Here is a 113246-nt window from a genome sequence, read left to right on the forward strand (position 1 = left end):
CTCGCTCTGGCAGGGGAGATGCCTGCTCGTCATTGGGCACGTTTCGGAGTACATCCCCAATGTTGACATTTGTCAATGTCAACATTGGGCACTGCTCGTGTCTGCCGGCCCATTCATACTGCGCTGGCGGCGCGAGTCACTCGCACTTCTAGGCCGTGGACGCAGTCTCAACGTGAGGGAACCTCGGTTGACGCTGTCGGGGGTGGGGTGTTTACTGGGGCTGTCGAACATACATTCGAACACAGTGTCTGGGTCAGGTGTTGCGAGAGGGGCTGCTGTGGCATTGGCGGTGAACGTCGACAGACCTCGGTCGCACCGCGCTGAGCAGGTAGAACAGCTGCGCAGGCAGATGGCCTCGGTGTCGGAGAAGATGGCCGCGAAAGGCGGGGGAAACCACCGGGTGCAACCCCCGCCCGCCGAGCTCTCACCCGCCCCGGATTCTTTGCTGCCGGCACCTGATTTCGCGGCTGAGCTGCCCGTCGACCCGCTGCCCCGCGGAACTGTGGCGGTGCTGTCGGGGGCCCGGTCGCTGGAGCTGAGCATGGTGGCGGCGGTGACGGCCGGGGGCGGTCACGCCGCGATCATCGGCCAGCCCGACCTCGGTCTGCTCGCCGCGGTGGAGATGGGAGCGGACCTGAGCAGGATCGCCGTCATCCCGGAACCGGGAGCTGACCCGGTCGAGGTGGCCGCGGTCCTGATGGACGGGATGGATCTGGTGGTCCTCGGTCTGGGCGGCCGGTCGGTGCCGCCGACCCGGGCCAGGGCGGTGGTCGCCCGGGCACGGCAGCGGGGATGCACGCTGCTTGTCACCGATGGGGACTGGCAGGGAGCCTCCGCCCGGCTTGACGCCCACGTCAGTGGCTATGAGATCGCAGGCGGGGGGAGCCCTGGCTTCGGGCGGATCTGCCGGGTGCGGCTGGCGATGCGCGCCAGGGGACGTCCGGTTCGCCCCGCGCGTGCGCTGGGAGGCTAGGCGTGGCCGGTTCCAGGGTGCTGGCGCTCTGGTGCATGGACTGGCCCGCCGTCGCCGCGGCGGCAGCCGTCGGTCTGCCCTCGACGGTGCCGGTCGCGGTCACGCTGGCCAACCGGGTCATCGCGTGCTCGGCCGCGGCGCGCGCAGCGGGGGTGCGTCGCGGGCTGCGTCGTCGTGAGGCACAGTCCCGTTGCCCGGAATTGCACGTCGTCACCGCTGACCCCGCCCGTGACGCCCGGCACTTCGAGCACGTCACGGCCGCGGTCGACGAGCTGGTGCCGCGGGCCGAGGTGTTGCGTCCCGGGCTGCTGGCCTTGTCGGTGCGCGGCGCCGCCCGGTACTTCGGGTCCGAGCAGGCCGCCGCCGAACGGCTGGTCGACGCAGTGGCTGCGGCCGGCGTGGAGTGCCAGGTCGGTATCGCCGACCAGCTGCCCACCGCCGTGTTCGCCGCTCGGGTGGGCAGGATCATCGGACCCGGCGAGGATGCCCTGTTCCTCTCGGAGATGTCGGTCCGGCAGCTGGCCGCCGAACCGAGCCTGGCGCCCGTCACCCGGGAGAGCCTGGTCGATCTGTTGTGGCGCTTGGGTATCCGTAAGATCGGACAGTTCGCCGAGCTGTCCCGAAGCGATGTGTCCTCCCGGTTCGGGGCCGACGCGGTAGCCGCGCACCGCCTCTCCCGCGGCGAGCCCACCCGGCCGCCGTCGGGGCGGGAGCCCGAACAGGAACTCGACGCGGTGATGGATTGTGACCCACCCATCGACCGGGTGGATGCCGCGGCTTTCGCCGGGCGTTCGCTGGCCGGGATGCTGCACCGCAGCCTGGAGGCCGCGGGAGTGGGCTGTACCAGGCTGGCCATTCACGCCGTGACCGCCAACGGACAAGAGTTGGAACGTGTCTGGCGGTGCGCAGAGCCGCTGACCGAGGACGCCACCGCAGACCGGGTGCGCTGGCAGTTGGACGGTTGGCTGAATCGGCGACACGAAAGCGATCGGCCCTGCGCACCGGTCACCGTGCTGCGGTTGCGTCCGGTGGAGGTGGTGTCGGCAGAGGCCCTGCAGCTGCCGCTGTGGGGAGGCGTCGGCGAGGAGGACAGATTGCGCGCGCGGCGGGCACTGGTGCGGGTGCAGGGGCTGCTGGGTCCCGACGCCGTCAAGGTTCCGGTGCTCAGCGGGGGGCGAGGCCCGGCTGAACGCATCACCCTCGCTGCGCTCGGGGACGAGCTTGTGCCCCAAGCAGATCCAGATCGGCCGTGGCCGGGTCGGCTCCCGGAGCCGTCGCCGAGTGTGCTGCTCGACGATCCGGTCGAACTGTTCGACGCCGAAGGTGACCCTGTGCGGGTCACCGCGCGGGGGATGTTCTCGGCGGCTCCGTTCCGGCTGGACGCACCCGGGCGTGCCGGGCGGTTGTCGTGGTGGGCCGGCCCGTGGCTCGTCGACGAACGCTGGTGGGCTTCGGACACGAGGAGCAGAACTGCAAGAGCGCAAGTGCTGCTCGACAGTGACCAGGCCCTGTTGCTGTGTTACCGGCAGCGGCGGTGGTACCTCGAGGGTGTCTACGAGTGATCCAGCTGGCCGGCGAACGCGCCGACCCGGGAGATGAACCGGTCGAAGAACGCCGCAGGGTCGACGTCGACACCGATGAGCGCGTTCGGTTCCCGGCCCCATCGCCCGCTCCAGTCGGCGATCGTCATGCCGCGCGTCAGTGTGCCGGTCAGCTCGACGTCGACCGGTGCCGCGCGGTACTGCACCAGCCCGGTGTCCAGCGCGACCGCGGCGGCCAGCGGGTCGTGCAGGTGGGCCAGGTAGCCCTCGCCCTGGTCGTGGTGGAATTCGAAGTAGAACCTCATCGCGTCTTCGAGCACCCGGATCAGCGGGTTGGAGGCGGTCGACCGGGTGCCGGGATCGTCGTCGGCGGACATCGGGGTCCAGGAGGAACCGGCTGCTGCCGCCAGCCGGCCCAACAGCTCCGGGGTCATCGCGACGTTCTCGGTGAGGTTCAGCCCCAGCACGATCGGCAGATGGCCGACATCGGAGTCCCACGCCGCGAACACCTCTGCCGCCGACTCCGGGTCGACGCTGACATTCCATTCCGCCACCGGAGTGGTGTTGCCGCGGTAGTCGAACGCGCCGCCCATGATGACCAGCCGCCTGAGCAGGCTCGGCAGTGCAGGGTCGGCGCGCAACGCCAGCGCCAGATTGGTCAGCGGTCCGGTGGCGACCCCGATCAGCTCGCCGGGGTGGGCGTGCGCGGCCCGTTGCCACGCCTCGGCGGCATCGTAGGAGGTCAGTCCCGTGGCGGGTGCAGGCAGTCGCGCGTAGCCCAGGCCGTACGGCCCGTGGGTGTCCTCCGCGGTGCGCAGCGGGGTCTGCAGCGGGTTCTCCGAACCCATCGACACCGGCACATCGGTGACCCCGCACAGATCCAGCAGGGCCAGGTTGTTCTGGCAGACCTGGTGCACCGGAACGTTTCCCGCGGTCGAGGCGATGCCGACGAGTTCGGCCTCGGCGCTGCCGAACAGGTAGGCCAGCGCCATCGCATCGTCGACCCCGGTGTCGACGTCGAGAAAGACCGGTTGTCGCACCCCGGTCACCAGTGCACGCCGGGGACCAGCCGCACCGCCCTCTTGACCGTGCGGGGGACCCGGAGCGCGGGGGCCGGCCGTGCCGGCCTTCGGGGACGGCGCGGCGTCGAAGGCGGCACCGGCACGTCTTTCGAAACACCCTGCGCTGCAGCGGAATCTGGGTAGCCCAGGTACAGCTGGTGCAGCACGCGACGAGACACCTTCGGGGTGAAATAGGTTCCCAGATCCGACAGCGTGCCGATCGGCGTGTCGATGCGTGCGGGCTTCTCCACCAGGCCTCGAACCACCATGGCGGCAGCGTGTTCGGCGGAGATGGGTGGCATCGGGTTGAGCCTACGCGACGGGGCGATCATCGGCGTCTTGACCAACGGCATGTGGATGGTGGTGAACGTGATGTGATCCGACAGCGTCTCGGTCCCGACGACCTCGGCGAACGCATCCAATGCGGCCTTGCTGGGGATGTAGGCGCTGTACTTCGGGTTTCCGGCCTGAACCCCGGCGCTGGAGACATTCACCACATGGCCGAATCGCCTTTCGCGCCAATGCGGAAGCAGCGCGAGCACCATCCGGACCGGGCCGAAGTAGTTGACCGCCATCACGCGCTCGTAGTCGTGCAACCTGTCCGTGGAGGCCACCACCGACCGCCGGATCGACCGTCCGGCGTTGTTGACCAGATAGTCGACGTGGCCGAAGCGGCCGAGGATGTCCTTGACGGTGTGTTCCACCGCCGCGGAATCGGTGACATCACAGGTGAATGCGTGTGCCTCGGCACCGGAAGCGCGGATTTCGGCGATCAGCCCGTCGAGAGCCTCGGCGTTGCGTGCCAGCGCGAACACGGTGGCGCCGCGCGAGGCCACCGCGATCGCCGACGCCCGTCCGATGCCGCTGGAAGCGCCGGTGATGATCACATGCTTGCCCACCAGTGGCCCGCGGGGGTCGTCACGGCGGGCGCGGGTGGGGTCGAGGTGCTCGACCCAGTGGCGCCACAGCTGCGGGGCGTAGGACGCGAACTCGGGAACCGCGATTCCGGTTCCCTGCAACGCTTCGGTGGTGCGTTCGCAGGTGAACGTCGGCGCGAGGTCGACGACGTCGAGGATCTCACCGGGGATGCCGAGTTGGGTGGCGGCCATGTTGCGCACCACCTTCGCCCTCCCGGTCACTTTCAGGAACGGCGTCGCCGCCGCGCGGGGCAACGAGCCGACCAGCGGCGGCAGCCCCGCGGCACGGGCGAGTCCGCGGTAGATGCCCCGCAGTCCGATCGTCTTCGGTGCGGTCAGGTGGAACGTCTGGCCGTCCCGCCCGTCGAGGTGCATGAGCGTGGCGATCGCGTCGACCGCGAAGTCCACGGGAACGATGTTCGTGCGTCCGGTGTCCGGCAGCACCATCGGCGTGAAACTGGGCAGCGAGGCGAGCCGGGCCAGCACGGGGAAGAAGTAGTACGGACCGTCGACCTTGTCGATCTCGCCGGTCCTGGAGTCGCCGACGACCACCGCGGGCCGGTAGATCCGGTACCGGAGTCCGTCGGCCGACCGCACCAGCAGTTCGGCTTCGAACTTGGTCTGGTGATACGGCGTCGGAAGATCCTGCGCCACGTCGAAGTCGTCTTCGGTGAACACCCCGCGGTGCGTTCCGGCGACCGCGATCGAGGACACATGGTGCAACGTCGCATCCAGTCGCCGCGCCAGTGTGACCACGGCGCGGGTGCCCTCGACATTGGCGGCGCGCTGCCGGTCTGCCGGGGCGGTGATGTCGTAGATCGCCGCGCAGTGCACGACGTGGTCGACCCGGCCGATGTCGGCGACGGTGGCGTCGGTGAGCCCCAGATCGGGTGCGGTCAGGTCGCCGACCAGAGGCGTCACCCGCTCGTCCCAACGCTGCGCCAGCCGCTCGAACCGGCCCAGCGACTCCCGCCGCACCAGCACGTGCACCGCCTCGCTGCCCGGCAGGGCCAGGATCCGGTCCACCAGATGCCTACCGATAAACCCGGTACCGCCGGTAACGACATAGCGCATGGGACACATGGTCACCTGCCACCGGGCAAAGGTCAATGCTGGCCTCGGAACCGGTGTCATTTCTCATTGCGGTCTCATGGGCGATGTCACGCCGGGCAAGCGAACCAGCTGTGAACGGTTATTTTCGCCGGGGAGGAGAGTCAATCTGACATGGCCAATGGATCACTCCCACCGCCCGGCTGGTACCCAGACCGATCGGCAATTGCCGGACAGCGATATTGGGATGGCACAGCCTGGGGAGCCGCAGTACCGCCGCCTCAGCCGACGGGCCCAACACTGCCGACACGGGCCTACACGCCGTGGATCACCCGGTTCGGCGCATTCGTAGTTGACATCGTCCCCGCTGCCGTCCTCTTCGTTACCGGTGGGCTGATCGGCCAGATCGCGACGGACTGCGCGCTTGTCAGCGCCGACGCGACCGACCTCGGGCGCTGCGGCTGGGCGGTCTCGTCGAACGGGGACACCCCTCTGATACTCGCCATGCTGGTCGCGCTGGCATCGTATGCCCTGGCGCTGGCATTCTGCCTCTGGAACTGGGGCTACCGACAGAGCAGGACGGGGTCGAGCGTCGGCAAGTCGTTGCTGAAGTTCAAGGTCGTCAGCGAAAAGACCTGGCACCCAATCGGAACCACACAGTCCATAGCGCGCCTGCTCGTCCACTTCTTCGTCGACCTGTTTTTCTTCATCGGTTTCTTGTGGCCGCTGTGGGATTCGCGGCGGCAGACGTTTGCCGACAAGATCATTGGCACGATATGTGTGCCGAAGGACCACCCGGCGCCGCGAACTGAATGACCCTGGATGCAAGCGGTCGGCGAGTCCGGCTTGTAGCAGCGACCGGGTGTCACGGCCTCCGGGGGTGGCCGATGCCGGCCTCCCGCCAGAGGCCCCCGCGCGCTAACCTCGCGACCATGCCCATCGACCCGAACGCCATCGGCGCCACGACTCCGCCACAGGTCTTCGAGTGGACCGACCGCGACACGCTCCTGTATGCGCTGGGAGTGGGAGCGGGCACCGGTGACCTCGCCTTCACCACCGAGAACAGCCACGAGATCGAACAGCAGGTGCTGCCCACCTATGCGGTGATCGCCTGCTCGCCGTTCGCCGCCGCCACCAAAATCGGGACGTTCAACTTCAGCATGCTGCTGCACGGCTCGCAATCCATCCGGGTGTTCGCGCCGCTGCCCCCGGCCGGCAAGCTCAGCGTCGTCTGCGAAGTGGCCGACATCCAGGACAAGGGTGAGGGCAAGAACGCGGTCGTGATGCTCAAGGCCACCGGCAGCGACCCCGACAGCGGTCAGGCGGTCGCCGAGACGCTCACGACCCTGGTGATCCGGGGGGAAGGCGGCTTCGGTGGGCAACCGGGTCAGCGCCCGAGTGCACCCGAGATCCCGCAGCGCGAACCGGACGCCCGGGTGGCGCTGCCCACCCGCGAGGACCAGGCGCTCATCTACCGGCTGTCGGGGGACCGCAACCCGCTGCACAGCGACCCCTGGTTCGCCCGGGAGCTCGCAGGCTTCCCCAAGCCGATCCTGCACGGCCTGTGCACCTACGGGGTCGCCGGGCGAGCGCTGGTCGCCGAGCTGGGTGGTGGTGATGCCTCGAAGATCACGGCGATCTCGGCCCGTTTCACCGCGCCGGTCTTCCCCGGCGATTTGCTGACGACCTCGATCTGGCGCGTGGAATCCGGCCGGGCCGTGTTCCGCACCGAGGCCGCGAACCCTGACGGTTCCGATGCGCGCCCGGTGCTTGAGGACGGCACGGCCGAGTTCAGCGAGTGAGTCGCCGATCTTGACCCTGTGAATCGGTTTGCTGGACTGGTAGCCTTCGCCTGTTGGGGGGGATTTGATCCTCTCTGAGGACGTACGCAACCGGGGTGGGGCGAATGTTTGATGCTTTGCGGAGCGCTCCCGCTGCATCGTTGAGTCCTGCACTGTGGCGAGCTGATCAGTACTACTGGTTCACTGCGGTCCTCGCGGCGCGCGGGCTGCAGACGCGGACGTGTCGGTTGGTGGCGGTCTGCCTGGTGAGCCTGGGGCTGATCCCAGTCGTGTTGATGGCTAGCCCGCTCGGTCCGCAGGGCATACAGTCGCAGATCGCGGCGGTGGCCATCGTCGTGTCCTGCCTGGCGTTGGCAGCGATGTGGCTGCGGCACCACTGGCCCACCCGCGCGCTGTCGCTGGCCTGCGTGATCGTCGGATCGTTCGCCATCGGGGTGTCCGCCCTCATCGTCTCCAGCCCGGTCCTCGGTTTCCTGGGTGCCACCACCTATGTGGTGCTGACGGGGTATGTGGTGTGTTTCCACACGCCGCGGTTGCTGGTGGTGACCTGGACGGTTGCGCTGGCGGTGCTCGGGGTGCTGTTCCTGCGGCTGGTCTCGACGGACCCGGCGCTGGCAGGGTGCGCCGTGGGGGTGGTGGTGCTGCTCAACGTCTTCATCGCGTTCGCCTGCCGGTCGGGCATCAAGCTGATCCAGCCCGACGCCTTCCACGGGGACATCGAACAACTCACCGGCCTGCTGCACCGCGAGGCCTTCTACCGCGGCGTCGCAACGTTGCTGGCGTCGCGGAGTCGCAGCGACGACAGGTACCTGGTCGTGGTGGCGGTCAACATCGACAGCTTCTCGCTGCTGCTCGGGCTGTCGGGTTCGCGTGGCGGCAACCGGGCACGGGTGACGGTGAGCCAGGCGCTGCGCGAGACCGTCCGGCACAACGCGATCGTCGCCCACATCTCCGACGACGATTTCCTCGTCGCCGATACGTTCACCACTGCCGACGCCTCGCCGCTGGTGGAGCGGATTCGCGGCGCGATCGCCACCACGCCGCAGCGGCTGACGGCCAGCATCGGTGTGGTGGTGACACCGCTGGCGCCGTTGGCGGCCGAGCCTCCCGACGAAGTCGTCGACAAGTTGATCGCGATCGCCACCACGGCGATCGAACAGGCGCGGATGGCCGGAGGCAACCAGGTTCGGTACGTGCTGCGGCCGACGCTCGGTGAGGACGGGGACGAGGACCACGGCGAAGGCTACCCGCCGGGCACCGACGACAAGACCGCCTGAGACGCCGGATCGACTGTCGAACGTCTGTTCGATACATTGGCGGTGTGGGTTGGCACAACGGACCGCCGAGTTGGTCGGAGATGGAGCGCGTCCTCAATGGCCGACTGCCCCGGCCCGCCGGGGAAGGCAAGCCGCGCCGCAGCGGGCTTCCGCTGAACGAACCGCATGGCGACGGTGGGGACAGTCCGGCGTGGTCGCGCAAGCGGGGTGAATACCGGTCCGTCGACCTGCACCGGACGGACTCGCTGACGCCCTACGCCGAGTTGCACACCCACTCGGCTTACAGCTTTCTCGACGGTGCGAGCACGCCCGAAGAACTCGTGGAGGAGGCCGCGCGTCTGGATCTACGGGCGATCGCGCTGACCGATCACGACGGGCTCTACGGGGTGGTGCGGTTCGCCGAGGCGGCCAGGGAGCTGGATGTGGCCACCGTGTTCGGGGCCGAACTGTCCCTGGGCGGTGGCAGCCGTACCGATGAGCCCGACCCGCCCGGGCCCCACCTGCTGGTGCTCGCGCGGGGGGCGGAAGGCTATCGGCGGCTGTCGAGGCAGCTGGCCGCGGCACATCTGGCGGGTGGGCAGAAGGGCAGGCTGCACTACGACTTCGACGCGCTGACCGAGGCGGCGGGCGGGCACTGGCAGATCCTGACCGGCTGTCGCAAAGGCCATGTCCGGCAGGCTTTTTGTGCTGGCGGTCCTGCGGCCGCCGCAGCGGCGCTCGCTGATCTGGTCGACCGGTTCGGCAGTGACCGGGTGAGCGTCGAACTCACCCATCACGGCCACCCGCTCGACGACGAGCGCAACGCCGCGCTGGCCGGGCTCGCCCCCCGGTTCGGGGTGGGCGTCGTCGCGACGACCGGTGCGCATTTCGCCGAACCGTCACGGGGGCGCTTGGCGATGGCGATGGGGGCGATCCGGTCCCGGCGGTCCATGGACGAAGCGGCGGGTTTCCTTGCCCCGCTGGGCGGTTCGCATCTGCGTTCAGGGGAGGAGATGGCGCAGTTGTTCGCACACTGCCCCGAGGTGGTGACGGCCGCCGCCGAGCTCGGCGAGCAGTGCGCTTTCGGTCTGGCACTGATCGCGCCGCAGTTGCCGCCGTTCGAGGTTCCCGAGGGCCATGACGAGATCAGCTGGCTGCGGCACCTGGTCGCCGAAGGCGCGCGGGACCGCTACGGCCCGCCCGAGCGCGCCCCGCGCGCGTACGCCCAGATAGAACACGAACTGAAGATCATCGAACAGTTGAACTTCCCCGGCTACTTCCTGGTGGTGCACGACATCATCCGGTTCTGCCGGCTCAACGACATCCTGGCCCAGGGCAGGGGCTCGGCGGCCAACTCGGCGGTCTGCTACGCGCTCAAGGTCACCAACGTCGACCCGGTGGCCAACGAGTTGTTGTTCGAACGCTTCCTGTCGCCGGCCCGCGACGGACCGCCCGACATCGACATCGACATCGAATCAGACTTGCGGGAGAACGTGATCCAGTACGTCTACCAACGCTACGGCCGGGAGTACGCCGCGCAGGTGGCCAACGTGATCACCTATCGTGGTCGCAGCGCGGTGCGGGACATGGCTCGGGCGCTCGGGTTCTCCCAAGGCCAGCAGGATGCCTGGAGCAAGCAGATCAGCCGGTGGAACGGTCTGGCCGACTCGCCCGACGTGGAGGGCATTCCCGACCAGGTGGTCGACCTGGCCACGCAGATCTCCAACCTGCCCAGGCACATGGGAATCCACTCCGGCGGCATGGTGATCTGTGACCGTCCGATCGCCGATGTGTGCCCGGTGGAGTGGGCGAGGATGGAGAACCGCAGTGTGCTGCAGTGGGACAAGGACGACTGTGCGGCAATCGGTTTGGTGAAGTTCGACCTGCTCGGTCTCGGCATGCTCTCGGCGCTGCACTACGCCATCGACCTGGTGGCCGAGCACAAGGGCATCGAGGTGGACCTGGCCAAGCTGGATCTGGGCGAGCAGGCGGTGTACGAGATGCTGCAGCGGGCGGACTCCGTCGGGGTGTTCCAGGTGGAGTCGCGGGCGCAGATGGCCACGTTGCCCAGGCTGAAGCCACGGGTGTTCTACGATCTGGTGGTCGAGGTGGCGCTGATCCGTCCTGGGCCGATCCAGGGCGGCTCGGTGCATCCGTACATCAAGCGGCGCAACGGTCTGGAGCAGGTCACCTACGAGCATCCGTCGATGGAGTCGGCGTTGCGAAAAACGTTGGGTGTCCCGCTGTTCCAAGAGCAGCTCATGCAGTTGGCGGTCGACTGCGCCGGATTCTCCGCGGCCGAAGCCGACCAGCTGCGCCGGGCGATGGGGTCGAAACGTTCCACGCAGAAGATGCGTCGGCTACGGGGCCGGTTCTTCGACGGGATGGCCGAGAAGCACGGCATCACCGGTGAGGTGGCCGAGCGGATCTACGAGAAGCTGGAAGCCTTCGCCAATTTCGGTTTCCCGGAAAGCCATTCGCTGAGTTTCGCGTCGTTGGTCTTCTACTCCTCGTGGTTCAAGCTGCACCATCCCGCGGCGTTCTGTGCCGCGTTGCTGCGGGCGCAGCCGATGGGCTTCTACTCTCCGCAATCTCTGGTCGCCGATGCTCGCAGGCACGGCGTCGTCGTCCACGGCCCAGATGTCAATGCCAGCCTCGCGCACGCCACGCTGGAGAACCGCGGCCTGGAGGTGCGGCTCGGCCTCGGCAGTGTCCGGCATCTGGGCGTCGAGCTGGCCGAGCGCCTGGTCGAGGAGCGGAAGACCAACGGCCCCTTTGCTTCTCTGCTCGATTTGACCGGCCGGCTGCAACTGTCCGTGCCGCAGACCGAGGCGTTGGCCACCGCAGGGGCACTGGGCTGTTTCGGGGTCTCCCGGCGGGAAGGGCTGTGGGCTGCAGGCGCTGCCGCCACCCAACGCCCTGATCGACTGCCCGGTGTCGGGTCGGCGTCACATGTCCCGTCGCTGCCGGGGATGACCGAGTTGGAGCTGGCCGCCGCCGACGTGTGGGCGACCGGCGTCTCGTCGGACAGCTACCCGACCCAGTTCCTGCGGGAAGACCTCGACGCCCTGGGTGTGGTCCCTGCCGATCAGTTGTTGTCGGTGCCCGACGGCACCCGGGTGCTGGTGGCGGGGGCGGTCACCCACCGGCAGCGACCGGCCACCGCGCAGGGGGTGACGTTCATGAACCTCGAGGACGAGACCGGGATGGTCAATGTGCTGTGCTCGCCGGGGGTGTGGTCGCGTCATCGCAGGCTGGCGCAGACGGCGTCGGCGCTGGTAGTGCGCGGCATCGTGCAGAACGCCACCGGCGCGGTCACCGTGATCGCCGACCGGATGGGACAGCTCAGCATGCGGGTGGCGTCCAAGTCCCGCGACTTCCGCTGATCCTCGTTTCCGCGAGCGCGCGCGTTTGCACGCAGACACGCCGAGAACCGTGGCATTCAGCGCACGTTCGTCGGGCACGAGAGCGCGCGATCGCGCCGAAGGTAGTCTCGCAAGGTGACCCTCAACTTGTCTGCCGATGAAGTCCTGACCACCACGCGCTCGGTGCGCAAGCGGCTGGATTTCGACAAGCCGGTCCCGCGTGAGGTCCTGATGGAGTGCCTCGAGATCGCGCTGCAGGCGCCGACGGGGTCGAACAACCAAGGGTGGCAATGGGTGTTCGTCGAGGACCCGGACAAGAAGAAGGCGCTCGCCGACATCTACCGGACCAACGCGACGCCGTACCTGAACCAGCCCAAACCGCAGACCGGCGACATGCGTGATGAGCAGCGGCCCCGGGTGGAAGACTCCGCGAGGTATCTCAACGATCACCTTCACGAAGTGCCGGTGATGCTGATCCCATGCCTGGAAGGGAAGCCGCAGGACACCGTGTCCGGGGCCAGCGCCGGATTCTGGGGATCCTTGTTACCCGCGGCGTGGAGCTTCATGCTGGCGTTGCGGTCCCGCGGGCTGGGGTCGGCGTGGACGACGCTGCACCTGCTCGGCGACGGCGAGAAGCAGGCTGCGGAGATTCTCGGTATCCCGTTCGAGAACTACAGCCAGGCCGGGCTGTTCCCGATCGGGTACACCAAGGGCACCGACTTCCGTCGGGCCACCCGGCTGCCTGCCGAGCAGCTCACGCACTGGGACACCTGGTAGGTCACACCGCGCCGGGAAAGCCGTGCTGGCGCCACGCTTCGTAGACGGCGACGGCCGCCGCGTTGGACAGGTTCAACGACCGGCGCCCGCTGAGCATCGGAATCCGCGCCTGTCCGGTGATGTGTGGGTCGCGCAGCGTCTCCTGATCCAGGCCGGTGGGTTCCGGTCCGAACATCAGCACATCACCGGGCTCATAGGCGATCTCGGCGAACGACGTGGTGGCGTGCGCGGTGAACGCGAACACACGCGCCGGCATCAGTGCGGCCCAGGCGGTGTCGAGGTCGGGGTGCACGGTGACCGACGCCAGGTCGTGATAGTCCAGACCGGCGCGGCGCAGCTTGGGTTCGGACAGGTCGAAGCCGAGCGGTTCGACCAGATGCAGTTCGCAGCCGGTTCCGGCGACCATCCGGATCGCATTGCCGGTATTCGGCGCGATCCGCGGCGAATAGAACATCACCTTGAACACGGCGCGGTAGTCCCTTCCTGAACGGGTGCCTGGAAGGCTACGGCTGCGCGGGCGGGTGACGGCGATAATGCGGGCATGGTCGAGCAGAGCAATTGGATGCGACAGGTCGAGGCGGATCCCGGGCACTCCCACTGGTATGTCGAGCGATTCCGGGCGATGGCGCGCGCCGGTGATGATCTGGCCGGGGAGGCACGTCTGGTGGACGCGATGGCCCCCCGCGGGGCCCATATCCTCGACGCCGGCTGCGGACCCGGTCGATTGGGCGGGTACCTGGCCACGGCCGGCCACCAGGTCGTCGGCGTCGACGTCGATCCGACACTCATCGACGCCGCCGAACAGGACCATCCCGGGCCGCGCTGGCTCGTCGGCGACCTCGCCGAACTCGACCTGCCCGCGCGCGGTATCACCGAACCGTTCGACGTCATCGTGTCGGCAGGCAACGTGATGACATTCCTCGCCCCGAGCACCCGGGTGCCGGTGCTGACTCGGCTGCATGCCCATCTCAAGGGTGACGGTCGCGCGGTGATCGGCTTCGGCGCGGGCCGTGACTACGAGTTCACGCAGTTCCTCGACGACGCAGCACACGCGGGGTTCGTGACCGACCTGCTGCTGTCGGCATGGGACGTGCGGCCGTTCACCGAGGACTCCGAGTTCCTCGTTGCGCTGCTTCGCCCGTCGTGACCGGGGAAACGAAGAGCTAGGCGGAGAGGCCGAGTTCGTCCTCGTACGCGGCGATGGCGACCAGGCCGGTGTGCGTGTCGACGTCCACCACTTCGCCGCTCATCACCCTCATCATGGGCGAGTCGACGATCATCGAGAGATCGGCCAGCGTGGACAGGTCATCGTCACCGTGGTACATCGCACCTCCAAATTGTGAAACCCAGCTTACCCGGCATCTGGTGATCTCAATCACACCGACTCGCCAATTATTCAGTGTCCGTTGTCATCTCCCGACCTCGAAGTCGTAACGATCGGCTATCGGTTCATCGGTGCGAAGCGTTTGCTGGCATCGTCGGCAACGGTTGAGTCACGAGTTTGCGGGCTCGTTCTGTTCAGTGTGAACGGTGGAAACCAGCCGACTTGGCTGGCATACTCTTTCAATTGCCAGGCACGCGCAGGTTCGAATGCCCGTCCGCGCGAGGGCGCCATCAGCAGGAAGCCTTATGAACGACGCTCGATCAGTGAACTGCGGGCGCCCCGCCGACAGCGTGGGCGGCCGATGAAAACCGCCAAGCGGCCGTCGCGGTTCGCGCTGTCCAACTGGCCGGTTCGGTGGAAAGTGCTCGCGATCCTGGTGGTTCCGCTCGTGCTGGCCTGTGTGTTCGGCGGGTTCCGCATCTACGCGAGCACGGCCGAGGCTGCCGAGTTGCGTGGCTCCGCCGAGCGTGCCGACATGGTGCCGGCCGTCGTCGACTACATGGCCGCCCTGGAGGGCGTGCTGGTCACGACCACCGAGGGTGGTGACGCGCAGGCCGCAGTGTCCGACTTCGACGCGCGCCGCGCCGCGCTGGACCAGCAGCTCGCCGCCACCGAGGTCTCCGACGACGTCCGGCTGGCCACCAACACGTTGCTCGACTACGGGCAGGACCTGGTCGGCAAGGTCAGCGCCGGCACCGTGGACCTGCGCGCCCGGGTGATGACGTACGCGCCGCTGCTGATCACCGCCGAGACCGCCATCACCGGGCTGGTCGCCAACGACGACCAGGACGTGCAGTCACAGGGTGCCGCGCTGTCGCGGGCCGTCGGGGCGCGCGGGCAGATGGCGATGCAGCAGATGCTGGTCAACCGTGGCGGCGACATCCCCGAACCGGAGCTGCGCTCGGCCATGATCACCCTGGCGGGCACCGAGCCGTCGACGGTGTCGGCGATGGGTGCGTTCCTCGGTGGCGCCACCGACCAGGCGGCGGCGCTGCGGTCGCAGATGGTCAACCGGATGTCCGTGCTTTCCGACCCTGCGTCGGTGCTCGTCGGCAATCCCGAACTGCTGGCCTCCCAGCAGGTCACCCGCGAGATCGCCGCCGACCTGATCGCCGAGACCGCCGAATCGATCCCGGCGACGGTCGACAGCCAGGCCACCGCCGCGCGCACCGCCGCGATCCGCGACGCCGCGCTGATCGTCGCCGCGATCGTGGTCGCGCTTGCGCTGGTCACACTAGTCGCCCGCTCGTTGGTGCGTCCGCTGCGCACGCTTCGCGACAGCGCGCTCAAGGTCGCCCACGACGACCTGGCCCGCGAGGTCGCGCACGTCCGCAGCGACGGCAAACCGTTCCCCGTGCAGCCCATCCCGGTGCACACCACCGAGGAGATCGGGCAGGTCGCGCATGCCGTCGACGAACTGCACGAGCAGGCTGTGCAGCTCGCCGGGGAGCAGGCCCGGCTCCAGCTGCAGGTCACCGACATGTTCGAGACGCTGTCCCGGCGCAACCGGTCTCTGGTCGATCAGCAGCTCTCCCTCATCGACCGACTCGAACGCAACGAGGAGGATCCGGACCGGCTGGAGAGCCTGTTCCGGCTCGATCACCTGGCGGCACGGATGCGTCGCAACGGCGCCAACCTGATGGTGCTGGCGGGCGCCCGGATTCCCCGCGAGCAGGCCGACCCGGTGCCGGTGACCGCGCTCGTCAACGCGGCGGCCTCCGAGGTGGAGGACTACACCCGCATCACCACCGCCGGCCTGCCCGACACCGAGATCGCCGGAGCAGTCGCGGGCGACCTCGTGCACCTGCTCGCCGAGCTGCTGGACAACGCGCTGCGATACTCGCCGCCCACCTCGCAGGTGAAGGTCTCGGCGGTGCCCACCGGCACCGGTGGCCTGGTGGTCGAGGTCGCCGACACCGGCCTGGGAATGACAGAACCCGACCTACGGGTGGCCAACACCCGCCTGCAGTCCGGTGGCGAGGTCAACCCCTACACCGCCCGGCACATGGGCCTTTTCGTGGTGGGACGGCTTGCCGCTCAGCACGGGCTGGTGGTGCGGCTGCGCAGCACCGTCGCCGAGGAACCCGGCTCGGGCACCACCGCGGGGGTGTACGTGCCGGCCGGGCAGCTCGTCGGCGCCGCACCGCGGCTGACCTATAGCGTGGCCGACGAACAGCAGGCCGACGCGCACGCCGGTATCGCCACCGCCCTCGCCCTCGACGAGCCGCGGCACACCGAGCCCGTCGCTGTCCCAGCGGCGGATCAGCTGCCGCAGCGCCGGCCCGGCGCCAGCGGGATCACCGCCCCCGAACCGGTCGCGGCCCAGCAGCCACCCGGCCGCTCCGACGTCGCCGCGTTCTTCGCGCCCCGCAACGGACATTCCCGTCACGCCGCCCCCGAGGAACCCGACAGCGCGGACGCCATCTATCAGAAGATGCTCTCCGAGTGGCTCGTCGACCCGCATGAGCTGTCCCAGAGCACCGACCTGAACTGGAAGTCGGTCTGGGACCACGGCTGGTCGGCCGCCGCCGCCGCGGACGACGCCCCGGTGCGCGACCACACAGCCGAGGGCCTGCCGATGCGTCAACCGGGAGCGCGTCTGGTGCCCGGAGCCGCCGAGCATGCCGCAGGCGAGCAACACCGTCGGCGGGTAAACTCGCCCGTCGAGGGGGGTAACGGCAGCGGCGCTCACACGACGCCTGTCCGTGATCCCGACGCCGTCCGGGCGAGCATCGGTAACCACTTCGGCGGCGTGCACGCCGCCCGCTCCCGCGTTCGGCAGACCGGAGGAGCCGACACCGAATGACCGACTCGCAGCAGCGCGATTCGCTCGACTGGCTGGTGTCCCGGTTCGCCCGAGAGGTGGCGGGGGTTTCCCACGCGATCCTGGTGTCGGCGGACGGACTGCTGATGGCGGCCAGCGAGCACATGCCGGGGGAGCGGGCCGACCAGCTCGCGGCGGTCGCTTCCGGCCTGGCGAGTCTGTCGACCGGTGCAGCTCAACTCTTCGACGGCGGACACGTGCTGCAGTCGGTGGTCGAGATGGAGAACGGTTACCTGCTGCTGATGAGGGTCGGCGACGGGTCGAACCTCGCGACGCTGGCCGTGCACCACTGCGACATCGGACAGATCGGCTACGAGATGGCAATCCTGGTGGAACAGGTGGGATCGGTCGTCCAGTCCGCGCGACGCACCCCGCAACACTCGTGAGCGCCCGATGGATCAGGGGCGCAGCGACGACGAGCCGAGTCTGGTCCGCCCGTACACGCTGACCGCCGGGCGCACCGACGCACGTGTCGAGCTCCCGCTGGAGGCGCCGGTGGGCGCGGTGTCCCCCGCGCAGCCGCCGGGGTGGCCGGGCAACGACGTCCGCGGGCAGATTCTGGCGATGTGTGCCGAGCGTCCCTCGGTCGCCGAGATTGCCGCGCATCTCTCACTGCCGCTCGGCGTGGCGCGGGTGCTGGTGGGGGATCTGGTGGTGCAGGGTTATCTGCGGGTGCACACCACCCTGGGCGGGGCCGCGACGGCCGACGAACGACGTGAACTGATCGGGAGGACTCTGCGTGGTCTCAGGGCACTCTAGGGGGGCGGCGTCGACGAAGATCGTCATCTCCGGTGGCTTCGGGGCCGGAAAGACGACGTTCGTGGGCGCGGTGTCGGAGATCGTTCCGCTGCGCACCGAGGCCCTGGTGACCAACGCCTCGGCGGGGGTCGACGGTCTGGATGCCACCCCGATGAAGACGACCACCACGGTCGCCATGGATTTCGGCCGGATCAGCCTGGGCGAGGACCTGGTGCTGTACCTGTTCGGCACCCCGGGGCAGCGACGGTTCTGGTTCATGTGGGACGACCTGGTACGCGGCGCGATCGGTGCGATCGTCCTTGTCGACGTTCGCCGACTGGCCGACAGCTTTGCCGCGGTGGATTTCTTCGAGGCGCGGAACCTACCGTTTCTGGTTGCCGTCAACGAGTTCGACGGTGCGCCGCGACATCCGCTCGGAGCGGTGCGCACGGCGCTCGCCCTGTCCGACCACGTGCCGGTGATGGCCGTCGACGCCCGCAGTCGGGACTCGGCGAAGGCGGCGCTGATCGCGGTGGCCGAGTACGCGCTGAGCCGGCTCACGCCGGCCGGCTGACGGGGTGGACTCCTTCGAGGCCGATCGTGAGTTCGACGGTTGCGATTTCCGCGACGACGACCTCAGCCGGCTCAAGACCGAGCGGGTGATATTCACCGGGTGCAACTTCTCCGGTGTCGACCTGTCCGACTCCGAGCATGTCGGCTCCGCGTTCCGCAACTGCACGTTTCGCCGAACTTCGCTGTGGCACAGCACGTTCCGCCACTGCAGCTTCCTGGGGTCGACGTTCACCGAGTGCCGGATGCGGCCGGTGACGATGGTCGAGGTGGATTTCACGCTGGCCGTTCTCGGCGGCGCCGACCTGCGCAAGGTCGACCTGTCCGATTGCAGGCTGCGTGAGGCCAGCCTGGTGGGCACCGACCTGCGCGAGGCGGTGTTGCGGCGCGCCGACCTCAGCGGCGTGCGGGCACAGGACGCGCGCCTCGAGGGTGCCGATCTGCGGGGCGCCCGTACCGATCCGACGTTCTGGACCACCGCGAAACTGCGGGGCGCCAAGGTCGACATCGAGCAGGGGCTGGCCTACGCGGCGGCGCACGGACTCGACATCGGCGGGTGAGTCGGGCGAGTCCGGGACCGTTTCGGCTCGTGCTGGGCGGGAAACACTTCGCGCATGAGCCGCGTTCGCAGCGTTGTCGCAGCCGTCGGATCGGCCGCGGCAGCAGTCGTGGCCCGCGACCTCTTCCAGCGCAAGCACGCGTTGCTGCGCAACTATCCTCTCCTCGGGCGCGCCCGGTACCTGCTGGAATCCGTCGGCCCGGAGCTGCGGCAGTACATCGTCGCCGCCAACGACGAGGAGCGGCCGTTCACCCGTGACCAGCGCCGGTGGGTCTACGCCTCGGCGAAGAGCGAGAACAACTACTTCGGGTTCGGCACCGACAACGATCTGGAGTACACGGCCGGCTATCCGGTGATCAAGCACCGCACCTTCAGCCGCGCAGCACCCGCCACCGGGCCGCAGGCCACCCGCGCGGTCGAGCTGCCGTGCGCAAAGGTGGTCGGTGCCGCGCGCGGCCGCCGGCAGGCGTTTCGGCCGAGATCGGTGGTCAACATCTCGGCGATGAGTTTCGGCTCGCTGTCGGCCAACGCCGTCGAGGCTCTCAACCGCGGCGCCGCGATCGCCGGCTGCCTGCACAACACCGGGGAAGGTGGGCTGTCCCGCTACCACCGCCACGGCGGGGAACTCATTTTCCAGATCGGAACCGCCTATTTCGGCTGCCGCGACGCCGAGGGCCGCTTCAGCATCGACAAGCTCAAGGACGTGGTGGCCGGTGCGCCCGTGCGGGCCCTGGAGATCAAACTCAGCCAGGGGGCCAAGCCGAGTCTGGGCGGGTTGTTGCCCGCGACCAAGGTGTCCGCCGAGATCGCTGCCGCCCGCGGCATCCCGGAGGGGCGCGACTGCGCCAGCCCGTCGCGGCACGCCGAGTTCGACGACACCGACAGCCTGCTCGACTGGGTCGAACTGCTCGCCGCCGAGACCGGGCTACCGGTGGGGATCAAGTCGGCAGTCGGGGATCTCGAGTTCTGGCACGAGCTCACCGACCTGATGTGCAGAACGGACCGCGGGGTCGACTTCGTGACCATCGACGGCGGCGAAGGCGGCACCGGCGCGGCGCCGCTGATCTTCACCGATACCGTGTCGCTGCCGTTTCAGCTCGGCTTCGCCAGGGTGTATCAGATCTTCGCCGAACGCGGTCTGCAGGAGCGGGTCGCCTTCATCGGCGGCGGCAAGCTCGGCCTGCCCGACAACGCCGTGGTCGCCTTCGCGCTGGGCTGCGACATGGTCAGCGTGGCGCGCGAACCGATGCTGGCGATCGGATGTATCCAGGCTCAGAAGTGCCACACCGACACCTGTCCCACCGGGGTCGCCACCCAGAACGCCTGGCTGGCCCGCGGCCTGGTGCCCGAAGAGAAGGCGGTCCGGACCGCGAACTACATCAAGACGATGCGCCGCGACCTGGTCAAGGTGGCCGAGGCGTGCGGAGTGGAACATCCCGGCCTGATCAGTACCGACGCCGTGGACATCCTCGACGGCCGCACCGGCTCCACACCACTGCATGAGGTCTACGGGTACAAGCCGGGAATGGGGCTGCCGTCCGCGGCGGACTGCGACGAGATCGTCCGCCTGATGGCTGTGCGGGAACCGCACGGCGGTACGGCACCGCCATCCCCGTCCGCCGTCAGCTGAGAGCCTGGTCAAAAAACCGCACGTCACAGGGTGTTTGACGGCACACCGCTAAAAGTCGCATCTGTGATGCGCAATTACTAGCGTCAATGTCATGCAACTGACCCGGTTCACCGATCTCGGGCTGCGGGCGATGATGCTGCTCGCCGCCGGGGAGGCTGACGGTCAGCGGGTCACCACCGGTTCGATCGCCGCCGGCGCCAACGCCTCGGAGAACCACATCGCCAAGGCGGTCTCCCGGCTGGCCGACCTCGGCATGGTGCACGCCCGTCGCGGCCGCACCGGGGGTCTCGCCCTCACCGAGGAGGGACGGCGGGCGTCTGTCGGGTGGCTGGTCCGTCGCCTCGAAGGCGACCGGGAGGTCATCGAGTGCGGTGGCGAGAACCCGTGCCCGCTGATCCCGGCATGCCGGCTGCGGCGCGCGCTCGCCGACGCCAAGGAAGCGTTCTACCGCGAGCTGGACCGCTACACCGTCAGCGATCTGGCCCGGGGAGCGAACCTGTCGCTGCTGCCCATGGGCCACGGCCCACCCACCCCCTGAGTTACGGCACGCCCACCACCACCGAAAGGCCCACCATGAACGTCACCGCCGCCCCCGCCGAACTCGAGCCCGCGCACGCGCAGATCGTGTCCGCGACGCTTCCGCTGATCGGCGCGCACATCGACGAGATCACCACCGACTTCTATCGGCGGATGTTCGACGCGCACCCGGAACTGCTGCGCAACCTGTTCAACCGCGGCAACCAGGCCCAAGGCGGCCAGCAGCGTGCGCTGGCGGCGTCCATCGCGACCTTCGCCACCCATCTGGTCGACCCGGCGCTGCCGCACCCGGCCGAGCTGCTGTCGCGGATCGGCCACAAGCACGCCTCGCTCGGGGTGACCGCAGACCAGTACCCGATCGTGCACGAGAACCTGTTCGCCGCGATCGTGGCGGTGCTGGGCGCCGACACCGTCACCGAAGAGGTGGCCGCGGCCTGGGACCGGGTGTTCTGGATCATGGCCGACACCCTGATCGCTCTCGAGCGTGACCTCTACCGCGCCGCGGGGGTCGACGACGGTGATGTCTACCGCCGGGCCCGGGTGGTCTCGAGGGTCGACGACCCGTCGGGCACGGTGCTGCTCACCGTCCGGTCAGACGATGAGCCGTTCTCCGGTTTCTTTCCGGGACAGTATGTTTCGGTCGGGGTGACGCTGCCCGACGGCGCCCGCCAGCTGCGCCAGTACAGCCTGGTCAACGCCCCCGGCGACGAGCTGACCTTCGCGGTCAAGCCGGTGCCGGCCGTCGCCGATCAGCCCGCCGGTGAGGTGTCCGGTTGGATCGCGGCGAACGTGTGTGTCGGCGACCTGCTCGATGTCACCGTGCCGTTCGGCGATCTTCCCGCCCCGACCGGTGATGTGCCGCTGGTGTTGATCTCGGCGGGCATCGGGATCACCCCGATGGTCGGCATCCTGGAACACCTCGCTGCCGAGGCGCCGGCCACCGCGGTGCGGGTGCTGCACGCCGACCGCAGTGACCAGAGCCATCCGCTGCGGGAACGCCAGCACGAACTGGTCACCCAGTTGCCCAACGCCGACCTGGACGTCTGGTACGAGGACGGAATGACGGCGGGCACCGCCGGCGCGCATCCCGGCCTCTTGTCACTCGACGGTGTCGAACTTCCCGACGACGCCCACTTCTACTTGTGCGGCAACAGCGGTTTCGTGCAGGCGGTCCGTTCCCAGCTGGTCGATCGCGGGGTGCTGACCGAGCGGGTGCACTGCGAGCTGTTCGCGCCCAACGACTGGCTGCTCGGCTAGACCGCGCAGACTGCGAGCGCCACCATGTCGGCGATCGCGCGGCAGTACTTCGGCGTGACCGGCAGATCGGTGAACAGGGCGACGCTGTGCAGTGGCGAGGTCAGCAGCTGCAGCGTGATCAACGGGTCCGCGTCGCCGCGCAGCTCGCCGCGGGAGGCGGCTCGCGCGAAGATGTCCTCGATCGTTTTGCGGCGCAACATCCAGAACTGCACCCTGGTCTCGGAGTCGACGGCCATGGACCTGCAGTCGACGACGAACATCCGGGTGATCCTGCGTCCGACAGGGTCATTGAGCATTGTGCCGAGGGACAGCGCGAGCGCGGTGAGGTCACCGTGCAGCGAGCCGGTGTCGCGCAGTGCGATCAGCGTTTCGCTGTAGCCGGTCATCGTGTCGATGATGAGTTGGCGTTCGCTGACCCAGGTCTGGCGGAGGTACTCGGTGGGCAGGTGCGAGCGGTGAGCGACCGCTTCGAAGCTGAAGCGGTCCACGCCCCACTGCTGCATCTCTGCAAGCGCACCGTCCAGTGCGGCACTACGCATCGTCGCGTCGTTTTCGGACACGTCGTTTTCGGACACTGACTGTTCCACCGGCACCCCCCGCGCATGACCCTACGGAAGATGACGCGGCTTGCCTACCGCTTCTGTCAGGCGGGTTTGAGCCGCAGCCGCCAGCGCACGAACCCCAGATAGAAGACGCTGATCGCCGCCAGCATCGCCATGTCGAACAGCCATGCGCCGGAGGTGTGCTCCCAGTGCCGGTCCTTCGGTGTCAACGGTCCGGGCACCAGCCGGATCAGGTCGATCGTGGACGCCGAGGCTGCGAAACCCCACCGCGCCGGTGTGGCCCAAGACATCTGGTCGAGCACCAGCCGGTCGGTCACCGGGATCATGCCGCCGGAGAACACCAGCTGGCTCATGATCGCGACCACCAGCAGCGGCATGATCTGCTCGGACGACTTGGCCAGAGCGGACAGCGCCAGGCCGACCATCGCCGCGGCCACGCACGTCGCCGCGATGTCGACGAACAACTCCAGGCTGCGGTCGCCGATCACCGCGCCACTCTCGACCGACCCCGGGCCCCAGCCCTTGCCCGCGATCGCGATCGACGTGACGATCGCCGACTGCACGATCGCGAAGGCGGTGAACACCACCACCTTCGCCATCAGGTAAGCGGTCGTGGACAGGCCGACGGCCTGCTCGCGTTTGAAGATGGCCCGCTCGCCGATCAGTGCGCGGATGGTCAGGGCGGTGCCCATGAAGATCGCGCCCACGTTGAGCATCACCAGGATCTGTCCCGGTTCGTTGGGCGCTTCACCGCCTTCCATCGCGGTCCTCGGCACGCCGAAGCCGACGTCGCCGGGCACCGACAGCGACAGCACACCCATGATGAACGGCAGCATCATCAGGAACGCGAAGTAGCCGCGGTCGGAGATCACCAGCCGGATCTGGCGCCGGGCGATCGTGGACAACTGCCTCGGCACGCTGGTGCGGGTCGGGTTGCCCAGCTCCGACGGGGTCAGGGCAGCCGGTGGCGGTGGCGGTGGTCCGTGCTGGGCCAGGTAGCGCTGCGCTGCGGCGTCCGGGTCTCCGGCGACGCCGGAGAAGATGTCGGCCCAGTTGGTGGTCCCCATCGACGCGCCGATCTGGTCGGGCGGGCCGTAGAACGCGGTCTTGCCGCCCGGGGCGAGTAGCAGCACCTGGTCGCACACGTCGAGGTAGGTCAGGGAGTGGGTGACGACGAGCACCACGCGGCCTGCGTCGGCCAGCTGCCGCAGCATCGTCATCACCTGGCGGTCCAGCGCCGGGTCCAGACCCGAGGTCGGCTCGTCGAGGATGAGCAGCGACGGGCCGGTCAGCAGTTCCAGCGCCACCGAGGCCCGCTTGCGCTGCCCGCCGGAGAGCTTGTCGACGCGGGTGTCGAGGTGCTTGGTCATCTCGAGTTCCTCGAGCACCTCGTTGACGACCTGCTCGCGGTCGGTCTTGGTGGTGTCGGGGGGCAGCCGAAGCTCGGCGGCGTACATCAGCGCCTGCCGGACCGTCAGCTGGCCGTGCACCACGTCGTCCTGGGGCACCATGCCGATCCGGGAGCGCAGCGAGGCGTACTCGGCGTGCACGTCGTGGCCTTCGAACGACACCTGGCCGGTGGTCGGGTGGGTGTAGCCGGCGACCAGCCGGGCGAACGTGGACTTTCCGGCGCCCGAGGGCCCGATCACGGCGGTCAGCGTCCCCGGCCGTGCGGAGATCGAGATGTTCTCCAGCAGTGTCTTGTTGCCCTCGATGGTCCACGTGACGCCGTGCACGTCCAGGCCGCCGGTGGTGGTGTCGGCGGCGGTCGCGGTGCGACGGACCAGGGTGCCGTCGCGGAACAGCAGGTCGACGTTGCCGATGGTGACCGTGTCGCCTTCGGTCAGCGTCGCGCTCTCCACCCGGGCGCCGTTGACGAAGGTGCCGTTGATGCTGCGGTTGTCGCGGATCTCGGCGGTCCCGGACGGTCCCGGGATCAGGGTGGCGTGGTGTCGCGAGGCCAACACGTCGGGGATGACGATGGTGTTGTCGGGCGCGCGGCCGATCTTGATCGAGCCGGGCGGTGCCTCCTGCGGGCGTCCGGGCCGCAGGATCCGCAGCATGCTGGTCGCGAGGTTGCCGTCGGCGGAGCGCGGGGCTGCCGCCGGGCCCATCACGGTGGCGGACTCCAGCGCCGGCGAAGACAGTGGCTGCGGCACCGGAGCGGGCCGCGACGGCGGCGCCGGATGCGATGGTCCGGTGGGATATCCGGGCTGCGGGCGCGGGGCGGGGGGCCGGATCGTCGGGGCCGGCGGCTGGCCGGGCCAGGCTGTGCCGGAGCGGCCCGCGACGGGGACCGCCGCCGTCGGTGGCGGTGCGCCGACCGAACCCTGATGACGGCCGACCTCGAAGGTCAGCAGTGGCCCGTCCGGGTTGCCGACATGGATCTGCTGGCCGTCGGCGATGTCGACGGCGGGCAACCGGCGCCCGTTGACGTACATCCCGTTGAGGCTGCCGTTGTCGATGGCGATCCACCGGCCCTGGTCGAACCGCACCACCAGGTGCGCCCTGGAGATCAACGGGTGGGCGATCCGAACGTCGGCGCGCAGATCCCGGCCCACGACGACGTCACTGCCGGGGGCGAAGGTGCGTGGGGATCCGTCGTACCGAACGGTCAGCGCGGGGGGTGCCGGTCGGCTCACGGAGCCGCTCCGGCGGCGACATTAGACATCGGGAGCAACTCTATCGGTATCGGCTCACCCGGTGAGGTGCCACCTGACGGTGTCTGTGATCTGATGCAGCGCCGTTATCTGCCCGTTCCGCACGGCGATGACGTGTGCGAAGGCGGCGTCGACGCCTGTGTCGGCCTCGCGCGCCGAGCCCCGGTAGCGGCCGAGCACGACGACACGGTCGCCGCCTTCGACGGCCAGGAACTCCACCGGTTCGACGTCGAGGTCGTAGAGGGCGTCGATGCGTCCCCACACGTCGGAGATCATCGCGACACGCCCATGGTGCGCACCGCCGACGCCGTCGGGCATACCGTCGCTCACCCGGCCCTCGAAATCCTCTGTCAGCAAGTCGAATAGCGCCTGGCCGTCGTGCTCGGACAGAGCTCTGTAGAAGCGTCGCGCGGTGTGTGTGGCGGTATTCATCAAATCTCCCGAGTGTCGATCACCTATTAGAGACTATCCTCTATTTTAGGGTGGAGCAATGCCGCGACCCGCCCGATACACCGTCGACGTACTGCTCGACGCGGCGGCCGAACTCCTTGCCGCCGACGGTCCCGCCGCGGTCACGATGTCGGCGGTCGCCCGCGCCACCGGGGCGCCGAGCGGCTCGGTCTACCACCGGTTCCCGACACGGGCGGCGTTGTGCGGCGAGCTGTGGGTGCGCACCGAGGAACGGTTCCAGGAGGCGTTCGTCGAGGCTTTGGCGAGCGGCGACGATCCGCAACAGCGGTGTGTGGCCGCCGCGCTCAGCGTTGTCGCGTGGTGCCGCGAACACCCCGTCGAGGCGCAGGTGCTGCTGGCCGGCCCCGACGAACTGGGGTTGCACGAGTGGCCCGAGCCGCTGACCGGTCGACGGAAACGGTTGCAGCGCAAGCTCCGCAAGGTGCTCAACGAGATCCCCGAGGACCCCGGCCGGGTCAGCGCCGCATTGATCGATGTGCCGTACGCGGTGGTGCGGCGCCACCTGCGGGCGCGCCAGCCCGTTCCGGCGGGCGCCGACACGATCGTGGCGGACTGCGCCAGGGCACTCATCTCCCCGAACTGACCGGTGACGGCGAACCGGTGCGCACGCAGTAGGTGTGGCTGTAGATCGTCGGCATGCACAGATTGCAGTGGTCGCAGATCGACTTCACGCTGTTGTCGTCCTGGATCCGGTTGAGCAGATCGGGCTCGGCCAGCAGCGCACGTCCCATCGCGACGAAGTCGAAACCCTCGGCCATCGCGCGGTCCATCGTCTCGCGGTTGGTGATTCCGCCGAGCAGGATCAGCGGCATCGTCAACTCCGCGCGGAACTGCTTGGCCTCCCGCATCAGGTATGCCTCCTGGTACGGGTATTCGCGGATGAACTTCTTGCCCGACATCCGGATGCCCCACCGCAGCGGTGGCTTGAACGCCCGGGAGAACTCCTTGATCGGGGCGCCGCCGCGGAACAGGAACATCGGGTTGAGCAGCGAACTGCCCGCGGTCAGTTCCAGCGCGTCCAGCCCGCCGTCCTCCTCGAGCCATTTGGCGGTCTGGATCGACTCCTCCAGCGGGATGCCGCCGCGCACGCCGTCGGACATGTTCAGCTTCGCGGTGACCGCGATCTGGTCGCCGACCGCTTGTTTGACCGCCAGCACGACCCCGCGGGCCACCTTCGCGCGGTTCTCCAGCGACCCGCCGAACTCGTCGGTGCGGCGGTTGATCAGCGGGCTGAGGAACGCGCTGGCGAGGTAGTTGTGGCCGAGATGGATCTCCACGGCATCGAAGCCCGATTCGATCGCCAGCCGAGCGGCGCGTGCGTGCGCCTCGGTCACGGCGTCGATGTCCTCGCGGCTGGCCTTCTTCGCGAACCGCATCGACAACGGGTTGAAGAACCGCACCGGGGCCAGTGCCTGCGCCTTGTTGGTGCGCGCGTTGGCGACCGGTCCCGCATGACCGATCTGTGCGCTGATCGCCGCGCCCTCGGCATGGATGGCATCGGTCAGCCGGCGCAGCCCGGGCACCGCCTCGGGACGCATCCACAGCTGCCACCCGTCGGTGCGCCCGCCGGGAGCGACGGCACAGTACGCGACCGTCGTCATCCCGACCCCGCCGGCGGCGGGCAGCCGGTGGTAGGTGATCAGGTCCTCGGTGACCAGCGCGTCGGGCGTCGACGCCTCGAACGTCGCGGCTTTGATGATCCGGTTGCGGAGCGTGATCGGCCCGAGCCGGGCGGGGGTGAACACATCATGCGGGGCTGTCATGTCGCCGAGCATGCCACGCCTCCGTGGAGAAAGAACTGAGCCTGACACAATGGCTGCCGTGGGTGCGATCACTTTGGACGGCAAGGCCACGCGCGACGAGATCTTCGTCGACCTCACCGAACGCGTCGCGGCTCTGACCGCGGCGGGCCGGACCCCCGGGCTGGCAACGGTGCTGGTCGGCGACGACCCGGGTTCGCAGGCCTACGTCCGCGGCAAGCACAGCGACTGCGCCAAGGTCGGCATCAACTCGATCCGGCGCGACCTGCCCGCCGACATCAGCCAGGGCGCCCTGCTAGAGGTGCTCGACGAGCTCAACGCCAACCCCGACTGCACCGGCTACATCGTCCAACTGCCGCTGCCCAAGCATCTCAACGAGAACGCCGCCCTGGAGCGGGTCGATCCGGACAAGGACGCCGACGGGCTGCACCCCATGAATTTGGGCAAGCTGGTGCTCAACGAGCCGGCCCCGTTGCCGTGCACCCCGCGCGGCATCGTGCACCTGCTTCGGCGCTACCAGGTCGAGATCGCCGGCGCGCACGTCGTCGTCATCGGACGGGGGGTCACCGTCGGCCGCCCGCTGGGGCTGTTGCTGACCCGTCGCTCGGAGAACGCCACGGTGACGCTGTGCCACACCGCCACAAGGCACCTGCCCCAGATCACCCGCGAGGCCGACATCATCGTGGCCGCGGCCGGGGTGCCGCACATGGTGACCGCCGAGATGGTGCGGTCGGGCGCAGCCGTCGTCGACGTCGGGGTCAGCCGCGACGACGCGGGCAAGCTGGTCGGCGACGTACATCCCGACGTGTGGGACGTGGCAGGCCATGTCTCCCCGAATCCCGGTGGCGTCGGACCGCTGACCCGGGCGTTTCTGCTCACCAACGTCGTCGAGCGTGCCGAGCGGGCATGAATAGCCGATGAGCGCTTGCGCGAAGAGCAGACGGCGCCGGTGACACTGCGGGAGTTCGGCCGCAGGGTGTTCGGCGGGCAGTGGCCCATCCTGGTGGTCGGTCTGTTCCTGCTGGCGGCTTTCGTGCTGGTGGCGATGGGCTACTGGCGTCGCGGCGCGGCGGTGATGGCCGTCGGCGTCGCGGTCGCTGCCGGGCTGCGGTTGACGCTGTCCGACGACCGGATCGGACTGCTGGCGGTGCGCTCCCGCACGGTGGACTTCCTCACCACGGCGTCGGTCAGCGCGGCCATGCTCTACATCGCGTGGACCATCGATCCGCTCGGCACCAGCTAGCGACTCCGAGACCGAATGCGTTTTAGCTACTCGCAAGTAGGGTAGACCGCTCGCATCGGGTTTGTGACAGCGGTCACAGCCCGTCATCCGCGAGTGAAAGGCGATTGATGGTGTCGGCGTTGAAGACCTTGGCGCGGTGGAGCAAAGCGCCCGCCCGTGATGTGTCCGCCCCCTCGGGATCCTGGGTCAACATGGTTCGCGGCCTGGCCGCGCGGGCCACCACACCGCTGCTGCCCGACGACTATCTGTCATTGCTGAACCCGCTGTGGTCGGCGCGGGAGCTGCGTGGCGAGATCGTCGAGGTGCGGCCGGAGACCGACGACACGGCCACGGTGATCATCCGTCCGGGGTGGGGGTTCTCGGGCGACTACCGGGCGGGACAGTACGTGGGCATCGGGCTGCGGGTGGACGGTCGCTGGCACTGGCGGTCGTACTCGCTGACCTCGGTCTCCGATCTGGAAGAAGAGGACATCTCGATCACGGTCAAGGCCACCCCCGAAGGGTTCCTGTCCACGCACCTGGTCAACGGCGTCGAACCCGGGACCATCATCCGACTCGCGTCCGCCAAAGGCGATTTCGCGCTTCCGGACCCACCACCGGCGTCGCTGCTGTTCATCAGCGCCGGCAGCGGCATCACCCCGATCATGGCGATGCTGCGGTCCCTGCGGGCCCGAGGTGAGCGGCCGGACATCGTGCACGTGCACTCGGCGCCGTCGGCCGACGCGGTGATCTTCCACGACGAGCTCCGCCGGCTGGAAAGCGAGCAGGACGGATACCGACTGCACCTGCAGATCACCGAACAGGACGGCAAGCTCGACTTCGACAGGCTCGACGACATCGTGGCCGACTGGCGTGAGCGTTCGGCGTGGGCGTGCGGGCCCACCGCGATGCTCGACACCGTCGAGAAGATGTGGGAGGACAACGGCCTCGAAGATTCGCTGCACATGGAGCGGTTCAGCATTGCCGCCACCGACAAGGGGGGCGAGGGCGGCACCGTGACGTTCGCGATCTCCGACAAGACCATCAAGATCGACGGCGCGACGTCGATCATGCAGGCCGGGGAAGAGGTCGGCATCCAGATGCCTTTCGGCTGTCGGATGGGCATCTGCCAGACCTGCGTGTTGCCGCTGGAGGCGGGCCACGTGCGCGACTTCCGGTCCGGGCAGGAGCATGGCGCCGGCGATCGGATCCAGACCTGCATCTCCACCGCATCCGGCAACTGCACCATCAACGTCTGAAGGGAACATCATGGCGATCACCGACATCAAGGCCTACGCGCATCTGACCACCGAGGACGTCGAGAACATCACCGCCGAACTCGACGCGATCCGGGCGGACGTCGAGGAATCCCGCGGCGAGCGCGACGCGCAGTACATCCGGCGCACCATCCAGTTGCAGCGCGCGTTGGCGGCCGGAGGCCGGGCCGCGCTGTTCGCAAGCAGCAGCCGGATCGCGCGGGTCGCCGGCACCGCGATGCTGGCCACGGCGAAGATCATCGAGAACATGGAGCTGGGCCACAACATCATCCACGGGCAGTGGGACTGGATGAACGACCCGGAGATCCACTCCACCGAATGGGAGTGGGACACCATGTCGCCGTCGGTGCACTGGAAGAAGTCTCACAACTTCATCCACCACAAGTACACCAACGTGGTCGGGCTGGATGACGACATCGGCTACGGCATCATGCGGCTCACCCGGGACCAGCGGTGGGAAGGGTGGATGATCGGCAACCCGATCTACAACCTGACGCTCGGCACCCTGTTCGAGTGGGGGGTGGCGCTGCACGGGGTGGAGACGACGAAGTACCGCAAGGGTGAGAAGTCGATGGCCGAGGTGCGAAAGGACCTCAAGATCATCGGCCGCAAGGTCGGCAAGCAGGTGGGTAAGGACTACATCGTGTTCCCGGCGCTGGCCGGCACCAACTGGAAGCACACCATGAAGGCCAATTTCGTCGCCAACCTGATCCGCAACTACTGGTCCTACATGGTGATCTTCTGCGGCCACTTCCCCGACGGGGCGGACAAGTTCACCGTCGAGGAGTTCGAGAACGAAACGCAGGGCGAGTGGTACCTGCGACAGATGCTGGGGTCGGCGAACTTTCACGCCGGGCCGGTCATGGCGTTCATGAGCGGCAACCTGTGCTACCAGATCGAACACCATCTGTTTCCGGATCTGCCGAGCAACCGCTACGCGGAGATCAGCGTGCGGGTGCGGGCATTGTGCGAGAAGTACGACCTGCCCTACACCACGGGTCCTCTTGCGCGCCAGTACTTCCAGTCGTTCTGGACGATCCTCAAGCTCGCGCTGCCGAACCGGATGCTGCGGGCCGACGCAGACAACGCCCGCGAGACCCGATCGGAGCGCGCGTTCGGCCGGGCTGTCCAGGCCCTCCGCAACGGGGAGGCGGCACCGTCGTCGGGTCCGCGGCGCGGACTGCTCACCGCCTTGCGGCAGGCCGGAAACCCGGCTGCCGCGTGAGCCCGCTGCCGCGTGAGCCGCTCGCCATCCGTGAGCGTTAAGCCACGGCTGTAAAACCGACGTGGATCGCGACCCGGAATGATATTTCGCGGCTCAGGTCAGGGTCGCGCGGATGCACACGGTGACGTAGGGAAGGGCCAGGCCGCCGACGTTGGCCAGCGCGGGATGGGTGGCCAGCAGCTCGCGCACCCGGTCCAGGGTCTGGGCACGGACCCGCTCCGGCGAGGTGATGCAGTAGCTGCGCGATGCCACCAGGTCGATCAGCGCCTGCGGTGTCAGGTAGCTGGTCCACTCCACCTGGTGTCGCTCGACATCACCGAACGGGCCGGGCAGGTCCGCGGTGTGGCTGTGCGCGTCGTCGTGGCCGATGATCTGACCGAGGTCCTTCACCCAGCCCATCCGCTCGTCGCGGGTGTTCCACACCAGGCCCAGCCGGCCGCCGGGGCGCAGCACCCGGGACACTTCCTTGATCGCCCGCTCCGGGTCGAACCAGTGCCATGCCTGCGCCACCAGCACCGCGTCGACGCTGTCGTCGGCCAGCGGGATCTCCTCGGCGGTCCCCAGCAGCGCCGGGGTTTCGGGCAGCGACGAACTCAGCAACTCGAGCATCTCGGGAATCGGGTCGACGGCGAAGACGTCGAGTCCGCGCTCCACCAGCCGGGTGGTCAGTTTGCCGGTCCCGGCACCCAGGTCCAGGACGGTCCGGGCTCCCGGCGGCAGCAGCCAGTCGATCGACTCCGGCGGGTAGGACGGGCGGCCGCGTTCGTAGGCCGCGGCTTCTGCACCGAACGACAGCGAACGCTGTTCGGAGGAACCGGTCACCGCGACGCCAGCTCCAGAGCCCGGCGGATCAGCTTGCCGACGGCGTCGGTCTCGAGCAGGAAGCCGTCGTGACCGTAGATCGAATCGACCACGTCGAGCCCGTCGCAGCCGGGGAGCAGGTCGGCCAGTTCGGCCTGAAGGCGCAGCGGATAGAGCCGGTCGGAGGTGATACCGCCGACCACCGCGGGTACCGGGCAGCCGCGCAGCACCGCCTCCACGCCACCCCTACCGCGGCCGACGTCGTGGCTCGACAGGGCGTCGGTGAGCGCGACGTAGGTTCCGGCGTCGAAGCGCGACACGATCTTGGCGCCCTGGTACTCCAGATAGCTCTGCACCGAGTAGCGACCACCGGTGGTCGGATCCTCGTCGCCCTGAGGGTCGTTGGCGAAGCGGTCGTCGAGTTCGGCCTCACCGCGATAGGTCAGGTGCGCGAAGCGCCGCGCGATCTGCATGCCCATGTCCGGGCTGCGGCCGGTGCCGTAGTAGTCGCCGTTGCACCAGTTCGGATCGGCCTTGATGGCCGCGACCTGCGTGCTCTGCGTGCCGATCTGGTCGGCGGTGGCGCGTGCCCCGACCGCGAGAACCAGTCCGGCGCGGACGTTGTCGGGGTGGGCGACCATCCACTCCAGTGCTCGCGCCCCACCCATCGATCCGCCGATGACCGCGGCGACCTCGGTGATGCCCAGCCGCTCCAGCACGGCCACGTCGGCCGTCACCTGGTCCCGCACTGTTGTGGTGGGGAACCTTGAGCCCCATGCTTTTCCGTCCGGCGCCAGGGTGCTGGGGCCGGTGGAGCCCCGGCATCCGCCGATGACATTGGTCGAGATCGCGCACCACCGATCGGTATCGATCGGCGCGCCCGGACCGGCCACTCCGTCCCACCAGCCCGGGGTCGGGTGATCGGGTCCGGCCGGGCCGGTGATGTGCGAATCGCCGGTCAATGCGTGCAGCACCATGACGACGTTGTCGCGCTCCGGGGACAGTTCCCCCCACCGCTGCACGGCGATCGACACGTCGTCGAGAACCGCACCGTTCTCCAGTGTGAGCGGGCCGATCTCGACGATGCCCACCTCGCCATCGGGGGGAAGCGTCGCCCGCTCGTCGGTTGCCACGTCGATGATTGTCACAACACGACCCTCAGAACGACGCAACGGCGTGCGGATCGGTGTGGGTGGCGCTGCACCGCTTGGCCGCGGCGAAGCCTTGTTCCAGATCGGCGATGATGTCGTTGATGCCCTCGATGCCGACCGCGAGCCGGACCAGGCCGGGTGTCACGCCGGTGGACAGTTGCTCCTCGGGGGACAGCTGGGCGTGTGTCGTCGAGGCCGGATGGATCACCAGGGAACGCACGTCGCCGATGTTGGCGACGTGGCTGTGCAAGGTCAGGGCGTCGACGAACGCCTTGCCCGCGTCGACGCCGCCGGCCAGCTCGAATGCCAGCACCGCACCGGTTCCCCTGGGCGCCAGCTTCTTTCCCAGCTCGTACCACGGTGACGTGGGAAGTCCCGCGTAGTTGACCGACAGCACGTCGTCGTGCCCGGCGAGGTATTCGGCGACCTTCTGGGCGTTCTCGACGTGCCGCTCGACACGCAGGCTCAGCGTCTCGAGTCCCTGCGCCACCAGGAACGCGTTGAACGGCGACGCCGCCGACCCCAGATCGCGCAGCAACTGCACCCGGGCCTTGAGTGCGAAGGCGGGCGCGCCGAGGTCGGCGTAGACCACGCCGTGGTAGCTCGGGTCGGGGGTGGTGAAGCCGGGGAACTTGCCGTTCGTCCAGTCGAACGTGCCGCCGTCGACGAGGACACCGGCGATCGTCGTCCCGTGACCACCGAGGTACTTGGTGGCCGAGTGCACGACGATGTCGGCCCCGTGGGCGAGCGGCTGGATCAGGTACGGCGTGGCGATGGTGTTGTCGACGATCAGCGGGACCCCGGCGTCATGCGCGACGGCGGCGACCGACGGGATGTCGAGCACGTCGATCTGCGGGTTGGAGATGGTCTCGCCGAAGAACGCCTTGGTGTTGGGCTGCACTGCGGCCCGCCAGGACTCGGGGTCGTCGGGGTTGTCGACGAAGCTGACCTCGATGCCGAGCTTGGGCAGCGAGTAGTGGAACAGGTTGTAGGTGCCGCCGTAGAGCCGCGGACTCGACACGATGTGATCGCCGGCATTGGCCAGGTTCAGGATCGCGAACGTCTCGGCGGCCTGCCCGGAGGCCAGGAACAGTGCTGCGACACCGCCTTCGAGCGCCGCGATGCGTTGCTCGACGGCGTCGTGTGTCGGGTTCATGATGCGGGTGTAGATGTTGCCGGGTTCGGCAAGGCCGAACAGCGCCGCCGCATGGTCGGTGCTGTTGAACGTGTAGCTGGTGGTCTGGTAGATCGGCAGGGCCCGCGCGTTGGTGGCGCTGTCCGGGGACTGCCCGGCGTGGACCTGCTTGGTCTCGAATGCCCAGTTGGCGGTGGGATCGGTGGTGTCGGTCATCATGTTCTCCAGTCGTGAGGGGCGCCTGGGGGTGGGGTCGACGAAGTGCAGTGTCGGTCAGCGACAACTGCGCGGCGTGGACCTCGCCATCAGGTTTCCCCGTCTACTCAGGGGGCCCGTTCACGGCGGACCCGCGCTTGCCTTACAGCCGGTGGCTGCTCAACCTGGTCATCACCCGGGGCACCCCACCGCGGTTGGAGGGTTGCCGGCCAGCGAGCCGGGGCTTGACGCTGGCGCTCATGACCGAAACGAAGACTATCGCACGTTGCTACAGGGGTGCCAGTGGGTTCTCCCGAACGCGGCTCCACCTGCGAAAACTGCGCGGGCTGCGGGGTGTCAACCGATGGCCTGCTGTGGTTGGCTGTACCGGTCGACGAAGTCGGCGATCACCGCGGTGACGCGCTCCGGTGCCTCCAGCATCGGGATGTGGCCGACGCCGTCGAGCTCGATCACCTCCGCGGTGTCGGGCATGTGTTTGAGGAAGTAGAGATGGCCACGCGGCGCGGGGAACACCCGGTCGTTCTCGCAGATGACGAGCTGGGTGGGTGCGCCCAGGTTGGCGAGCTCGAGCAGGCCGGGCATGCGCAGCGTCTTGACCAGCAGCTGCAGGTAAGCGTGGCAGTGGGTGGCGTCCTCGATCAGGTCGTGCAACTCGGAGTCCGGCGGCCCGTCGGCCGGGCCGCTAACCGGCAGGGTGGCGATCCGGCGCGCGAACGGCAGCTTGAGGATGCGCGTGCCGAGCAGGCGCGCGGCGATCAGCGCCGGGCCGCCCGCGATGAACTTCAAAACGGTCTCGTACTTCGTCAGCGAGTGCTGCGACCACCCCCCGGCAGGGGCGATCGCGGTCAGGGTCTTGGCCCGGCCGCGGCGTTCCAGTTCGAAGCCCACCCAGCCGCCCAGCGAGTTGCCGACGATGTGGGCGTTCTGCCAGCCCAGCCGGTCCATCCGGTCTTCGATGTCGTCGACGAGCAGCTCGGTGTGCAGCAGCCACGTCGGCGACTTCCGACCCCCGTGGTGGCCGACCATCGTCGGCGCGTACACCTCGAATCGGCCGGTCCCGGCAAGGTTGTCGGCGACGGTGCGCCAGACGTTCTGGGAGCACAGGAACGGGTGCAGCATCAGGATCGGTTCGCCCGATCCGGCATGGATCGGCTCTCGGGGTGCCATGAGCCCGACATTAAGGTGATACCGCCGGTACCGCAAGAAGCGTCTGATCGGTTCCGTTAGGGTCGGCGGTCGTGACGCGCCCCATCACCGTGAGCACCATCAACGTCAACGGCATCCGCGCGGCCGTCAAGCAGCGGTCGGTCGACAACCTCGGGCTGCTGCCGTGGTTCAAGGAGACCCGCGCCGACGTGGTGTGCCTGCAGGAGACGCGCGCCGACGACGAGCAACTGGCCGACGCATTGGCCCCGGTGCTGGCCGACGGGTGGCATCTGGCGTCGGCGGCGCCGCATGTCAAGGGACGCAACGGGGTCGCGGTGTTGTCGCGCACGCCGTTCGGTGACATCAGGATCGGTTGCGGCGCCGCCGAGTTCGCCGAGCACGGCCGCTACATCGAGGTGGACACCGGCGGGCTGACGGTGGCGAGCGTGTACTTCCCGACCGGTGAGGCCGACACCGACCGGCAGCTGGAGAAGGAACGGTTCATGGCGGCAGTCGCCGCGCGGATGGCGGTGCTGCTGGCCGGCGGCGGCGAGGCGGTGCTGTGCGGTGACTGGAACATCGCCCACACCGAGAACGACATCAAGAACTGGCGGGGCAATCTCAAGAAGGCGGGGTTCCTGCCGCAGGAGCGGCAGTGGCTCTCCGATCTGCTGGACACCGGCTGGGTCGACGTGGTGCGCCGGGCGCACCCCGGGGTCGCGGGCCCGTACGCGTGGTGGTCGTGGCGGGGCAAGGCGTTCGACAACGACGCCGGATGGCGGATCGACTACCAGCTGGCCACGCCCGGGTTGGCGGCGCGGGTGGCGTCCACGCACACCGAACGACCGGCGGCCTATGCGCTGCGCTGGTCCGACCACTGCCCGGTCACCGTCGACTACCGGTGAATCGGGCGCGCAGACGAACCGCCACGGGCTGTTTGCGCGCCGGATTCGCCTAGCAGCCTTGCCGATTGGGCTTCTGGAGGGCTCCGTCGGCGCCGTCTATCGCGCTCCGCACCGTCTCGAGTACCCGCGGATCCCAGGTCATCGCGGTCTCCCACGGCAGCCCCGTCGCATCGGAGATGAAGATGCTGTGGGTGTCGTCGAACGCTGCGCACCGGCGGTGCGGCAGCACCCGGTCGCTGACATCGGTGGCCAGCGCGCTGTGCCGCGACACCAGGCCGTCGTTCGGCCATGTCATCGGGTTCACCGGTTCGGGCCGGGTGAAGCGGGCCCCGGCGATCAGTACGACGGGGATCTGGTCGAGCACCCCGGCCTGGTATTCGTTCCAGCCCTGCGGCCCCATCAGGTATCCCTGGTTGACCTCGCGGGCCGAGCCGGTCTGCAGCCGCAGCATCTCGGCTTCGAAGTCCGCCGCGGCCTGCTCGCAGAACGCGTCACCCGCGCAGTCCGACACCGGGCTCAAGCCGTTGGCGTAGTCGGACAGATAGGTGCCCTGCCAGGGGGTGCCCAGCGTCGTCAACGACCGGATCCGCACCGGCGAGCCCAGGCCCTGCAACACCCGGAACGCCGCACGGGAGTACAGCCCGCCCATCGAGTGCCCGACGACGTCGACGACGTCCACGCCGCGGGTGTCGTGCAGGTGGGTCAGAAACCGGGCCAGGTGCTCACCGGCGAGGTCGATGGAGGCGGTGGAGTCCACGGTCATGTTCTCCGGCAGCGTGATCGGGCAGTCGCCGAAGGCGCCGAACCCGCCCTGATCGGTCACCGGGCCGCGCCCGGCCATCGCCGGTGAGGTGTACACGGTGTACCCGGCGTCGAGCAGGTAGCCGCGCAGCGCGGTGTCGGTGTTGCCTGCGGCCAGGCCTGACGCACAGCCGTCCTGCGGCGTCGTGAACGGGCTGACGGCCGCTCCGCCCGAGACGATCACCACCGCGTGCCCAGGGAGTTGCGGTGCGCCGTGGGCGATTCCCGCGCCGAACACCGCCGTGGTCAGTAGCACGACGATCACCGACAAGTGACGCACGAACACCCCCGAAGTCGTCGCACCGAACCGCGAGAATGCTACCGACTGAATTGGTTTCGGGACGTGTTATGCCGATGTCTGAGCCCAGTCGGGCCGCCGCCCGAGATGACGCAGGATGGCGGCGAAGTCCCCGTCTGCACCGTCGCCGAGTGCAGGGGCGAACGGGGAGCCGGCCGCCTCGCGGAACTTTCCGTCCGGCACCGCCATCACCAGCGGCAGCACGGCGGCGACCACGTCGTCGGGCAACGTCAACGGTGTCCCGATCGTCGCCGCGACATCCCAGGCGTGCACCACGTAGTCCACGAAGTGAAAACCCATTGCGGTCTTACCGGGGACGGTGACGTCCTCACCGAACTCGGGCAGCGCAAACGGCGCGTCGTCCACGCCCTCGGTCGCGAATGCCGCGAGCACATCGCGGGCTTCGGCGGCATACGTGCCGGCCGGGTCGGCGGCGATCGCGGCCGAGAACGGTTCGGTGCGCCAGACCTCGGGGTCGGCGCCGTGACCACGCGCCGCCGCGGCGAAACCGTGGTGCTGCGCGGTCATGTGGGTCAGCAGGTTCGCGAGAGTCCATCCCGCGCACGGGGTGGCGAGTCCGAGGTCGGCGGGAGAGACCGCGGCAACAATGTCGACGGAGGCGTGTACGGCGGCGCGGTGCGGCTTGGCAAAGGTAGGCATACGTAGATGATAAGCACAAGCATATAATATGGCAACGCCTACGCTCGACTGATGTCCACCGCACCCCGGCGCAAGGATCTGGCCGCGATGCTGGCTCCGTTGGTGCGCGAGTTGATCGCCGCGGAGGGACCGATCCTCGCTGCGCACGGCCTGACGATGTGGGGTTATGCGGTGCTGTCGGCGCTGGACCGAGGTGCGATCCGCACGCAGGCAGCACTCGCCGAGTCGATCAACGCCGACAAGACCCGCATCATCCCGACACTCGACGAACTGCAGCAACTCGGCTACATCGAACGATTCCCCGACCCGGACGATCGTCGGGTGCGGCTGCTGGCGATCACAAAAAGCGGCCGCGCGGTCAAGGACGCGGCACAGGCCGAGATACAGCGCGGCGAAGAACAGTGGTTGGCCGAGCTGACTGCCGAGGAACGGCGGGTGTTCCTCCGTGCACTGCGTCGGATGGCCCCCGACTGAACTCGGCGGTGCGCATGAAAAACTGGAGGGCATCATGAGCCCAAACACCAGGCCGGTCGTCTTCTCCGGCGCGCAACCCACCTCGGATTCCCTGCACCTGGGCAACGCCCTGGGAGCGGTGAGCCAGTGGGTCGGCCTGCAAGACGGCCACGACGCGTACTTCTGCGTCGTGGACCTGCACGCCATCACCGTCCCGCAGGACCCCGAGACGCTTCGCAGGCGCACCCTGGTCACGGCCGCGCAGTACCTCGCGCTCGGCGTCGACCCCGCCCGGGCGACGGTGTTCGTGCAGAGCCATGTGCCCGCCCACGCCGAATTGGCATGGGTGCTGGGCTGTTTCACCGGTTTCGGGCTGGCCTCGCGGATGACGCAGTTCAAGGACAAATCCCAGAAGCAGGGCGCCGAGGCCACCACGGTCGGCTTGTTCACCTATCCGGTGCTGATGGCCGCGGATGTGTTGCTCTACGACACCGAACTGGTGCCGGTCGGTGAGGATCAGCGCCAGCACCTCGAGTTGGCGCGCGATGTCGCCCAGCGGGTCAACGCCCGCTTTCCCGACACGTTCGTCGTCCCCGAGGCGATGATCCCGAAGGCCACCGCCAAGATCTACGACCTCGCCGAACCGACGGCCAAGATGAGCAAGTCGGCGGCGACCGAGGCCGGATTGATCAGCCTTCTCGACGATCCGGGCAAGACGGCCAAGAAGATTCGTTCCGCGGTCACCGACAGCGACCGCGAGATCCGGTTCGACCGCGAGGCGAAGCCGGGGGTGTCCAACCTGCTGACGATCCAGTCGGCGGTGACCGGAACCGACGTCGCCAAGCTGGTCGAGGGCTACTCCGGGCGCGGCTACGGGGATCTGAAGAAGGAGACCGCCGAGGCGGTGGTGGAATTCGTGACGCCGATCAAGACGCGCGTCGACGAGTTGCTCGCCGACCCGGCCGAATTGGAGAGCGTGCTGGCCACGGGTGCCGAGCGGGCCCGGGAGGTGTCGGGGGAAACGTTGCGACGGGTATATGACCGGATAGGGTTCCTGGCACCGACGAGATAGGGGATCGGATGACCGCGCCGTCCACGCAGGTAGCTGCCGGCGACTCGACGGACTCGACCGACCCCGAAGAAAAGCCCGGATTCCTTGCCCGGATGCGCGCGCGAATGCCGTGGTTCGACCACGTGATGCGCGCCCAGGAGCGGTACAAGGACTGCAAGGGTGACTTTTACGCCGCCGGCATCACCTACTTCACGATCTTCGCGTTGTTCCCGCTGCTGATGGTCGGCTTCGCCGTCGGCGGCTTCGTGTTGGCCAGCCGGCCCGAGCTGCTCGCCGAGGTCGAGAACCAGATCAGGGGCGCCGTCAGCGGCCAACTCGGTCAGCAGCTCATCGAGCTGATGGAGTCGGCGATCGAGTCGCGGGCGTCGGTGGGCGTCATCGGTCTGGCGGTGGCCGCATGGGCAGGTCTGGGCTGGATGGCGAACCTGCGCGAGGCCCTCAGCCAGATGTGGGGCGGCTTCCGAGGGGAGCTCCCCGGCTTCGTCCGGACCAAGCTGTCGGACCTGGTGACGTTGCTCTCGGCGTTCGTGGCCATCGTCGCCACCATCGCGCTCACGGCGCTGGGCAGCGCCTCGGTGATGGCGGAGGTGTTGGAGTGGTTCGGCGTCGGCGATACGACCGGGCTGAGCCCGGTGCTGCGCGGCGCCTCGGTCCTGGTGTCCGTTCTGGTGTCCTGGCTACTGTTCACGCTGGTGATCGCGCGGCTGCCCCGGGAGTCGGTCAGCTTTCGCAGCAGTGTGTGGGCCGGGTTGATCGCCGCCGTGGCGTTCGAGATCTTCAAGCTCGTCGCCGCGGTCTACCTGCGGTCGGTGGTCACCGGTCCGGCGGGTGCGACGTTCGGTCCGGTGCTCGGGTTGATGGTGTTCGCCTACATCACCGCCCGGCTGATCCTGTTCGCCACCGCATGGGCGGCGACGACGCCGGAGAACATGGGCGAGGAGGAGTTGCCTGCTCCCGGGCCCGCCGTGATCAAGAACCGGATCATCACCCGGCCGGGGCTGGGGCCGTTGCAGGCGACCGCGGCGGTCGCTGCGGGAGCGCTCGGCGCACTGAGCCTCACCCGGTGGCGCAGGCGTCGCTGACGCTCCGCCGGAGGCTCAGCGCACCGGGCGGCGGTTGAGCGATCGGGCGCACATGATCAGGCTGAACACGATGATCGACCCGATCACGGCCACCCCGACCCGCACCGGTAGCGCGTTGACGTCGGGCAAGGTGGCGTTGGCATTGGTCGTGGTCGTCGCGGCCGCGGCGGCCGGATCGGCGTCGGTGGCGCCGAGGGACGGGTCCGGCTCGATCAGGGTGCCCACCTTGGTCCCGGGGGCGGTCGCGAACCCGTAGTCGAGCAGTCGGGCAGCCTGCTCCCACGGGGCGATCGGCTGCCGGGTACCGCGCAGCAGCACGGCGACCAGGCGGCGGCCGTCACGCTCGGCTGCGCCGACGAAGGTCTGCTGGGCGTCGTCGGTGAAACCGGTCTTGCCGCCGAGTGCGCCCGGGTAGTGCTCCAGCAGCTTGTTGTCGTTCTCGATCGGATAGCCGGTGCCGTCGCGCCCGGGGAACGTCGTCGAGCGGGTGGCGACGATGTCGGCGAAGACGGGGTTCTGCCACGCGTACCGGTAGATCAGCCCGATGTCGTAGGCCGAGGTGCTCATGCCGGGGCCGTCGAGTCCGGACGGGGTGGCCGCCCGGGTGTCACGTGCCCCCAGCTTGCCCGCCAGGACATTCATCTTGTTGAGAGCATTTTCCATGCCGCCCAGCTGCATGGCCAACGCGTGGGCGGCGTCGTTGCCCGAGTACATCAGCAGACCGTGCAGCAAATCGTTGACGGAGTAGAGGCCGCCTTCGCCGACGCCGACGTTCGTCCCTTCCACGGCCGCGTCCTCGGCGGTTCCCGGAACCACCTTGTGCAGGGGCAGGTCGCGGATCGCCTGTATCGCGGTCAGTGCCTTGATGATGCTCGCGGGGCGATGCCTGCCGTGGGGATCCCGGGCGGCGATGACGTCGCCGGTGTCGAGATCGGCCACCAGCCAGGCCTCTGCGGAGATGTCGGTGGGCACCGGCGGGGTACCGGGGGCGGTGATGACGCCGCACCCAGCCAACGCTTCCCCGCCCAGTGGCGTGGCCGGTACCGGTAACGGTTCCGGAGGGGGGCCGACCTTCGGGATCTCCGAGGTGTCGACCGCGGGCGGCGTCGTCACCCGGTAGGGGCAGGCATCCATAGCCGCGTCCGGCTGCGCGGCAGCGACCGGCGCGCCGATCAGCAGAGCCGCGATGACCAGCGCAGACACCCGCGCGGAGATCGTTCTGAAGGTCGCCATCGTCTGCGCAGATTAGGCGATCCGACCCCGGTGAGCCGGGAGCCACGCGGTGACTGGTGTGGTCAGAGTTTCAAATGTGACTCATCGGGGTCGTGACGAGACGGGCTCCCGACGGCGCGGTAACTAGGCTGGCGGAAACCCGGGCCCGCACAAAAGGACGTACATGTTCATAGTTGTTCTCGGCTCGATTCTCGGGCTGATGCATCTCTACGTCTGGAAGCGGATGGTGAAGGACACCACCGGGCCGGGCCGCACCCGATGGCTGTTGTCGATCGTCCTGCTCGCAGCCTTTGCCCTGTTGTTGCTGACTCTGGTCGGTCCGCGGATCTTCGGTATCCCCGAGGCCGGCTGGTACGCATGGCCGGGATACTTCTGGTTCGGCCTGATCGTGTACCTGTTCCTGGCCCTTCTGGTGCTGGAACCGATCCGGCTGGCGTTTCGGGGCTGGGTCAAGCGCACACAATCCGCGCCGGAACAGGCGCCGTCGGTGCAGCGGCGGGTGTTCCTCGCCCGGGCCGGAGCCGTGGCCGCCGGAGCCGCCGCCGTCGGTCTGGTCGGCACCGGAGCGGCGACCGCGCTGGGACCTCCCAAGGTGCTGCGTGTCCCCGTACGCCTGAGCCGGCTCGACCCGGCCTTCGACGGATTCCGTATCGCGGTGGTGTCCGACATCCACCTCGGCCCACTGCTGGGCCGTGCCCACACCGAGCGGATCGTCCGGATGATCAACGAAGCCGAGCCCGACCTGGTGGCAGTGGTGGGCGATCTGGTGGATGGGACGGTCGAGGAGCTGGGTCCCGCGGCGGCACCGTTGCGCGACCTGGTGTCGCGGGAGGGTTCGTTCTTCGTCACCGGCAACCACGAGTACTTCGTCGACGACACCGTCCCCTGGCTGGCCGAGTTGGAGCGCCTCGGACTGCAGGTGTTGACGAATGAGAACACCCGGATCAGGCGTGGGTCGGCCGCGTTCGACCTCGCCGGCATCAATGATCCCGCCGGCGAGTCCCGTTCCGATCCACCGGATCTCGACCGGGCACTGGCGGGGGTGAACCCCTCGGGGCCGACGATTCTGCTGGCCCATCAACCGGTGCAGGTGGAGCAGGCCGCTGAGCGCGGGGTGGACCTGCAGCTGTCGGGACACACCCATGGCGGCCAGATGTGGCCGTTCCACTACATCGTGTCGCAGGTGCAGCCGGCGCTCGCCGGGTTGTCGACGGTGCAGGACACCCAGCTCTACGTCACCCGGGGTGCGGGGTTCTGGGGCCCGCCGGTCCGGATCGGCGCCCCTCCCGACATCAGCGTGCTGTCGCTGCAGAGCGGTTTATGAAACCGTGACCGCGGGAATCTCTTAGCAAGCTCACGGCCAAATCTGAGGGTGATGCTCAGGTCCACCGAGCAGGCTGAAGGCGACAGCTGGGAGCGACCCTGAAGTTCTCAGCGGAAGGCGCTGATATGACGACCACAACCGCCGACGCGACCGTGGTACATCTCGAGTCGCACCCTGCCTGGCTCCGGGCCCAACGTCGCGAACGCGAGCTCGCCGAAGCGATGCGTCGCCACCCATCTTTTCAATCCCGCAATGAACCCCGCAATGAACCCGTTGCCCGCTGAACCATCTGCATGAGAAAGGGGCGCTCCTGGTGGTGGGGGCGCCCCTTTCTGCACCACTGTGTACTCGCGGATCGGAGGCCCGGGCCGCACGAAAGGGGCACCCCATAGGGAGGGTGCCCCTTTCTGGCTCAGGTGTCAGCGGACGTCGACGAACAGGACCTTGCCGACTTCTTGCAGGACACGGTCGTCGCGCTGGCGGTCCCAGGTCCATTCGCGGATGGGAGATCCCGGGCGGACCGAGACGACGTCGGCGTCGGCCAGCGGGGTGCTGTTCTGGCGGTTGACGATGACGCGGTTGCCGTCGGCTTCGAGCTGGCTGATGGTGTCGGCGGCGTTGCCGGGGCCGCTGGGGGCAGCCAGCGCGGGGGCGGCAAATCCGAGGACGGCGGCCGACAGTGCGGTGGCGGCGGCGGTGGCGAGGGTGAACTTCTTCATGGTGTTGCTCTTCCCTGGTGTCGGGTCGGAGCCGTGGAGCGGGTCACGCGGTTTCGACGTTCTGGGTGGTTCGTGGTCGTACATGGGCTTGAACGGGCTGGTCAGGGGATTAATTCCGCTGGCAGGAATTGATCGACCGGTGGCAGGAACCCGCCGGCTCAGAGGGCCGTCGCGGCCAACTCGACGTAACCGAGATACGGAGCGGCGATGCTGCCCATCCACAGTCGGCCGTGCGCTTCCACCGCGCAGGTCACCATGCTGAACGACGGGTGGGTGGTGTGCAGGCCCGCGACGGCGTCCCCGGTGTCCGGATCGAAGGCGACCACCCACACCACCGGCGCCGGCTTGGGCTGCAGCGGCTTGGGCAGCCGCCAGATCACCTTCCGAACCACCGGAGGTCCGGCGGCCAGCCGGTCGGCGAGCGGGTTGGCGGGGGTGACCATCGCACACCAGATCCGCCCGTCGGAGCCGGTGGACAGATTGTCGGGCATCGCAGGCAGATTCACCGCCAGTGGAGTCACCGAACCTCGGTGCGGGCCGGTCAGCCAGTACTTGGACAGCCGGCGCCCCTGGGTCTCGGCCAACACCAGGGCCGAACCGTCGGCGGTCGGTGTCACCCCGTTGGCGAAGTACAGACCGTCGACGACGCACGTGACGGTGCCGTCGGGATCGAGCCGGTGGAGTCGGCCGTCGCCGCGTGCCTCCAGGATCGCGCCCACGTAGTCGGCCACCGTGAACCCGCTGGTCGATTCAGTGAAATAGACGGTGCCATCGGCGGTTTCGGTGACATTGGAGCAGAACTGCAGTCTGCGGCCACCCACGCTGTCGACCAGGGTGTCGATCTCGCCCGTCGTGGTGTCCAGCGCGAGCAGCCCCTTCGGGCTGTCGCAGATCAGCAGCCGGCCGTTGCGTGCCACCGCCAACCCCAGCGGCCGACCGCCGGTGTTGGCGACGACCTCCGGGCCGCCGCCGGCAGGCAGCCGGACGATGCTTCCGTCGAGTGCGCCCATCCACAGGCATCCCTCGGCGTCGACCACCACGTCTTCGGGTTCGCCGCCGGGCACGCGGATCAGTGCGAGCTGGGCAGAAGGGAAGGCTGGAAGCGGATCGACGGGCGGCGCCTGCCAGCGGACCGGATGGACGGGAGGTCTCTTGCTCGTCGACACCACGCCACCGATTGTCGCCGGAACGGTATTCCAGCAGGCCGATTCTCGCGATTCTGCTGCTGGAATGCCGTTCCGGCGGAAGGTTTACATCCTCCGGCTGGCCTCGGTGAGCACGCTGCGCAGGATGTCGTAGATGGCGTCGAACTCCTTCTGCCCGCTGATCAACGGGGGAGCCAACTGCACCACTGGGTCGCCGCGGTCGTCGGCGCGGCAGTACAGCCCGGCCTCCCACAGCGCCGGGGTCAGGTAGCCGCGCAGCAGCCGTTCGCTCTCGTCGTCGTCGAACGTCTCCTTGGTGGCCTTGTCCTTGACCAACTCGATGCCGTAGAAGAACCCTTCACCGCGCACGTCGCCGACGATCGGCAGATCCGAGAGCTGCTCGAGCGTGGAGCGGAACGCCGGCGCCATCTGCTTGACGTGGTCGTTGATGCCCTCGCGTTCGAAGATGTCGAGGTTGGCCAGCGCCACCGCCGAGGACACCGGGTGCCCACCGAACGTGTAGCCGTGCCCGAACACGGTCTGCCCGTCGTTGAACGGCTCGAACAGCCGGTCGCTGGCGATCATCGCGCCGATCGGCGAGTACCCCGACGTCAGCCCCTTGGCGCAGGTGATGATGTCCGGGACGTAGTCGAAGTCGTTGCAGGCGAACATCGATCCGATACGCCCGTACGCGCAGATGACCTCGTCGGAGACCAGCAGCACGTCGTACTCGTCGCAGATCTCGCGGACCCGCTCGAAGTACCCGGGCGGCGGCGGGAAACAGCCGCCGGCGTTCTGCACCGGCTCCAAGAACACCGCGGCGACGCTGTCGGGACCCTCGAACTCGATGGCCTCGGCGATCCGGTCGGCGCAGTAGCGGCCGAACGCCTTGATGTCGGTGTCGTACGGCGCCGGAGCCCGGTAGAAGTTGGTGTTCGGCACCCGGAAGCCACCCGGTACCAGGGGCTCGAACGGAACCTTGAACGCCGGGATGCCGGTGATCGACAGCGCGCCCTGCGGGGTGCCGTGGTAGGCGATCGACCGCGAGACCACCTTGTGCTTGCCGGGCTTACCGGTGAGCTTGAAGTACTGCTTGGCCAGCTTCCAGGCGCTCTCCACGGCCTCGCCGCCGCCGGTCGTGAAGAACACCCGGTTCAGATCGCCCGGCGCGTAGCCCGCGAGCCGTTCGGACAACTCGATCGCGGTGGGTGTGGCGTAGGACCACAGCGGGAAGAACGCCAGCGTTTCGGCCTGCTTGGCGGCCGCCTCGGCGAGTTCCTTTCGGCCGTGGCCGACCTGGACCACGAACAGGCCCGAGAGCCCGTCGATGTAGCTTTTGCCCTTGTCGTCGAAGATGTGCACGCCTTCGCCGCGGGTGATGATCGGCGGGTTGATGCCGGCGCCATGCCGGGCGAAGTGGCCCCACAGGTGGCGGTTGGCCTTGGCGGCAAGATCGGAGGTGGCGCTCTGCTCGGTTTCGGAAATGATCGTCATCGTGTACCCCAATTATATTGCTGTTTAACAAGTTTCAGATAGACAAGGGTCTCGGTGGATATCACTCCCGGCAATGCGCGGATCTTGGTGTTGAGCAGTTCGAGCAGGCTGTCGTCGTCTTCGCAGACCACTTCGATGATCGCGTCGAACGACCCCGCGGTGAGCACCACGTAGTCGACCGATTCGAGCGTGGCGAGCTTCTCGGCGATCTTGGTGGTGTCGCCGGTGCATTTGATGCCGATCATGGCCTGACGGGCGAAACCCAGCTGCATCGGATCGGTGACCGCGACGATCTGCATCACCCCGGCGTCGACCATGCGCTGCACCCGTTGCCGGACGGCGGCCTCGGACAGGCCGACCGCCTTGCCGATGCCCGCATAGGAGCGGCGGCCGTCCTGTTGCAGCTTCTCGATGATCGCTTTGGACAGGTCGTCGAGCTGGAATGCGGCACCGGGGCGCGACTGGTTGACGCGGAACGAGACGGGCCCGACGGCGTGCGGAACCCCCGGATTGGCCATGCAGTGATTGTGCACGGAATCCGTCGTGCCAAGCAACCATGACCATGAAATCACTTGTTTCGTGTGGCTGGCACTGCCGTAATACGTAGCACTCGGGCGCGGGGTCGCGATAGCGTTGTGCAATGACTGTGGCAAGCAGCTGGATCGATGGTGCGCAGGTGCTGACTGGTGGCGCGGAGCATGTGGTGGTCAATCCTGCGACGGGTGAGACGGTCGCCGAGATGGCGTTGGCCCAGCCCGCCGACGTCGACGCCGCCGTCGCCTCGGCGCGCGCCGCCTTGCGGGACTGGTCCGGCGCCACCCCCGCCGAGCGGTCGGCGGTGTTGGCCAAGCTCGCGAAGCTGGCCGACGAGGCCACCGACCTGTTCATCGCCGAGGAGGTCGCGCAGTGCGGTAAGCCGGTGCGGCTGGCCCGCGAGTTCGACGTCCCGGGCAGCGTCGACAACATCGACTTCTTCGCCGGGGCCGCACGCCACCTCGAGGGCAAGGCGTCCGCGGAGTACTCCGGTGATCACACGTCCTCGATCCGGCGTGAGGCCGTCGGTGTGGTCGCCACGATCACCCCGTGGAACTACCCACTGCAGATGGCGGTGTGGAAGGTGATCCCGGCGCTTGCCGCCGGTTGCAGCGTCGTCATCAAGCCCGCCGAGATCACGCCGCTGACGACGCTGACCTTGGCCCGGCTGGCCACCGAGGCCGGACTGCCCGACGGGGTGTTCAACGTGCTCACCGGCGCCGGCGGGGACGTCGGCACCGCCCTGGCCGGTCACGCGGACGTCGACATGGTGACGTTCACCGGCTCGACGGCCGTAGGGCGTCGCGTCATGCTGGCGGCGGCCGCGCACGGGCACCGGACGCAGCTCGAGCTCGGCGGTAAGGCGCCGTTTGTGGTGTTCGACGACGCGGATCTGGATGCAGCGATCCAGGGCGCGGTGGCGGGCTCGCTGATCAACACCGGCCAGGACTGCACCGCGGCGACCCGGGCGATCGTCGCGCAGGATCTGTACGACGACTTCGTCGCCGGTGTGGCCGAGCTGATGGGCAAGATCGTGGTCGGCGATCCGCACGATCCCGACACCGACCTCGGCCCGCTGATCACGTCGGCGCATCGGAACAAGGTGGCCGGCATGGTGTCGCGGGCGCCGGGGGAGGGCGGGCGCGTGGTCACCGGTGGCGTGGCGCCCGAAGGGCCCGGGTCGTTCTATCGGCCGACGCTGATCGCGGATGTGTCGGAGTCGTCGGAGGTGTGGCGCGAGGAGATCTTCGGCCCGGTCCTCGTCGCGCGCGCGTTCACCGACGACGACGACGCCATTCGGCAGGCCAACGACACCGTGTACGGCTTGGCGGCCTCAGCGTGGACGCGTGATGTGTACCGGGCGCAACGGGCTTCGCGCGAGATCCACGCCGGCTGTGTGTGGATCAACGACCACATCCCGATCATCTCCGAGATGCCACATGGCGGGTTCGGCGCGTCGGGGTTCGGCAAGGACATGAGCCAGTACTCACTCGAGGAGTACCTGTCGATCAAGCACGTGATGAGCGACATCACCGGCGTGGCCGACAAGGCTTGGCACCGAACGGTATTCACCCAGCGCTAGCCGCCCGCCTACTCCTCGCGCGGGACCACGATCACCGGCACGTCGACCCCGGCCAGGATGCGCGCGGCCGTCGACCCCAGGAAGATGCGCCGGGGCGCGGCGAACCGACTCGAGCCCACGACAAGAAGATCGCCGTCGTCCCAATTGAGTTTCTTCAGCGCCGATTCCAGCGTCATGCCGTCGGCCACCAGCGACGCGATCTCGGGTGCGTCCGGCAGTGCGCGGGCTGCCAGCACCAGGTTCTCCTCGGCCGCCGCCACCTGCAGTTGCCGCACCTCCCTGGCGCTGCCGGCCTCGGCGAGATTCTCCGCCGACACCAGCGACAGCATCCGGATCGGCAACCCGGCGGCGCTGGCCAGCGTGATCGCGAACGGCAGCGGGTTGTCGTCACCCGGCCGTGTCGGAACCGCGGCGGTGACGGCCTCGATCACCTCGTCGGGATCCTCGGCGTAGCCGCGCGGCGCCAGCGCCACCGGGATCGGCGAGGAGTGCAGCAGCGCGCCGGTGACCGGCCCGATGGTGTGCCTGCCGAAGAACCCGTCACGCGCGCCGCCCACCACGATCAGGTCCGATGACTTCTGCACCGCGAAGTCGATCAGCGACTGGGCGAACGACTCGCCGACGGTCACCGTCGACTCGGCCGCCACCCCGTCCTCGGCGAGCAGCGCGATCGCCCTGGAGACCCACTGCTCGCCACGCTCGACGAGCATCCGCTGGTACTCCGCACGCCCGGGGTGGCCGTCGGGCAGCTCCTCGCGGACGACGAGCACCACGTCGACGCTGGCGCTGAACGTCTTGGCCAGCGCGCTGGCCAGTGCGACACCGTCGTCTCCGGTGGGGGTGGCGAGATAACCGACGGTCAAGTGCATGGCGGGTCCTGCTCTCTTAGTAGACGTCCGGGACCTTGACTTCAGTCTGTGCGTTCAGCGTCTCACCACGGAAGAACCTCTTGGTGCCGAATGCGAAGCACGCAAGCATCAACGGGATACCCAGCACCAGCATCCCGATCCCGAGCACGAACACCCCACCCACCGGTCCGAAGGCCGTGTAGCCGTAGTCGGGCTGGATCATGTCCTTGGCGCTCTGGAAGAACGCCCACGTCATCGCCAGGGCGCCGATCAGCGGAAAGATCCCGCGGAACATCAGGTTTCGCGCGGAAGCGAACAAGGTCCGCCGGAAGTACCACACGCAGGCGTAGGCGGTGACGCCGTAGTAGAACGCGACGGCCAGGCCGAGCGAGGCCACCGAGTCGGCGAGTGCGTTCTCCGACAGAGCCGTCAGCAGCAGGTAGAAGGACAGCGCCGAAACGCCCATCACGATGGTGCCGAACGCCGGGGTCATGTAGCGCGGGTGCACGTTGGCGAATCGCTTGGGGATCGCCTCGTAGACGGCCATCGAGAGCGATCCGCGCGCGGTGGGCAGGATGGTGGTCTGCGTCGACGACAGCGCCGACACCGACACGGTCAGCAGCAGGGCCGACGCCGCGACGGTGCCTGCCACCGGTCCGCCGAGAATGGTCAGCACGTCGTCGGTGTTGTCCGGATTGTTCAGGCCGATGCCGTCTTCGCCGAAGCCGGCGAACGACTGGATGGCGTAGGCCACCAGCACGTAGGTGCACACCAGGATGACGGTGGTGATCAGCGCCGCGATGCCCGGCGTCTTGCCGGGGTCCTTGGTTTCCTCGCCGACGGCCAGGCACGCGTCCCAGCCCCAGTAGATGAAGATGCACAGGATGATCGCCGCGGCGATCGACGACGTGTCCAGCCCGCCGGGCCACAGCCACGACCACTGCGGGCTGATGGCCTGGGCGCCGGCGTTCCCCGCGAACACCCGGATCAGCGCGATCACGCTGATGGTGACCAGCACGCCGAACTGGATGGCGATCAGCACGTTCTGCATTCGCTCGCTGACGACGATGCCGCGCGCCGACACGAAGGTCATGCTGAGGATGAAGAAGCAGCCGAGGCCGACCTTGGCGAAGACGTTCTCGGCGAGCCCGTCGAGGCCGAGGAAGTTGAACAGGTAGATGGCGGCGATCTCGGCAACGTTGGCCAGCACGATGATCGCCGACACGGCCAGCCCCCAGCCGCCGATCCAGCCGATCCAGGGACCGAATGCCTTTGTGCCCCAGGTGAATGTGGTGCCGCAGTCGGGGGTGTCCTGCGCCAGCTCCTTGTAGGCGAACGCGACGAGCAGCATCGGGATGAACGCCAGGACGAACATCGCCGGCGCCTTCTCGCCGACGGCCAGTACGACGTAGCCCAGCGTGGCGGCCAGGCTGTAGGCGGGCGCCACGGCGGCCAGGCCGATGACGACGTTGCCGACGAGACCGAGCGCGCCCGCCTGCAGGCCCTTGCCGCCGACTGCAGGAGTCGTCGGTCCCTCCGTGATTGCCATGCGCGCAATATACGGTTCCGGTGGTGGCTGCGCGCGCTGTACGCGGAAATCGTCGCAGCCGCGGGTAGTGGCGACGAAATCCGCCCCCGCGCAGCGGGACCGCGGGGTTCTAGACTCGCTTTGTGACCACCGGCGCCAGGGTCGAAGAGTTCGAGCAGTTGCGGCCGCACCTGCTCGCGGTGGCCTACCGGCTCACCGGGACGGTCGTCGACGCCGAGGACGTCGTTCAAGAGGCGTGGCTGCGGTGGGAGGCGAACCGCGACACCTCGATCGACGACCTCAGGGCGTGGCTGACGACGGTGGTCAGCCGCCTCGGGCTGGACCGGTTGCGCTCGGCGACACGACGCCGGGAGACCTATGTGGGTGACTGGCTGCCCGAGCCGGTGGTGACGCCGCTGGACAGCGCAGACCCGTTGGCGGCGGTGGTGGCCGGCGAGGACGCCCGGTTCGCCGCGATGGTGGTGCTGGAGCGCCTGAACCCGGATCAGCGGGTGGCTTTCGTGCTGCACGACGGCTTCGGGGTCCCGTTCGACGAGATCGCCGACGTGCTGGGGTCGACGCCGGCCTCGGCTCGTCAGCTGGCTTCCCGGGCGCGCCGGGCGGTCGCTGCGGCGCCCCCGCCCGCCGCCGAGCATGACGAGGTCGTCGGGAAGTTGCTGGCGGCCATGGCGTCTGGGGACCTCGCCGCCGTCGTCGCGGTGCTGCATCCGGAGGTGACGTTCACCGGCGACTCGGACCGTCGCGCGCCGACCGCCGCCCGCACCATCCACGGTGCTGACAAGGTCGCACGCTTCCTGCTCGGACTGGCGCGGCGCTACGGCCCACGGTTGTTCGAGGCGGGCAGGCCGGGACTGGTCAACGGCGAGCTCGGCCTCTACACGTTCAGCGCCGACGCCACCGACGACTGGCCCGCGATCTGGCCGCGCATCCATGCGATGACCGTGCAGGGCGGGCAGGTGGTGGCGGTCTACGACATCGCCAACCCAACCAAGTTCAGCGCCTCCCCCTTGTCCCGCGAGCGCGCGCGTTTGCACACCGACACGCCGTAAACGCCGGCATTTCGTGCGCGCTCGCGGCCGACGAGCGCGCAGTGCCGGTCACTCCGGAGGCGGTGGCGGCGCAGGCGCGCCCTTCGGGGCCGGGATCTTCGGGTAGCTGGCGCCGCCGGTGACCGCTGTGCTTCCGGCAGGATCCGCGGACCCGGCGGACTCGACGGGGGCGCGGCCCGGCGACGGATCCCAGCCGGTGTCGACGAGCTTGCGCTGCACGGCGATGGCCAGCCCCAGCAGCGCCGCGGCGATCATCAACATCACCACCACACCCCAGACCGTGCCGAGCTTGGCGGCGTTGCCCAGCAGGATCCCGTACCAGCCGAAGTCCGCGTCGCCGAAGGTGGTGTTCTCTTCGCCGAACGCGCCGAGGACACGAACCAGCAACGCCGGCAGAAAGGTGATCAGCAGACCGTTGACGAAACCGCCCGCGATCGCGCCCCGGCGCCCTCCGGTGGCGTTGCCGTAAACGCCGGCGGCGCCACCGGTGAAGAAGTGCGGTACCAACCCGGGCAGCACCAGCACCCAGCCGAACGCCGGACCCAGCCACAACGACAGCACGGCCAGCCCGGCCAGTCCGGCCACGAAGCTGGAGATGAACCCGATGAGCACGGCATTCTGCGCGAAAGGGAAGACGATCGGCGCATCGAGGGCGGGTACCGCGCCCGGGACGATTCGTTTGGCGATCCCCTGGAACGCCGGCACCAGTTCGCCGAGGATGGTGCGGACTCCGAACAGGATCACGGCGACCGCCACACCGAAGCTCAGGCCCTGCGTCACACCCATCATCACGTAGTTGCCGACTCCGCTGGCCGCGCCGGCGCCGGTGTCGTCGGCGAACGCCTCGAACGCCGTGCCCTGGCCCGCTCTGGCGAGATAGATCAGCGAGACGATCACATACATCAGCACCATCGACAACGCTGTCGCCACCATCGAATCCCGCAGGAAGCGTAGAGATTCCGGCAGCTTGAGATCCTCCGTCGACCGGCTCTTGGCGCCGCCGACGAACCTCCCGGTGATGCCGGAAGCGATATAGCCCAGCGTGCCGAAATGCCCGATCGCAATGCTGTCGTCACCGGTGATGCGTTTGGTCCACGGCTGGGAGATTGCCGGCAGGGCCACCATCACGACACCCAGCAGCAGACCACCCACCAGCACAACCGTGACCGCGGGTAGCCCCGACGTGGCCAGCACGATCGTCAACAGGGTGGCCATGAACAGCGTGTGATGGCCCGTCAGGAACACGTAGTGCAGCGGGGTGAACCGGGCCAATATGATGCTGATGGCAAAGCCGAGGATCATCAGCCAGGCGACCTGGCCACCGAACTGGTCCTGCGCGATGCCGACGATGGCCTCGTTGGTGGGCACCACCCCCTGGCTGCCGGTGGCGCCTTCGATCATCACGCCCAGCGGTTCCAGCGAAGACGTCACAAGGGTTGCCCCCGCGCCGATCAGTAGGAAGCCGAGCGTGGCCTTCAGCGCTCCGCCGATCACCTGTCCTGTGGACTTACGAAGCGCGATCAGGCCGACCGCGGTGATAATGCCAATGAGATAGGCTGGTACAGAAAGGATTTCGTTGACAAAAAACTCGGCGATGCCGACCAGCCAATCCACAATGAACTCCTTCGTGTTCTCAGATGTCGTAGGAGTCGCGCAGGGTTCTGTCCACCTCGCCCGTGGAGGTGAAGTTCTCGATCACCTTCACCGGCACCCCGATGTCGCCGAGGGTTCTGGCGATCTCACCGGAGGTCAGGATCAGGTCGGCCTCCTTGGCCCTGCCCTTGGCCGAAATGGTGTCGGTGGCCTCGACTTTGATGAACGGCGCCCAGCCCCAGGTCGACAGCACCTGCTCCAGCGTGTTCTTCAGAAACAGGCTGGTGCCCAAGCCATTTCCGCAGACGGTCAGGATCAGGTTCTTCGGCTGGGGGGCACTGGCTGGGCTGGCGCCGGCAGGCGGCGCCGTGGCACCCAGGGCGCCGAGCAACTCCTCCGGGGTGGCCGCGGTGTCCAGCGCAGCGCGCCTGTCGGCATCTCCCAGCAGCTTGGCCAGTTCGGCCATCGCGGTGTTGTGCGCACCGGTGTCGGTGGCGGCCAGCGCGACGACCAGCGACACCGGATCATTCGTCTTGTGCCCGAAGGCAACTGGTTGGGACAGCCGCACCCAGGACATGCCGGTGTGATGCACGGCGGCTGACGGTCGAGCGTGGGCGAACGCGAATCCCGGGGCCACCACGATATAGGGTCCGTTGGATTCGACGTTGTCGATCATCGACTGCGTGTAAGCCGCGTCGGCGATGCCGGCGCGTTCCAGCAGGCCGCCGGCCACCGTGATCGACTCCTGCCAGGTGTCGGCTGCCACGTCGAGTTCGATGCGCTGCGGGGACAGTAGCTCGAGCAAGTCGGCCATGGCCGCACGATACCCAAATACGCCACGATTGTTTGGTGTTTGCGCCCCCCTTGTCCGGCGAGCGCGCAAACTGTCACGTCGCCCAGGGCACCCGGCACGCGTCTCCGGAGTTGAACCCCTGCTCGGTGATCCCCAGCGCCGAGTACATCCGGGCGCGCAGGTTTTCCACGCCGACCTGATAGCTCAACTCGAGGACCCCCGCATCGCCGAACCGCGTCCGCAAGTCGGCGACCTGCTCGTCGGTGATCGAGTGCGGGTCGGTGGTCATCGCATCGGCGTAGGCGATGGCGGCGCGCTCGTCGTCGCTGAAGGCCGGGGAAGTGGCGTAATCGTCGATGTTCCTTAGCCTTTCGACGTCGAGACCGTCGAGTCGCTGCAACATCGAACCGAAGTCGACACACCACGAGCACCCGATGGCCCGCGCGGTCCAGAACACCGCCAGCTCTCGCACATTGACGGGCAGCGCTTTCGACGCGGAGCCCAGCATGGCCTCGTGTACGGCGTTGGCGAACAGCAGGCGCGGATGGTGTGCCGCCACCGCGAGCGGTTCGGGCACTTCACCCAGCTGCCGCTTGGTGATGCGGTAGATGAGTCGGGTCACCCACGACGCGCGGTTGGGTGGCAGGGGAGCGATGCGTGTTGTCGTCATACAGGTCAGACGAGGCAGCCCGGGAAAGTGTGACAGACATTCAGGAGGAATCCTGTTCAGAGTTGAATTGCTGCGTGGCGCCCAGCATTCCGAAGAACTGTCCTGCGAGCCAGTCGACCAGGGTGTCGCGGCTCACAGTGGGCTGGTGCAGCCATTGCACCGTCGCCTCTTCGATCACCGGCATCCAGCACCACAGCGTGAGTTCGGTGAGCGCGTCGACGTCGGTCAGTCCGGCGCGCGCCTTGATGTGGCTGACGACCGCGGTGCGCACTTCGCCGAGCAGGTCACCGGCCTCCGGGGAGATGGCCGAGCCGTTTCGCAGCAGCGCCGTCACGGCAGACTTGTGCTGCACCGCGAAATCGATGAACTCGCCGACGTTCTGCCGCGCCTGCTCTTCGGCGGTGCCGTCCGGCAGCGCGGTCAACCGCGCGACCAGGCCGTCGATGGCTACCCGGGAGGCGGCCGCGAACAGCTGCGCGGGGTTGTCGAAGTATCGGTAGAACAGTGCGCGGGAGACGTCGGCGGCCTCGGTGATGTCGTCGACCGAGACCCGTTCGTATGGACGGGTGCTGTAGAGCTCGACCGCCGCATCGATGAGCTGCTGGCGACGTTGCTCCGGTTGCAGGCGCCGTGGGCTCCGCGGACGTCGTGTCACGTCGTTCACCGTAATCCCGATGTTGTCGTGTCCCTTCCGGGCGCCCAGCTTGTGTGATACAGATTGTCATCGTAGACAAACTGTCAACAACGAAGAGGCTGCAGTGCTCAGACCGGTCGGTCGTCTCGTCACGCGCCACCCCCTCCTACTGATCGCGGCGTGGCTGCTGGCGGCAGCCCTCGGCAACATCGCGGTACCGCAGCTCGAGGCCGTGGTACACGATCAGTCCCGCAGTTTCTTCCCGGTCGACGCCCCGGCGAGCGAGGCCGCTACGCGGATGGGTGAGACGTTCGGCGACTCCGACACCAACAACATCGCCTACCTGGTACTCGACGGCGACCGGCGACTCGGAGCCGCCGACTCCGACTACTACGGCGCGCTGCTGAACGCGTTGCGCTCCGACACCGCCCATGTCCGCTCGGTGCTGGATCTGTGGTCCGAACCGTTGGCCGCACCGGTGGTCCAGAGCGAGGACGGCCGTGCGGTGTCGGTGATGGTGCGGCTGGCCGGTCAGCTCGGCAGCGCCGAGGCGACCGATTCGGTGGCCGCAGTGCGTGATGCCGTCGCCCGGACGCCGGCGCCGCCGGGGCTGCGCACGTACGTCACCGGCCCCGGCGCCACCCTGGTCGACGAGTTCCGGTCCATCGACCGGCAGATGGTCCTGATCACCGGCATCACCGTCGCCCTGATCGCGGTGTTGCTGTTGCTGGTGTACCGCTCGGTGTGGGCTGCGGCGATCCCGTTGGCCGCCGTCGGCCTGTCCCTTGCCGTCGCCCGCCCGGTGGTCGCGGCGCTCGGCGGCGCCGGGGTCGTGGAGATCTCGCTGTTCTCGGTGGCACTGATGTCGGCGATGGTGCTCGGAGCGGGGACCGACTACGGCATCTTCCTGCTGGCTCGCTTCCATGAGCACCGGCGCGCCGGCCGCGCGCACGATGACGCTCTGGTCCGCGCCTACCGCAGCGTCGCACCGGTGATCCTGGCGTCGGCGCTGACCATCGCCGCGGCACTGGCGTGTCTGGTGTTCACCGATGTGGGGCTGCTCCGCAGCGCGGGAATCCCTTGCGCAATCGGGATTCTCGTCACCATGGGCGCGTCGCTGACGTTGATGCCGGCGCTGGTCGCCGTCGGTGGACGCCGGGGGTTGCTGGAACCGCGGCGGTCGGTGACGCGGCGACGGTGGCGTCGGGTCGGCACCGCGGTCGCGCGGTGGCCCGGCCCGGTGTTGGCGGTTGCCGCCACTGCGCTGCTGGTGTGTCTGCTACCCCTGCTGGGAATGCGGTTGAGCTTCAGCGAGATCGACGTGCAGCCTGCCGGCACCGAGTCCAACCTCGGCTACCAGGCGATGGACCGGCACTTCCCCCCGAACACCCTGCTACCGGAGATCGTCGTCGTCGAAGCCGATCACGACCTGCGCAACCCGTCCGGCCTGATCGCGATCGAGAAGGTGTCGCGGCAACTCATGGAGATCCGCGGAGTGCGGTCGGTGCAGTCGGCCAGCCGCCCGGCGGGGCGGTTGCCCGTCGAGGCCAGCATCACCTACCAGGCCGGACTGATCGGCGAGCGATTCGACAAGACAGTGGATTCTCTTTCCCTGCAGCTGGATTCGGTCGATACCAGTCAGCAGACGCTGACCAGGTTGACCACCGCGATCGATCAGCTGGAACAGGGGATGTCCGGCGGTGTGGCCGGGATGGACAGGGTCGGCGACGGCGCGGCCGACCTGCGCTCCGGTATGCAGACGCTGCAGGGCAACGCCGTCACGGTGGCGGCATACCTGGATCCGCTGCGTGAATTCGTCGGCCGCACACCGGATTGCCCGATGAATCCGATCTGCGCCCCCGTGCAGAACATCCTCGATCCCGTCGACGGGATGTTGCGCGGCGCCGGCCAGGCGGACGGCGCCACCGCCAAGTTCACCGAAGGAACCGGCCAGGCCTCGGCCGGGCTGGCCGATGCGGCCGACGGCTTGGCTGCCATGCGGTCCACGGTGGCCGAACTACGCCAACTCGTCGGCACCCTGACCGCCACGGTGGACACCATGGCGCCGCAGATGCGCGAGCTGACCACCTATCTGACCGCGCTGAGCACCGACTTCGCGGGCACCGGCCAAGGCGGGTTCTACCTGCCGCAGCGCACTCTCGAGGATCCGCGTTTTCAGACGATCCTGCCGTTGCTGTTCTCCGCCGACGGTCATGCCACCCGCATGCTGGTCTACGCCACGGGTGACGTGTGGGGCGCCGAGGGCGCCGACCGGGCCGCCGAGATCGAACAGGCGGTACACGACGCCGACAAGGACGGCGCGCTCGCCGGCGCCACCGTCCTCGTCAGCGGTGTCGGATCGGCGACGGACGACTTGCGAGGTTTCATCGCAAGCGATTTCACCTTCCTGGTCGTGGTGGCGCTGGCGCTGGTGCTGCTGATCGTTGCAGTGATGCTACGCAGCCCGGTGGCCGGCCTCGTGGTGGTGGCCACCGTGGTGGTGTCGTTCGGGTCCGCTCTGGGTGTGAGCGTGCTGATCTGGCAGCACCTGCTGGGCCAGCACCTGCACTGGGCGGTACCTGCGATGGCGTTCATCGCGCTGGTCGCGGTCGGAGCGGACTACAACCTGCTGCTGGCGGCCCGGCTGAGAGAAGAGGCCGTCGCCGGGATGCGTACCGGGCTGATCCGCGCCTTCGGCGGGACCGGGGGAGTGGTGACGACAGCCGGGGTGGTGTTCGGGCTCACCATGTTCGCCATGGTGAGCAGCGATGTGCGCACCATCGCCCAGGTGGGGTCGACGATCGGTGTCGGGCTGGTCATCGACACGCTGATCGTGCGGACGTTTGTGGTGCCGACGATCGCCGCGCTGCTCGGCCGCTGGTTCTGGTGGCCGGCCCGGCCGATGTGGCGCTGAGAACCGCTCGGTCAGTCGCGGGTGCGGCGATAGTGCCGCCGGGCCTTCATCCGATTGCCGCAGATCGCCATCGAGCACCACCGTGCGGTGTTCGGCTTGCTGCGGTCGATGAGGAACAGCTGACACTCGGTGTTGGCGCACGGTCGCAGCCGGCCCGGGCTGCTGATGCGCAGCCCGTCCCACGCGACGACGGCACGGAGTGCGCCGCGGGCGCCGTCACCGGCGTCCAGCCGCCAGTCCACTCCGGCCTCACCCGCGGTCGGGACCAGGCGGGCGTCGTCGAGAAACGGCTGCAGGGTCGCCGCCGACCGGTCGCCCCGGATGACTGCCTGCAGTGTTGTACGGGCCTCGGTGAGCGCCGCCCACTCCGACGGGGTGGGTGCGACGTCGTGTGCGCTCATCCACGGGGATGCGGCGGCGAGGTCACCGAGGGCGTCCGTCGGGACACCGTCGATCACCGGCGTGGTGTTGAGCAGGTCGAGTAGGAACGCCTCGTCATCGCCGGTCGTCGCGTACAGATCCATAACTAACCTCCAAAAAGCTATTGACAGGTTACACCGACGGGCGTTCAATGGTATCTAACCGTGAAAAGACGATTTAGGAGTTAGTCATGTCAATTGTGCACCACCGCTACCAGACCGTCGCCGGGCGCCAGATCTTCTACCGCGAGGCCGGCGAGCCGGACGCGCCGGTGCTCGTCCTGTTGCACGGATATCCGACCAGCTCGTTCATGTTCCGCAACCTGATCCCGCAGCTGTCCGACCGCTACCGGGTGATCGCGCCCGACTTCCTCGGCTTCGGGCTGTCGGACGCCCCGTCCGTCGAGGACTTCGACTACACCTTCGACGCGCTGGCCGACATCACCGCCGTGCTGCTGTCGCAGCTGGGAGTGTCGCGGTACGCGATCTACGTTCAGGACTACGGGGCCCCGGTGGGGTGGCGGCTGGCGCTGCGTGATCCCGAAGCCATCACCGCGGTGATCACCCAGAACGGCAACGGGTACGACGCCGGCTTCGTGGACGGCTTCTGGGCGCCGGTGTGGGCCTACCACCGCGAGCAGACCCCACAGACCGAGGAGGCGATGCGCGGGGCGCTCAGCCTGGAGGCCATCCGGTGGCAGTACCTGACGGGAGTGCCGGATGAGAGCCTGGTCAGCCCGGACACCTGGCACCACGACTTCGCGCTGGTCTCGCGGCCGGGCAACGACGCGGTCCAGCTCAAGCTGTTCCTCGACTACGCCACCAACCCGAAGCTCTATCCCGCGCTGCACGACTACCTGCGCACCAGCGGGGTCCCGGTGTTGGCGGTCTGGGGCGAGAACGACGAGATCTTCGGGCCCGACGGTGCCCGCGCGTTCGCCGAGGACGCCGTCGACCCGGAGATCCACCTGCTCGACGGTGGCCACTTCCTGTTGGAGAGTGCGGGCACCGAGGTGGCCGCGTTGATCCGCGATTTTCTGAGCCGGCGGCTGTGACTTCGGCGTGAAGATCATCGCTGGGCGACGACGAACACGCCGAACTCGCGGGGGATCGGCTTCTCGGCGGGTACAAGTGACGGGTGGACGACAACACATCGGTGGTTCAAGCCCGCGGGCCGGTCTACAGTGCCCATCTCCGACGGAGCGCGACGGTGGCGGTGCAGTTCGTCGCCGTGGCGGCTGCTCTGTGGGTGCTCTCCTGGGTGATCGGCCAGACGTGGGTGATCGTGCTGCCGGTGCTGCTGGCGGTGATCGCCTGCACGGTGCTGTGGCCGCCGGTCCGGTGGCTGCGGACAAAGGGCCTGCCTCCGGCGGTGGCAGTGCTGACGACGCTGTCGCTGGCCGTGGTGTTGATCGCCGGTGTGGTGGCGGCGGTGACGCCGGCAATCGTCGATCAGTCCGGCGAGTTGGCCGAGCAGGCCACCGCCGGCGTCGTGCAGGTGCGGGATTGGCTTGACGGTCCGCCGCTGAACATCAGTGAAGCGCAACTGAATTCGGCGGTTGACGCCATCAACGACACCGTGAACTCGAGCAGCGCGCAGATCGCGACGGGCCTTTTCACCGGGGTGGGCGCCGCGACGTCGGCGCTGGTCACCCTGTTCACGGCCATTGTGGTGACGTTCTTCCTGCTCAAGGACGGCCCGCGGTTCCTTCCCTGGCTGCGCCGCACCGTGGGCAGGCCCGCCGCGCCTCACGTCGCGGCGATTCTCGAGCGCGTCTGGACAACCATCGGGGGTTTCATCCGGACACAGGCCCTGGTCAGCCTGGTGGATGCGGTGCTGATCGGCATCGGCCTGGTGATTCTCGGGGTGCCGTTGGCCTACGCCCTGGCGATCATCACGTTCATCGGCGGCTTCGTGCCGATCGTCGGCGCGTTCGTCGCCGGTGGTCTCGCCGTGCTGGTCGCGTTGGTGTCCAACGGCCCGGTCGACGCACTGATCGTGCTGGGCATCATCGTGGCCGTGCAGCAGTTCGAGGGCAACGTCCTGCAGCCGTGGTTGCAGTCGAAGTCGATGAACATGCACGCGGTGATCGTCTTGCTGTCGGTGACCTTGGGCGCCACGGTGTTCGGCATCATCGGCGCGTTCCTGGCCGTGCCGGTGGCCGCTGCGTTGGCGGTGGTGTTGCGGTACTACGACGAGCAGGTGAGCCTGCAGGCCGCCGACCCAGACCCCGCCGACCCAGACCCCGCCGACCCAGACCCCGCCGACCCAGACCCCGCCGGAACTGTATTCCAGGAGGAAAAAGTCGAGTGACGCCCTGCTGGAATACCGTTCCGGCGAGAAGTGGGCGGGAAGCTAGCGTGCGAACATCAGCGCGCGCTTGACCTCCTGGATCGCTTTGGTCACCTGGATGCCACGCGGGCACGACTCCGTGCAGTTGAACGTGGTCCGGCAGCGCCACACGCCGTCTACGTCGTTGAGGATGTCCAGCCGCTCGGCGGCCCCCTCGTCGCGCGAATCGAAGATGAAGCGGTGGGCGTTGACGATCGCCGCCGGCCCGAAGTAGGACCCCTCGCTCCAGTAGACCGGGCAGCTGGTGGTGCAGCACGCGCACAGGATGCACTTGGTGGTGTCGTCGTAGCGGGCCCGGTCGGTCTGGCTCTGGATCCGCTCCCGCGTCGGCTGGTTGCCGCTGGTGATCAGGTACGGCTTGATCGCGCGGAAGGCGTCGAAGAACGGCTCCATGTCGACGATCAAATCCTTTTCCACGGGCAGCCCGCGAATCGGCTCGATCGTGATCGTCAGCTGCTTGGAAGCCTTCTTGGGCAGCATGTCGCGCATCAGCACCTTGCACGCCAGGCGGTTGACGCCGTTGATGCGCATCGCATCCGATCCGCACACCCCGTGTGCACAGGACCGCCGGAATGTCAGGGTGCCGTCGAGGTACCACTTCACGTAGTGCAGCAGGTTGAGCAGCCGGTCCGACGGCAGGCACGGCACCCGGAAGCTCTGCCAACCGGCGGCGTCGGGGTCCTCCGGGTTGAACCGCGCGATCTTCAGCGTCACCATCACCGCGCCGTCCGGAACCGGCGGGGTCTCCTGCTTGTCGATCGTGGGTGCACTCATCTCAGTACTTCCGTTCCATCGGCTCGTACCGTGTCTGGACCACCGGCTTGTAATCCAGCCGCACATCGGAGAGCAGGTCGCTGCCCTCCTTGTAGGCCATCGTGTGGCGCATGTAGTTGGTGTCGTCGCGGTTGGGGTAGTCCTCGCGGGCATGCCCGCCGCGGGACTCCTTGCGGTTCAGCGCCCCGGCCACGGTGACCTCCGCCAGCTCGAGCAGGAAACCCAGTTCGATCGCCTCCAGCAGGTCGCTGTTGTAACGCTTGCCCTTGTCCTGCACGGTGATTCGCGAGTACCGCTCCTTGAGGGCGTGGATGTCGGTCATGGCCTGCTTGAGGGTTTCCTCGGTGCGGAACACCGCGGCGTTGTTGTCCATCGACTGCTGCAACGCGCCCCGGATGTCGGCGACGCGTTCGTTGCCGTGTTCGGAGAGGATGTCGCCGACCCAGCCTGTCACCATCGAGGCGGGCTCGGCGGGCAGGTCGACGAAGTCGTGGCCGCGGGCGTAGTTGGCCGCGGCGATCCCCGCGCGCCGGCCGAACACGTTGATGTCGAGAAGCGAGTTGGTGCCCAACCGGTTGGCGCCGTGCACCGACACACACGCGCACTCGCCGGCGGCGTACAGGCCGGGGACCACCGTGGTGTTGTCGGACAGCACCTGGCCGTTGACGGTCGTCGGGATGCCGCCCATCACGTAGTGACAGGTCGGGTACACCGGGACGAGTTCCTTGACGGGGTCCACGCCCAGATAGGTGCGGGCGAACTCGGTGATGTCGGGCAGCTTCGCCTCGAGCACGTCGGCACCGAGGTGACGCACGTCGATGTAGACGTAGTCCTTGTTGGGGCCGGCGCCGCGGCCCTCGAGCACCTCGAGCACCATCGAGCGGGCCACGATGTCGCGGGGCGCCAGGTCGACGATCGTCGGCGCGTAGCGCTCCATGAAGCGCTCACCCTCGCCGTTGAGCAGCCGGCCGCCCTCGCCGCGCACCGCCTCGGAGATCAGGATGCCCAGGCCGGCCAGACCTGTCGGATGGAACTGGTGGAACTCCATGTCCTCCAACGGAAGTCCCTTGCGGAAGACGATGCCCAGGCCGTCGCCGGTGAGGGTGTGGGCGTTGGAGGTGGTCTTGTACATCCGGCCGGAACCGCCGGTGGCGAACACGATCGATTTGGCGTGGAAGACGTGGATGTCACCGGTGGCCAGTTCGTAGGCGATGACGCCGGTGGCCACCGGGCCGGACTGGGTCTCGGTCAGCGTGATGTCGAGCGCATAGAACTCGTTGAAGAACTCGACGTTGTGCTTGACGCAGTTCTGGTACAGCGTCTGCAGGATCATGTGGCCGGTGCGGTCGGCGGCGTAGCAGGCGCGACGCACCGGGGCCTTGCCGTGATCGCGGGTGTGCCCACCGAACCGGCGCTGGTCGATGCGGCCCTCGGGGGTGCGGTTGAACGGCATCCCCATCTTCTCCAGGTCGAGCACCGCGTCGATGGCCTCCTTGGCCATGATCTCCACGGCGTCCTGGTCGGCCAGGTAGTCACCACCCTTGACGGTGTCGAAGGTGTGCCATTCCCAGTTGTCTTCCTCGACGTTGGCCAGCGCCGCGCACATGCCTCCCTGGGCCGCGCCGGTGTGGCTGCGGGTCGGGTAGAGCTTGGTCAGCACCGCGGTGCGGACCCGGGGACCGGCCTCGACGGCGGCACGCATCCCGGCGCCGCCCGCGCCGACGATGACGACGTCGTAGCGATGTTCAACAATCATGTCCAGCTCCCGGTCAGGCGATCGTGGCGTCGAAGGTCAGCAGCACATAGGTGCCCAGCACCAGCGTGAACACCATCGACAGCGCCAGTAGGGCGTTGAGCCAGAACTTCGTGGAGTCCTTGCGGCTGTAGTCGGCGATGATGGTGCGCATTCCGTTGCCGCCGTGCAGTTGTGCCAGCCACAGCAGCAACAGGTCGTAGGTCTGCCAGAACGGCGAGGACCAGCGCTGCGCGACGTAGTTGAAGTCGATGCGGTACACACCGCCGTCCCACATCAGCATGATGAACAGGTGGCCGAGGGCCAGGAAGACCAGCACGACACCCGAGAACCGCATGAACAGCCAGGTGTACTTCTCGAAGTTGGGCATCCCGCTGCCGCGCCGCGCCGACCGCGGATTGTCCAGCCCGGGGGGCCGGTCGTAGCTGCGCTGCATCACCGGCGCGGGGCCGCCGCGGTCGCTGATGTGGTCATACGGGTTCTCGCCCCGGCCCCGGGAATGCTCGGTGGTGCTCACAGGAACCGCTCCGCCATGTGCATGCCGATGACCCCGAGTGAGGCGATGAAGACGGCGATCCAGACGCCTGCGACCACCCACAGCATCTGCCGCTGGTACTTGGGTCCTTGTTGCCAGAAGTCGACAAGGATGATGCGCACCCCGTTCAGCGCGTGGTAGAGGACCGCGGCGACCAGGCCGATCTCCATCAGCCCGATCAGAGGGGTCTTGTAGGTCTCGATGATCTGGTTGTAGGCCTCCGGGCTGACCCGCACCAGCGCGGTGTCGAGCACGTGGACGAACAGGAAGAAGAAGATCGTTGCGCCGGTGATGCGGTGGAGCACCCATGACCACATCCCCGGATCGCCGCGGTAGAGGGTCCATCTCCGCGATTGGGTACGCGGAGCGGGTACTTCCTCGCTACCGGGTGTCAGACTCGGTGTCTGAGTGCTCATCTGGCCTCCAACGCCATCGGTGGACGCTCGGGGCGGTGGTCCAGTGGCTCCGACAGGCGTGGCCCGGACCGCTGCCCCTAACCTCGGGGCGACTCTAAACCCAGTTCTACTGCTAATCGAACTACCGTGGAGCCGATCAGGGCGCTCAATTGGCAAAGTTAGGTGTACCTATCCAGAAAGCGCGGTCGACGGGCGAGGTTTCGGAATGCATTCAGAAATTGATTCAGGGGGAGTGCGGTGACCGTGTCTGTTGACTGGAAGACGTTGCGGGACAAGGCGATCAATGCAGCCTCGGGCGCGTACGCGCCGTATTCGGGCTTTCCGGTTGGGGCCGCGGCACTGGTGGACGATGACCGAATGGTGACCGGCTGCAATGTGGAGAATGTCTCATATGGCCTAGGTCTCTGTGCCGAGTGTTCTGTGGTCTGCGCCCTGTATTCCAGCGGGGGTGGCCGGCTGGTCGCGCTGTCGTGTGTCGACGGTGCGGGCAACACGTTGATGCCCTGCGGGCGATGCCGGCAGGTGCTCCTCGAGCACGGCGGACCCGACATGCTCATCGACCATCCTCATGGGCCGCGAAAACTGTCCGAACTGCTGCCCGACGCCTTCGGCCCGGACGACCTGGCCCGGGTGGTGCGGTGACGTCCTTCGATGCGCCCACTGTGATCCGGACCAAGCGTGACGGCGGGGTGCTGTCCGACGACGCCATCGACTGGGTGATCGACGCCTACACCTACGACAGGGTCGCCGACGCTCAGATGTCGGCGCTGTTGATGGCGATCTTCCTACGGGGTATGACGACCGCGGAGATCGCCCGGTGGACGGCCGCGATGGTCGCTTCGGGGGACAAGCTGGACTTCTCGGATCTTCGTCGCGGCGGCAGACCGCTGGCGTTGGTGGACAAGCACTCCACCGGCGGCGTCGGCGACAAGATCACGATCCCGTTGGTGCCCGTCATCATGGCCTGCGGCGGGGCGGTGCCTCAGGCGGCAGGGCGCGGACTGGGCCACACCGGCGGCACCCTGGACAAGCTCGAGGCCATCCCCGGCTTCACCGCCGAGATCACCAAAGCCCAGATCCGCCAACAACTCTGCGACCTGGGCGCGGCGATCTTCGCCGCCGGCGAGCTGGCCCCCGCCGACCGCAAGATCTACGCGCTGCGGGACGTCACCGGCACCACCGAATCGTTGCCGCTGATCGCCAGCTCGGTGATGAGCAAGAAGATCGCCGAGGGCACCCGCGCGCTGGTTCTGGACTGCAAAGTGGGCTCCGGGGCGTTCCTGGCCACCGAGGCCGAGTCGCGTGAGCTGGCCCGCACGATGGTCGATCTGGGTACCGAACACGGGCTGCTCACCCGGGCGTTGCTCACCGACATGAACACCCCGCTCGGCCGAACCGTCGGCAACGCCGTCGAGGTCGTCGAATCGCTGGAGGTGCTCTCCGGCGGCGGGCCCGACGACGTCGTCGAGCTGACGCTCGCGCTGGCCCGCGAGATGCTCGACGCCGCGGGGGTCGACGGGGTCGACCCGGCGCAGACGTTGCAGGACGGGTCCGCGATGGACCGGTTCCGGGCGCTCGTCGCCGCCCAGGGCGGTGACGCCGGCACGTTGTCGGCCGAGGCGTTACCCACCGGTGCGCACAGCGAGACCGTCACGGCGACCCGGGGTGGCACGATGGGTGATATCGACGCGATGGCTGTGGGGCTGGCGGTGTGGCGGCTCGGAGCGGGCCGCTCCGAGCCGGGAGCCCGGGTGCAGTCCGGCGCCGGGATGCGCGTGCACCGCAGGCCCGGTGAACCCGTCGCCGCGGGCGAACCGCTGTTCACCCTCTACACCGACACCCCGCAGCGGTTCCCGGCGGCGCTGGCCGAACTCGACGGCGCATGGAGCGTCGATGACGAACCGCCGGCCACTCGGCCGCTGATCATCGACCGCATCACGTGAGGAGCAGCTCATGACGACACCGCTGATGCTGGACACCATCCGGAAGGCACCGAAGGCGCTGCTGCACGACCACCTCGACGGAGGGCTGCGGCCGGCGACCGTGCTGGAGCTGGCCGAGGAACACGGGTACGACGCGCTGCCGGCCACCGACGCGGATGCGCTCGCGACGTTCTTCCGCACCGCCGCGCACAGCGGATCGCTGGTGCGCTACCTGGAGCCGTTCGCGCACACCGTCGGCGTCATGCAGACCCCCGACGCGCTGCACCGGGTCGCCTACGAATGCGTGGAGGACCTGGTCGCCGACAACGTCGTCTACGCCGAGATCCGGTTCGCACCGGAGCTGCACATCGACGGCGGACTGTCCCTGGACGCCGTCGTCGACGCCGTGCTCTCCGGCTTCGCCGACGGGGAGAAGGCCGCCGCGGCCGACGGCCACCCGATCGTGGTGCGCTGCCTGGTCACCGCGATGCGGCACGCCGCCCGGTCGCGTGAGATCGCTGAGCTGGCGGTCCGGTTCCGGGACAAGGGCGTGGTCGGCTTCGACATCGCCGGGGCCGAGGCGGGCTACCCGCCGACCCGGCACCTGGACGCCTTCGAGTACATGCGCGGCAACAATGCCCGCTTCACCATCCACGCCGGCGAGGCGTTCGGCCTGCCCTCCATCCACGAGGCGATCGCGTTCTGCGGGGCCGACCGGCTCGGTCACGGGGTGCGCATCGTCGACGACATCGAGCTCGGCGCCGACGGCTCGGCACGGCTGGGCCGGCTGGCGTCGCTGCTGCGGGACAAACGGATCCCGTTCGAGATGTGTCCGAGTTCCAACGTGCAGACCGGCGCGGTGGGCAGCATCGCCGAGCACCCGTTCGACCTGCTGGCCCGGCTGCGTTTCCGGGTCACCGTCAACACCGACAACCGGTTGATGAGCGACACCTCGATGAGCCTGGAGATGCTGCGCCTGGTGGAGGCGTTCGGCTACGGGTGGAGCGACCTGGAGCGGTTCACGATCAACGCGATGAAATCGGCGTTCATCGCCTTCGACGAGCGGCTGGCGATCATCGACGAGGTGATCAAGCCGCGCTACGCCGTCCTGATCGGCTGACGCGTCTCTTCGCTGCGCGAGCGCGCATGTCTGCACGCCGCCGCGCCGCAAACCCTGGCATTTCGCGCACGCTCGTCACCGGCGAGCGCGACGTTCTGCACGCAACACGCCGCCCAATAGCGCACAGACACGCGCGCTCGCGGGGCAAAAGGGGGGCCTACTCCTCCCGCAGCCGGGACTCGACGAACGTCTCCAGCGACTCCCACTGGGCGACCGCGTCGGCGTATGGCGGGCTCGGCCGGGCGACCGACTGAGGGTCCAGCGCGTAGGCGATCACCCGACCCAGCGGCGCGTCGGGCGCGAGCTTGGCGTCGACGCCGGTGTCCTCGGCGTAGTCGCCGATGTCGCGCAGCAGTTCCACCGCCAGCGCGAGCTGGTCGCGGTCCAGGCTGTCGGGGCCCTCGGCCAGCTCCTCGACGATGTCGGTCAGCACGTAGACGTTGTCGTCGGTGACCTCGACGCTCAGCGAGCCATCGGTGGCCGCCGTGCGGATGTCGTCGTAGGTGGCCAGATCGGACAGGTCGTGGTCGTGTTCGTCGGCCAGGTAGCGCGCCAGCGCGCGCTCCGATCCGAACACGCTGATGCGCCCGTTGCGGCCCAGGAAGATCGGCCGGTCGTCGAGGTAGCAGCGCAACGTGAACGACGTGCCGCTGCGGGTCATGATCCGCACCGGGTCGATGCCGACGCGCTGCCAGAAGTCCTCGTCACCGCCGAGAACCTTGGTCTCGGCCGCGGCGGTCAGCTCGTCGGACTCCTCCTCGGTGTCGACGACGTCGTCGATGACGACGTCGTCCTCGTCGGGTTCCGGTGCCGGCTCGTCGAGCTCGGCCTGGGCCTTCTCCGCGGCTGTCTTGTCGACGTCGGGGGTGGTGATGATCTCGTCGATCGCGTCGACCACCTTGTCCCAGCCGCGCGCGATGATCTTCGCGATCTCGGACCAGCGCTTGCGTCCGGCCCGCCCGGCGAACGCCTCCGCCCCGCCGCCGACGGTGCCGAGCACCGGGTTGCCGTTGAAGAACTTGGTGACCGACGGCAGCTCGCAGACCGTCCCGATGGACGACACCACGGCCAGTGCCTGGTGCACTTCGGCGACGATGTCGTCGGTGGGCTTGTCGGCGAGCAGTTCCTCGAGGCCGGCGAGGTCGTGTGTGTGGCTCTCGGTCGGGTCCAGCTTGTGGGCGTTGGCCTCGGTCAGCTTCTGCCACGCCGGGTGATCGACGATGTCGTTGTCGGTGTTGGTCCGCACGAAGGCGACCAGGTCGGCGACCGAGTCGAACACGTACAGGTCCTCGTCCTTGCCGAGAAAGGCTTCCCAATCGTCACCATCGGCGCGCCACCGCGGCGCCCACAACGTGTACACGTCGCCCTTGGTCAGCCTGAGCCTGATCGGCACGATGTCAGCAGCCATGCGGCACAGCCTAACCATCGGACCCGCGGGCCAGTCCGGCTGCTCTACCAGTGGAACGATCCCCGCCGCTCCGGCTATACGTGATTCCCCTGAATCCGGCCGTAGGCGTGCCTAGGCTGGGTGCGTGGAGAGGCTGCGCGCGGCCGACAAGGCCGCCGACCTCGGCAAGATCGACAATCCGGCGCCGTCGGTGGCCCGATTGTTCCTCGACCGCGTCGCCGCCACCCCGCGTAGTGAGGCGTTCCGTTTTCCCACCGACGGCAGCTGGACGAGGGTCACCTGGCAGCAGGTGGGGGACCGCGTTGATCTCATCGCCGCGGGGTTGATCGCGCTCGGCATCGCCCCCGAGGACCGGGTCGCACTGGCCTCGTCGACGCGCTACGAGTGGGTGCTGGTCGACTTCTCGGTGTTGTGTGCGGGCGCCGCGACCACCACCTTGTATCCGACGACCCACGCCCGTGACGTCGCGTTCATCGTCGCCAACTCCGGAAGCCGCGTCGTCGTCGCCGAGGACCAGACGCAGGTCGACAAGCTGCTCGAGCACCGCGAGGAATTGCCCGACGTGGAGAAGGTGGTGATCGTCGACGGCGAAGGCGACGGCGAGTTCGTGATCACGCTGGCCGACCTCGAGGCTCTCGGCGCGCAACTGCTGGCCGACTCTCCCGACGTCATCGACCAGCGCGTCGCGGCCATCGGGACCGACCAACTGGCCAGCATCATCTACACCTCGGGAACCACCGGGCGCCCCAAAGGGGTGCGGCTTCCGCACAGTGCATGGACCTATACCGCCGCCGCCATCGACGCACTGGGCATCCTGCGCGCCGACGACCTGAACTTTCTGTGGCTCCCGCTGGCCCACGCGTTCGGCAAGGTGATGCTCGCATTGCCGTTGACGATCGGCTTCCCGACCGCGATCGACGGTCGGGTGGACAGGATCGTCGACAATCTCGCGGCCGTGCATCCGACGTTCATGGCGGCCGCCCCGAGAATCTTCGAGAAGGCGCACGCCCGGATTCAGGGCATGATTGCCGACGAAGGCGGGATCAAGAAGCGCATCTTCGACTGGGCGATCGGCGTCGGGATCCAGGCCTCCGAGGCCAGGGAGGCCGGGAAACGACTGTCGCCGCTGCTGTCGGTGCAGCACGCGCTCGCCGACCGGTTGGTGTTCGCGACGATCCGGGGACGCTTCGGTGGCCGGCTCCGGTTCTTCGTCTCCGCGGCCGCGCCGCTCAACCACAATCTCGCGCGATGGTTCGACGCCGTCGGCATCATCGTGCTCGAGGGCTACGGTCTCACCGAGACGGCAGCAGCCTCATTCATCAACCGTCCCAACGCCTACCGCTTCGGAACTGTCGGGCTGCCCTTCCCCGGCACCGAGGTCGAGATCGCCGCCGACGGCGAGATCCTGCTACGGAGCCCGGGTGTGATGACCGGCTACCACGACCTGCCCGAGGCCACCGCCGAAGCGCTCGATGCGGCCGGATGGTTCCACACCGGCGACATCGGCACCATCGACGACGAGGGGTTCCTGCGCATCACGGACCGAAAGAAGGATCTGTTCAAGACCTCGCAGGGCAAGTACGTCGCACCGTCGGCGATCGCGGCGGCATTCAAGGCCATCTGCCCGTACCTGAGCGAGATGATCGTCTACGGCGAGGAGCGCCCCTACTGCGTGGCGCTGGTGAGCCTGGACAGCGAGGCCATCACCGACTGGGCCGCCAAGAACGGCCTGGAGAACCTGTCCTTCACCGAGATCGCACAGCACAACTCGACGCGCGAGTTGATCGGCGGTTACATCGACACGCTCAACAGCCAACTCAACCGCTGGGAGCAGGTCAAGAGGTTCGCGATCCTCGACCGTGAATTATCCATCGAGGCAGGCGATCTCACTCCGAGCCTGAAGGCCAAGCGCAACGTCATCGTGAAGAACTTCGCCGACACCCTCGCGGGTCTCTACGACTGAGCGTCAGTCCCGCGAGATCGGAGGCTGCGGCGGCTTGCCGGGCTCGGCGGCCACCAGCAGCGCGTACGCCTGTGCCAGGTGAAGAATCCCGTCTGTCGACCCGCTCTTCGGCGCGGCACTGGTGATCGCCTTCAACAGAGCCTCGGCGGCCTCGTCGGCCAGCGCAGCCAGTTCGTTGCGGTCAGCCATGTCAAGGTGTCCTTTCGGTGCAACGACAACGTGGTGCGCTCACTTGTCCGCGTCGTCGGCCTTGCGCAGTGTTCGGTCGGCGCTGTGTACGACGCTGCGCAGGAACTCGTACTGCGTGGTGACGAGGCGGTCGGCCATGTCAAGGGCCGCGTCGATCACAGTCTCCCGGCGTGACGGGTGGTCATCCTTCGGTGGCAATGCCTCGTCGACGGTGTCGACGAACTGGCGCACCGCCTCGATTGCGGCCCTTTGGCCGGCTTCGACCGATTTGAGCACGTCATCGGACAACCCGGCCGCGCGCTCCACCACCGTGTGGACGGTGCTCGCGGTCGTATCCGGTGCTTCGGCGGCTGCGCTCTTGCCGGTGGCTTCTGTCATGACAAGCTCCTGTAATCGGATTCGGTGTGGTCCCTCGAGAATCCGCTCGTCGGGTCGGTCGCAACAAGGGTCTTTCGCCTCCTGTTTTCGCATCGGGCCTCGCGCCGGCCCAGGCTTGGGGAGAATCCAGATATGGCGAATGGCAGGGGCGTGGCGGTGGCAGGCATCATCGGTGCAGCGGTGCTGGCCGCGGTGCTGCTTGTCCCGGCGATGCGGGCCGGTTCTCATCAGCCCTGGCTGGGTGCGGTGATCATGATCGTGCCGGTCGCGGCGCTGCTGACCGGCACGGGTTTGCGGCACTACGGACCGTGGCGCTCGCTCGGGGTTGCGGTGGTGGTGACGCTGGTGGCCGGGGGCATCAGCTGGCTTGTCGCGATCTTCACGTTGGTGAAGGCGTTGAGCGGTGCTGGGGTGGGACTTGTCTGGGCGCTTCTACTCTTCGCTACGCCTGTGATTTCGGTGCTCGCGCTGGGGGCGTTGGCGTTGCGTCTGTTTGCGACGCGGTCCGACCAGCCCGAACGGGCCGCCCGGGCAACGCCTCCGGCGTAGCATCAGCCCGTCGCGCATGGCTGAGGACCCGGAGTCGGTGATCGCGAAGTGGGACGCGTGTCTTACTCGGCGGCTCGTCGACCTGACCCGCCTCATCGTGAAGACCTATTTCCGTTCCCAGGTAACGGGTTTGGAGAACATCCCCGCCGGGGCATCGCTGATGGTGTCGAACCACTCCGGCGGATTGGTCACCTTCGACCACTCGGTGATCGCGGTCGACTACTACCGGGCGTTCGGGTACGACCGGCCGCTCTACGTGCTTGCCCACGACAACTTCTTCCGCGGACCGGTGGCCGACTTCTTCGAGCGCACCGGTGTCATCCGCGCCACCCCCGAAAATGCCGAGGCGGCGCTCGCGACCGGCTCTCCCGTGCTGGTCTTTCCCGGCGGCGACTACGACGTCTACCGGCCGACCCGGCAGGAGAACGTCATCGCCTTCGGTGGCCGTACCGGCTACGTTACGACGGCGATCGAGGCGGGTGTTCCGATCGTTCCTGTGGTGTCCGTCGGTGGGCAGGAGAACCAGCTCTACCTGACCAGAGGTACCTGGCTCGCGCGGACGCTTCGGCTGACGGCGTTGGAGCGCAGGCTCTTTCGGACAAATATCCTGCCTGTCACCATCGGTTTCCCGTTCGGTCTCAGCGTGGTGTTACCGGTCAACATGCCGCTGCCCACGAAGATCGTCACGCGGGTACTGCCGCCGATCGACATCACGACCGAGTTCGGCGACGATCCGGATGTGCGGAAGGTCGACGCGCATGTGCGTGCGGTGATGCAGCACGGCCTCGTCGAGCTGGCACGTAAGCGGCGACTGCCCGTGCTGGGGTGACGTCGTTGTGGTGGCGCGCACCGAACCGATTCTCGGTCGGTGTTCACCCCTACTCCCGCAGCAAACCGGCGAGGTGTTTGAGCGAGTTGTCCAGGTGCTGCCGGTCGAATGGCGGGAACCCGATGTGTTCACGAATGGTCGGCGGCACCGCCGACCAGTCATACGTCAGGGTGACCTCGGTCCGGTCGTCACCGAGCGGCTCGAGATCGTGCGGTCGGCCGGTCGCCGTCGAGCGACTCCCGCACCCAGCCGGTGCCGTCGATCGCTTGATGAGTGGTCGGGTCGGCCAGCACCGCGAACACGGTTTCGGCGGGCACATTGACGATGCGCACGCTGCACATGGATTCGTCTGTCATGCCCATACCGACTGGCGGCGGCTCGGGCAATCATCGAGACGGAGGGAGATCCGCGACCCGCCGAAGCCGCTATCGCTACGCCGTCGCCCGCCAGAACCCCTGAAAACCCTGACCGGCGTTGGCGGTTCTGATCGGCGACAGCTGCACCGGGTCACCGGCCTCGGCGAGTGATCAAAAGCGGTACAGATCCGATCTACCCGCTGAGCAGCAGAGGAACCAAACCAACCATCACCACCACCAGCTCCGGGCCCAAGAAGAGGGGACCTCGTCGACCTCGACTGCTGGCAGTGAGGATGAGGATCCCGCCGTCTACGGCATCAGCGATCTGTTGGTGGAGCAAGTAGGCCCCACAACGCAAAAGCGACCCCGCTCCTGGACAGCCAGGGCGGGGCTTCTTCTTGCTCAGGAGACGGTGGCGCAGAGCCGAAACATGGTTGCGTCGAGGTCGGACTCGTCGAATCGTGGATCATCTCGACTGACAGTGATGTTGGGGGTCTCCTGACCGTCTATGGTCTTCCTGCCCTGCGGGTCACACCAGACCACCACCTGGTTGCTCGCCTGCTGCTGCGGCAGCGGAAAGATCAACGCTAAGCCGATGACGGGCAGCGCGACCGCGCAGAGGCACAGCACGAACTGCTTGCCCTTCCCCTGGGCGTAGTACCAGCGCGCAAAAGAATCTCCCCGTTGCCCCACGAGCCGAGAGTAGAAGGTTCGGTCGAGCTTCACCACGTGATCTCGCCAGGACGGTGCAGGGGCGTACAGCCGGGTCGCAACGGCTGACCGCAGCCAGAGCGCCAGCACCGTCGGCACCAGCCTGAGACACCCGGCGTCAATCATCACCGTGAACTTCGGATTTCCCTGTCTGCTAGCTAGGCCTGGATGCAGTCGGCGACGCTACGCCTCCCGGGTTCGACCATCATGTTGTGGCCCATGCCGGCGGTCGCATTGACCTCTCTGATGGAAATCGTGCTTTGGTGTTCTGCGCCGAGGATGCCCGAGCCTGTCGGAACGAAGGGCGGTCAGGCCGTCGGCCGCCAGAAGCCCTGAAAACCCTGACCGGCGTTGGCGGTTCTGATCGGCGACAGCTGCACAGGATCACCGGCCTCGACCATCATGCCGTTGCCGACGATCATCGCGACGTGGCCGTCCCACACCGCAAGATCGCCGGGACGCAACGAGCCGGCGTCGACCGTCGCGCCGATGTCCTGCTCCTGGGCCAGCCGCGGAAGGTTCAACCCCGCTTCTCCGTACGCCCACTGGGTCAGGCCACTGCAGTCCAACCCGACGCCCGGTGTGGTGCCGCCCCACTGGTAGGGCACCCCGAGCTGGGTCAGCGCATGTCGGACCGCGCCGGCGGCAACCGCGTTCGGTGCCATCACCACGGTTCCGTCGGGCAGTCGCACCGCCACCCCCTCCCCGAAGGCCCCCGCGTCGGCGGTCTCCGCCAGGTCCGCACGGGTGAACCCCGACATCTCCGCCGTGCCACCGCCGGCCCCGCTCCAGCCCGGCGCACCCAGCGGGGCGCCGCCACCGCCGCCGAAGCCGGAGCCCATCCCGGAGCCCATCGCCGGGCCGCCGCTGAACCCCGCCGGCGCGGTCGCGGCTGGGGCGCCGGGCGCCTGGGCAGCCACGGCGGCCGCGTGCCCGTCCAGTTCAGCGATCAGCCCCTCGACCACCGCGACCGCGTCGGCCAACGCGTCGCGCGCCGCGGTCAACAGCTTCTCGGCGACGCCCGGGGAGTCCAGGTGCGGTTCCAGCGCGCCGGCTCGCGCTTCGAAGTCGTCGACGATCGCCTGCAGGCGTTGGTGCGCCGCCGCCACCGACTCCGTGGCCCGGCCGGCCGTGACGCCCAGGCCGGACGCTCGTTCGGCCGCCTCGTCGATCGCCGCGGCCGTCGTCGCCGCGAACTGTGCTGCGGCGTCGGATCCCGCGCCCGCCCACTCGGCCGACGTGCGCTGCCAGGCTTGTGTGGCCGAGTGCGCAACGTCGGCCAGCATGTCGCGCGTCGCGGCGAGCGCCGCGGCGGGGTCGGCCGCCGGGTCTCCGGACCATCCGGGACCGACCAGCGCCTGCACCCGGCGGATCGGCGTGGACAACGCCGTGATCAGCGCGCTGGGCATCACCAGTCCCCGGTGAGCCGGGCTCCGGCGGCGGCGTCGGCTCCCTCGTAGACCTGTGCCGTACTACGGGCCGCCGGGTCTGCCGCCGCGATGGCGCTGCCGAGATCGGTGATGGTGCCTGCCTCCCGGTCGATCGCTCGGGCCAGGGCGGCCTGGAACCGGGCGCCGACCGGCCCGAGCAGCGCAGCGGCGCCGGCGTCGAGCGCGGTCAGCCGGGCGGCGGCGGCCATCAGGTCCGCCGCGTGGCCCGACGAGGCCGACCCGTAGGCGCGGATGAACTCGGTGTCTGCAGACAAACGCGCGACCATGGAAGTTAGGACGCCGGGGAAGCCGGATCGGTTCCCATTAGGGTCGTCATCCATGGACGTTCGCGTTGTGGACCATCCGCTGGCCGCGGCGCGGCTGACCACCCTGCGTGACGAGCGCACTGACAACGCGGCGTTCCGGGCGGCGTTGCGCGACCTGACGTTGATGCTCGTTTACGAGGCGACCCGCGAGCTGGCGGTCGACACGGTCGCCGTCCGCACGCCGATGGCCGACACCGCCGGGACGAAGCTGGCCAACCCGCCCCTGCTGGTGCCGGTGCTGCGGGCCGGTCTGGGCATGGTGGATCAGGCGCACGCGCTGATCCCCGAGGCCCGGGTGGGTTTCGTCGGTGTGGCCCGCAATGAGGAGACCCATCAACCGACGCCGTATCTGGAGTCGCTCCCCGAGGATCTCAGCAGGCAGCCGGTGATCGTGCTCGACCCGATGTTGGCCACCGGTGGCTCGATGGTGCACACTCTCGAGCTGCTGTATGCCCGCGACGCCGTCGACGTCACCGCCATCTGTGTCGTGGTCGCCCCGGAAGGGATCGCCGCGGTCGAGAAGGCGGCGCCGCGGCTGCGGTTGTTCACCGCGACCATCGACTCCGGCTTGAACGACATCGCCTACATCGTCCCGGGTTTGGGCGACGCCGGCGACCGGCAGTTCGGGCCACGCTGACGCCGGCCGCAACCCATCACGCGTCGACGCCGCCTGCCTGTAGCTTTTTCATCACCTGCTCGAGGTTGAAACTGGCGGATTCCTGACGCTGAGGGAATTCGACCAGAGTCTTCAGCATTTCGGCGACGTAGGCCTGTGCTGGTGCGAAAAGCCAGACGCGGTCGAGCATCCAGTCGTAGTAGGTGTTCGACGTGATGTCTGCCCGCTCGTAGGGGTCGGTGCGCAGATTGAACAGCTTCGGTGCACGCAGCTCGGTGTAGGGCTCGGCCCAGATCTGCAGCGTGCCCGGGCAGCGCTGTTCGAGGAACACGACCTTCCAGTTGTCGAACCGCAGGGCTGTCAGATCGCCGTCGTCGGAGACGTAGAAGAAATGCTGGCGTGGGCTTTCGTCGGTCGCGCCGGTGATGTACTCCAGCTGGTTGAGTCCGTCGAGGTGGACTTTGTAGCTGGATCCGTTCAGCTCGGTTCCGGCCCGCAATCGGTCCGCGATGTCGGGGTCGCCTGCCGCGGCCAGCAGTGTGACGAACCAGTCGTTGTGGCTCACGATTCCGGTCAGCACCTTGCCTGCGGGCACCCGGCCCGGCCAGCGTACGAGGGCCGGAACCCGGTAGGCGCCCTCCCAGTTGGAGTTCTTCTCGTTGCGGAAGGGGGTCATCCCGGCGTCCGGCCAGCTGTTCATGTGGGGACCGTTGTCGGTGGAGTAGATGACGATCGTGTCGTCGGCGATGCCCAGTTCGTCGAGCAGGTTCAGCAGATCGCCGACGATGTCGTCGTGGTCGAGCATGGTGTCGTGGTATTCGGACTGCCATCGTCCGGAACGGCCGATGCTCTCCGGTTTGGGGTGGGTGCGGAAGTGCATGTGGGTCGAGTTGAACCACACGAAGAAGGGGGTGCCCGCGTCTTTCTGGCGCCTGATGAAATCGATGGCCGCATCGCGGAATTCCTCGTCGCAGGTTTCCATCCGCTTCCGGGTGAGCGGGCCGGTGTCTTCGATGCGCTGGGTTCCGTCCGCGTTGGCCCAGGTGTGCAGGACGCCACGCGGCCCGAACTTCTTCCGGAACTCCGGGTCCTTCGGGTAGTCGACGTTCTCCGGCTCTTCTTCGGCGTTCAGGTGATACAGGTTGCCGAAGAACTCGTCGAACCCGTGCATGGTCGGCAGGAATTCGTCCCGGTCACCCAGATGGTTCTTGCCGAACTGGCCGGTGGCGTAGCCCTGCGCCTTCAGCGCTGTCGCGATCGTCGGGTCCTCGGACTGCAGCCCGAGGGGAGCCCCCGGCATGCCGACCTTCGTCAGACCGGTGCGGTACGGGTTCTGTCCGGTGATGAAGGCGGCCCGTCCCGCGGTACAGCTCTGCTCACCGTAATAGTCGGTGAAGCGCGCGCCTTCGGCGGCGATCCGGTCGATGTTCGAGGTCTGATAGCCCATCACCCCGTCGCTGTAGCAGCTGAGGTTGCTCTGGCCGATGTCGTCACCCCAGATGACGAGGATGTTCGGTTTGTCGCTCACGAGTGCCCACCTTTCCTAGCCGGGCATTCCACCTGCAGCGACGTACTGAGCGCGCTCTCTTGATGCCGGCGATGGGATAGTACGCTCGCATTTACGCCGGCGTTGATTTCTCTGCCGAACGGGATGTGACGAAGCTATGACCGACGAACTGGACGCGAACACCCGCCTGGCCGCGCAGCGCACGCGACTCGCTCAGGAACGCACGCTGATGGCCTGGGTGCGAACCTCGACATCCTTGATCGCGTTCGGTTTCACGATCTATCAGATCTTCCGGTACCTGTCGGCGTCGGAGCGCCTGCGTGACCCGCTGATCAGCCCCACGGTGTTCGGCACGACGATGATCCTGATCGGTCTGGTCGCCCTTGTGCTGGCCTGGGTGCAGCACCGTCAGGACATGAAAACACTGCAGGAAGCCTTCGGGCCGGCGCCGTTCTCGATAGCGAGTGTGGTCGCCGCACTGATCGCCGCTCTGGGCGTCATCGCCCTGCTGGGCGTGGTGCTGAGGGTGTAGATGTCCGGTCAGGAATCCCCATCTCAGTTGCGGCGCTTGACCACACCGCGGTCGGCGGCTGTGGCCGGTGTCCTGTTCGCGGTGCTGTTCGCCGCAAGCCTGGTCCTGATGCGCAGCGCGATTCCTGACGATCCCTTCGCTCAGATCGGGTGGGTCAGCAGCGGCCGGGCCCGGATCGGCGCGGCGCTGGTGCTGGCACCGGTCGCCGGGATCTCTTTCCTGTGGTTCATCGGGGTGATGCGCGATCTGCTGGGCGACCTCGAGGATCGCTTCTTCTCGTCGGTGTTCTTCGGCAGTGGATTGTTGTTCCTCGCCATGACGGCGCTCTCCATGGCGATCGCGGGAGCCATCGTGATGACCGCGGAGGTACCCGCCGTGGCGACCAACGGCCTGATCTATTTCGGTCGATCGCTGATGCTGCAGGTCAGCAACGTGTGGGCGCTTCGGATGGCGGCGGTGTTCATGGTCTCGCTGGCCACCATCTGGATCAGGACCGGGCTGATGCCCCGCTGGCTGGCGGTGCTCACCTACCTGCTGGCCGCGATGTTGATCGTGGTGGTCAGCTTCAGCCTGTGGATCACGCTGGTGTTTCCGGCCTGGGTGTTCGGGATCAGCGTGTTCGTGCTCCTGGTTCGTCACCGCGACGGCTCGAAGCCGGGCTGACCCGCCGGTCACCGAAGGTGACCGCCACGGAGTCCTGCACCTCGGCGGCCCGCGCGCGGGCCTGCTCCAGCTGCCCTGCGCAGCGAATCTCGATGTAGCACTTGAGTTTCGGCTCGGTGCCCGATGGCCGCACCACCACCCGCACCGTCACCTCGTCGTCGCCACCGGTGAACACCAGCGCGCCGGCTCGCGCTTCGAAGTCGTCGACGATCGCCTGCAGGCGTTGGTGCGCCGCCGCCACCGACTCCGCGGCCCGGCCGGCCGTGACGCCCAGGCCGGACGCCCGTTCGGCCGCCTCGTCGATCGCCGCGGCCGTCGTCGCCGCGAACTGTGCTGCGGCATCGGATCCCGCGCCCGCCCACTCGGCCGACGTGCGTTGCCAGGCTTGTGTGGCCGAGTGCGCAACGTCGGCCAGCATGTCGCGCGTCGCGGCGAGCGCCGCGGCGGGGTCGGCCGCCGGGTCTCCGGACCATCCGGGACCGACCAGCGCCTGCACCCGGCGAATCGGCGTGGACAACGCCGTGACCAGCGCGCTGGGCATCACCAGTCCCCGGCGAACCGGGCTCCGGCGGCGGCGTCGGCTCCCTCGTAGACCTGTGCCGTACTACGGGCCGCCGGGTCTGCCGCCGCGACGGCGCTGCCGAGATCGGTGATGGTGCCGGCCTCCCGGTCGATCGCTCGGGCCAGGGCGGCCTGGAACCGGGCGCCGACCGGCCCGAGCAGCGCAGCGGAGCCGGCGTCGACCGCGGTCAGCCGGGCTACGGCCACCATCAGGTCAGCCGCGTGACCCGACGAGGCCGACCCGTAGGCGCGGATGAACTCGGTGTCTGCAGACAAACGCGCGACCACCGACAACGCGGCGTTCCGGGCGGCGTTGCGCGACCTGACGTTGATGCTCGTTTACGAGGCGACCCGCGAGCTGGCGGTCGACACGGTCGCCGTCCGCACGCCGATGGCCGACACCGCCGGGACGAAGCTGGCCAACCCGCCCCTGCTGGTGCCGGTGCTGCGGGCCGGTCTGGGCATGGTGGATCAGGCGCACGCGCTGATCCCCGAGGCCCGGGTGGGTTTCGTCGGTGTGGCCCGCAATGAGGAGACCCATCAACCGACGCCGTATCTGGAGTCGCTCCCCGAGGATCTCAGCAGGCAGCCGGTGATCGTGCTCGACCCGATGTTGGCCACCGGTGGCTCGATGGTGCACACTCTCGAGCTGCTGTATGCCCGCGACGCCGTCGACGTCACTGCCATCTGTGTCGTGGTCGCCCCGGAAGGGATCGCCGCGGTCGAGAAGGTGGCGCCGCGGCTGCGGTTGTTCACCGCGACCATCGACTCCGGCTTGAACGACATCGCCTACATCGTGCCGGGTTTGGGCGACGCCGGCGACCGGCAGTTCGGCCCGCGCTGACCCCCGCCGGAACTGTATTCCAGGCGGCGTAACGCGCCAAAACCGCACGCGGAATACAGTTCCGGCGGAGGGGTGGTCCTTCAGAGAGCGGACAGCGCCGCGCGTAGTCGACCATCCAGATCGCCGTTGCCGCACAGGTAGAACGGCCCAGCGCCGTCGGTCAATACCCGGCGAAGCCGGGCCATTCCCACGGCCGTCACCGGACTGGGCGACTGCAGGCGATCAACAATCAGTCTGACTGTGTCCTCGGCATTGCGGATGTTGTGGTGATGCAGAGGTAGCCGCGGGGACAGCCACCAGCGGCGGTCGTGGGCGCCGACGACCGCCCGGTGAAGCGAACGCGCAATGCTCTGTCGCTCTCGGCGGGATCTCAGCCGGTCGGCGTGGAGCGCCAAGGCGGTACCGGCCTTGCCTGTGAAACCGAGGGAGAGTTGCTCATCGAAGCGGTTGGCGAAGGTCCACGCCGCGACGCGAGCGGTCAGGGAACCGCTTCCGGGACTTCGGAGGGCGGTGGGTGATTCGGACACGATTCTTCCTTTCGCGAAGATGTTGTCATTGTTGGCAATTCAGTTCCGGATTGCGCAGCGTCGCCACCTCGAGGGTCGGTTGACGACAGTCAACGCCTTCGCGGCCGGCAACGAAAGGCACGAACTCACCTAGGAAAGATTCGGCCACCCTGCGGAGGTGAGATCGGCTCTCTCGATGACGGCGCAGTGGCGGCTCCCGCCAGGCGTAGTCACAGGTCAGCCAGTCGATCAACGGACCCGCGCTGGCTCTGAACCTGTGACACACTCCGAATATGGTGATGGGGAACGATCCGTTGGCGGAGTTCCTGCGTTCATGCCGCAGCAAGCTCCAACCCGACGATTTCGGGCTCCCGCGGGGAAACCGGCGCCGTGTCGCTGGTCTGCGCCGGGAGGAAGTGGCGATGCTGGCCGGCATCAGCACCGACTACTACCACCGGATCGAACAGGGCCGGGAACGACCGTCGGATCAGGTGCTCAACGCGCTGTCCCGGGCGCTGCGGCTCAGCCCGGACGCAGCCGCCTACTTGTGCAATCTCGCCTCTGACAACGGAAGCCGTGATCACATACCGAGGCTCGATCGGCCGCTGCACCCTGCGCTGCAGGATCTTCTCGACGGCTGGCCGCTGTCCCCGGCGCACATCCACGATGTCACCGCCACCGTGGTGCTGGCCAACGACCTTGCTGCGGCGCTGTCGCCGACCTTTGCGCAGGGGTCCAACCCGCTGCGCAGTCTGTTCCTCGACCCCACGACCCGAAATCTCTACCGCAACTGGGACGGGCTGACCGCCTGGGCGGTGCGGTGGCTGCGCTCGTTCGTGGGCGACAACCCGGTGGCCGGTCTGCACGCGCTGATCGACGATCTGAAAGCCCGCAGCGAGCGGTTCCGCACGCTGTGGGAGGCCTACGACGTCAAGGGGCACGCCAGCGGGCTGCTGCTGTTGAACCACCCTGCGGTCGGTCCGCTCGATCTGCATTTCCAGCATCTGACGCTGCGTGGCAGCGACAACATCATGGTGGTCTATTGGGCCGAACCGGGGTCGCCCTCGGACGCTGCTTTGCGTGAGTTGGCTGACGCCGCCCTTTGAGCCGAAGCTGGCCGGGCCGGAACTAGGAAAAGTTCAGCCTGGTTGTGCGGGCGGCGAGGATTCACGCTGGTTCGGGTACGTTCCGACCCGACCCGAAGAAGGCCAGAAAGCATGCTGCGTCTTGGCAACTCGTTCATCCAGAACCCGCATTCGACCTACGCGCAGATGCGCCGGCAGGGTCCTGCCCAACCGGTGATGATGTGGGGCGGGGTCCGGGTCTGGATGGTCACCCGGTACGACCAAGCCCGCGCCCTGCTCGCCGACCCGCGAGTGAAGAAGGACGGGCCTACCGCAACCCGGTTGTTCCCGCCCGGAACCGACGGCTCGATCGGATCGGTCCTCGGCGACAACATGCTGTTCAAGGACCCGCCGGACCACACCCGCCTGCGCCGCTTCGTCACGGCGGCGTTCACGGCGCACTCGGTCAAGAGGCTGCGGCCGACCATCGTGAGGATCGCCGACGACCTGCTTGCGGGCTTCGGCACCGAGGCCGACGTCGATCTGATGCAGACGTTCGCCCAACCGCTGCCGGTCCGCGTCATCGGGGAGCTTCTCGGAGTGCCCCCGGCCGGGCAGGACACGTTCCTGTCGCTCGTCATTCCTATCTTCACGAGCACCGATACCGATGAGTTACATGCTGCACAAAAGGAATTGACCGATCTACTGCAGGGCATCATCGCGGCCAAGCGGAATGATCCGGGAGAAGACGTCCTGAGCAGTCTCGTGCATCACCGCGACGACGGGGATCGGTTGTCGGAGAGCGAACTGCTCGGCACCGCGTTCCTGCTCATCATCGCCGGATACGACACCACGGTGAATCTGATCGGTAACGGAATCCATGCGCTGTTGCGGCATCCGGACCAATTGCAGGCAGTGCGCGCAGACCGACGGCTGCTGCCGGCAGCGGTAGAGGAGATCCTGCGCTACGAGAGCCCACTCAACACCGCCACGGTTCGTTTCACGGCCGAACCGATCACCCTCGGACACATCGAGATTCCCGCTGGGGAGCTGCTACTGATTGCCCTGCTCGGTGCGAATCGCGACGACGAGCGCTTCACCGACCCCCATCGGTTCGATGTTTCCCGGCCGCAGAACCGGCACATCGCGTTCGGGCATGGCATCCACCACTGCGTCGGTGCTCCGCTGGCCAGGATGGAAGGGGAGGTCGCGCTGGAGCGCCTGCTCGACCACTACGAAGACATCCGGCTGACGGACACCGGGCCGTTGACGTACCGCCCGACCACGCTGATGCGGGGCCTGCAGGCGTTGCCGGTCACCGTGAGGACCGCCGAACCCGAACGCACGCCCGCTGCTGACAAATCGACACAAAAGGACTGCTGACAATGACAACCACCCCCGCGCCGTCCGTTCTCCAGGACTACGAACGCATGATGGGCATGCTGACCGGATTCTGGGTCAGCCAAATAGTGCGTGCCGCTGCGGTGTTCAACCTGGCGGACCATCTCGCGGCGGGTGCTGACACACCCGATGCGATCGCCGAATTCGAATCGATTGATCTCGACGCCACGCGGCGTTTGATGCGGACGTGCGCCTCGCTCGGCCTCGTCACCTCCACTGACGGAATCCACTTCAGCGCCACCTCGCTGCTGGCCACGCTTCGCAAGGACGATCCGAATTCGTTGCGCGGCATGATCCTTGCGACCGGCGCGCCCGGCCACTGGCTGACCTGGGGGCGCTTTCCGGATGCCGTCCGCAGTGGTGGCCAGCAGGTCATGGCTGCACACGGGACATTCGAGACGATCTTCGACTACTACGCCGCTCACCTCGACGAGGCAGGCCTTTTCACCGAGGCCATGTCGAACCTCACGGCGGTGGCGGCGATCGAGATCGCGAAGGTGATAGACACGTCGGAGGTCGACTGTGCCCTGGACGTCGGCGGCGCGAGCGGCGAAGTGATCCGGGCGATGATGCGGGCCAACCCGGTCCTGCACGGCGGCGTCTTCGACCTGCCGCACGTGGTGCCCGACGCGGCGGAGGCCGCACGCAGCGACGGATTGCTTGATCGTTTCACTGCGTTCGGCGGTGATTTCTTCGAGTCCGTTCCGTCTGCCGACCTCTACGTACTCAAGTACATCCTGCATGACTGGGACGACGAGAGCTGCATCCGGATCCTGAAGAATTGCCGTGCGTCGCTGGAGGAAGGCGGCCGCATCGTCGTGATCGACTACCTCGTTGGAGAATTGGGTGCACCAGGTCCGGCGCCGCTCATGGACCTGAACATGCTCGTGATGACCGGCGGCCGGGAACGCGACACCGCCGAGTTCGACGCCCTGTTCGAATCGGCCGGGCTCCGTCGCACCACCGTCGGCCATGGTGGACCATTTGCAATCATCGAAACAGTGCCGATCTGACGGGGGTGCCGGGTCAACCAGTGGCGGAAGTCGCCGGTGCGGCCGCATTCAACGGCAGCGTCGTGATGAACCGGGTGTTGCCGGGAGAGGATTCTGCCCACAAGGCTCCGCGATGCCGTTCGACGATGCGGGCGGCAATGTCGAGTCCGAGTCCACTGTTCTCACCGATCGGTTTCGTCGTGAAGAACGGATCGAACACTCTCAGGAGTAGATCGTCCGGGATGCCGGGCCCGCTGTCGCAGACTTCGATGCGAACGACGTCATCTTCGCGACGCGTACGGAGCGTGAGAACACCGCCCTGCACGGTGTGGAGAGCGTCGAAGGCATTCTGCATGAGAGCGGTGAAGACCTGGTTCAGTTCAGCTGGATAGCATGGCACTGCAGGTAGATCGGGCTCGAAGTCGCGCACCACCGTCAGGTTCGGCCCGAGGCGATGCGGCAGCATCGCCAGAGTGTCTTCGAGAAGATCGTGCACGCCGGCGAGGTCGAAAGGCGCACGGTCCAATTGGGAATACCGTTTGGCATGGTCGACGAGTACGGATATCCGTTTGGTCGCATTGGTGACCTCGGTGAGTAATTGTTCGGCCTCGATCGTCGTGCACAGCCACTGGATCGCTGAGTCCAGCGCGGTGGGCGTCGCACCGCATGGCGAGGCGGCGACCCTTTCGAGCCACTCGACTTCGACACCTGCTTCGGCAAAGGTGGCCGAGAGCTCCCAGGGCTCGCTCACCCCGTGCTCTTCGAGCCACTCGCCGATGGTTTCCTCGAGGTCGGAGGTCTCCACTGCGGTGCGTTCGTTGGGTGTGGCGGCGAGCTCGGCGAACCGATCTTGAAGATCTACGAGGTGCGCTGCCGCCTCCATCGAAATGGCCTGGTTGCGGAGATCGAGTCCGCGGTGGCGAAGTGACGAGATGCGCAGCCGCAGTTCCGATGCCGCACGAACTGCGGCAGAGGCGGGATTGTTCAGCTCATGGGTGAGGCCGGCTGTCATCTGACCGAGCTGGATCAGCCGGGCGCTTGGTGTCAGGATGCGGGTTGCATGTTCGCGACCGCGCGAGTGCGCGATCAGCAAATGTGTAGCCATCGAGAACTCGTTGTGCAGGAACTGTCCGAGCGTGGTGGCGTCGAGCCTGAAGAGCCGCGACGGCCTGATCAACGAGGAGGTGTTCTCGTAGACAAGGCGGTCATCGAGCAGGAAGGCCGACCAGGCACCGCAGTACCACCCAGGGGTGGATCCCCGCCAGAATTCGATCTCTCTGTCTCCGGAACGTTTTGAGAGTGCGATCTCACCCTCGAGCAGCACGTAGAAAAATCGCGCCGGCTCGCCTTCTTGACAGAGCACGCCGGGACCGTGTGCCACTTCCCGACCGTCACGGTGCAGAGCTTCGAGCTGAGATTCGGTGAGGTTCTCGAAGAGGAACAGTCGGCGCAGTTCATCGATATCGCCTGAAGTCCCTGACTCATCGGCCATCGCCGGCATCCTCGCAGTGATAAGGGCGGGGACGACAACACATCGGCCCTACCGTCGGCTACCACGCCGTGAACTCGTTGGAGCAACTCGCAGCCAACAACCACGGCGTCGTCAGGAGATCTTAAGCACTCTGACCGTGATATGAGCAATGACCGAGTGCGGTGAACAAGCCGCTGTGCTCCGCCGTTGGTGCGGCCTGGGTGGCACTGTGGACCCTAGGAGAAATCCGGCCTGGTTGGCGGTGGGACCGATCATCCCCACTCGCGTACGGCGGTGGTAGCCGCGTCCTGCAGTGCGGATGCTCGGGCGCGAGCGGGCTCCAGCTCGCCGGTGCAGCGAATCTCGATGTAAGACTTCAGTTTCGGCTCCGTCCCGGACGGACGAGTCACCACCCGAACCGATGTGGTGTCGTCGCCACCGGTGAACACCAGAGCATCGGTGCGTGGCTGCAGGTCGGTGACGGTGACGTCGAAGCCCGCCACTGACACCGGTGGGTGGCTTCGTAACCGGGCCATCACCTCGATGGCCTCGGCGGGTGAGTCGACCCGGCGGGTGACGGCGGTGGTGGTGTGCACGCCGTGGCGGCGAGCCAGGTCGTCGAGGGCGTCGAGGGCGGTGCGTCCCTGATCGCGCAGTGCAACAACAAGATCGCAGACCAGTACGGCTGCGCTGATCCCGTCCTTGTCGCGGACCGCTGCGGGGTCCACGCAGTGCCCGATCGCCTCCTCGTAGGCGTACACCAGCGTCCCGTCGAGATCGTCGGCGCGTGCCAGCCACTTGAACCCCGTGAGCGTCTCGACGTGCCGCGCGCCGTAGGAGGCGGCGATACTCGCCAGCATCTGTGAGGACACCACAGTACTGGCCACCACACCCGGATCCTGACAACCGGACAGGATGTATTCGCCGAGCAGCCAACCGGTTTCGTCTCCGGACAGCATGCGCCAGCCGGTCGGGGTGGGAACCCCGATCGCGCACCGGTCGGCGTCGGGGTCCAGCGCGACGGCGATCTCGGCGTCGACGTCGGCGGCCAGCGCGAGCAGTTGGTCGGCGGCACCGGGCTCTTCCGGGTTGGGGAAGGCCACGGTCGGGAAATCTGGATCCGGTGCGAACTGGCTCTTGACGACGTGCACATCGCCGAAGCCGGCCAGCGCCAGAGCATCGAGGGCGAACTCGCCGCCGACCCCGTGCATGGGTGTCAGCGCCACCCGCACCGACCCGGTGGTGCGGCGGACGGTCGCGGCACGTTCGAGGTAGCTGCGCATCTGCTCGGCGCCGCCGAACGGCACTGCCGCTCTCGGTATCTCGTCGGCGGGCGGTGCTGCTGCGATGGCATGCTCGATGTCGAGGTCGGTGGGTGCGACGATCTGCAACCCGCCGGCGAGATACACCTTGTAGCCGTTGTCCGTGGCCGGGTTGTGTGATGCGGTGATCTGCACGCCCGCGGCGGCGCCCATGCTGCGGACGGCGAACGCCACGACGGGCGTAGGCACGGGGGAGAGCATCAGCGTGACGGAAAATCCCTGGGCGGCGAAGACTTCGGCGGCAGCTCTACCGAACTCTGCGGAACGGTGGCGAGCGTCGTAGCCGACCACGACCGCGGCGCCGGGGGACCGGTCACCGAGAACCTGGGCCACCCCCCAGGTCGCGCGCAGCACCACCGCAAGGTTCATGCCGTTGGGCCCGGCGCGCAGCGGACCGCGCAGGCCCGCGGTGCCGAACGTCAGCGGCCGGGCGAAACGGTCGGCGAGTTCGTCGTCGTCACAGGCTGCGAGCTCGGCGGCGGAGGCCGGGTCGGGGTCGTGGGCGACCCAGTCGGCCACGATGCGCGACAGCTGCCCCATCAGCTCACCTCATCAGAGGCGGATCGGGCGCGCAAACGTACCCTCAAGGTCGCTCACCGGGCCGGATTCGCCTCGGTATCGGCCTCGGCCAGCTTGCGCAGAATGGGTGCCACCAGCATCAGCAGGTCGAACTCCAGCGGCGACAACGTGTCGCGCATGGTGTCGCGCAGCCACGCGTCGCGTTCGGCACGGTCGGCGTCCAGCAGCGTCGCGCCCGCTGTGGTCAACTCGACGAGCTGGCGGCGGCGGTCGGTGGCATCGGGGCGACGGCCGATCAGCTCCCGCGATTCCAACTCGTTGAGCGAATCCGTCAATGACTGGACCCGCACCTGCATACGCGCCCCGAGCTCGGCGGGGGTGGTGACACCGGCGCGGCTGATCTCGCCGAGCAACTGCATCTGGCTCAGCGTCAGTCCGTTGTCGGGGCGGTGCCTGCGCATCTGCCGGGCGACGGCCATCAGCGACTCCCGCAGCTCGGTGGCCGCTGAGGACGCCGGAATAGAGCCACTGGTGAACATTACCAAGTTATACCTTGGCAACAAGCCAAGAATCTACTGTTTGAGATCTTGAAATCACAAGCGCATACTTGGCATTAGAATGCGTCGAATACTTCGGTGGGTGCTGCTGGCGGCGGTGACGGTTGCCGTGACCGTGCCGTTGACCCTCCTCGGTGTGCCTTCGGCCGCGCTGTTCGCGGCGTTGGTGGTGGGCATCGCGCTGGCGCTACTCGCGGCCGGACCGGCAGGAGTCCCGCGCAGGCTCGGCGTCGCCGCCCAGGGTGTGCTCGGCGTGTACATCGGCACGATGGTGCACGAGGACGCCCTCGCCGCGCTTGGGGGCGACTGGCCCATCGTCGTCGGGATGGCTGTCGCGACGCTCGCGCTCAGCGTCGTGGCGGGAGCGCTGCTGGGCCTGCACCGTGACGTCACCCCGCTGACCGGGTCGCTGGCGTTGGTGGCCGGCGGTGCCTCCGGGCTGGTGGCCATCGCGCGCGAACTGGGCGGCGACGACCGCGTCGTCGCGGTCGTGCAGTATCTGCGGGTGGCGCTGGTCACCGCGTCGATGCCCGTCGTCGTCACGCTGATCTACCACGCGGACAAGTCCCGCCCCGACGCCGCAACCGCGCCCGCCGAGCAGGCCGCGTGGTGGGATGTCGCCGCCGGGGCGGCTCCGTGGTATCTGAGCATCGGCATGGTGATCGTCCTGGTGCTGGTCGGCGGCACCGTCGCCAGGCTGATCCGGCTGCCGGGCGCCGGGTTGCTCGGCCCGCTCGCGGTGACTGTCGCGCTCGAGGTCAGCGGCCTGTCCTTCGGCCTGTCGGTGCCGGTGCTGCTGGTCCAGGCCGGCTATCTGTTGATCGGCTGGCAGGCGGGCCTGGCCTTCACCCGCGACGCGCTGCGCACCGTGGGGCGGCTGCTGCCCGCCGCCATCGGCCTGATCGTGGTCCTGACGGTGGCGACCGCGGGCCTGGGGGTGCTGTTGTCCCGCGTCACCGGCCTGAGCCTGCTCGAGGGCTACCTGGCGACCAGCCCCGGCGGGGTGTACGCCGTGCTGGCCACCGCGGTCGAGACCGGCGCCAACGTCACGTTCATCATCGCCGCCCAGGTGGTGCGGATCCTGCTGATGCTCTTCGCCGCGCCGTTGCTGGCCCGCGCGGTGGTGTGGGTGAGCCGCCGGCGTCAGAGACGCGCGATCACCGAGGACAGCAGAGAGCCCATCCGGGTGGCCGACTGACGGCCGGCCTCGAGCACCTCGGTGTGGCTGAGGGGCTGACCGGTCATGCCGGCCGCCAGGTTCGTCACCAGCGAGATGCCCAGCACCTGGGCACCGGCCGCGCGGGCGGCGACGGTCTCATGCACCGTCGACATGCCGACCAGGTCAGCACCCAGGGTGCGCAGCATCCGGATCTCGGCCGGGGTCTCGTAGTGCGGACCCGGCAGTCCCGCGTACACGCCCTCGGCCAGCGCCGGTTCGATCTCGCGCGCGATGGCCCGAAGCCGCGGCGAGTACGCATCCACCAGGTCCACGAACTCCGCACCCACCAGCGGCGAACGCGCGGTCAGGTTCAGATGGTCGCTGATCAGCACCGGCTGGCCGACCGCGTAGTCGGGACGCAGTCCGCCCGCCGCGTTGGTCAGCACCACGGTGTGCACACCCGCCGCACAGGCCGTGCGCACCGGATGCACGACATGGCGCAGGTCATGACCCTCGTAGGCGTGGATTCTGCCGACGAGCACCAGGACCCGGTGCGCGCCGACGTGCAGTGACAGCACCTGCCCGCCGTGCCCCTCGGCACTGGGCGGAGTGAAGCCGGGAAGCTCGCTCATCGGGACGACGGCGGTCGCGTCGCCGAGTTGTGCTGCGGCCGGGGCCCATCCGGATCCGAGCACCACGGCGACGTCGTGCGCGTCGACGCCGGTGCGTTCGGCGACGGCGGCCGCCGCGCGCCGTGCATCCTCGGCCGGGGTCATGCCCCGCAGCTTAGTTCGCCGGCAGTGAGATACTGCCAGCATGCCAACCGCCGCGCCGTCCTGCGTCGAGGACGCAGTGAACCGACGTCGCAGCGATCTGATCGAGCTCTCCCATTCCATCCACGCCGAGCCTGAGCTGGCGTTCAACGAGCACCGCAGCTGCGCCAAGACCCAGGCGCTCGTCGCCGAGCGCGGCTTCGACATCACCGCGGAGCCGGCCGGTCTGGACACCGCGTTCCGCGCGTCCTACGGCAGCGGTTCGCTGGTCGTCGGCATCTGCGCCGAGTACGACGCGCTTCCCGAGATGGGGCACGCCTGCGGGCACAACATCATCGCGGCCTCGGCGGTCGGCACCGCGCTGGCGCTCGCGGAGGTCGCCGATGAGCTCGGCCTGACCGTGGTGCTGCTCGGCACTCCGGCCGAGGAGGCGGGTGGGGGCAAGGCATTGATGCTGCAGGCCGGCGTGTTCGACGACATCGCCGCGACGGTGATGTTGCACGCCGGACCCATCGACATCGCCGCGGCACGCTCGCTGGCGCTGTCGGAGGCGACGATCCGCTACGTCGGGCGGGAGTCACACGCCGCCGTCGCCCCGTATCTGGGGATCAACGCCGCCGACGCCGTCACGGTCACCCAGGTGGCGATCGGGTTGTTGCGTCAGCAGTTGGCGCCGGGGCAGATGATGCACGGCATCGTCACCGACGGCGGACAGGCGCCCAACGTCATCCCGGCACGCGCCGAGATGCGCTACGCGATGCGCGCAACAGACTCGGAGTCGTTGCGCGAATTGGAATCCCGGATGGCGGGCTGCTTCGCCGCCGGGGCGGTGGCCACCGGCTGCGAGCACGTCGTGACCGAGGCGGCGCCCGCGTACGCCGAGCTGAAACCCGATCCGTGGCTGGCCTCGGCGGTGCGGGCCGAGATGGTGCGACTCGGCCGGTCACCGGTCTCGGAGGACGTCGAGGCGGCGTTGCCGCTGGGCAGCACCGACATGGGCAACGTGACCCAGGTGATGCCCGGGATCCACCCGATCGTCGGCGTGGAGGCCGGTGGCGCGTCGCTGCACCAACCGGCGTTCGCCGCCGCGGCCGCATCGCCGAGTGCCGACACCGCGGTGATCGAAGGGTCGATCATGCTGGCACGCACCGTGGTGGCGTTGGCCAGCGACGACGCCCAGCGGGACCGGGTGCTCGAGTTGCAGCAGGGGCGGACCTCATGAGTTCGCTGGCTCACGCGGCCGCGCGCTGGCTGTCGGAGCACCATGACGAGATGGTCGGGTGGCGCCGCCACATCCACGCCAACCCCGAGCTCGGCCGGCAGGAGTTCGCCACCACCCAGTTCGCCGCGTCGCTGTTGGCGGACGCGGGCCTCAACCCCAAGGTGCTGCCCGGCGGCACCGGTTTGACGTGCGATTTCGGCCCCGAACACGGGCCGCGGGTGGCGCTGCGCGCCGACATGGACGCACTGCCGATGGCCGAGCGGACCGGGGCGCCGTACACGTCGGTGGTGCCTGGCGTCGCCCATGCCTGCGGCCACGACGCGCACACCGCGGTGCTGCTGGGTGCGGGTCTGGCGCTGGCGTCGGCGCCGGAGCTGCCCGTCGGTGTCCGGCTGATCTTCCAGGCCGCCGAGGAGCTGATGCCCGGCGGCGCGATCGACGCGATCGCCGCCGGGGCGCTGACCGGGGTGTCGCGGATCTACGCGCTGCACTGCGATCCGCGCCTGGCAGTCGGCAGGGTCGCGGTGCGGCCGGGGCCGATCACGTCGGCGGCCGACCAGGTCGAGGTGACGATGCACTCACCCGGTGGGCACACCTCGCGCCCGCACCTGACCAGCGACCTGGTCTACGGGATGGGCACGCTGATCACCGGCGTGCCCGGGGTGCTGTCGCGGCGCATCGACCCGCGCAACAGCACGGTGATGGTGTGGGGCGCGGTCAACGCCGGGGTGGCCGCCAACGCGATCCCGCAGACCGGCACGCTGTCCGGCACCATCCGCACCGCCAGCCGCGAAACCTGGCTGACGCTGGAAGGCATTGTGCGGGAGACGGTCTCGTCGCTGTTGGCGCCGTTGGCCATCGAGCACACGGTGCTCTACCGACGCGGGGTGCCACCGGTGGTCAACGAAGAGGTCTCCACACGGATCCTCACCCACGCCATCGAGGCGATCGGCCCGGACGTGCTGGCCGACACCCAGCAGTCCGGCGGCGGCGAGGACTTCTCCTGGTATCTCGAAGAGGTGCCCGGTGCGATGGCGCGGCTCGGGGTGTGGAGCGGTCGGGGTCCGCAACTGGACCTGCACCAGCCCACGTTCGACCTCGACGAGCGCGCGCTGGGCGTCGGGGTGCGGCTGCTGGTCAACCTGGTCGACAAGAGCGCGACCGCGTGACGGTGGTCCAGATCACCCTTGCGTCCCGCGGCGTCGCAGGCCACCACTTGGCCGCCCGGCTTGCCAACCGAGACCAAAATGGTTAGCCTGGCTTTGCTTATCGGATAATTCCGGCCGAACACGGCAGCGCCGTAACGACTTTCGGCTCAACCCCGAAGGAGTCGTACGGTGGAAGGGCCCAAGCCGCACTTCTACGGTATCGCCCGGCTCATCCGTCTGGCGTCCATCCCGATCATCCTGATCTGGATCGGCGTCGCCGCCTTCCTGAACATCTCGGTACCGCAGCTCGAGGACGTCGGAAAGCTGCGGTCGGTGTCGATGAGCCCCGAGGACGCGCCTGCCGTCATCTCGATGCAGCGCATCGGTGAGGTCTTCGAGGAGTACGAGTCCAACAGCTCGGTGATGATCGTGCTCGAAGGCGAGGACACCCTCGGCGACGACACCCGCGCCTACTACGCCGACCTGATCGCTGCGCTCGAGGCCGACACCCGCCACGTCGAGCACGTGCAGGACCTGTGGAGCGACCCGCTCACCGCCTCAGGCGCGCAGAGCTCCGACGGCAAGGCCACATACTTCCAGGTGTATCTCGCCGGCAACCAGGGTGAGGCTCTGGCCAACGAGTCGGTGAAGGCCGTGCAGGATCTGGTGGAGAGCAGCCAGCCGCCCGACGGTGTCAGCGCCTACGTCACCGGGGCGTCGGCGCTGGCCGCCGAACAGGAGACGGCCGGGCACGAGAGCATGCGGCTGGTCGAGGCGCTGACGTTCCTCGTCATCACGATCATGTTGGTGCTGTTCTTCCGTTCCATCGTCACCACCCTGCTGATCCTGGTGATGGTCGGGCTGAGCCTGATGACGGTTCGCGGCGCGGTGGCGTTCCTGGGTTTCCACGAGATCATCGGCCTGTCGACGTTCGCGACCAGTCTGCTGGTCACGCTGGCCATCGCGATCGCCGTCGACTACGCGATCTTCCTCATCGGCCGCTATCAGGAGGCCAGGGGCAAGGGCGAGACCCCGGAGTCTGCGTACTACACGATGTTCGGCGGCACCGCGCACGTGATCGTCGGCTCCGGCCTGACGATCGCCGGCGCGACGTTCTGCCTGAGCTTCACCCGGCTGCCCTATTTCCAGACTCTCGGCGTGCCGCTGGCGCTGGGCATGCTGGTGCTGATCTTCGTGGCGTTGACGTTCGGTCCAGCGGTGGTGACCAGCGCCAGCAGGTTCGGTCTGCTGGAACCCAAGCGTGCCATGCGGGTGCGCGGCTGGCGCAAGATCGGCGCGGCCACGGTGCGCTGGCCGGGGGCGATCCTGGTGGCCAGCATCGCCGTGTCCCTCGTCGGGCTCCTGGCGCTGCCCGGCTACCAGACCAGCTACAACGACCGGAACTACCTGCCCGACGACATCCAGTCCAACGTCGGTTACGCCGCCGCCGAAAGGCACTTCTCGCCGGCCCGGCTCAACCCCGAGATGCTGATGGTCGAGACGGATCAGGATCTGCGCAACCCGGCCGACTTCATCGTCATCGAGAAGATCGCCAAGGCGCTGTTCGGGGTGGAGGGCATCGGCCGGGTGCAGACCATCACCCGCCCCGACGGCACCCCGATCGAGAGCACCTCGATCCCGTACATCATGAGCCGCCAAGGCGGCACCCAGGAGCTCAACGAGAAGTACATGCTCGACCGGATGGACGACATGCTCGTCCAGGCCGACGCACTGCAGAACACCATCAACACGATGGAGCGGATGCAGGCTCTGATGACACAAATGGCCGGGATCACGCAGAACATGGTGACCAAGACCAAGACCATGGCCGCCGACATCACCGAGTTGCGGGACAACATCGCCAACCTCGACGACTTCCTGCGGCCGATCCGCAACTACTTCTACTGGGAACCGCACTGCTACAACATCCCGGTGTGCTGGTCGATTCGCTCGATCTTCGATCTGATCGACGGCACCAACCTGCTGACCGATGACGTGCAGGAGCTGGTGCCCGAGCTGGAGCGGCTTGCGGCGCTGATGCCCCAGCTGATCGAGTTGATGCCGTCGCAGATCGAGTCGATGAAATCGCAGCGCGACATGATGCTGACGATGCAGCAGACGCAGAACGCGCAGCTCGAGCAGCAGGCCGCCATGAGCGAAGGCGGCACGGACATGGGCGACGCGTTCAACGAAGCCTGGAACGACGACACCTTCTATCTGCCGCCGGAGGCCTTCGACAACGCCGACTTCCAGCGCGGCATGGAGCAGTTCATCTCGCCCAACGGGCATGCGGTGCGGTTCATCATCGCCCACGAGGGTGACCCGCTGTCGCCGGCCGGCGTCGAAAAGATCGACGCGATCAAGACCGCGGCCAAGGAGGCCATCAAGGGCACCCCGCTGGAGGGAGCCCGGATCTACCTCGGCGGGACCGCGGCGACGTTCAAGGACATGGCCGACGGCACCCAGTACGACCTGCTGATCGCCGGGATCGCGGCGATCGGGCTGATCTTCATCATCATGCTGATCCTGACGCGGGCGATCGTGGCCGCCGCGGTGATCGTCGGCACGGTGGTGCTGTCGTTGGGCGCATCGTTCGGGCTGTCGGTGCTCGTCTGGCAGCACCTGGTCGGCATCGAACTGCACTGGATGGTGCTGCCGATGGCGGTGATCATCCTGCTGGCGGTGGGTGCGGACTACAACCTGCTGGTGGTGTCGCGGCTCAAGGAGGAGGTGCACGCAGGTCTGCACACCGGCCTGATCCGCACCATGGGCGGCAGCGGCTCGGTGGTCACGGCGGCGGGGATGGTCTTTGCCCTGACGATGATGACGATGGCGATCAGTGACCTGACGATCATCGGTCAGGTCGGCACCACCATCGGCATGGGGCTGATCTTCGACACGCTGGTGATCCGCTCCTTCATGACGCCGTCGATCGCCGCGCTGATGGGTCGCTGGTTCTGGTGGCCGCAGCGGATCCGGCTGCGCCCGCGCCCGGTTCCGTGGCCGCCGCCGTTGCAGCGCGAGCGCGCGGGTCTGCACACCGACACGCCGTAATTCCTGGCATTTAGCGCGCGCTCGTCGCCGCCGAGTTCTGCACAATCGCGCGTTGATCCACAGATGGCCGTCGACGCCCGCCGGAATGGGCCGCCGTCGCCGCACGATGGCCGCCATGAACGACGACATCATCGCGCTGTTCGACACCCAGGGCGGCGTCGCGACCAGCGGCCAGATCCTCACCCTCCTCACCCGGCGACGGTTCGAGGCGGCAGTGAACACCGGTGTCCTGGAACGGATGTGGCAGGGCATCTACTGCCTCGGTGAAGCCACCGACGAGCTGCGGCTGCGGGGTCTCGACCTGTCCTGCGGCAGGCCGGTGGCGGTGTGCCTGGGCACGGCTGCGGCCATGTTCGGCTTCGACACCGAGGAACCCCCCGTGCTGCACGTCCTCGACCCTCCCGGGTGCGCGTTGCGCAGCGCCGACGGTCTCGTGGTGCATCGTCGTGACGGTGCGCCGTTGGTGATGCGTGACGGCCGCCGGGTCACCGCGCCTGCGTGGACGGCCGTCGAGGTGGCTCGCAGCCTGCGCCGTCCGCGAGCGCTGGCCACCCTGGACGCGGCACTACGCAGCAGGACGTGCACGCTGCCCGACCTGTGGCGTGCGGCGATCGAGCAGAAGGGACGCCGGGGCATCGTCGCGGTCCGCAACCTGCTGCCTTTGGCGGACGCCCGGTCGGAGTCGCCGATGGAAAGTGAGGCCCGGCTGGCCATGCTCGACGGTGGGTTGCCGGTCCCGGAGTTGCAGTACGAGATCGTCGACGGCAACGGCGAGCTGCGCAGGCTCGATTTCGCCTGGCCCGACTCGCGGGTGGCCGCCGAGTACGACGGTGTGGCCTGGCATTCCGGCGCGGAGGCGATGCGGCGGGATCGTCGTCGGCACAACGCGCTGCAAGATGTCGGCTGGGCGGTTGTCCCGATCGTGTTCGAGGACGTCCGGTATCGCTGGTGGGAGATGGTGGCGCGCATCGACGGCCAGTTTCGTCTCACTCGCGCGGCGTGAGCGCGCGCGAAATGCCAGGAATTACGGCGCGCCGACGTGCAAACACGCGCGTTCGCGGGGCAACTCTTACGTGCCCGGGCCGATGTTGCTGGCCGGGCGGGTCCGCAGGTCGTGGACGTATTCGGCAGGAGCACCGGCGATCTCGGCGGCCTCGGCCATCACGCCCAGGTACCGCGCCGACGGGATCCCGCCCTCCCAGGCGTCCACCACATACAGCCACGCCAGCACCGGGTCGGTGTCGGTGTCCGACGACAACCGCTCCACCCGGCACCGGATCTTCTTGTGGAACCCGAGTTCGGAGCCCTCCCAGCGGTCGAGGTTCTCCTCGTCCTCCTTGGTCATGTCGTAGAGCACCACGAACACCTTGGAGTTCGGATCCTCGACGACAGTGGCCAGCGCGCCCTCCCAGAAGATGTCCGCCCCGCCGAACGTCAGCCGCCAGCCGTGCAGCCACCCCGTCCCGGCCATCGGGGAGTGCGGCGCCCGCTGCTGCATCTGCTCGGGATGCATATTCGATCCGTAGGCGGCGTAGATCGGCACGCGAGCAGCTTAGTCGCATGGTGTTCGGCGGGCCGACATCCGGCGGGCTCCCGGTATCTGAACGCGGCCGCGTGTCCTAGGTTGAAGCGGTGGTAACGCGCATCGTGGTCATCGGCGGCGGGCCGGCCGGATACGAGGCGGCGCTGGTGGCTGCCGCCAAGGGCAAAGACGTCACCCAGGTGACGCTCGTGGACTCCGACGGGGTGGGCGGAGCCTGCGTGCTTTACGACTGCGTGCCGTCGAAGACACTGATCGCCTCCACCGGCGTGCGCACCGAGCTGCGGCGGGCCGAGGGGCTCGGCTTCGACATCGCCGTCGACGCCGCCAAGATCTCCCTGGGCGAGATCAACAACCGGGTCAAGACGCTGGCCGCGTCGCAGTCCGCCGACATCGGTCGCCAGCTGCTCAACCAGGGGGTGACGATCATCGCCGGCCGCGGCGAGCTCGTCGACGACACCGAAGGCATGGCCCATCACCGGGTGAAGGTCACCACCTCAGACGGCAAGGTCGGGGTGCTCAAGGCCGACGTGGTGCTGATCGCCACCGGCGCCAGCCCCCGGGTGCTGCCCAACGCCGAGCCCGACGGTGAGCGCATCCTGACCTGGCGACAGCTCTACGAGCTCGCTGAGTTGCCGGAACACCTGATCATCGTGGGCTCGGGGGTGACCGGCGCGGAGTTCTGCAACGCCTACACCGAGCTCGGGGTGACGGTGACGGTGGTCGCCAGCCGAGACCAGATCCTGCCGCACGAGGACTCCGACGCCGCCGCGGTGCTCGAAGAGGTGTTCGCCGAACGTGGAGTCACGCTGGTCAAGAACGCCCGGGCCGACTCGGTGACCCGCACCGACACCGGCGTACAGGTGAAGATCGCCGACGGCCGCACCGTCGAGGGCAGCCACGCGCTGATGACGGTCGGCTCGGTGCCCAACACCGCCGGTCTCGGTCTGGAGCGGGTGGGCGTGGAACTCAAGAATGGCGGCTACATCCCGGTCGACCGGGTGTCGCGCACCCCGGCGGCGGGCATCTACGCCGCGGGTGACTGCACCGGCCTGCTGCCGTTGGCGTCGGTGGCCGCGATGCAGGGCCGCATCGCCATGTACCACGCGCTGGGCGAAGGGGTGTCGCCGATCCGGTTGCGCACGGTGGCGTCGGCGACGTTCACCCGGCCTGAGATCGCCGCCGTCGGCATCCCGCAGTCGTCGATCGACGACGGCAGCGTGCCGGCCCGCACCATGGTGTTGCCGCTGAACACCAACGCCAGGGCGAAGATGTCGCTGCTGCGGCACGGTTTTGTGAAGATCTTCTGCCGGCCGGCGACGGGCGTGGTGATCGGTGGTGTGGTGGTGGCGCCGATCGCCTCGGAGCTGATCCTGCCGATCGCGCTGGCCGTGCAGAACCGGATCTCGGTGACCGACCTGGCGCAGACGCTGTCGGTGTATCCGTCGCTGTCGGGTTCCATCGTGGAGGCCGCGCGCCGGTTGATGGCGCACGACGATCTGGACTGAGCACACGTAGCCTGGGACGGACAACCGTACTGACGAGTAACGAGGAGTCGGTCAACGTGAGCGACGCGATCCCCGGTCCGGGCAACGGGCAGACCCTGCTGGGTCCCGAGCAGCGGGCGCGCGCCTGGCAGCGGCTGGGCAGCGAGCAGTTCGACGTCGTCGTGATCGGCGGCGGCGTGGTGGGTGCGGGCGCCGCGCTGGACGCGGCCACGCGGGGCCTCAAGGTGGCACTGGTCGAGGCGCGTGACTTCGCCTCGGGGACTTCCAGTCGCAGCAGCAAGATGTTCCACGGCGGTCTGCGCTATCTCGAGCAGTTGGAGTTCGGGCTGGTGCGTGAGGCGCTGCACGAACGGGAGCTGTCGTTGACGACGCTGGCGCCGCACCTGGTCAAGCCGCTGCCGTTCCTGTTCCCGTTGACCAACCGGTGGTGGGAGCGGCCCTACATCGCGGCGGGCATCATGCTCTACGACCAGCTCGGTGGCTCGAAATCGGTTCCGGCGCAAAAGCATCTGACCCGCTCCGGGGCGCTGCGGCTGTCCCCGGGTTTGAAGCGCAGCTCGCTGATCGGCGGAATCCGCTACTACGACACCGTCGTCGACGACGCCAGGCACACGATGACCGTCGCGCGCACCGCGGCGCACTACGGAGCGGTGGTCCGCACGTCCACCCAGGTGGTGGCGCTGCTGCGGGAGGGCGATCGGGTCACCGGAGTGCAGGTCCGCGATACCGAGAACGGCACGATCACCGACGTGCACGGCCACGTCGTGGTCAACGCCACCGGGGTGTGGACCGACGAGATCCAGGCATTGTCCAAGCAGCGCGGCCGGTTTCGGGTCCGGGCATCCAAGGGCGTGCACATCGTGGTGCCGCGGGACCGTGTCGTCAGCGAGGTCGCGATCATCCTGCGCACCGACAAGTCGGTGCTGTTCGTCATCCCGTGGGGCACGCACTGGATCATCGGCACCACCGACACCGACTGGAACCTCGACCTGGCGCACCCGGCGGCCACCAAGGCCGACATCGACTACATCCTCGGCACCGTCAACACCGTGCTGGCCACCCCGTTGACCCATGACGACATCGACGGCGTGTACGCGGGGCTGCGGCCACTGCTGGCGGGGGAGAGCGAGTCGACCTCGAAGCTGTCCCGCGAGCACGCCGTTGCGGTGCCCGCCCCGGGTCTGGTGGCGATCGCCGGCGGCAAGTACACCACCTACCGGGTGATGGCCGAGGACGCCATCGACGCCGCGGCCGAGTTCGTACCGACGCGGGTGGCGCCGTCGATCACCGAGAAGGTGCCGCTGATGGGCGCCGACGGATACTTCGCGCTGGTCAACCAAACTCAAAGCGTCGGAAAGCATTACAACCTGCATCCGTACCGCGTTCGGCATCTGCTGGATCGGTACGGGTCGCTGATCGGGGAGGTGCTGGCGCTGGGCGAGGAGAACCCGGACCTGCTGGGGCCGATCACCGACGCCCCGGTGTACCTGAAGGTCGAGGCCGCCTACGCCGCGGCGGCCGAAGGGGCGCTGCATCTCGAGGACATCCTGGCGCGCCGGATGCGGATCTCGATCGAGTACCCGCACCGCGGTGTGGAGTGTGCCCGTGAGGTCGCCGAAGTCGTGGCGCCGATCCTGGGGTGGAGCGCCGAGGACATCGACAGTGAGGTCGCGACCTACCTGGCGCGGGTCGAGGCTGAGGTGCTGTCCCAGTCGCAGGCAGACGACGAGTCGGCCGACGCGTTGCGGGCGGCCGCACCGGAAGCCCGCGCGGAGATCCTCGAACCGGTGCCGCTCACTTGACGCGGACGCCGGCACCGCTTCCGGTGCGCGACGGACTCGGGCCGGCACGGGTCCGGTTGCGTGGCGGCGCGGTGCTGGTGGAGTTGGCGGACCGGTTCGGTGAGGCCGCCGCGGCCAAGGTGCTCAACGGTGAAGTGCGCACCGCCGACGGCACGGTCGTCACCGCATCGACTGTGCTGGAACCGAATTCGCACGTCTACCTCTACCGGGATCTGCCCGACGAGGTGCCGGTCCCATTCGACATGCCGATCCTGCACCGCGACGCCGACATCGTCGTCGTCGACAAGCCGCACTTTCTGGCCACGATGCCACGCGGCCGCCACGTCGCCCAGACCGCGCTGGTGCGGCTGCGTCGCGAACTCGACCTGCCCGAGCTGAGCCCCGCGCATCGGCTGGACCGCCTGACGGCGGGGGTGCTGGTGTTCACCACGCGACCGGAGGTGCGCGGCGCGTATCAGTCGTTGTTCGCGCGGGGGCTGGTGCGCAAGACCTACCTGGCGCACGCGCCCGTCGACCCCGATCTCGTCTTCCCGCTCACGGTGCGCAGTCGGATCGTCAAGCGCCGCGGCTGCCTGCAGGCCGTGGAAGAGCCGGGCGAGCCGAACGCCGAGACGGTCATCGAGCATCGCGGCGACGGCCGCTACCAACTCACCCCGCGCACCGGGCGGACCCATCAGCTGCGGGTGCACATGGCGTCGCTGGGGTTGCCGATCACCGGTGACCCGCTGTACCCCGACGTCACCGACATCCCGGCCGACGACTTCGATGTTCCGCTGCGACTGGTGGCGCATCGCCTGGAGTTCGAGGACCCGCTCACCGGGATGGCCCGGCGGTTCACCAGCGCCCGCGAGCTACCTGCTGGTTAGTCTGCGCTCAGATCGCAGTTCCCCTCGGCTTCACGCATTACTGCGATCTGAGCGCATACCGTGCGCGGTCCGAATGCGCACAGAGGCAATGTACGACATCCCTGAGTTGTTCGCTGCACGATTCGACGGTGCAGTCAAAAACAGCTTGGACGAGGCATCTAGTGCCGTAATTGGCGTGAGCAGAATTTGCCCGGCGGGGTCGGTGACCGCTACGAAACGGTGACCGGACGACGATGACGGTGCAGGGCCCGCGTGCAGTGCCGATGCTGTCGACGCATACGCCGACGCGCATACCTGGCAAAGCTGGGCACGGTGACATCGGATGCGTCGGCGATGTATTCGTATTGGAAACAATATGTTGATATTGTGTCTGGATGTTCGGTGCCAGCGACCGTCCGGCCGACGACCTGACCGCCCGGGCCCGGATTCGGGACGCCGCGCTGGCCCAGTTCGCAGAACGCGGCGTCCAGGGGGCCACCATCAAGGGCATCGCCGATCAGGCCGGCGTCTCCCCGGGGCTGGTACAGCACCATTTCGGCACCAAGGACAACCTGCGGCAGGTCTGCGACGACACGGTCATCGAGGTGTTCCGGCGACAGACCGTCGAGGGCGCAGCCAGCGGGGACATCACCAGGCCGGACTTCATCAACGGCCTCTACCGCGCCGCTCCGCCGTTGATCCGCTACCTGGCACGCGCCGCGGTCGAGGGCGGGCCGGCCGCGGCCGCGGTTCTCGACGAACTCGCGGCAGGGGCCGAGGAGTTCTTGAGCAGCACTTGGCCCGAACGCTTCCCTCGTGGTTCGCAGCAGGCCGGCGACGCCGCCGCGGTCATGTGCGCGATGCACACCGGGGTGATCATGTTGCACGACCACCTCGCCAGGCAGATGGGCAGCGACCTCGCGGGCGCGGAGGCCACCCGCATCGGTCTGGCGATGTTCGACCTGTACGCGGCGATGGGTGAATTCACGGCTTCCGATACCGGCCGGCGGATCGCCGACGCCGTCACCCAGCACCGGGATGCCCAGGAAGGAGACCGATGACCGCGACCCTCGACGACCTCACCCCGGTCGAGAAGACGCTGCTGGTCACGCTGGCCGGCCGCGCACTGGACGCCCGTAAACCACGCCCACTGCTCAATGATCAACTGGCCGCCGACGTGTGCGACCGACTCGGCCCAATCGGCGATACCGTCAGACCGTCGGGCACCGTGCAGTTGGCCACCGCGATCCGCAGCAGGATGCTCGACCGGTTGGTGACGGCGTTCATCGACGCGCACCCCGACGCGGTGGTGGTGGAACTGGGGTGCGGGCTGGAAACCCGGATGCACCGCATCACGCCGCCGACCACCGTGGACTGGTACGACCTCGACCTCGACCGCGTCATCGCGCTGCGCCGGCAGATGATCCCCGCGCTGGAGCGCGCGCACCCGGTCGCGGCGTCTCTGACCGAACCTGGCTGGCTGCAGGACATTCCGCGGGAGCGCCCGGTGATCGTCGTCGCCGACGGGGTCCTCGGCTTCCTCACCGAGGCCGACAACCGCCAGATCCTGAACGCACTGACCGAACACTTCACCGCCGGTGGCGAACTCGCGTTCGTCGCCTACACCCGTGTCGTCGCCAGGCTGATGGGCTCGATCGGGGAGCTTCGCAGGGTCGGCATACCAAAAGGGTTTCGGGGCTTCGGTTTTGACGATGCACACGACGTCGAGCGACTCAACCCGCGCCTGACGTTCATCGAGGAACAGCTCGGCGCCGCGGCGCCCGAGGCCGCGCACTTCCCGTGGGCCACCCGTATGGTCGCCAAACTGTTCGCACGATGGCGCGCCCAGGGCCGTCGCGGCGTCTGGATCGTCCGCTACCGCTTCTGAGGCGCGCCGCCCGCGTTCAGCCCCATCCGGGCGTCGCTGCTGTAACAATCGGGGGACTGCGCGGCGCCCGCCGCTGGAAACCTCGAAGGAGCCGACAGTGCGCAACACCTGGCTCGTGGCAGCGGCGGCGCTGTGCGTGGGGGCGGTGCTCGGTCCCGTATCGGGCCCTGCACCTGCCGCGCACGCCGCGGTGTGCGGTTCGGTCGGCGGCGTGCACGTCGACATCACCGGCTGCGCGGACCCGCTGTCCGAACTCAACGCGTTCCCTCCGCCACCACCTCCGCCGCCTCCGCCGCCTCCGCCACCCCCGCCGCCGCCTCCGGGTGCGCCGCCTCCTCCGCCTCCACCGCCCCCGCCGCCACCTCCGCCGGTGTATGTCCCGCACCCCAACGTCGCCGTCTGCGCCGACGTGGGCCGTCGGATCAGCGTCGGGGGCTGTATCTAGGTGGATATCTAGGTGGACCGAACGTCATTCGACCGGCTGTTCGACATGACAGACCGGACGGTCATCGTCACCGGCGGCACCCGGGGCATCGGGTTGGCGCTGGCGCAGGGCTATGTGCTGGCCGGGGCACGGGTGGTGGTGGCCAGCCGCAAAGCCGAGGCGTGTGAGCAGGCGACCCGGCACCTGCGTGATCTCGGTGGGGAGGCGATCGGCGTGCCGACCCACCTCGGCGAGATCGACGACCTCGCCACGCTTGTCTCCCGCACGGTGTCCGAGTTCGGCGGGGTGGACGTGCTGGTGAACAACGCCGCCAACCCGCTGGCCCAGCCGCTGGGGCAGCTGACGGTCGACGCGCTGACGAAGTCGTTCGAGGTCAACCTGCGCGGCCCGGTGCTCCTGGTCCAGGAGGCGCTGCCGCACCTGAAGGCCAGCCCGCATGCCGCGGTGCTGAACATGGTGTCGGTCGGCGCGTTCATCTTCGCGCCGATGCTGTCGATCTATGCGGCGATGAAGTCGGCGCTGATGTCGTTCACCCGCTCGATGGCCGCCGAGTTCGCAAGTGACGGCATCAGGGTCAACGCACTGGCCCCGGGCCCGGTGGACACCGACATGATGCGCAAGAACCCGCAGGAGGCCATCGACGGCATGGTCGCCGGAACGCTGATGGGACGGCTGGCCTCGGCCGACGAGATGATCGGCGCCGCACTGCTGTTGACGTCGGACGCCGGCAGCTACATCACCGGACAGGTGATCATCGCCGACGGTGGCGGGACGCCCCGCTAGCGGGACCGTTCGAAGGTGTGGACGCGGTATCCGTCGCGGAGCGTGCGCAGCGCGGTACGCAGCACCGGGCCGGGAATTCGGAATGCCTTGAAGTCGCGTGCTCGGCCGACGATGGACACTGCCGGGCGCGGTTGCCGGTATCCGAGTTGGAGGAACGTCGCCTCTGGATGGTCTTCGACGAATTTGAACTCACTGCCCAACGCCAGGATCTGCTTGTACAGCTTGCCCATATGCCTGTTGAAGAACACCCGGTTCATCAGGTCGCAGATCAGCGTGTGGTCGGGAAAAGTGTCGGACAGTGTGGTGAGCAGTTGGTGCACTTGGGTTTTGTCGAGGTACATGAACACGCCCTCGATCACGATGAGGGTCTCGGCGTTCGGGTCGCATTCGCCCAGCGCGGCGGGGAGTTCGTCGGCCGAGAAGTCGACGGCTCTGCGCCGCAATGTATTCGGACACTTCTCAGGCGCCAGGATGGTGTTCTTGTGTTCGATGATGGCCGCTTCGTCGAACTCGAACCAGCGGCCGCCGGCCAATCGATAGGCGCGGCTGTCGAAGCCGGTGCCGATGTTGATGATCTGCAGGTCTTTGTTCGCTTTGAGGCGTCTGGCGATCTCGTCGTAGATGATCCGCGCCCGCACGACGTTGCTGACGTTTCGGCGGGTGCCGCCGGAGAACGGGGCATAGACCGTCCTACCTTCGCCGGCCAGGAAGTCCTCGGCGTAGATGTCGGCGTATATCGAGCCCGGTGTGCGGGCGTCGTCGGCGCGGATGCCGCAGCAGAAGAACGCGGTTTTGGATATCGGGTTCATGTGGGCTCCAGTGAATCTGGGTGTGGTCATGGGTGTGCTAGGCGTGGATCGGCGGTCGGCCGATGAAGGCGCCGGCCTCCTCGATCTGAGCGGCGACGCGCAGGAGAACGTCCTCCCGCCCGTAGGCGGCGACGAGTTGCACGCCGATCGGCAGGCCGCTGTTGCTCAGCCGAACCGGCAGGGAGATGGCCGGTTGCCCGGTGATGTTGAACGGCATCGTGAACGCCAGCAGGGAAGCGGTGCGCATCCACGCGTCGAGGGGCTTGGCGGGGTCGGGGCGCAGCGCCCCGAGCCTCGGCGGCAGATCGGTGAGCGTGGGGGTGACGAGAAGGTCGAACCCGTCCGCCCACCACGCCGCCATGCTTCGGGTGAAGTCGTTCAGGCCGGCGAGGGCGGTGAGATAGTCGCTGCCCGTGGTGTGTTGGCCCACGTGGGTGATGAGCCAGTTGTCGGTGTCCATGTCGGCCTCACCGATCGGGCGACCGAGCGTGACGCTCATCCGCTCGACGAAATGGGCCTGGCTGCAGGCGAGGATGGGCACCACGAAGACTCCGGCACCGGTGACCACCGGCGCCGGGAAGGACGGTTCCACATCATGGCCCAGGTCTTCGAGCAATGCGGCGGTGCTCGTCGCGGCTGCGCTGCACTCCGGGTGGACGGACGCGGCGGGGGTATCGGGGACGAAGCCCAGCGCCTCGATGAATCGGCCGAGCATGGGCAGGGCTTCCGGTGGAAATGTGGGGTCTTCTGTGCCGGTGGGGAATTCGGTGATGAAGCCGATGCGCAGCCGTCCCGGGTCGGCTCCGACCTCCTCACGGAACCGGCGTGCGGGAGTGGGTGCGACGACGGTGTCGCCCGGCATGGGCCCGGAGACGAGATCGAGCACCGCAGCGGTATCGCGCACGCTTCGGGTCACCGCCAGCTCCGCCGCCAGGCCGGCCCACATCGCATCCGAGGACTCGGGACCGACAGAGACCCGGCCGCGGGAGGGTTTGAGCCCGATGATGCCGCACTGACTCGCCGGGTTGCGGATGGAGCCGCCGCCGTCACTGGCGTGCGCGAGCGGCACCATGCCGGAGGCGACGGCGGCGGCCGCACCACCGCTGGAGCCGCCACTGGCGTATTCGGTGTTCCAGGGGTTGTGGGTCGGTCCGTAGGCGTCCGGTTCCGTCGTCGCCCAGGCGCCGAGTTCGGGAACGTTGGTGCGGCCGATGTCGACGAATCCTCCGTCGAGGAGCTTCTGCACCAGGTGCGACGTTCCCGGCGCGCAGTAGCCCGCGTCGCGCAGAAACCGGGTGCCCCAATGGTGGGCATCCCCGGCTCGATTCCCGGCCGCGATGTCCTTGAGCAGAATCGGCACGCCGCAGAACGGCGCTTCCGGTCGCAGGGAACCCGCCTCGCGGCGCGCCCGCTCGAAGTTGCGGTGGATGACGGCGTTCAGTTGCGGGTCGATGTGCTCGACCCGGGAGATGGCGGCGTCGATGAGTTCGTGGGCCGAGATCTTCCCTGCGCGCACCAGCTCTGCCTGGCCGACGGCGTCGAGTCCTGCCAGCTCGTCGGTCATCAGTCCTCCTGTATCGGGCATGTGGTGGGGTTCACTTGGGGTCGTGGTAGCAGCGTCGAGAGGTCCAGTCCGTCGACGGCTTGGCCGAGGCAGACGGCACGAAGAACACTGCTGGCAAAGGCATCTGCGTCGCCCCAGGGCAGATAGGGCCTGGTGACCAGCAGGGAGGCGACACCGTGCGCGGCTGCCCACAGTTGCAACGCCGGGCCCAGGGAATCGGTCGGCGGGAAGAAGGCTTCGTCGATGAGCTCCTGCACGGTGTGCTGAAGATGGACGAAGGCCGAGTTGACGAGGGTTTCGTCGAACTCACTGGGTTGCCTGGGTGCGGTGTCGGTGGCCACCCGGTACATGAGCGGGGTCTGCACGGCAAAACGTACGTAGGCCATGCCCAGCGCGTGCAGGCGTTCCAGGGCGGTCGGTAGTCCTCGGGTGGCGTCGCGCATCGCCTGACCGAGCTGGCGGTAGTACTTCGCGCACACTGCAGCCAGAAGCTCTTCCTTGTCCGCGAAATGCCGATAGAGCGACGGCGCCGTGATGCCGAGTGCTCGGGTCACCTCGCGGGTCGACGGTGCCTTGGCGTCCTGGGAGGCCAGGATCAATTCGGTTGCGGCATCGATGATCTGGTCGCGCAGCAGGTCGCCGGATCCTTTGGGTAGCCGCGGGCGCGGTGCCTCACCGGACCCGCCTGCCCGCTCACCCGACTGCGTCATCACCCTCCTTGAGGTAGCGACGCTACCGTAGCGGCGCTACCCTATGGCCGTCAAGGCCACCGGACGGGACGGACGGTGTTAGTCGAGTCCGATCAGCGGGCTCAGGAGCGGCGCCTGCTGCGGGTAGACGATGGCGGGTCCGACCCACCGGGACAGGAATTCGCGCAGTTCGACGCCGGTGCGCTTGGGGTTGCCGGCGTCGAGGAGGAACGAGTTGAGCACACGCAGCGAGAATTCGTTCAGCTCGTTGAGGGCGGGCTCGTCGTAACCGTGGGCCATCCAGTCGACGTCGAGGCGGTGCAGCAGCGAACGGCCGAAGGTGTACGCGGTGTCGGAGGTGAAGGAGCCGCCGACCGAATGCGCGCCGCGTTGGCTGAGCAGGAAACCGATCTGCGGGTCGTCGGCCAGCGACTCGATGGTGAACGCCATGCCCTCGACCATCGCGGTGACCGGGTCGGTCTCGCCGCGGACCCGTCGTTCCAGCCGTCCCAGGAACCCGTCGGCCTGCTGCATCGCGCAGGCGACCAGCAGGGCCTCGGTGCTGGGGAAGTAGCGGTATACCGTCTGGCGGGTGACGCCGAGGTCGCGTGCCACGTCGGCGATGCGCATCGAGGATCCGCGTTCGGCGACGATCCGCTCGGCCGAGCCGAGGATGCGCGCAATCGCCTCCTCGTCCGACGCAGGAGGATTCCCGGACCAACCGTGGCTTCGCATCGCTGTCCCCTTTCTCCGCCGGAACGGTATTCCAGCAGGCCCGTTCTCGCGATTTCCCGCCCGGAATACCGTTCCGGCGGCTACTTCTTGCGCAGCACCGCTGCGGCGGCCTCGCGCATCTCGCCGCTCGTCGAGGACAGGATCTGGCTGCGGTTCTCCAGGTGCAGGGCAGCTTCCAGGCTCGAAGCCTCCAGGTTGGCCCACAGCACCTGCTTGGTCGACTCCACGCCGAATTTTCCGTAGCCGCACAGAGTCTCAGCGATCGACATCGCCTCATCGGTGGCCGATGAGGCGATCCGCGATACCAGGCCCAACCGCAGCGCCTCGTCGGCGTCGACCGCGCGCGCCGTCAGGATCAGGTCGAACGCAGGGCCCGCTCCGACGACGCGCGGCAGGGTGTAGCTGACCCCAATGTCACAACCGCCGAGTCCGAGCTTGATGAACTGGGTGCAGAACCGCGCCGACGGCGACGCGATCCGGATGTCGCAGGCCAGCGCGATGCCGAAGCCGCCACCGTAGGCCACGCCGTTGACCGCCGCGATCACCGGCTGACGCAGCCGGTGGATCTTCGCGGTGAGGTCGGCGATGCGTTCCTGCCAGCGCATCCCCGACCGGGGGAACTCGGTGCCGCCGCCGGCCGCGGCGGGGCTCGGTGCGGACAGGTCGAGTCCCGAGCAGAAGCCGCGACCGGCCCCGGTCAGCACCACCACCCGGCAGGAGTTGTCGACGGCGATGGCGTCGAGGGCCGCGTGCAGCTCTTCGACCAGCTCATAGGACAGTGCGTTGAGTTTGTCCGGCCGGTTGAGGGTCAGGACCGCGATCTCCGGCCTGGGATGGGTGACTTCGAGGGTGGACGCCATGGCGTCACGTTAACTGCTGCGCCAGCCCGCCACGCCCACCGTGATCATCCGCAGTTGTTTGATGGCGACGCGCCTGATCTCCTGGATGGTCGCCGGGTCGTTGGTGTCCTCCAGGGACTCGGCGATCACGATCATCGAGTTGACGAACACGCTGGCCAGGATGTTGAGATCTTCACTGCTCCAGGTGTTCAGGCCCGGGAAGCGGGCCAGGTCGATCGCCAGTTCGGAAGTGATGAGCCGGATCTCGGTGCGAATCGCATACCGCAGTACCGCGACCCCGGTGTTGCGCTCGCGCCCGATGAAGCGCCAGTGCTCCCGGCGCTCCTGCACCCCGTCGATGAGGATGTCGACCGAGGACTCGATGACGCGGTTGGGGTCAAGCTTGCCGGCACGGGCCCCCCGCAGCATGTCGCGCAGGGCGCGGAACGATTCGTCGATCAACACCAGCCCGAGCGCTTCCATCGACTCGAAGTGCCGGTAGAACGCAGCCGGCACGATCCCGGCCTCCCGGGTGACCTCGCGCAGGCTCAGCGCGCCGAAGCTGCGCTCGTCGAGCAGGTGCAGGGCGGCGGCGACGATCGCCCGCCTGGTGGCTTCTTTGCGCTGGTCGCGCGACAGGCTCTCCTTGGCGTTGCTGCGGGAGTCCCTCGAACGCCTGCTCGAATGGCTTGAGCGTGAGCTGGGCGTACGGTCGTTCACTGTGTGAAAGGTACCACAGCCTGGCGATACCTCTTGACGTACTGGCCCGATGAGGCGCACGGTGTACATATGTTCACTGAAACGTTGACCAAGCGACGGCGAGGGTCTGCGCTGCTGGACCTGCTCACCGGTCCGCACGGTGTCGACCGCTTCACCGAGCTGGTCGACCCCACCTGGACGCGCGGCGACGCCCGCGCCCGCATCGTCGGGGTGCGACGCAGCACCCCCCGCAGCGTCACGCTGACGCTGGAACCCAACCGTGCGTTCGCCGGATTCCGCGCCGGCCAGCACATCAACCTGTCCGTCGAGATCGACGGTCGTCGTCGCACCCGGCCGTACTCGCCGGCCAACGCCGAGAACGACCGCTACATCGAGCTGACGATCGGTCACCACGACGGCGGCCTGGTGTCACCCTTCCTGTTCGAGCACGCTCGGACGGGGATGGTGGTCGGCCTAGATTCCGTCGGCGGTGACTTCACGCTGCCCGTCAGCCCGTTGGGACGCATCCTGTTCGTCTCCGGCGGCAGCGGGATCACCCCGGTGATGTCGATGCTGCGCACGCTGCGTGCGCAGCGCTACACCGGTGACGTCACCTTCATCCACTACGCCCGGTCCGCCGAGGAGGCGTGCTACCGCGACGAGCTGGCCGAGATCGCGCGTGCGATGCCGAACGTCACCGTGCTGCACGGCTACAGCCGCTCTCCGGAAGGTTCGGACCTGCACGGGCGCTTCGCCGCCGAGCATGTCGAGTCGGTGACCGCGGACCACGTGTTCGTCTGCGGGCCGCCCGAGCTCGCCGACGCGGTCCGGTTGATCTACCCGGATGCGGCGGCGGAGAGCTTCGTTCCGCCGGTGTTCTCGGGCGAATCATCCGGTGGCCGAGTGATGTTCGCCGACAGCGGCGTCGAGATCACCGACGACGGCCGGCCACTGCTGGACCAGGCCGAGACGGCTGGTCTGACACCGGAGAGCGGCTGCCGGATGGGCATCTGCTTTTCCTGCACCCGACGCAAGACCAACGGTGCAGTGCGCAACGTGATCACCGGTGCGGTGTCGAGCACCGAGGAAGAGGACGTGCAGATCTGCGTGTCCGCCCCCGTCGGCGACGTCGACATCGCCCTGTAAACCCCCCGCCGGAACGGTATTCCAGCAGCGGTTTTCCAAGTAATCCCCGCTCTGGATGCAGTCTCGGCGATACCGAGAGGTGACAAACATGACCGACACCCTGGAAACCCCGACCACCCCGACCACCCCGCAGGCCAAGACACTCGAGAAGATGGTCGGCGGACAGAAGATCACCCTGACGCCCGAGCAGGCCGACGAATTCGGCCGCGAGCTCGACGCGCTCAAGGAGAGCGTCATCGCCGACCTCGGTGAGCGCGACGCCACCTACATCCGCAACATGATCAAAGCCCAGCGTGGGCTCGAGGTCGGTGGGCGCGCGCTGCTGTTCGGCGGCATCTTCCCGCCGTTCTGGTTGGCCGGCACCGCGATGCTGGGCCTGAGCAAGATCATCGACAACATGGAGATCGGCCACAACGTCATGCACGGCCAGTACGACTGGATGGGCGATCCGGCCATCTCCAGCAAGAACTTCGAGTGGGACACCGCGTGCCCGGCCGACCAGTGGCGCCACTCGCACAACTACATGCACCACACCTACACCAACATCGTCGGCCTGGACCGCGACATCGGCTACGGCATCCTGCGGATGAGCTCGGATCAGAAGTGGCGGCCGTACTACCTGGGCAATCCGGTGTATGCGTTCCTGCTGATGGTGCTGTTCCAGTACGGGGTGGCGCTGCACGAGATGGAGAGCGAGAAGATCGCCTCCGGGGAGATCACGCTGACCGACAAGCGCGAGATCCTCTCCGGCATCTGGGCCAAGACCAAGAAGCAGACGCTGAAAGACTATGTGGCGTTCCCGTTGCTGGCGGGGCCGTTCGCGCCGTGGGTGTTCACGGGCAACCTGACCGCCAACCTGATGCGCAACGTGTGGTCGTACATGATCATCTTCTGCGGGCACTTCCCCGAGGACGTCCAGGAGTTCTCGATCGAGGAGACCAAGGCCGAGACGCGTGGGCAGTGGTACTTCCGCCAGATCCTCGGGTCGGCAAACCTCACCGGTGGCAAGCTGTTCCACATCTTGAGCGGCAACCTGTCGTTCCAGATCGAGCATCACCTGTTCCCGGACATCCCGGCCTTCCGGCACGCGGAGATCGCGCCCAAGGTTCAGGAGATCTGCGAGCGCTACGGCGTGCCGTACAACACCGGCTCCCTGCCGCATCAGTTCGGCACGGTGGTGCGCAAGATCGTCAAGTTCGCCCTGCCGTTCTAGTTCCCCGCCTCCTTCGCCGGAACGGTATTCCACGCGGTCGTCACTCGACGATTTGCGCCTGGAATACCGTTCCGGCGCTGGTCTGGACGTAGGCCTTGTGGGGTCGGCGCAGGCGTGGTGAAGTCTGCGTGGGTCGGGCAACGTTCGGAAGGAATGTGTTGATGCGTGCTGCGTTCGCG

Annotated in this window: 110 protein-coding genes, 2 pseudogenes and 1 riboswitch (2 of these 113 cut by a window edge); of the genes and pseudogenes, 59 read left to right on the top strand and 53 right to left on the bottom strand. The window is 68.0% G+C overall.

Translation table 11 applies throughout. From position 1 onward, the window contains the following. On the bottom strand, positions 1-40 hold the start of the coding sequence (locus G6N53_RS10975; RefSeq protein ID WP_237166483.1) for an alpha/beta hydrolase. The gene continues 962 nt to the left of window position 1, outside the view; the window shows 40 of its 1002 coding nt (coding positions 1-40); the start codon lies at positions 38-40; its stop codon lies off the left edge, out of view. A 237-nt stretch (positions 41-277) separates the two neighbouring features. Between G6N53_RS10975 and imuA' the strand changes: the two genes are divergently transcribed. Further along, on the top strand, positions 278-973 hold the full coding sequence (imuA', locus tag G6N53_RS10980; RefSeq protein WP_163888482.1) for a DnaE2-dependent mutagenesis accessory factor ImuA': 696 nt from the start codon (positions 278-280) through the stop codon (positions 971-973). 35 nt (positions 974-1008) lie between these two features. Beyond that, positions 1009-2535 carry a DNA polymerase Y family protein gene (locus tag G6N53_RS10985; protein ID WP_163895757.1) on the top strand — a complete coding sequence of 509 codons (1527 nt, stop codon included), beginning with the start codon at positions 1009-1011 and terminating at the stop codon, positions 2533-2535. Here G6N53_RS10985 and G6N53_RS10990 read toward each other — a convergent pair. Both G6N53_RS10990 and G6N53_RS10995 read right to left on the bottom strand, forming a co-directional pair. Beyond that, complete coding sequence (locus tag G6N53_RS10990) at positions 2526-3554, bottom strand: nucleoside hydrolase (RefSeq protein ID WP_371870814.1); 1029 nt, start codon at positions 3552-3554, stop codon at positions 2526-2528. The two genes, G6N53_RS10985 and G6N53_RS10990, sit on opposite strands and share 10 nt — an antisense overlap. Positions 3555-3559: 5 nt before the next feature. After that, positions 3560-5566, bottom strand: coding sequence for an SDR family oxidoreductase (locus G6N53_RS10995; protein ID WP_205390354.1), 2007 nt, complete (start codon positions 5564-5566; stop codon positions 3560-3562). 150 nt (positions 5567-5716) lie between these two features. On the opposite strand from G6N53_RS10995, the gene G6N53_RS11000 reads away from it, so the two are divergent. From G6N53_RS11000 to G6N53_RS11020, 5 genes are all read left to right on the top strand, one after another. Next, entirely contained in the window at positions 5717-6358 is a 642-nt protein-coding gene (locus tag G6N53_RS11000; protein ID WP_163888485.1) for an Rv1078 family RDD domain-containing protein, read from the top strand. Between the two features lie 116 nt (positions 6359-6474). Next, positions 6475-7344: a MaoC/PaaZ C-terminal domain-containing protein gene (locus G6N53_RS11005; RefSeq protein ID WP_163888486.1), complete on the top strand. Its 870-nt coding sequence runs from the start codon at positions 6475-6477 to the stop codon at positions 7342-7344. A gap of 140 nt (positions 7345-7484) precedes the next feature. After that, entirely contained in the window at positions 7485-8621 is a 1137-nt protein-coding gene (locus tag G6N53_RS11010; RefSeq protein WP_237166484.1) for a GGDEF domain-containing protein, read from the top strand. 44 nt (positions 8622-8665) lie between these two features. Continuing rightward, a complete protein-coding gene (locus G6N53_RS11015) occupies positions 8666-11986 on the top strand; it encodes an error-prone DNA polymerase (RefSeq protein WP_163888488.1) in 3321 nt (1106 codons plus the stop codon). A 114-nt stretch (positions 11987-12100) separates the two neighbouring features. Next, positions 12101-12742, top strand: coding sequence for a nitroreductase family protein (locus tag G6N53_RS11020; protein ID WP_163888489.1), 642 nt, complete (start codon positions 12101-12103; stop codon positions 12740-12742). 1 nt (position 12743) lies between these two features. Here the strand turns inward: G6N53_RS11020 and G6N53_RS11025 are convergent, their stop codons facing one another. Next, entirely contained in the window at positions 12744-13208 is a 465-nt protein-coding gene (locus tag G6N53_RS11025) for a tRNA (cytidine(34)-2'-O)-methyltransferase (protein ID WP_163888490.1), read from the bottom strand. Between the two features lie 75 nt (positions 13209-13283). Here G6N53_RS11025 and G6N53_RS11030 point away from each other — a divergent pair, with 75 nt between their 5' ends. Continuing rightward, positions 13284-13889, top strand: coding sequence for a class I SAM-dependent methyltransferase (locus G6N53_RS11030; RefSeq protein WP_163888491.1), 606 nt, complete (start codon positions 13284-13286; stop codon positions 13887-13889). A gap of 16 nt (positions 13890-13905) precedes the next feature. On the opposite strand, the gene G6N53_RS29875 is transcribed toward G6N53_RS11030, so the two are convergent. Further along, positions 13906-14067, bottom strand: coding sequence for a hypothetical protein (locus tag G6N53_RS29875; protein ID WP_205390355.1), 162 nt, complete (start codon positions 14065-14067; stop codon positions 13906-13908). Positions 14068-14427: 360 nt separating this feature from the next. Here G6N53_RS29875 and G6N53_RS11035 point away from each other — a divergent pair, with 360 nt between their 5' ends. From G6N53_RS11035 to G6N53_RS11070, 8 genes are all read left to right on the top strand, one after another. After that, on the top strand, positions 14428-16932 hold the full coding sequence (locus G6N53_RS11035) for a HAMP domain-containing sensor histidine kinase (RefSeq protein ID WP_163888492.1): 2505 nt from the start codon (positions 14428-14430) through the stop codon (positions 16930-16932). After that, a complete protein-coding gene (locus tag G6N53_RS11040; protein WP_163888493.1) occupies positions 16929-17336 on the top strand; it encodes a roadblock/LC7 domain-containing protein in 408 nt (135 codons plus the stop codon). Before G6N53_RS11035 ends, G6N53_RS11040 begins: the two co-directional genes overlap by 4 nt. 7 nt (positions 17337-17343) lie before the next feature. After that, the gene (locus tag G6N53_RS11045) at positions 17344-17709 is read left to right on the top strand and encodes a DUF742 domain-containing protein (protein ID WP_163888494.1); all 366 of its coding nucleotides are present in this window, start codon (positions 17344-17346) and stop codon (positions 17707-17709) included. Beyond that, on the top strand, positions 17690-18262 hold the full coding sequence (locus tag G6N53_RS11050) for a GTP-binding protein (protein WP_163888495.1): 573 nt from the start codon (positions 17690-17692) through the stop codon (positions 18260-18262). The genes G6N53_RS11045 and G6N53_RS11050 overlap by 20 nt, the downstream gene beginning before the upstream one ends. Positions 18263-18266: 4 nt before the next feature. Beyond that, the gene (locus G6N53_RS11055) at positions 18267-18818 is read left to right on the top strand and encodes a pentapeptide repeat-containing protein (protein WP_163888496.1); all 552 of its coding nucleotides are present in this window, start codon (positions 18267-18269) and stop codon (positions 18816-18818) included. A 54-nt stretch (positions 18819-18872) separates the two neighbouring features. After that, the gene (locus G6N53_RS11060; RefSeq protein ID WP_163888497.1) at positions 18873-20447 is read left to right on the top strand and encodes an FMN-binding glutamate synthase family protein; all 1575 of its coding nucleotides are present in this window, start codon (positions 18873-18875) and stop codon (positions 20445-20447) included. A 91-nt stretch (positions 20448-20538) separates the two neighbouring features. Then, positions 20539-20985, top strand: coding sequence for an RrF2 family transcriptional regulator (locus G6N53_RS11065; RefSeq protein WP_163888498.1), 447 nt, complete (start codon positions 20539-20541; stop codon positions 20983-20985). A 35-nt stretch (positions 20986-21020) separates the two neighbouring features. Beyond that, a complete protein-coding gene (locus G6N53_RS11070; RefSeq protein WP_163888499.1) occupies positions 21021-22241 on the top strand; it encodes a globin domain-containing protein in 1221 nt (406 codons plus the stop codon). Here the strand turns inward: G6N53_RS11070 and G6N53_RS11075 are convergent. The 3 genes from G6N53_RS11075 to G6N53_RS11085 form a co-directional block, all read right to left on the bottom strand. Beyond that, positions 22238-22816: a TetR-like C-terminal domain-containing protein gene (locus G6N53_RS11075; RefSeq protein ID WP_237166485.1), complete on the bottom strand. Its 579-nt coding sequence runs from the start codon at positions 22814-22816 to the stop codon at positions 22238-22240. The two genes, G6N53_RS11070 and G6N53_RS11075, sit on opposite strands and share 4 nt — an antisense overlap. A 68-nt stretch (positions 22817-22884) precedes the next feature. Then, on the bottom strand, positions 22885-25446 hold the full coding sequence (locus G6N53_RS11080; protein ID WP_163888500.1) for an FHA domain-containing protein: 2562 nt from the start codon (positions 25444-25446) through the stop codon (positions 22885-22887). A gap of 54 nt (positions 25447-25500) precedes the next feature. Beyond that, the gene (locus tag G6N53_RS11085; RefSeq protein ID WP_163888501.1) at positions 25501-25896 is read right to left on the bottom strand and encodes a nuclear transport factor 2 family protein; all 396 of its coding nucleotides are present in this window, start codon (positions 25894-25896) and stop codon (positions 25501-25503) included. 58 nt (positions 25897-25954) lie between these two features. Between G6N53_RS11085 and G6N53_RS11090 the strand changes: the two genes are divergently transcribed. Then, positions 25955-26518 carry a TetR/AcrR family transcriptional regulator gene (locus tag G6N53_RS11090; protein WP_163888502.1) on the top strand — a complete coding sequence of 188 codons (564 nt, stop codon included), beginning with the start codon at positions 25955-25957 and terminating at the stop codon, positions 26516-26518. On the opposite strand, the gene G6N53_RS11095 is transcribed toward G6N53_RS11090, so the two are convergent. Then, entirely contained in the window at positions 26502-27698 is a 1197-nt protein-coding gene (locus tag G6N53_RS11095) for an NADH:flavin oxidoreductase (protein ID WP_163888503.1), read from the bottom strand. The two genes, G6N53_RS11090 and G6N53_RS11095, sit on opposite strands and share 17 nt — an antisense overlap. 58 nt (positions 27699-27756) lie before the next feature. Here G6N53_RS11095 and G6N53_RS11100 point away from each other — a divergent pair, with 58 nt between their 5' ends. The 4 genes from G6N53_RS11100 to G6N53_RS11115 all read left to right on the top strand — a co-directional run bounded on the left by G6N53_RS11100 (position 27757) and on the right by G6N53_RS11115 (position 31419). Next, complete coding sequence (locus tag G6N53_RS11100) at positions 27757-28605, top strand: bifunctional methylenetetrahydrofolate dehydrogenase/methenyltetrahydrofolate cyclohydrolase (protein ID WP_205390356.1); 849 nt, start codon at positions 27757-27759, stop codon at positions 28603-28605. Positions 28606-28644: 39 nt separating this feature from the next. Then, positions 28645-28938: a DUF3017 domain-containing protein gene (locus tag G6N53_RS11105; protein WP_163895761.1), complete on the top strand. Its 294-nt coding sequence runs from the start codon at positions 28645-28647 to the stop codon at positions 28936-28938. A 107-nt stretch (positions 28939-29045) separates the two neighbouring features. Further along, a complete protein-coding gene (locus tag G6N53_RS11110; protein WP_163888505.1) occupies positions 29046-30176 on the top strand; it encodes a ferredoxin reductase in 1131 nt (376 codons plus the stop codon). 10 nt (positions 30177-30186) lie between these two features. Then, positions 30187-31419, top strand: coding sequence for a fatty acid desaturase family protein (locus G6N53_RS11115; RefSeq protein WP_163888506.1), 1233 nt, complete (start codon positions 30187-30189; stop codon positions 31417-31419). A gap of 93 nt (positions 31420-31512) precedes the next feature. Here the strand turns inward: G6N53_RS11115 and G6N53_RS11120 are convergent, their stop codons facing one another. The 4 genes from G6N53_RS11120 to ephH all read right to left on the bottom strand — a co-directional run bounded on the left by G6N53_RS11120 (position 31513) and on the right by ephH (position 35889). Then, positions 31513-32241, bottom strand: coding sequence for a class I SAM-dependent methyltransferase (locus G6N53_RS11120; RefSeq protein ID WP_163888507.1), 729 nt, complete (start codon positions 32239-32241; stop codon positions 31513-31515). Beyond that, on the bottom strand, positions 32238-33368 hold the full coding sequence (gene metX / locus G6N53_RS11125; protein ID WP_163888508.1) for a homoserine O-acetyltransferase MetX: 1131 nt from the start codon (positions 33366-33368) through the stop codon (positions 32238-32240). Before metX ends, G6N53_RS11120 begins: the two co-directional genes overlap by 4 nt. Before the next feature lie 10 nt (positions 33369-33378). After that, positions 33379-34722, bottom strand: coding sequence for a bifunctional o-acetylhomoserine/o-acetylserine sulfhydrylase (locus G6N53_RS11130; protein ID WP_163888509.1), 1344 nt, complete (start codon positions 34720-34722; stop codon positions 33379-33381). 128 nt (positions 34723-34850) lie between these two features. Then, positions 34851-34967: riboswitch (SAM riboswitch) on the bottom strand. A 91-nt stretch (positions 34968-35058) separates the two neighbouring features. Further along, positions 35059-35889, bottom strand: a complete 831-nt coding sequence (gene ephH, locus G6N53_RS11135; protein WP_163888510.1) for an epoxide hydrolase EphH — start codon at positions 35887-35889, stop codon at positions 35059-35061. An 83-nt stretch (positions 35890-35972) separates the two neighbouring features. Between ephH and G6N53_RS11140 the strand changes: the two genes are divergently transcribed. Further along, positions 35973-36773, top strand: coding sequence for an exodeoxyribonuclease III (locus G6N53_RS11140; RefSeq protein ID WP_205390544.1), 801 nt, complete (start codon positions 35973-35975; stop codon positions 36771-36773). A 49-nt stretch (positions 36774-36822) separates the two neighbouring features. Here the strand turns inward: G6N53_RS11140 and G6N53_RS11145 are convergent, their stop codons facing one another. Next, positions 36823-37854, bottom strand: coding sequence for a lipase family protein (locus G6N53_RS11145; RefSeq protein WP_163888512.1), 1032 nt, complete (start codon positions 37852-37854; stop codon positions 36823-36825). A 66-nt stretch (positions 37855-37920) separates the two neighbouring features. After that, complete coding sequence (locus tag G6N53_RS11150; protein WP_163888513.1) at positions 37921-38532, bottom strand: TIGR03086 family metal-binding protein; 612 nt, start codon at positions 38530-38532, stop codon at positions 37921-37923. 51 nt (positions 38533-38583) lie between these two features. Here G6N53_RS11150 and G6N53_RS11155 point away from each other — a divergent pair, with 51 nt between their 5' ends. Genes G6N53_RS11155 through yhjD form a run of 3 tightly spaced genes read left to right on the top strand, consistent with a single transcriptional unit; the run spans position 38584 to position 41139 of the window. Next, positions 38584-39006, top strand: a complete 423-nt coding sequence (locus G6N53_RS11155) for a MarR family winged helix-turn-helix transcriptional regulator (RefSeq protein WP_163888514.1) — start codon at positions 38584-38586, stop codon at positions 39004-39006. Positions 39007-39040: 34 nt separating this feature from the next. After that, on the top strand, positions 39041-40057 hold the full coding sequence (gene trpS, locus G6N53_RS11160; protein ID WP_163888515.1) for a tryptophan--tRNA ligase: 1017 nt from the start codon (positions 39041-39043) through the stop codon (positions 40055-40057). Between the two features lie 8 nt (positions 40058-40065). Next, positions 40066-41139, top strand: coding sequence for an inner membrane protein YhjD (gene yhjD, locus G6N53_RS11165; RefSeq protein ID WP_163888516.1), 1074 nt, complete (start codon positions 40066-40068; stop codon positions 41137-41139). Positions 41140-41154: 15 nt separating this feature from the next. Here yhjD and G6N53_RS11170 read toward each other — a convergent pair whose 3' ends face one another. Beyond that, the gene (locus G6N53_RS11170) at positions 41155-42372 is read right to left on the bottom strand and encodes a D-alanyl-D-alanine carboxypeptidase family protein (protein ID WP_163888517.1); all 1218 of its coding nucleotides are present in this window, start codon (positions 42370-42372) and stop codon (positions 41155-41157) included. Positions 42373-42535: 163 nt separating this feature from the next. On the opposite strand from G6N53_RS11170, the gene G6N53_RS11175 reads away from it, so the two are divergent. After that, complete coding sequence (locus G6N53_RS11175) at positions 42536-43696, top strand: metallophosphoesterase (protein ID WP_163888518.1); 1161 nt, start codon at positions 42536-42538, stop codon at positions 43694-43696. 419 nt (positions 43697-44115) lie between these two features. Here G6N53_RS11175 and G6N53_RS11180 read toward each other — a convergent pair whose 3' ends face one another. The 4 genes from G6N53_RS11180 to G6N53_RS11195 form a co-directional block, all read right to left on the bottom strand. After that, positions 44116-44415: a hypothetical protein gene (locus G6N53_RS11180; protein ID WP_163888519.1), complete on the bottom strand. Its 300-nt coding sequence runs from the start codon at positions 44413-44415 to the stop codon at positions 44116-44118. Positions 44416-44573: 158 nt separating this feature from the next. Further along, positions 44574-45581, bottom strand: coding sequence for an SMP-30/gluconolactonase/LRE family protein (locus G6N53_RS11185; RefSeq protein WP_163895762.1), 1008 nt, complete (start codon positions 45579-45581; stop codon positions 44574-44576). A gap of 84 nt (positions 45582-45665) precedes the next feature. Continuing rightward, the gene (locus G6N53_RS11190; RefSeq protein ID WP_163888520.1) at positions 45666-47054 is read right to left on the bottom strand and encodes an aspartate aminotransferase family protein; all 1389 of its coding nucleotides are present in this window, start codon (positions 47052-47054) and stop codon (positions 45666-45668) included. Beyond that, complete coding sequence (locus G6N53_RS11195; RefSeq protein WP_163888521.1) at positions 47051-47572, bottom strand: Lrp/AsnC family transcriptional regulator; 522 nt, start codon at positions 47570-47572, stop codon at positions 47051-47053. The genes G6N53_RS11190 and G6N53_RS11195 overlap by 4 nt, the downstream gene beginning before the upstream one ends. A gap of 122 nt (positions 47573-47694) precedes the next feature. On the opposite strand from G6N53_RS11195, the gene G6N53_RS11200 reads away from it, so the two are divergent. Next, a complete protein-coding gene (locus G6N53_RS11200; RefSeq protein WP_163888522.1) occupies positions 47695-49170 on the top strand; it encodes a gamma-aminobutyraldehyde dehydrogenase in 1476 nt (491 codons plus the stop codon). 8 nt (positions 49171-49178) lie between these two features. Here G6N53_RS11200 and G6N53_RS11205 read toward each other — a convergent pair whose 3' ends face one another. Both G6N53_RS11205 and G6N53_RS11210 read right to left on the bottom strand, forming a co-directional pair. After that, positions 49179-50039: a universal stress protein gene (locus tag G6N53_RS11205; RefSeq protein WP_163888523.1), complete on the bottom strand. Its 861-nt coding sequence runs from the start codon at positions 50037-50039 to the stop codon at positions 49179-49181. Positions 50040-50055: 16 nt separating this feature from the next. Continuing rightward, complete coding sequence (locus G6N53_RS11210; protein WP_163888524.1) at positions 50056-51567, bottom strand: APC family permease; 1512 nt, start codon at positions 51565-51567, stop codon at positions 50056-50058. 122 nt (positions 51568-51689) lie between these two features. Here G6N53_RS11210 and G6N53_RS11215 point away from each other — a divergent pair, with 122 nt between their 5' ends. Further along, positions 51690-52616, top strand: a complete 927-nt coding sequence (locus G6N53_RS11215) for a sigma-70 family RNA polymerase sigma factor (RefSeq protein WP_163888525.1) — start codon at positions 51690-51692, stop codon at positions 52614-52616. A gap of 48 nt (positions 52617-52664) precedes the next feature. Here G6N53_RS11215 and ulaA read toward each other — a convergent pair whose 3' ends face one another. The 4 genes and pseudogenes from ulaA to G6N53_RS11235 all read right to left on the bottom strand — a co-directional run bounded on the left by ulaA (position 52665) and on the right by G6N53_RS11235 (position 56327). After that, positions 52665-54230, bottom strand: coding sequence for a PTS ascorbate transporter subunit IIC (gene ulaA, locus G6N53_RS11220; protein ID WP_163888526.1), 1566 nt, complete (start codon positions 54228-54230; stop codon positions 52665-52667). A gap of 19 nt (positions 54231-54249) precedes the next feature. Next, on the bottom strand, positions 54250-55023 hold the full coding sequence (locus G6N53_RS11225; RefSeq protein ID WP_163888527.1) for a PTS sugar transporter subunit IIAB: 774 nt from the start codon (positions 55021-55023) through the stop codon (positions 54250-54252). A gap of 73 nt (positions 55024-55096) precedes the next feature. Next, a pseudogene (locus tag G6N53_RS11230) lies at positions 55097-55696 on the bottom strand (carboxymuconolactone decarboxylase family protein); the annotation flags it as partial. Positions 55697-55712: 16 nt separating this feature from the next. Beyond that, positions 55713-56327 (bottom strand): TetR/AcrR family transcriptional regulator, encoded by a 615-nt coding sequence (locus tag G6N53_RS11235; protein ID WP_163888528.1) that lies wholly within the window; start codon positions 56325-56327, stop codon positions 55713-55715. 103 nt (positions 56328-56430) lie between these two features. Between G6N53_RS11235 and G6N53_RS11240 the strand changes: the two genes are divergently transcribed. Next, the gene (locus G6N53_RS11240) at positions 56431-59220 is read left to right on the top strand and encodes an MMPL/RND family transporter (protein ID WP_237166486.1); all 2790 of its coding nucleotides are present in this window, start codon (positions 56431-56433) and stop codon (positions 59218-59220) included. A gap of 11 nt (positions 59221-59231) precedes the next feature. Here the strand turns inward: G6N53_RS11240 and G6N53_RS11245 are convergent, their stop codons facing one another. Beyond that, positions 59232-59744 carry a CGNR zinc finger domain-containing protein gene (locus tag G6N53_RS11245; RefSeq protein ID WP_163888530.1) on the bottom strand — a complete coding sequence of 171 codons (513 nt, stop codon included), beginning with the start codon at positions 59742-59744 and terminating at the stop codon, positions 59232-59234. A gap of 86 nt (positions 59745-59830) precedes the next feature. Between G6N53_RS11245 and G6N53_RS11250 the strand changes: the two genes are divergently transcribed. Continuing rightward, on the top strand, positions 59831-60694 hold the full coding sequence (locus G6N53_RS11250; protein WP_163888531.1) for an alpha/beta fold hydrolase: 864 nt from the start codon (positions 59831-59833) through the stop codon (positions 60692-60694). Positions 60695-60777: 83 nt separating this feature from the next. Next, positions 60778-61953: an AI-2E family transporter gene (locus tag G6N53_RS11255; RefSeq protein WP_163888532.1), complete on the top strand. Its 1176-nt coding sequence runs from the start codon at positions 60778-60780 to the stop codon at positions 61951-61953. 42 nt (positions 61954-61995) lie between these two features. On the opposite strand, the gene G6N53_RS11260 is transcribed toward G6N53_RS11255, so the two are convergent. From G6N53_RS11260 to sdhC, 4 genes are all read right to left on the bottom strand, one after another. Then, positions 61996-62766 carry a succinate dehydrogenase iron-sulfur subunit gene (locus G6N53_RS11260; protein ID WP_163888533.1) on the bottom strand — a complete coding sequence of 257 codons (771 nt, stop codon included), beginning with the start codon at positions 62764-62766 and terminating at the stop codon, positions 61996-61998. A 1-nt stretch (position 62767) separates the two neighbouring features. Then, the gene (gene sdhA, locus G6N53_RS11265) at positions 62768-64522 is read right to left on the bottom strand and encodes a succinate dehydrogenase flavoprotein subunit (RefSeq protein ID WP_163888534.1); all 1755 of its coding nucleotides are present in this window, start codon (positions 64520-64522) and stop codon (positions 62768-62770) included. 13 nt (positions 64523-64535) lie between these two features. Continuing rightward, on the bottom strand, positions 64536-64955 hold the full coding sequence (locus tag G6N53_RS11270) for a succinate dehydrogenase hydrophobic membrane anchor subunit (RefSeq protein ID WP_163895766.1): 420 nt from the start codon (positions 64953-64955) through the stop codon (positions 64536-64538). Positions 64956-65032: 77 nt separating this feature from the next. Then, complete coding sequence (sdhC, locus tag G6N53_RS11275; protein WP_163888535.1) at positions 65033-65470, bottom strand: succinate dehydrogenase, cytochrome b556 subunit; 438 nt, start codon at positions 65468-65470, stop codon at positions 65033-65035. Positions 65471-65707: 237 nt separating this feature from the next. On the opposite strand from sdhC, the gene G6N53_RS11280 reads away from it, so the two are divergent. From G6N53_RS11280 to G6N53_RS11290, 3 genes are read left to right on the top strand one after another with little or no spacing between them, the layout of a single operon-like run. Further along, the gene (locus G6N53_RS11280; RefSeq protein ID WP_163888536.1) at positions 65708-66112 is read left to right on the top strand and encodes a cytidine deaminase; all 405 of its coding nucleotides are present in this window, start codon (positions 65708-65710) and stop codon (positions 66110-66112) included. Further along, positions 66109-67413 carry a thymidine phosphorylase gene (locus G6N53_RS11285; RefSeq protein WP_163888537.1) on the top strand — a complete coding sequence of 435 codons (1305 nt, stop codon included), beginning with the start codon at positions 66109-66111 and terminating at the stop codon, positions 67411-67413. Before G6N53_RS11280 ends, G6N53_RS11285 begins: the two co-directional genes overlap by 4 nt. A gap of 10 nt (positions 67414-67423) precedes the next feature. After that, complete coding sequence (locus G6N53_RS11290) at positions 67424-68512, top strand: adenosine deaminase (RefSeq protein WP_163888538.1); 1089 nt, start codon at positions 67424-67426, stop codon at positions 68510-68512. 157 nt (positions 68513-68669) lie between these two features. Here G6N53_RS11290 and satS read toward each other — a convergent pair whose 3' ends face one another. Beyond that, positions 68670-69920: a protein export chaperone SatS gene (gene satS / locus G6N53_RS11295; RefSeq protein WP_163888539.1), complete on the bottom strand. Its 1251-nt coding sequence runs from the start codon at positions 69918-69920 to the stop codon at positions 68670-68672. Between the two features lie 124 nt (positions 69921-70044). Between satS and G6N53_RS11300 the strand changes: the two genes are divergently transcribed. Beyond that, positions 70045-71883 (top strand): AMP-dependent synthetase/ligase, encoded by a 1839-nt coding sequence (locus G6N53_RS11300; protein ID WP_163888540.1) that lies wholly within the window; start codon positions 70045-70047, stop codon positions 71881-71883. 3 nt (positions 71884-71886) lie between these two features. Here G6N53_RS11300 and G6N53_RS11305 read toward each other — a convergent pair whose 3' ends face one another. Beyond that, on the bottom strand, positions 71887-72072 hold the full coding sequence (locus G6N53_RS11305) for a hypothetical protein (protein WP_163888541.1): 186 nt from the start codon (positions 72070-72072) through the stop codon (positions 71887-71889). 39 nt (positions 72073-72111) lie between these two features. Next, positions 72112-72450, bottom strand: coding sequence for a hypothetical protein (locus tag G6N53_RS11310; protein WP_205390357.1), 339 nt, complete (start codon positions 72448-72450; stop codon positions 72112-72114). 132 nt (positions 72451-72582) lie between these two features. Here G6N53_RS11310 and G6N53_RS11315 point away from each other — a divergent pair, with 132 nt between their 5' ends. Further along, positions 72583-72999, top strand: a complete 417-nt coding sequence (locus tag G6N53_RS11315) for a hypothetical protein (protein ID WP_163888542.1) — start codon at positions 72583-72585, stop codon at positions 72997-72999. Between the two features lie 16 nt (positions 73000-73015). After that, complete coding sequence (locus G6N53_RS11320) at positions 73016-73828, top strand: lysophospholipid acyltransferase family protein (protein WP_163888543.1); 813 nt, start codon at positions 73016-73018, stop codon at positions 73826-73828. A 49-nt stretch (positions 73829-73877) separates the two neighbouring features. Here the strand turns inward: G6N53_RS11320 and G6N53_RS11325 are convergent. The 4 genes and pseudogenes from G6N53_RS11325 to G6N53_RS11340 form a co-directional block, all read right to left on the bottom strand. Further along, positions 73878-74184, bottom strand: a pseudogene (locus G6N53_RS11325) (SRPBCC family protein). A gap of 402 nt (positions 74185-74586) precedes the next feature. Further along, positions 74587-75021, bottom strand: coding sequence for a hypothetical protein (locus tag G6N53_RS11330; protein ID WP_205390358.1), 435 nt, complete (start codon positions 75019-75021; stop codon positions 74587-74589). Between the two features lie 182 nt (positions 75022-75203). Next, entirely contained in the window at positions 75204-76304 is a 1101-nt protein-coding gene (locus G6N53_RS11335; protein WP_163888545.1) for a C40 family peptidase, read from the bottom strand. Next, complete coding sequence (locus G6N53_RS11340) at positions 76304-76600, bottom strand: ESX-1 secretion-associated protein (protein WP_237166487.1); 297 nt, start codon at positions 76598-76600, stop codon at positions 76304-76306. The genes G6N53_RS11335 and G6N53_RS11340 overlap by 1 nt, the downstream gene beginning before the upstream one ends. A 64-nt stretch (positions 76601-76664) precedes the next feature. Here G6N53_RS11340 and upp (G6N53_RS11345) point away from each other — a divergent pair, with 64 nt between their 5' ends. Then, complete coding sequence (gene upp, locus G6N53_RS11345) at positions 76665-77288, top strand: uracil phosphoribosyltransferase (protein ID WP_163888547.1); 624 nt, start codon at positions 76665-76667, stop codon at positions 77286-77288. A 16-nt stretch (positions 77289-77304) separates the two neighbouring features. On the opposite strand, the gene G6N53_RS11350 is transcribed toward upp (G6N53_RS11345), so the two are convergent. Continuing rightward, positions 77305-78795, bottom strand: coding sequence for an arylsulfatase (locus G6N53_RS11350; protein ID WP_163888548.1), 1491 nt, complete (start codon positions 78793-78795; stop codon positions 77305-77307). A gap of 136 nt (positions 78796-78931) precedes the next feature. Between G6N53_RS11350 and G6N53_RS11355 the strand changes: the two genes are divergently transcribed. Both G6N53_RS11355 and G6N53_RS11360 read left to right on the top strand, forming a co-directional pair. After that, the gene (locus G6N53_RS11355; RefSeq protein WP_163888549.1) at positions 78932-79306 is read left to right on the top strand and encodes a YidH family protein; all 375 of its coding nucleotides are present in this window, start codon (positions 78932-78934) and stop codon (positions 79304-79306) included. Further along, positions 79307-79969 (top strand): hypothetical protein, encoded by a 663-nt coding sequence (locus G6N53_RS11360; protein ID WP_163888550.1) that lies wholly within the window; start codon positions 79307-79309, stop codon positions 79967-79969. Here G6N53_RS11360 and G6N53_RS30595 read toward each other — a convergent pair. Together G6N53_RS30595 and G6N53_RS11370 are read right to left on the bottom strand one after the other, a co-directional pair. Next, positions 79917-80510, bottom strand: coding sequence for a hypothetical protein (locus G6N53_RS30595; protein WP_163888551.1), 594 nt, complete (start codon positions 80508-80510; stop codon positions 79917-79919). The genes G6N53_RS11360 and G6N53_RS30595 overlap by 53 nt on opposite strands. Then, positions 80510-80806, bottom strand: coding sequence for an ESX-1 secretion-associated protein (locus G6N53_RS11370; protein WP_237166488.1), 297 nt, complete (start codon positions 80804-80806; stop codon positions 80510-80512). Before G6N53_RS11370 ends, G6N53_RS30595 begins: the two co-directional genes overlap by 1 nt. On the opposite strand from G6N53_RS11370, the gene upp (G6N53_RS11375) reads away from it, so the two are divergent. Continuing rightward, a complete protein-coding gene (gene upp, locus G6N53_RS11375) occupies positions 80793-81374 on the top strand; it encodes a uracil phosphoribosyltransferase (RefSeq protein ID WP_371870815.1) in 582 nt (193 codons plus the stop codon). The genes G6N53_RS11370 and upp (G6N53_RS11375) overlap by 14 nt on opposite strands. Positions 81375-81454: 80 nt before the next feature. Here the strand turns inward: upp (G6N53_RS11375) and G6N53_RS11380 are convergent, their stop codons facing one another. Next, positions 81455-81901: a hypothetical protein gene (locus G6N53_RS11380; protein WP_163888554.1), complete on the bottom strand. Its 447-nt coding sequence runs from the start codon at positions 81899-81901 to the stop codon at positions 81455-81457. A gap of 272 nt (positions 81902-82173) precedes the next feature. On the opposite strand from G6N53_RS11380, the gene G6N53_RS11385 reads away from it, so the two are divergent. From G6N53_RS11385 to G6N53_RS11395, 3 genes are all read left to right on the top strand, one after another. Further along, a complete protein-coding gene (locus G6N53_RS11385; RefSeq protein WP_163888555.1) occupies positions 82174-82986 on the top strand; it encodes a helix-turn-helix domain-containing protein in 813 nt (270 codons plus the stop codon). Positions 82987-83097: 111 nt separating this feature from the next. Then, the gene (locus G6N53_RS11390; RefSeq protein ID WP_163888556.1) at positions 83098-84327 is read left to right on the top strand and encodes a cytochrome P450 family protein; all 1230 of its coding nucleotides are present in this window, start codon (positions 83098-83100) and stop codon (positions 84325-84327) included. Positions 84328-84329: 2 nt separating this feature from the next. Beyond that, complete coding sequence (locus G6N53_RS11395) at positions 84330-85358, top strand: methyltransferase (RefSeq protein WP_237166489.1); 1029 nt, start codon at positions 84330-84332, stop codon at positions 85356-85358. Positions 85359-85371: 13 nt separating this feature from the next. Here the strand turns inward: G6N53_RS11395 and G6N53_RS11400 are convergent, their stop codons facing one another. From G6N53_RS11400 to G6N53_RS11410, 3 genes are all read right to left on the bottom strand, one after another. Beyond that, on the bottom strand, positions 85372-86829 hold the full coding sequence (locus tag G6N53_RS11400) for an ATP-binding protein (RefSeq protein WP_163888557.1): 1458 nt from the start codon (positions 86827-86829) through the stop codon (positions 85372-85374). Positions 86830-87080: 251 nt separating this feature from the next. Further along, complete coding sequence (locus G6N53_RS11405) at positions 87081-88670, bottom strand: phospho-sugar mutase (RefSeq protein WP_163888558.1); 1590 nt, start codon at positions 88668-88670, stop codon at positions 87081-87083. Between the two features lie 53 nt (positions 88671-88723). Next, the gene (locus G6N53_RS11410) at positions 88724-89188 is read right to left on the bottom strand and encodes a MarR family winged helix-turn-helix transcriptional regulator (protein WP_163888559.1); all 465 of its coding nucleotides are present in this window, start codon (positions 89186-89188) and stop codon (positions 88724-88726) included. 79 nt (positions 89189-89267) lie between these two features. Between G6N53_RS11410 and G6N53_RS11415 the strand changes: the two genes are divergently transcribed. Beyond that, positions 89268-90404: an AbrB family protein gene (locus G6N53_RS11415; RefSeq protein WP_163888560.1), complete on the top strand. Its 1137-nt coding sequence runs from the start codon at positions 89268-89270 to the stop codon at positions 90402-90404. Here the strand turns inward: G6N53_RS11415 and G6N53_RS11420 are convergent. After that, a complete protein-coding gene (locus tag G6N53_RS11420) occupies positions 90350-91141 on the bottom strand; it encodes a purine-nucleoside phosphorylase (RefSeq protein WP_163888561.1) in 792 nt (263 codons plus the stop codon). The two genes, G6N53_RS11415 and G6N53_RS11420, sit on opposite strands and share 55 nt — an antisense overlap. A gap of 40 nt (positions 91142-91181) precedes the next feature. Here G6N53_RS11420 and G6N53_RS11425 point away from each other — a divergent pair, with 40 nt between their 5' ends. The 4 genes from G6N53_RS11425 to G6N53_RS11440 all read left to right on the top strand — a co-directional run bounded on the left by G6N53_RS11425 (position 91182) and on the right by G6N53_RS11440 (position 97565). After that, complete coding sequence (locus G6N53_RS11425; protein ID WP_163888562.1) at positions 91182-92360, top strand: M20 family metallopeptidase; 1179 nt, start codon at positions 91182-91184, stop codon at positions 92358-92360. Then, complete coding sequence (locus tag G6N53_RS11430) at positions 92357-93529, top strand: amidohydrolase (protein ID WP_163888563.1); 1173 nt, start codon at positions 92357-92359, stop codon at positions 93527-93529. The genes G6N53_RS11425 and G6N53_RS11430 overlap by 4 nt, the downstream gene beginning before the upstream one ends. Positions 93530-93697: 168 nt before the next feature. Beyond that, on the top strand, positions 93698-96562 hold the full coding sequence (locus G6N53_RS11435) for an MMPL/RND family transporter (protein WP_163888564.1): 2865 nt from the start codon (positions 93698-93700) through the stop codon (positions 96560-96562). Between the two features lie 115 nt (positions 96563-96677). After that, a complete protein-coding gene (locus G6N53_RS11440) occupies positions 96678-97565 on the top strand; it encodes a type IV toxin-antitoxin system AbiEi family antitoxin (RefSeq protein WP_163888565.1) in 888 nt (295 codons plus the stop codon). Positions 97566-97631: 66 nt separating this feature from the next. On the opposite strand, the gene G6N53_RS11445 is transcribed toward G6N53_RS11440, so the two are convergent. Then, entirely contained in the window at positions 97632-98105 is a 474-nt protein-coding gene (locus G6N53_RS11445; protein WP_163888566.1) for a gamma-glutamylcyclotransferase family protein, read from the bottom strand. Between the two features lie 89 nt (positions 98106-98194). On the opposite strand from G6N53_RS11445, the gene G6N53_RS11450 reads away from it, so the two are divergent. The 7 genes from G6N53_RS11450 (at position 98195) to G6N53_RS11480 (ending at position 105373) form a co-directional block, all read left to right on the top strand. Next, a complete protein-coding gene (locus G6N53_RS11450) occupies positions 98195-99610 on the top strand; it encodes an NAD(P)H-quinone dehydrogenase (RefSeq protein ID WP_163888567.1) in 1416 nt (471 codons plus the stop codon). A 56-nt stretch (positions 99611-99666) separates the two neighbouring features. Next, on the top strand, positions 99667-101412 hold the full coding sequence (locus tag G6N53_RS11455; protein ID WP_163888568.1) for a glycerol-3-phosphate dehydrogenase/oxidase: 1746 nt from the start codon (positions 99667-99669) through the stop codon (positions 101410-101412). Continuing rightward, complete coding sequence (locus G6N53_RS11460) at positions 101409-102278, top strand: pseudouridine synthase (protein ID WP_163888569.1); 870 nt, start codon at positions 101409-101411, stop codon at positions 102276-102278. The genes G6N53_RS11455 and G6N53_RS11460 overlap by 4 nt, the downstream gene beginning before the upstream one ends. 374 nt (positions 102279-102652) lie before the next feature. After that, complete coding sequence (locus tag G6N53_RS11465) at positions 102653-103318, top strand: TetR/AcrR family transcriptional regulator (RefSeq protein WP_163888570.1); 666 nt, start codon at positions 102653-102655, stop codon at positions 103316-103318. Continuing rightward, complete coding sequence (locus tag G6N53_RS11470; RefSeq protein ID WP_163888571.1) at positions 103315-104145, top strand: class I SAM-dependent methyltransferase; 831 nt, start codon at positions 103315-103317, stop codon at positions 104143-104145. Before G6N53_RS11465 ends, G6N53_RS11470 begins: the two co-directional genes overlap by 4 nt. A gap of 97 nt (positions 104146-104242) precedes the next feature. Beyond that, on the top strand, positions 104243-104590 hold the full coding sequence (locus G6N53_RS11475) for an RNA-binding protein (protein WP_163888572.1): 348 nt from the start codon (positions 104243-104245) through the stop codon (positions 104588-104590). A gap of 12 nt (positions 104591-104602) precedes the next feature. Then, positions 104603-105373, top strand: a complete 771-nt coding sequence (locus tag G6N53_RS11480; RefSeq protein WP_163888573.1) for an SDR family NAD(P)-dependent oxidoreductase — start codon at positions 104603-104605, stop codon at positions 105371-105373. On the opposite strand, the gene G6N53_RS11485 is transcribed toward G6N53_RS11480, so the two are convergent. The 6 genes from G6N53_RS11485 to G6N53_RS11510 all read right to left on the bottom strand — a co-directional run bounded on the left by G6N53_RS11485 (position 105370) and on the right by G6N53_RS11510 (position 110729). Then, positions 105370-106182 (bottom strand): class I SAM-dependent methyltransferase, encoded by an 813-nt coding sequence (locus tag G6N53_RS11485; protein ID WP_163888574.1) that lies wholly within the window; start codon positions 106180-106182, stop codon positions 105370-105372. The genes G6N53_RS11480 and G6N53_RS11485 overlap by 4 nt on opposite strands. Positions 106183-106219: 37 nt before the next feature. Further along, positions 106220-107746 (bottom strand): amidase, encoded by a 1527-nt coding sequence (locus tag G6N53_RS11490; RefSeq protein ID WP_163888575.1) that lies wholly within the window; start codon positions 107744-107746, stop codon positions 106220-106222. Further along, a complete protein-coding gene (locus G6N53_RS11495) occupies positions 107746-108456 on the bottom strand; it encodes a TetR/AcrR family transcriptional regulator (protein WP_163888576.1) in 711 nt (236 codons plus the stop codon). The genes G6N53_RS11490 and G6N53_RS11495 overlap by 1 nt, the downstream gene beginning before the upstream one ends. A 78-nt stretch (positions 108457-108534) precedes the next feature. After that, positions 108535-109170, bottom strand: a complete 636-nt coding sequence (locus tag G6N53_RS11500) for a TetR/AcrR family transcriptional regulator (RefSeq protein ID WP_163888577.1) — start codon at positions 109168-109170, stop codon at positions 108535-108537. 80 nt (positions 109171-109250) lie between these two features. Then, the gene (locus tag G6N53_RS11505; RefSeq protein ID WP_163888578.1) at positions 109251-110030 is read right to left on the bottom strand and encodes an enoyl-CoA hydratase/isomerase family protein; all 780 of its coding nucleotides are present in this window, start codon (positions 110028-110030) and stop codon (positions 109251-109253) included. Positions 110031-110039: 9 nt separating this feature from the next. Beyond that, complete coding sequence (locus tag G6N53_RS11510) at positions 110040-110729, bottom strand: TetR family transcriptional regulator (protein ID WP_163888579.1); 690 nt, start codon at positions 110727-110729, stop codon at positions 110040-110042. Between the two features lie 69 nt (positions 110730-110798). On the opposite strand from G6N53_RS11510, the gene G6N53_RS11515 reads away from it, so the two are divergent. The 3 genes from G6N53_RS11515 to G6N53_RS11525 form a co-directional block, all read left to right on the top strand. Next, on the top strand, positions 110799-111854 hold the full coding sequence (locus G6N53_RS11515; RefSeq protein WP_163888580.1) for a ferredoxin reductase: 1056 nt from the start codon (positions 110799-110801) through the stop codon (positions 111852-111854). Positions 111855-111942: 88 nt separating this feature from the next. Next, on the top strand, positions 111943-113067 hold the full coding sequence (locus G6N53_RS11520) for a fatty acid desaturase family protein (RefSeq protein WP_163888581.1): 1125 nt from the start codon (positions 111943-111945) through the stop codon (positions 113065-113067). 161 nt (positions 113068-113228) lie between these two features. After that, positions 113229-113246, top strand: partial view of an MTB12 C-terminal domain-containing protein gene (locus tag G6N53_RS11525; RefSeq protein ID WP_163888582.1) — the 5' end (the start) only. Its footprint extends 408 nt past the window's final position; the window shows 18 of its 426 coding nt (coding positions 1-18); it begins with the start codon at positions 113229-113231; its stop codon lies beyond the right edge, outside the window.

Origin of the sequence: Mycolicibacterium hippocampi, assembly GCF_010723735.1 — a bacterium.
GTDB lineage: Bacteria > Actinomycetota > Actinomycetes > Mycobacteriales > Mycobacteriaceae > Mycobacterium > Mycobacterium hippocampi.

Bases quoted from the DNA above. Each gene is read 5' to 3' on its own strand.
- G6N53_RS10985 (WP_163895757.1), top strand. From the start codon at position 1,009: ATGGACTGGCCCGCCGTCGCCGCGGCGGCAGCCGTCGGTCTGCCCTCG.
- G6N53_RS10995 (WP_205390354.1), bottom strand. From the start codon at position 5,566: ATGCGCTATGTCGTTACCGGCGGTACCGGGTTTATCGGTAGGCATCTG.
- G6N53_RS11000 (WP_163888485.1), top strand. From the start codon at position 5,717: ATGGCCAATGGATCACTCCCACCGCCCGGCTGGTACCCAGACCGATCG.
- G6N53_RS11005 (WP_163888486.1), top strand. From the start codon at position 6,475: ATGCCCATCGACCCGAACGCCATCGGCGCCACGACTCCGCCACAGGTC.
- G6N53_RS11030 (WP_163888491.1), top strand. From the start codon at position 13,284: ATGGTCGAGCAGAGCAATTGGATGCGACAGGTCGAGGCGGATCCCGGG.
- G6N53_RS29875 (WP_205390355.1), bottom strand. From the start codon at position 14,067: ATGTACCACGGTGACGATGACCTGTCCACGCTGGCCGATCTCTCGATG.
- G6N53_RS11035 (WP_163888492.1), top strand. From the start codon at position 14,428: ATGAAAACCGCCAAGCGGCCGTCGCGGTTCGCGCTGTCCAACTGGCCG.
- G6N53_RS11040 (WP_163888493.1), top strand. From the start codon at position 16,929: ATGACCGACTCGCAGCAGCGCGATTCGCTCGACTGGCTGGTGTCCCGG.
- G6N53_RS11045 (WP_163888494.1), top strand. From the start codon at position 17,344: ATGGATCAGGGGCGCAGCGACGACGAGCCGAGTCTGGTCCGCCCGTAC.
- G6N53_RS11060 (WP_163888497.1), top strand. From the start codon at position 18,873: ATGAGCCGCGTTCGCAGCGTTGTCGCAGCCGTCGGATCGGCCGCGGCA.
- G6N53_RS11065 (WP_163888498.1), top strand. From the start codon at position 20,539: ATGCAACTGACCCGGTTCACCGATCTCGGGCTGCGGGCGATGATGCTG.
- G6N53_RS11070 (WP_163888499.1), top strand. From the start codon at position 21,021: ATGAACGTCACCGCCGCCCCCGCCGAACTCGAGCCCGCGCACGCGCAG.
- G6N53_RS11085 (WP_163888501.1), bottom strand. From the start codon at position 25,896: ATGAATACCGCCACACACACCGCGCGACGCTTCTACAGAGCTCTGTCC.
- G6N53_RS11090 (WP_163888502.1), top strand. From the start codon at position 25,955: ATGCCGCGACCCGCCCGATACACCGTCGACGTACTGCTCGACGCGGCG.
- G6N53_RS11095 (WP_163888503.1), bottom strand. From the start codon at position 27,698: ATGACAGCCCCGCATGATGTGTTCACCCCCGCCCGGCTCGGGCCGATC.
- G6N53_RS11110 (WP_163888505.1), top strand. From the start codon at position 29,046: ATGGTGTCGGCGTTGAAGACCTTGGCGCGGTGGAGCAAAGCGCCCGCC.
- G6N53_RS11115 (WP_163888506.1), top strand. From the start codon at position 30,187: ATGGCGATCACCGACATCAAGGCCTACGCGCATCTGACCACCGAGGAC.
- G6N53_RS11130 (WP_163888509.1), bottom strand. From the start codon at position 34,722: ATGACCGACACCACCGATCCCACCGCCAACTGGGCATTCGAGACCAAG.
- ephH (WP_163888510.1), bottom strand. From the start codon at position 35,889: ATGGCACCCCGAGAGCCGATCCATGCCGGATCGGGCGAACCGATCCTG.
- G6N53_RS11150 (WP_163888513.1), bottom strand. From the start codon at position 38,532: ATGCCTACCTTTGCCAAGCCGCACCGCGCCGCCGTACACGCCTCCGTC.
- G6N53_RS11155 (WP_163888514.1), top strand. From the start codon at position 38,584: ATGTCCACCGCACCCCGGCGCAAGGATCTGGCCGCGATGCTGGCTCCG.
- trpS (WP_163888515.1), top strand. From the start codon at position 39,041: ATGAGCCCAAACACCAGGCCGGTCGTCTTCTCCGGCGCGCAACCCACC.
- yhjD (WP_163888516.1), top strand. From the start codon at position 40,066: ATGACCGCGCCGTCCACGCAGGTAGCTGCCGGCGACTCGACGGACTCG.
- G6N53_RS11170 (WP_163888517.1), bottom strand. From the start codon at position 42,372: ATGGCGACCTTCAGAACGATCTCCGCGCGGGTGTCTGCGCTGGTCATC.
- G6N53_RS11175 (WP_163888518.1), top strand. From the start codon at position 42,536: ATGTTCATAGTTGTTCTCGGCTCGATTCTCGGGCTGATGCATCTCTAC.
- G6N53_RS11180 (WP_163888519.1), bottom strand. From the start codon at position 44,415: ATGAAGAAGTTCACCCTCGCCACCGCCGCCGCCACCGCACTGTCGGCC.
- G6N53_RS11190 (WP_163888520.1), bottom strand. From the start codon at position 47,054: ATGACGATCATTTCCGAAACCGAGCAGAGCGCCACCTCCGATCTTGCC.
- G6N53_RS11195 (WP_163888521.1), bottom strand. From the start codon at position 47,572: ATGGCCAATCCGGGGGTTCCGCACGCCGTCGGGCCCGTCTCGTTCCGC.
- G6N53_RS11200 (WP_163888522.1), top strand. From the start codon at position 47,695: ATGACTGTGGCAAGCAGCTGGATCGATGGTGCGCAGGTGCTGACTGGT.
- G6N53_RS11205 (WP_163888523.1), bottom strand. From the start codon at position 50,039: ATGCACTTGACCGTCGGTTATCTCGCCACCCCCACCGGAGACGACGGT.
- G6N53_RS11210 (WP_163888524.1), bottom strand. From the start codon at position 51,567: ATGGCAATCACGGAGGGACCGACGACTCCTGCAGTCGGCGGCAAGGGC.
- G6N53_RS11225 (WP_163888527.1), bottom strand. From the start codon at position 55,023: ATGGCCGACTTGCTCGAGCTACTGTCCCCGCAGCGCATCGAACTCGAC.
- G6N53_RS11245 (WP_163888530.1), bottom strand. From the start codon at position 59,744: ATGGATCTGTACGCGACGACCGGCGATGACGAGGCGTTCCTACTCGAC.
- G6N53_RS11250 (WP_163888531.1), top strand. From the start codon at position 59,831: ATGTCAATTGTGCACCACCGCTACCAGACCGTCGCCGGGCGCCAGATC.
- G6N53_RS11260 (WP_163888533.1), bottom strand. From the start codon at position 62,766: ATGAGTGCACCCACGATCGACAAGCAGGAGACCCCGCCGGTTCCGGAC.
- sdhA (WP_163888534.1), bottom strand. From the start codon at position 64,522: ATGATTGTTGAACATCGCTACGACGTCGTCATCGTCGGCGCGGGCGGC.
- G6N53_RS11270 (WP_163895766.1), bottom strand. From the start codon at position 64,955: ATGCAGCGCAGCTACGACCGGCCCCCCGGGCTGGACAATCCGCGGTCG.
- sdhC (WP_163888535.1), bottom strand. From the start codon at position 65,470: ATGAGCACTCAGACACCGAGTCTGACACCCGGTAGCGAGGAAGTACCC.
- G6N53_RS11290 (WP_163888538.1), top strand. From the start codon at position 67,424: ATGACGACACCGCTGATGCTGGACACCATCCGGAAGGCACCGAAGGCG.
- satS (WP_163888539.1), bottom strand. From the start codon at position 69,920: ATGGCTGCTGACATCGTGCCGATCAGGCTCAGGCTGACCAAGGGCGAC.
- G6N53_RS11305 (WP_163888541.1), bottom strand. From the start codon at position 72,072: ATGGCTGACCGCAACGAACTGGCTGCGCTGGCCGACGAGGCCGCCGAG.
- G6N53_RS11310 (WP_205390357.1), bottom strand. From the start codon at position 72,450: ATGACAGAAGCCACCGGCAAGAGCGCAGCCGCCGAAGCACCGGATACG.
- G6N53_RS11315 (WP_163888542.1), top strand. From the start codon at position 72,583: ATGGCGAATGGCAGGGGCGTGGCGGTGGCAGGCATCATCGGTGCAGCG.
- G6N53_RS11320 (WP_163888543.1), top strand. From the start codon at position 73,016: ATGGCTGAGGACCCGGAGTCGGTGATCGCGAAGTGGGACGCGTGTCTT.
- G6N53_RS11330 (WP_205390358.1), bottom strand. From the start codon at position 75,021: ATGATTGACGCCGGGTGTCTCAGGCTGGTGCCGACGGTGCTGGCGCTC.
- G6N53_RS11335 (WP_163888545.1), bottom strand. From the start codon at position 76,304: ATGCCCAGCGCGCTGATCACGGCGTTGTCCACGCCGATCCGCCGGGTG.
- upp (WP_163888547.1), top strand. From the start codon at position 76,665: ATGGACGTTCGCGTTGTGGACCATCCGCTGGCCGCGGCGCGGCTGACC.
- G6N53_RS11355 (WP_163888549.1), top strand. From the start codon at position 78,932: ATGACCGACGAACTGGACGCGAACACCCGCCTGGCCGCGCAGCGCACG.
- G6N53_RS11360 (WP_163888550.1), top strand. From the start codon at position 79,307: ATGTCCGGTCAGGAATCCCCATCTCAGTTGCGGCGCTTGACCACACCG.
- G6N53_RS30595 (WP_163888551.1), bottom strand. From the start codon at position 80,510: ATGCCCAGCGCGCTGGTCACGGCGTTGTCCACGCCGATTCGCCGGGTG.
- G6N53_RS11385 (WP_163888555.1), top strand. From the start codon at position 82,174: ATGGTGATGGGGAACGATCCGTTGGCGGAGTTCCTGCGTTCATGCCGC.
- G6N53_RS11390 (WP_163888556.1), top strand. From the start codon at position 83,098: ATGCTGCGTCTTGGCAACTCGTTCATCCAGAACCCGCATTCGACCTAC.
- G6N53_RS11395 (WP_237166489.1), top strand. From the start codon at position 84,330: ATGACAACCACCCCCGCGCCGTCCGTTCTCCAGGACTACGAACGCATG.
- G6N53_RS11400 (WP_163888557.1), bottom strand. From the start codon at position 86,829: ATGGCCGATGAGTCAGGGACTTCAGGCGATATCGATGAACTGCGCCGA.
- G6N53_RS11405 (WP_163888558.1), bottom strand. From the start codon at position 88,670: ATGGGGCAGCTGTCGCGCATCGTGGCCGACTGGGTCGCCCACGACCCC.
- G6N53_RS11410 (WP_163888559.1), bottom strand. From the start codon at position 89,188: ATGTTCACCAGTGGCTCTATTCCGGCGTCCTCAGCGGCCACCGAGCTG.
- G6N53_RS11415 (WP_163888560.1), top strand. From the start codon at position 89,268: ATGCGTCGAATACTTCGGTGGGTGCTGCTGGCGGCGGTGACGGTTGCC.
- G6N53_RS11420 (WP_163888561.1), bottom strand. From the start codon at position 91,141: ATGACCCCGGCCGAGGATGCACGGCGCGCGGCGGCCGCCGTCGCCGAA.
- G6N53_RS11425 (WP_163888562.1), top strand. From the start codon at position 91,182: ATGCCAACCGCCGCGCCGTCCTGCGTCGAGGACGCAGTGAACCGACGT.
- G6N53_RS11430 (WP_163888563.1), top strand. From the start codon at position 92,357: ATGAGTTCGCTGGCTCACGCGGCCGCGCGCTGGCTGTCGGAGCACCAT.
- G6N53_RS11440 (WP_163888565.1), top strand. From the start codon at position 96,678: ATGAACGACGACATCATCGCGCTGTTCGACACCCAGGGCGGCGTCGCG.
- G6N53_RS11465 (WP_163888570.1), top strand. From the start codon at position 102,653: ATGTTCGGTGCCAGCGACCGTCCGGCCGACGACCTGACCGCCCGGGCC.
- G6N53_RS11470 (WP_163888571.1), top strand. From the start codon at position 103,315: ATGACCGCGACCCTCGACGACCTCACCCCGGTCGAGAAGACGCTGCTG.
- G6N53_RS11485 (WP_163888574.1), bottom strand. From the start codon at position 106,182: ATGAACCCGATATCCAAAACCGCGTTCTTCTGCTGCGGCATCCGCGCC.
- G6N53_RS11490 (WP_163888575.1), bottom strand. From the start codon at position 107,746: ATGACCGACGAGCTGGCAGGACTCGACGCCGTCGGCCAGGCAGAGCTG.
- G6N53_RS11495 (WP_163888576.1), bottom strand. From the start codon at position 108,456: ATGACGCAGTCGGGTGAGCGGGCAGGCGGGTCCGGTGAGGCACCGCGC.
- G6N53_RS11500 (WP_163888577.1), bottom strand. From the start codon at position 109,170: ATGCGAAGCCACGGTTGGTCCGGGAATCCTCCTGCGTCGGACGAGGAG.
- G6N53_RS11505 (WP_163888578.1), bottom strand. From the start codon at position 110,030: ATGGCGTCCACCCTCGAAGTCACCCATCCCAGGCCGGAGATCGCGGTC.
- G6N53_RS11515 (WP_163888580.1), top strand. From the start codon at position 110,799: ATGTTCACTGAAACGTTGACCAAGCGACGGCGAGGGTCTGCGCTGCTG.
- G6N53_RS11520 (WP_163888581.1), top strand. From the start codon at position 111,943: ATGACCGACACCCTGGAAACCCCGACCACCCCGACCACCCCGCAGGCC.